Here is a 115,343-nt window from a genome sequence, read left to right as displayed (position 1 = left end):
GATAAAGCTTATAAATCATTCTACGTACCATTAATGAAGTTTTTAATCTCGGCTAATAAAGATAGCATGATTTACTATTGGTATATAGCATCATGGTATGCAGCTCCTGGAAAATTTAAGAAGTCTAGTGATTTGTTAAGTGACCTATTAAGAAGTAACTTAGAAGTTTTGCCTCCAAAAGTAGTAACGCTAGTTTCAGAATACAGTACGTCCACCTCCGGTGCACAAATGTTCTTTGGGGACGATGGGTATAGAGAAAACTACCGTCATAATTTAATTAAAGCCTCTGAATTGTTTGATACGATTGTTAGACAATCTTTACAAGAAGCCAGCTTAATATCAAAAGAATTAGGGTACCCAGACATAGCAAAACCCATCTTGGAGTCTTTCGATAATATCGAGAAAACGAATTTAAATTTTCCCAGATACTTACCAGAAATATACCAAAAATCGGGCCCCAGACAATTTGTAGGAGAAGAACCTCCGTACTATTAAAAAGCATATTTGATTCACCTCATATCATTAAATTATAAGATAATGCCCCTATTTTTTTATATGTAATAGGGGCATTAATTTACCAAAAAGAGACAAGCTTATTCGCTCGTCTCCGTAAACCATCCAGCCATTTTATCTCTAGCTGCTTGTGTGATCTCTGATCTCGTCATGTTGTCTAAATCCCCATCCACCACACTGACACGAGCGCTCAAGTAGTCTTGATTATTTTCTCCCCTACCTGAAAACTGCACATCAATAGATGTTGTTACTCCGCTGTCAATTTTATATTGGATTCCTGTTAATTCGATATTCATTACACATTCTCCTCTTCTTTTTTGTTGGTAAATACCTCTTCTAACGCATCCATTAGCGTGTCGAATCCCATTTCGTTTATTTCTTTATCTTTCGCAATAGAGAACTTGTCTTCATCTAATGCTTCGTACAAAGCTTTCAGCTTAGTGTCGAATGTAACGATGTCGATTTTAACTTCTTCATCGAGCAATTCTTGGATTGCATTTAACCCTTCTTGCTTGGTTTTTCCCTCAAGAGGAATTAAATCCCCTTCTTTGTCTTTCTCTAGTTCTCCATCTTCATCTACTTTGAAGAAGGCTTTTATAATCTCTTTTCTGTCTTCTTGATACTCTTTCTCCAGTTCGACAAGTTTTTTCTGCAACTTCCCTTTGCCACGCATCCCCTTCCCTTCTGCTACTTTGATAGAGTCCAATACTTTAAATACTGGTACGACTTGTTTGTTTTCTAATACGAGTGTTTTCATCTATGCTGCTCCTTTGAGTTGGGTTAGTTCTTCTTTTTGCGCTTTTACTTTTTTCTAATTCTGCGATTCTTCGATGGTTTATAATTTTCTATTTTAAATCGCCTTCTTAAGTAAGATCAGATACTTTAAGAGTCCACAAAGTGCCTTCATGTCGGTATCTAAAGTACAGTTCGCCATCATCATCTGTATATATAGCAACGCCTTGATCAAGACCATTAGGACTGTAAAGTTGAAGAGATTCAGCTTCAATAGTTTTATTTACACTTAGATATTCAGCCACAACTTCGGGATGACCATTAACATTAGTTAATGTTAAACCCTCGATTATGGTATCACTATCTTTAAACCCTAATACTATATTTTTATCACTTGTTACAGACATAAATATATTGGAGGGTATGATCGCCTCTTCTCCTACTGCCTCTAATTCCCTCCATGTAATACTTCCTATAACTGTTTGATCAGCTCCAGATAAAAATCTCATACCCTCCTCATCAAACGCATAGTTGACATCAGGTTCTTCTACTGTCTTGATATAATAATTTTCTCCATCGTCTGTAGCTAGTATTTCTCTTGACATATAATGACCTCCATAATCAATAGGTAACAATTAGTTTACATTGTATTGCTTTTTTTAATGTTTTGTTATTTCGAATGTCTCTATGATAAGAATATCCTATCAATCCGACTCTGCCATTAGTTTTATCTATTTTATCTACAAAGCATACTACTCTTAGCATCGCTAAATTAAAGTAAGCATAATCATTAGTAACACCATATGTGTCGGCAACTATAGCGTGAGCTTTAAAATCCTTACCTTTGTAGATAGAAGGTAAAGTAACCCACTTAACACCGTTAGAATGATTTAATCCAGTAACGGTTATAACATCAAATAAATAGTTGGTTTTATAGTTTGATCCGCCTTCGCTGTGATACAAACCATTAGCAGACATTATCGTTTTAGACCCATCTGAGTGTGAATATTCTAGTTTATTCCCATCTACATATAAGTTGCTGTTTATAGCATTCCAAGCAGTCGTAACGAAGTTCGTTTTGTTCCCGACTAACCGATCAACATCCAGATTAAGAATTTTAGCACTCGTAACGGCAGCATCTGCAATCTGCAAAGTATCAATCGTTCCGTTTTTGATCACTGCACCGTCCATAAAGGCAGTACCGGTAATATAGGTTGAGTTTGCACTAATATAGAGCTTCTCATTCTCAATCAATGTTCTTCCTGCTTCTTGATTGATACGAGCGACGACTTCGCCTTCCAGGACGGTTTGAGCAAGGATTGAGTCTCTAGTTACTTGCAGTTGACTGTATGTTGCTGTATCTTCGGGTGCTATAGAGAACTCTTTATTGTGTTTCCCTTTAGCTACTTTGATGTTTTTTACAAAAAAGTTTGCCCATTGCAGTCTGTAAAAATCTATAAAATGAAATACATCTTTACTGTAATTCGTTACCTCAACCGATACAGATACTCTTTTGTAACTGTTAGAATTATTAGTAACAATTTTGGTTCCGACTGAATCACATATGTCAACGTACATTGAGACTTCTACCGCTTGGTCACCTCTTATATCAAAAGAAACCGTCCACCAACCATTTTCAGTTATAACTCTATTCAACCTAACTTTTCCAACACCGCTTGAATTACCAGTCGCGATGAAGCCGTATGGTGTGTTTTCATTTCTTGGTTCAAAATAGGATAAATTACCCAAATTTTCAAAATTATGTGTTCTTGTGAAATAATTTCGGTCACCAATCTCAAGATTCTCAAAGTCACCAGATAGTACTCTAAACCCTTCTGAAATTGTAGACACTTGCGTTTCCAATCCTGTTTCTGGATCACTGACAGTATCTTGAATCCCTTTAACGGTTGTTTCGGTCGTAGCTATTCGACCTTCTGCATTGGTGATTGAAGTCGTATGACCTTTTACGGTCGATTCGATAGTGGTAATGTTCCCTTCAATATCACTAATGGTTTGTGTCGTCCCATCGACAGTATTTTTAATCTCATTAACAGCTGTTACTGTCACTTTGCCATCAAGGTCAGTTTGAATGGTTGCGATGGTTTGCGTCGTCCCATTTACTGTTGATTCTATTTCATTTACCTTCGTCACACTGGCTTTACTATCAAGATCAGTTTCGACAGATGCAATTCTCTGCACTGTGCCGTCTACTGTACTTTCGATCGCATTGACTTTTGTCACAGAAGCTTTATTGACAAGGTCGGTTTCGACACTGCTGACTCTTTGTTTGAACCCATCAAAAGTTTGTGTCCACTCGGATTCCATCGTTGATACATTTCCAGTCAGTGTATCGACAGTTGTTTGATCGGCTTTGATAGATAGGGCTTCAGCGGTAGCTTTAATATCCAAAGTGTGCTTTTCAACTGTACCTTGTAAAGTGTCCACTATTGATTTCTCAGCTTTTAATCCGACAGCTTCTTTGTTCTGATATGCTAACGTAGAGACACTTTCAACAGTTCCCTCTAACTCGTTATAGATTGTTTGAGAGACTTTGCTGGATAACTCTCCATTTATTCGAGCAATCTCTACTTGCACATCTTCTGGAGCTGGTGACCAAGCAGTCACTTTCGTCCCTTGTTGAGCGGTAGGGGAATTAACAGTTGCGGCTCCAGCCCCTTTTAACCAAAAATATAGTCTAGGACCGTTTGTGTATTCAACTTCAACCTCAAATTTTTGCCATTCTACTGATAGTTGGAAATCTCTAGCACCTCTGCCGCCATGTAGTTCAACATGTAAAGTAGTGCTTCCTTCTATTGCTTTTGCAAAAAACACGACAATTATTTTAGATCCCTCTTCCAAGCTAGTCGATAACCTCGATGAGACAGACCCTGCACTACCTCCGCCTGTTCCTGACCCCACAATTCTTAATGAATTATTTCCGTTGTAAGTTTGAGAAGTATCTAATAAAGCGCTGTGGTTACCTGCGCTTTCCCAATAGTCCCTACTAAATACAAAACCGCTGTTTCTTAGTAGATTCCGTCCACTGATCTGCAAATTAGCATAAGCATATAACGCACTCTGAGCATCAGAGATTGCAGTACGAGCATCACTTAACGCAGTTGCAGCATTACTTTCAGCAATTCCTGCTATATCTATAGCAGACTGTACGTCAGTCATCGCTGCTAGTGCATTAGTCTCAGCGGTTTCAGCAAGCGTCTTGGTGTTGATGAGCGCTTCATCTAAAGTGGTAAATCCTGCGTTGTTAATGGCAGTGTTCAGTTCTTGCGCACTCTCATCCGCTGATTGTTTGACGGCTTCTAGGTCTTCTTGTTGCTGGGCTATGGCTTCGGCATTCTGATTAGCTAGACGTGGATCACTGACGACTTTCCAAATAACCCCGTTCCATACTTTAGTGATAGTATATTGTCCATCTTCCTGGAACCAGGTATCTCCAATCTTAGTAGCAATTGGTTCATCTGGACCATAGAACGTCATGTTAATTCCATTCGCGCTGACTACGGCAATGTTTCGTGCGTCTTCCGCTTCACGCTTAGCGGCTTTCGCTTCTTTACTGATTGACTTGAATCGGTCTGCCATACTAGCTCTTACATGACCAACTTCAATTTCATCATATCTTTCTAAGTTAACGTTCCAGACCGTCCTTACGACCTTAGCGATTGTATCGATACCTAGTTTATCGAAATGAATTTTCACTCGATCAAATAGATTGATTGTTTCAGCTTCTGCGTATTCCGGAAACTCCAAAGATTTAGCTAGATCAATATGAGATAGCTGAATCGATACAGACGGTACACCTACATCATTGTTTTCAATATACGTCTGAGCTAAAGCATCTAGCTCTGCAGCAGTCGGTTTCTCTTCGTCAAAGTCCAGTGTAAATTCAACCGGCAATACTTTCTCATGATGATACTTATCGACATACTCACTGTGAACCACATTTCCAGAAACGAATTCTTCTTCGCCGTCTTCTGTCCGCCAAATAGCATAAGGAAATACCGACGTAAACGTATTGAGAATACTCTCTTCTTGTTCCAGGTCAATTAGGTTCCGGCCATACGCGATCATGGCATTTGCTTGTCTACCTCTTTGTTTGAGTAGCGAAATGTGATAGTTGTCGAATAAGAACTCTCCACCCCAGGTATCTAAAATAGACCCTTCAACGCCGCTCAATGCTTGTCTGAGATTTTCAATATCTCGAATGGTAAACGTCGTGCTATTAGATGTTGTAATATCACTGGTCATCGTAAACGGCTTAAAAGTACCTAGTCCAAATGATTGAGCTTGTCTCATAGCGTTTTGTGCAGTACCAGTTAACGTGACTTTAGGCGGCATTGAAATATCCAAAGTTTGATAAGAAATGTGTTCCGCATACACAGTCACATGGTTCTTTCTCATGGATTTCTGCAGCCGCTTGATTTCAAATCGTTGTGCTTTTAATTCCGGTCCGGCATCCGCTTTGATCAAGTTGCCATTCTTCAGCTGATTAAATAGCTTTCCATCTACCGGATAATCCATTTCAAGGATAAACTCGCTGTTTCCCACCTGTGTGACTTTCGGCGGCTTAGCATCTGTTAAAACACCCAACCCTAGATTAAAGAAGTTAGTCGCATTCGCTGCATAAAGAATGGCATGACTCATGGCAACAACGCCTCCCATCTAGGAATCATCGTAATGGTTGCTGTTCCAGTCCAGCTGATCGTTGACTGACCAACTGGAATCGTTGGAAATGGATAGGTATACACTTTATCCCAATCCGGAATACGACCATTGATGTTGACCGCTACTTTAGCCAATACGTCAATAATGATTCCATTATCGACACCTTGAAGTTCAAGCTGCTGGCCACCGATTGTAATCGTCATATCTCCATTGCCAGTGACCTTCAGCAGTGGACGAGCAGGACGTGATCCAATGTTGTTAATCGTCTGGCCATTCGTGAGTGGTACTTCATTCAGCCCTTCTTTATAAAACTTGTAAGGTTTAAAACGAAATGGAATGATCGCTTTAGCATACTGCAGAATCAGTCTCTGGATGTCGTATTGCTCATAATGAATAACATTATAGACATATCCTGTGTTGTCTGAGAACGTTAATTCATGCCATCCTACGTCAGTTTTAAGCCAATTCGACACATCATCTGCGACTTGGTTTAAGTTGCGCCCAGGCTCCACATAAACAGGAATACCGCGGCTCACACCCTTGTATCGTTTGTTGTCGATTGGGACGTCACCGTCTACTCCTGGTACTTCTTCCATAGTTAAATCATATTCTGGCGCAATCAAAGAAAATTCCGGATCGATTAGCAATCCGAAATCCGTTGATTTTTTACCTTTATATTCAAAATAAGCAATTCCGATGGCTAACCGCCCCTTTCTTGTGTTTGCGTTAAGAATGCAAGATCTCGACTGATTTGTCTTACGTCAAAGTCATTGCCTTCCGGAATATTTATATTGATTTGCGGTTGCTGACGACTAACTACATTCAGCATTTGTCTTAGTAAATTTTCCAATCCACTGAAATCATTACTCAAATTAATAAATTGATTTTGATTAGTCGCTTCTCTAACTCGATTAATATTTTGGATTACAGTAGAGTCTGCTGGTATCCCCACACCGTTTGCATATTGAGGAATACCAGGGAACAGTTTCTCAGTGAGTGAAGCTCTGTATACTTTTGTTCCAATTGGTTCGTTGGGTAAGAATACGTTACGACCTTCTGGAATATAAGAAGTACCATCTGGCCTTTGAATCAATTCTCTAAACTTAGAACCTTTTTGATCATTAACCAACATTGCCCCACCAGGATGGAAGTTAGTACCCATAGCTCTAGTTGCATAAGCTCCTATTCCTGTAGGTGCTGATCCAACAGTTTCATAACGAGTTGTGAATGTTTTGGTTCCTGAGCTAATTCTACTCCAAGCATCTCTAGCACGATCAAGCGCATTTTTAGTGCTATCAGCGTTTGTGGATATCGGTAAGTTCTTTGATCCAGGATTGAAAGCTTTATAGTCTTTTAGAAGACTTTGTGCTTTCTGTGTTGGAATTACCGCGCTATAATTATTTACTTTCAATTTCTTTTCAAACTCAGGTAGATTTTTCCATGCATTATATTCTTCTTCTGATTTTAATATCTTAGAAATTAGATCGATATTATTTCCAAGTATATCCTTCTCTTTAGTAGGTAAGTTTAACCAACGCATATATTCAGTCTCTGAATTTAAAACTGTAGATAATAAATCTGTATTATCTCCAAGAAACTTTTTGTCATTTTCTGGTAATCCCATCCAACGATTGTAGTACTCTTCTGATTCAAGGATAGCAGCCATTAAATCAGCATTCTCTCCAAGTATCAATTTGTTTTCATCTGGTAATTCCTTGAAACGATTGTAAGCTTCATCAGATTCGAACAACTTGGTCATTAAATCATAGTTATTAGCCAGAATTTCTTTTACTTCTGGATTCAAATTCTGCCACATTGACATCTTTTCTTCGGATTCCATTATAGATACCATAAAACCATAATTATCAGCATCTACTTGCTTGATTTCAGTATCGTACTCATCCCATAAACCAAGATAAGCAAGTGTTTCGGTCATCTTTTCCGGAGTATTTGAATACATCAAAGCAGTTTTTTCTTCTAGCTCAAGATTGTTCCACTCTCCACTATTGTCTAGAGAACGAATGATTGTCTCTGAGAACTCATCGTTGATAACGATTTGCTTCTCTTCCCATGACATACCGTCCCACCAGCCATTTTGAATAGCAGCTTCACCTATGATCTGTTTAGCATTAGAACTTATGTTAGCATCTTTCAACTGAAATCTAAGGTTATTCCATGTAGCAGTATCTTCTGCAGCTTCATTCACTAATTTTGGTAAGTCAGTTTCAAAATCACCTTGTTTAGCTTCAAAGACTAAGTCATTCCATACATCAGCTCCACGATTACCTTCATTGGCCATCCAGGATACACTTTCACCAGCTTCTAAAGCTGATTCTCTAAGAGCATTAGACATCCTTTTTCCGTTATCAATAATGTCTTGGTTAGCTTCTGCCATTTGTGATCCGGTTGCGTTCATCTCATTAGCCAGTTGGCCATTACCAAAACTAATTTCTTCAGCAATTTCTGGATATTTTTCAGCTATCAAAGCAAGTTGTGCATCCAAGGCATTAGTTGTTTCTTCGTTTATAGCAGCGAAATCTTCTCTTATACTTTCAGCAAGTTCACTATCTGGATCAAGTTCCATAGCTTCAATATACTCTTCAGCTTTTTCTTTCATTTCTCCAGTGTGTAATACCATTTGCTGTCTTTGCTCAGCTAAATTCTGCGCCCACACTGTAGCTTGCTCCTTAGAGGCAGAATCTATATTACCAGTCAAGGCTTCTAAAATTTTCTTTTGTTCCGCTTCTGAATTTGCTAGCGTTCCAACGTATTCTTTAGCAATTTCATTTGATAAATCAGCAAGAATCTTAGCTGTTTCAGCGCTCATATCAACAGCACTATTTTTTTCTTTTTCTCTTATTTCACTAGCTCTTTCTACGTAACTATTTACATTTTCTAAAGAATCTTGAAGACCTTGTTGTTCTTCGGTAAGCATTTCTTTAGTTGATTCACTCAGTACATCAGAATATTTTTCTAGGACTTCTCCAAATTTCTCAATTCGACCGTTTAGTTCTTCCTCAACAACGGTTCCTAGTTTCTCAAAACTAGCCATCATATCATCAGAATCAGTTTCTACTCCCAATTTCATAGCATTATATTTACTACCGATTTCAGATGTGGCAACATCCATATCGTTTAATGCTTCATCCGCAGTTTCACTTACATCTGATCCCCAACGTCTAGTTCTTTCAGCAGAGTTATAGGCTTCTTCTCCCCAAAGCTTCCACGCTCCATAACCAATGGCTAAAGCACCACCGACTCCAACTATTCCTAGAATGGCTGGTCCTAATGGTCCTAAAGTAGCAGCCATCGCGCCTAATCCAGTTGGTCCGGCTGCTGTTCCAGCGGCTGTCCCGAACGTAGTAACTGTTCCAGCACCACTGGACAATGTTTTCATGTAATCTCCAGCAGTAATATTTCCTGAAGTAAATAGGTCCTTAACTTCTTCAAGTGCTTTTTTCTTGGCCATAGAAGCAGATAAATCAACAAACGATTTTCCAACTCCACCAACACTACTTGATAATTTTCCTGTTATAGAAAGTAGTGGACCAGCAGCGGCTGCAGTACCAAGTAATCCAATGATGAATCGTTGCTTGTCTGGATCTGCTTCACTAAATGCTTCTGCCAAGTCTCCTAACATTTCAACTAATGGTTTTGAAGCTTCCAAGCCATCACGTAATGCATCGACGAATGGTCCACCTAAATCAATAGCGGCATCCACTGCTTCATTTTTAAGCATTTTAAGTTTAGACTCAGTAGTTTCGTATCGTTTACCCGCTTCTTCTGTTAAAGCAGTATTTTCTTCGAATGCTTCACTAGATAGGTCAACTGATTCAGCAAATAGTTCACTTGCATTTCCTGCTCGTAAAAGTGAGTCTCTCAATCTAACTTCTGAAATTCCCATTTCATCTAGCAATTCAATAGCAGTTGTTCCTTTATCTTCTGCAGTACCTAATCCCTCGATAAAAGCACCTAAAGCGCCAACCGCATCATCTTGGAATGCTTTAACAAATTGATCTCCTGTCATCCCTGCAATTGCTGAGAATCCTTCAAGATCTTTACCAGCACCAATGATGTCATTCAATTCGCTCTTAGTCATATTTAAGGACTCAGCTACATCAGTAAATGCCATGCTATCATTTGAAGCCATTAATTCTAATTCACGTCTTGTAAGTCCTGTCGCTTCTTCTAGATCACGTACTGCTTCTAAGCCTGTTTCTGTAGCAACAGCCATATTTACCATTACTTTTGATATAGCAGAACCACCCATCTCAGCTTCTATACCAACTGATGATAGTGCAGCGGATAATCCTAGAATATCTGCTTGTGATAATCCGATCTGTGATCCAGCTCCAGCTAAACGTAGAGCCATTTCACTGATTTCTGCCTCAGTCGTTGCAAAGTTATTTCCTAAAGCAACAATGGAAGATCCAGCGTTGTCGAACTCTGACTGACTCATTTTGGTTATATTAGCAAACCTTGCTAATTGAGTCGCGGCAGTTTCAGCAGATAAGTTTGTAGATTCCCCTAAATCAATCATGGTCTTAGTAAATGCTACAACATTCTCTGATTGAATACCTAATTGTCCGGCCGCTTCTGCAACTGCTGCTATTTCACCATGGCTTGATGGTAATTCTTTTGCTAGGTTTCGTAGTCCTTCCTCTAAATCTTTGTATGAATAGACAACCTTACCAGTGGAATCTACTACTTCATCATTCGTTTTAAGTACACCAGCGAAAGAAGATTCCCACGTCACTGCTGCTGTAGTAACTGCTGCTGCTACTCCCGCAACCGGAATCGTGACACCTTTGGTAAGGCCTTTACCCATTGATTGCATTTTGTCGCCTGCAGTCACAAGTTTTTCACTAGCATTACTTATAGCTCCTGTTGCTCCAGTGGTTTTTACTTCCATTTCTGCTAGTTTTCCAACTGTCGTACCTAACTGAGCTTCATATCCAGCTAATTTCGCTTGAGCATCGTTATATTTTTGAGCAGCCTTAGCTGTTTTAGAGGTAGCATTTCCTTGTGCATCTAAAGTATTGTCATAAGCTTTTTTCAGGTATCCTAGCTCATTTTTTTGAGCTGTTACGACCTTTGTTAATGCTTGATTTTTGAAACTCAATGCATCTAGTTTATTACCACCTGATTCAACAATCTTAAAGCCTGCAGCCATTTCTCGTGTAGCCGTTTTAGTAGCTCGTGTAGCTCCTGTCAAAGTGCTTGAAAAAGCAGTAGTATCTAATCCTAAAGTGATTACCATTTGACCAAGAGGTTTTCCGTTTTGAACCAACTATTTTCCTCCTTTCCTTAAAAGTCCATTTCATTAAACCAATCTTCCATAGAAATAACCTTGCGAGACTGATTTGTCTGACCTTGCTGACTTCCTTCTGATTCACCAGTCGATAGCATGATTTCGTCAAGATATAAGACATCTGTCTCTAAAATGGTATTTATGTTCCAACCTGGATAGTGCTTAATGATTTGTTTCATAAAATCAATAAAAGAGGCGTAAAGATCTCTCCCTTTTACTGTTCCTTTTTTTCTTCACCATCATTACTCAGGTCTTCTTTTTTCATACCTAAAACACGAAATTTAATAATATCCATGAGTACATCACTGTTTTCTACTTCTAAACCATCTAGAATCAAATCTTTAGTTACTTTCTCATCTTCGAAAAGACTAGCAACAAAGCCTGCCCTGTATTCTGTTAATTCTTCTGAAGTAGCCCCATCCGGTTCGCCATTATTGTCTACTCGATCGACTAACTCCGCTTCTTCTCGGATATATTGCAACCGTTTCTTAAACGGAACAAACTCCTGAGTAAAAGTTTTAAATTGACCATTAGGCATTCTTAACTGTAATTTGATAGCTGACATGTATTGATTCCTCCATTATTTAAAATAAAAAGGTTAGCCCGTTTGGACTAACCTTAAATTATTATGTTGTTGATGTTTCTCCAGTTCCTGTCTCTGTACCTGTTTCAGCCTGCGCTCCGAATAATTCAACTTTTAAAGCTTCGAATTCTGCATCACCTTTAGCGAACCCAACTGTTTCACTTTTGCCATCAATCAATTTAGCAGATGGAGCGAAAGAGTATTGGTCAGCTTCTAACGCTGTTGGACTTCCTTCTTTAGTTGTAGAACCAACTGTTCCTCGACCGAATTTACCAGCATATAAACCAGTACCCATTTTAGCTCCACGTAAATCTTGAGATTCAAACAATACCGCACAGAATGGTGGACGAGTAGCTTCACCAGCATGGTGAACTCCATTTTCACTCTTTTGTCTACCTAATACTTGATGTTCTAATTCATATGGTAAATCTAGGGCACTGAATGTTGCAGCAACGTCTCCTACACCTTCATTGAAAATGTGGTAAGGAATATCTGATCCATAAGTTTTGATTGCTTCAGGAGAGATATTTGTAATCTCGAATGAGCTAGTTGCCCCTTCGTTTGCTACACCTTCGATTACATGTAATCCATCAGCTACTGGATTATAATCCTCATCTAAAAATTGAATATACGCTCTTCTAAATCCTACATGTGACATAATTTATTTCCTCCTAGTTGTTGTGTACTGTCTTGTCAGTACTTGAATTTTCTCGTTTTCTGAATGTGGTCGATCTTCCCCATAGACCTGAAAGAAGTCTGCTGTTTCCAATCCACGATCTAATCGATCGGTTATATCTTCGATATCTGTCTTATTTAAATCAATAAAAGCCATCACTTGTATGCGATAGCTTCGTGTATGATATTTATTTGATCCATGAGAACCATTAGTATCTCCAACACTCTCAATTTTGAAGTATGGCACTTCTTCTAAACTTTTGTATCTATCTGGAACTATATATCCAAAGAAAGGTGAATCAACCAATTCAGGGAATATTTTTGGTAGTATTTCTACCGCAACTTCTGCGACTGGCGTCATAACCCTAACCCTCTTTTCAATTCAGACATATATTCTTGCATGACTGCTTCTGCTTCGGTTTCTACAGTTTTCTCAATGAAATGTTGACCGACTTGGTGTTCAGAACCCATATTAACTACGTGAGCTCGGAAATAAGCACCTTTACCGTAACCTACATCAACTTCCCCATTCTCTTGAACTGCTCCAACTGAAACCGTCTCTTGTAATAAGGTTCTTCCCGTAGAATCATCAACCGGTGTATTGGCTTCAAGTCGTTCTCCTAGTTTAAAACCAGCAGACTTCCCTGCTTTACGCCGGATACGTCCGTCTACATCGGCGATTGTCTGAGATACAGTTCTTTCTAAATCACCTAAATCTACATTAACTACCATTAACTCACCGCCTTTAATATCAAAAGCATAAAGTCTTCATTTTCAACATCAGGGTTGATTTCCATAATGTTATATTCCACACCTTTAATTTCAGCAATCCAATCAGGTTGAATCTCTTCTCTTTGTTTTTGACGGATTACAATATTTACTGTGTTTTTATAGGCAGCATCTTCGCCCTTTACTTCAGATAGAAATTTCTGCTTATAAGCAAACCATGGATTTAAAACAGGCTTATACTTTGGTATTTTAGTTCCGTTAGGGCCTGTTTCGTAGCCGTCACGTTTCTTGAATACTATTCTTCTATTCAGTTTGCCTGTCCTACTAAGCGCCATCAGAAACACCTTCTTCAAAAACTTTGTATTCTGCTTTTAATAAAAGCAACAGACTGGTATACCCTAAGTCGTATTCTCTTAATGTTCCGTTAACATTTCCAGATTCAATAGTAGCAGAGCGTGTTTTATAGAAGTGGTCAGCCAACATGATAGCAGCAGTATTTAAAAGATCATTAATTTCATCATTTTGAGTATAAAAAGAGGGCTTATCTCTTCCGATAGCCCCTTTCATACTAGCTACTGCCGTGTTGAATGCTCGTTTTACATCTACATCGTCGTCGTCAGTATCAATTTTCATACTAATCTTAATTTCTTCTAAATCATCATTCACATTTAACATCTAACTCAACACCTCTATTCTGCAGCTGTAACAGTTACTAAGCATTCTGCAGTAAAGGACCCATCTTCAGTAGTTACAGTAATCGTAACTTCTCCAGCTGCAATACCTGTTACTTTTCCTAACTTAGGTGTTACAGTAGCGATTGAATCATCACTTGATGTGTAGTTGATATTTTTATTTGTAGCATCTTCTGGAGCTACTGTTGCGGACAACGTTTCGCTAGCCCCTACAACCAAAGTCGTTTCCGTTTTGTTTAATGTTACCCCGGTAACGTCAATTGGAGCAGGGGTTACACTTTTTTTGCTAAACGGAATGCAGAAGCTAATTTAATTTTGTGATCCATCCATGCAGTTACAACGAATGAATGCATACCAGTTTTAACATTCTTGTCTTGTTCATATAAAGCATTAATATCGTAGTTATAGTGAGAGTATGAAAAATCTCCTACTACTGGAACAGTAGCTTTATCAATGAAAACAGTTGGATATCCTAACACTTCTTCTGGTTTTTTGCCAAATAATGATTCAGCACCATTAGCTAACTCTTTGATCATTGCGTAGTAATCAGCTTTACGCATAACGATAGTAGCATTTTCAGCATATGAATCTTCTAAATCAGCAGCAGCATTAAGAAGTGACTCAAACATTGTAGCACCTGTTACCTCTTTAATATTAACCTCAGTAGTATCATAAAAACTCATGTGCTCTTCACCGACTTTAGGTGTAGTAGCGAACGCAACTTTCTTCTCTTTAAAAGCTACACCACCTTGCAAGTTAGCTTCTACAGTAGATACCAAGTCTGTATTTGTTCCATTAACCACTGTTTCTGATAAATCAGTAAATACTTTGAATTTATGACGTCCAAAAGTAACTACGCTACCCGTAGCTTTTAGTTCTTTTGCAGTTGCACCATCTTCAATAAAGTCATCATCATCAAGTGTGAAAGTAACTTTAGGAAGTTCTAAGTTAGGAATAGTTGTCATTGCAGACAATCCTCTAAGTGGATTCTTCTGAGCAGGCTCAGCAATTACATTAGTTCCAGTATTTTTAGGAATAAAGTTATTCCCACCCGTAGCAGAATTATCTAACAAAGCTTGGAAGACATTTCCATCATAAGTGCTTTGCAACAAATCAGAAGCATCTTTGTTTACTGCATCTTTTTTCATTGTTGCTCTAATTAATTCGGCTTTTGCATCGATTACTTTTTGTTTAGGATCCTCAGCATGTGAAAATTGTCCTTTAGATCACTAGTGTTGCATAAAACTTAGAATAAATGATTTTTATACATTGTTACTTTAATCACAAGTAGTTTTCATTAAAATTTCCAAAAAAGTCAATTGCTGGCGCAAGGGATGACTTTTTCCAGAAATTTTTAGGGTTATTCAGTTGTCGCTTAGTCTATTTGCACTTTCTTTCACTTAACCAGGTGCGAACGATGCTTTGAAACACTCAAACGGTTCATACTGTAACGCTCTGATTTGTCTCAAAATTGTGAAGAGGCTTGATTTCAACCTTAATTCAAGTTTCATCAGTAACGTCAATAAGTAGACTATCATCGCAAGAATCACCTGATTCTCTACACCTTGTTCAGACTGTGAATAGTACGTTTTAATGGTCAAATGTTGTTTGATATGCTTGAAAAACAACTCGATCTGCCATCTTGATTGATACATTTTTCCGATGTCCTCTGCTGAAAGATCCATTCGGTTCGTCAGGATACGCAGATTCGATCGATGCTTACGTTCAATCGTTATTAAACGAAACAACCCCGTCAGGTAGGTCGATTTGCCCAGCTGAACCAATTGGTCACTGATAATCCCTGATTCATGAGACACTTCCAAGTGCGCTTGAACATGAACGGCTGTATTCTTTTTAATGCGGGAGACGAAAAAGTAGCCCTCCCAGTTCATTTGATCAAACTGAGTGAAATCCAGATACCCGCGATCAAAAACATAGGTCGCCCGTTTCTCATTAATAAAGACGTTCAAGTGATCATGGTCGTGTTCAGAGGCATTGGACAGTTCGAATTGTTCAGGGTGCACCCATCCTTCTTTCATATGACAGACTTTTAAGTGCAGTTTGATTCCCGACTTAGTCGGGCGAAACGTGCCCCAGGGATACCGCGTTTTATTCAGTGAAAAAGTGGACGAATCAATTAAGAACACTCTTTCTTTTGATTGCACCGCTGTTTTTTCATGAACCAGTGAAAGTAATTGCGTGAAAATATCCATCAATACGGAGGGTTCCATCTTTCGCAGGGCACGTGACAATTGAGAATAGCTAATAGACTCAATACCCATCACTTTTTTTAATTTTGGGTTGACCAACTGTTGATCCAAATGCCGTAGGCTATCGGTTTCATCATTAATCGCATAGAGAAAGAGTTTCAGTACTTTCTTAAACGTTAACTTTTTTGAATAGCGATTAAACTGACCGATAACCTGTCGAGACGTTTCACTTAATTTTTCTAAAGAAATGTACGAAAACCATTTATTTATGGTCATTTTTGTTTTATACTTATCCATGCTATAAGTCCTTTGTTTTGGTCTTGGATAAGTCATCCAACCCCATTATAAAGGACTTTTTTATGTGTTGAAACAGTTAAATTATTTAATGCAACACTAGTGCCTTTAGATAAATTCTCTTTTTGCTCATTTTCCATTTGTTGAAGTTGGCCGTTTAAAATATCAAAACGTTGTTGAAGATTTGTTTTAGATTTTTCTAAATCTGATAATTGTTCTGCAGTTGTAGCAGGTTCAGTTGCTTTTTGCACAATTTCGTTGTTAGTTTTTTGAATCTGTTGCCCAATAGTTGATAAGTCTTGTTTTAATTCGAAAATTGTTTTCATACTTTATATTCCTCCCAGAATAGCGCCAATTAAGGCATTGTTTTGTTGTGCTTCTTTTAAAAGCCTTTCTCTTATTTCTTTGTCTGCTGTACTCGACTGATTTACAGTCATAAGTCTTTCAGGAACACTTTGATAATGTTGAAATAAATCTTCATTAATCGCAGCAACCATCTGATTTGATACAATGACAGAATCACAAAGGCCTATTTCAAATGCTTCTTGAGCAGACATCCATGTTTCTTCATCCATGATTTGCTTGATTTTTTCTTCGGTAAGTTGATCTCCTGCTTTTGATAAGTAGGTAATCACTGAAGACTCAGCAATTTTGTCTAAGTCATCCGCTGTCTTTCGTAGCTCATTTGCATTACCGAATATACCTAGCATAGGATTATGAATCATCAACATACTATTCTCTGGCATAATGACTTCATCACAACTGGCTACAATTACACTAGCAATTGAAGCAGCCAATGCATCAACATAAGCTGTGACATGTGCTTTATGATGTTTCAACATATTTCCAATAGCAATCCCTTCAAATACAGAACCACCTGGAGAATTAATATGCAGGTTAATTGAGTCTACATCACCTAAAGCTTTTAAATCCTTCTGAAAACTAGAAGCAGTCGTATCTTCATCGTCCCATTTAAAACTTACTATTGGACCATAAATAAAGATTTCTGCTACTCCCGCCACTGATGACTGTTTGACTTCCCAAAACTTTTTCACTCTCTCACCTCTTTTCAAGGTATAAAAATAGCCGTTACTCATTGAGTAGCGACTTGATTATTTTGTATAACAGCCAACAATTCTTATTGCATCGTTATGGACCATACGTAAATTTGTTTTATAAGTTTTAGTATAGTAATCTCTTTTTGCTCTTACATTCGAAGGTGGATTATAGATTTCTTCCGGCGCTTCTAGTCCTGGCAATTTAATCAATACAACTATGCCTCGTTTGTTTGCTAATGCAATATCACATGTGGCTTTTAACTCATCCATTGTCTTAATATTTTCAAACACTCTCTCACCACCTCTCAAAACATAAAAATAATAAATCATATTTCATCTTTTGAATCTGGTTTACCACCTGATTTTCTTAAAATTGGATCCATTTCCAAAGGATACATATCTCCTGAGATCCATAATTCATCAGCTTGGTTACCACGTGGAGGCAGCTCTTCTAATCTTCTAACTTCATCTCGCGACATCCAACCATCACGAAGCGCACCATGATAAAACTGTTGCCGGGATGTAGAATCTCCACGTAATAAAGCATTCAAGTTAAACTTAAAGTAAAAACCCTGAACTCTTTCTTTTGAAGTCAATAATTTCTTATTAAACTCTCTCTCGTATTGTTTTACAATTGGAGCTAAAGTCATATTTACGAATAGCTGCATTAGTTGCTCATTTGAAGAGAAGCTTTCACTGCCTTTGTTAAGAAAAACTCCTGGAACATTATATACATTAGCTATTCTGTCTCTCGTTACGCTTTCAGCTATCTGCATATCTCCGGCAACAAATTTACGGTCCATTTTGTCAATTTCTACTCCTGGTTCTTGAAATAGCACTCCACCGTTTTCTTCATAGAATCTTCTGAAGTCTTCAACAACAGCATCTCTTTTTTTCTCATCAATGTTTGACTGGTATGTCAAAATAAATGAGTCTCTTAGTGACATCATTTCTTTTAAAGAAAACTCTCGGACAGCCTTATCAAAATCGTTAGATCCTTTTAAAACTGCAATTGGGCTTATCCCTTTCCAATTTCCACTACCAGTAATGTGTCGAACATGAATTATATCTGAATTATGAAAGAAAAAATTCTTTCCTCCGTTTCTAACTTGATACCAAAGCTCACCAGAATTCCCTTCTATAACAGGCTCTACATTAATTGGAACTAAAGGTACTAATTTTTCAAAAGCGCCTCTTACATCACGAAAAATTAAAGCGTAGCCATTCCCGTTTGTATTCCTCGAAACTTCCATTACATTTAGTATTGAGTCCAAGGTTTGATTGGAATTTGGGTAATAAATTAAGCGATCCATTTGTTCATCAAACTGCTGGTCATACTTTTTATATTTCTTAAAAGGCAGACTAGATAATGTATTGGAGAGCCGCGATACTATAGAGAAGATGTTTTCATTAGTTTCTAAAGTTCCGTTTTCAAATCCAAAGAACGTTTTTCCTAACCAAGAAGAAAAGCGATTATCATTAGTACCACCTTCTAAAACTGCCTGTTTAACAAATTTAGGAGTAATCCTATTTACAGCTCGTTGAAATATATTCAATCTCACACCTCCTTTCATCGTTTCAGCATATTTCTAACAGAAATAAATCCTATATCTCCATTTCCTTGTGGAGTTACAAGTAAATCTAAAACTTTAACGTGACTATTCAAAGCTGCAGCAAATCCATCTATTTTCCTGTTTTTATTTTGTTTAGTAGGTAAGTAGTTAGAATTTCTATCCTTAACCAACTTCACATTCGATAAATACCAATTAAAGAGCTTAGAATTGTTATGAATAATCTTTCCATCCAATAACATTTCTTTAAAGTTCTGCATTGGACCACCTAACGTAACAAACCCTTGTCTAGTCTCTTCAGTTGAGAATCCATAGTTGATTAATTCTTTATTTAACCTAAGCGCTTTGGCTTTATCATAGTTAATTTGAATAATATCATACAGCTTAGATTTCTCAACAAACCACTCAAAGACATATTCATAATTGACGTAATCTCCTGGAATGATTGTTAAATCTCCATTCTTTTCCCAAGCTTTAATTCTTTCTTTATTCTGATCTCTGTCATATCTTGCTTGAGGAATCCAAGTATGCTGCATAATAAAAACCTCGCCATCATCTAAAGGAAATTCTAGTACTGCAGCTGTAAAGTCTTCCGTTTCCGAAAGGTCAAAGCCGCCTACACATTGTTTCCCTTTTAATGTTTCGAGGTCGATTTGTTTATTATTCTTTTTGATCGTTGGCATATCTACAAAAGATAACTCATCAATATCAGAGAATAAATTGAATTGTTTTGTAATCCAATCGGCAAACTCTTTAGGATCTTTTTTGTCTTTGATATAGTCATCAACTAGACCAACAAAATTCATTAAGCAGATATTCGGATTAGCTTTAATCCAATTAGTAGGATCATCAGCTTCTTCAGGACTGTCTAACTTAGAAATATAATAGAATGTTCTTTCATCAATATCATCTTCCAAATGTTCTAAACAATCTAAAGCTTGTTCATAATAAGAAGTAAGCGGACCTTCTAGAACATAACCTGCAGTCGTGATATAAACGATTAGAGGCTGCTTACGAGTACCTCTAGACTTTTTGATAACATTGATTAGCTTGTAATTCGTAAACTCATGTATCTCGTCAAAGATACCAAAGTGGGTATTTAAACCATCCAATTTGCGACTATCTGAAGCACGTGGCTCCATTTTAGAAAAGGTAGGTTCATAATTAATTGAAGATCTCTTAGGCTTTCCAAACTTCTTATTAAGTGCTGGTGACTGTTTAACCATCTCCGAGGCTTTATCAAACAAAAGACCTGCTTGATCTCTAGCGTTGGCTAGTACATATACATTGGCACCAAGCTCACCATCATAGCCTACCATGTAAGTAGATAAGCCAGATATTAATGATGTCTTACCATTTTTACGACCAACAAAAACTAAAGCTTCACGAAATCTACGTTCTCCAGTATCTTTATGCACCCATCCGAACATTGAACCGATAACAAAATGCTGCCATGGTTGAAGAACAAAGTTTTCAAAATCTCCTTCTGTTGGCTTACACTTCTTTTCAATATAGCGAATTGGTCTGTGTGCTTTTTCTTCATCAAAAACCCAAGGAAATTCTTCTGTACCTTGTCTTTTAAGATCTCGCATGTGCCTTTTAGCAGCTTGAATGTTTTCTTTACTTGCTGGAATACTCTTATCTATAAGCCGTTCAGCATACCAAGTCGTAAGTAATTCTGGATAAGGTTTTAAAAGATAAGCACCCCATGAAGCTTGTTCCTCTCGGTACTCGTTCCAAAAAGCTACACGTTCAGTGTAGTTCATTTTTAAAATATTCTTAGAAGTCATCGTCATCATCTTCGTCTTCAGCCATTTTAATAGCTAATTTAGCTCTTGCTGAAGGAGATAAGCCCAAATCACTTCCGTAAGCTCTAATGTTCTTAGAACATGTATCCATTTGTTTAGAGAGAGGATTTCCATACATTTCAGGAGACAGTTCTATAGGCTCTCCAGTTATTTCGTAGTTTTCTTTTTGTTGTTTATATTCTTTCTTGTGTTCTGACTGCATTTTTTTATATTGCTTGGTTAGCAAAACATACTGAGAATACCAGCTACAATATAGAGCCATTGAATGTATATCTGGATTGCTGATCAATTCAACTGTCAGCAGTTCTTCCTGAATAAATGCAAAAGTCTTTTTCCCTAAAGCATCAAGCCATGATGGAGGTTTGATTTTATCCGTGGCCATCTTCATTTTTTCTTCGGCCTTGGCTCGTTTCTTTAATTCATCAGTATTCTTTTTGTTTGGGTTGCCATGAAGCAATTGTAAGCTTGCACTTTTAGCTGGTTGTGGCATCTTATCACCTTCTTTCTAAAATAAGTATTTGAAATCGTTATCACTAAGATTATAATAATAGCATCAGCACTCACTATGCTGAAATATATATTGGAGGTGTTTAAATGAGCCAATTGTACAAACCTGGAGAAGATAACAAACCTGCAGGTAAATACACAGAAGTTGGTCCTCGTGGCGGACAAGTATCTGGTGGACATAACGCAACGATTGACAAAGGCGACAGACTACCACCAACTTCTCAAAAGGGAAATAAATGGACTAAGAAATAATTCCAGACTAGGCTAATCGATGAAAATTGGTTAGCCTTTTCCCTTTTAAAAAAACTGAAAAGCGGTGTTTTTACAAAGGAAAGACTGCACCGTTCTCCACAAACACTTATACACCAACGTTTGTTTAGGGGGGCTATCTCTCATTGTTAGCATAGAATTTTACGACTGCCGTCTTGGGTTTTGCCTTCTTTTTACCACCACTTCGTTCCGGATGGTCCTTGTTATGGCATGTAGAACAAACTAACTCAAGGTTATCTTTATCCCAGAACAAAGATAAATCATCTCTTGCCTCTACTTTATGATGGACGATGTTACCTTTAGTGATAACCTTTCTTCTCTTGCACTCTTGGCATAGTCCGAAGTCTCTAGCCTTGATGACTGGTCTAAGCTTCTTCCACCGTTGAGTCTTGTAAAGCTTATCTATCTCATCACGTTGTCTTGGTCCATGCATCATCTGCTTACCAATACTCTCTGATGTCATAACGACATAAATGATTGACCTGGCTCCAATAACATTTCTCACATACCAAGTCACCATCCGTTAAGAGTTCAACACGCACTCGACCACACCTTTCACACGGATCACTTGTATATCCAATCGAATCAGGTATGCTTGATTCATCTGTAAACTCTCGAAAGTTAACTAATGTATTAACTTCCTCTTGTGAATGTTTATCGTTTGCTAAGTTGTCTATCTGTGTATTGTTGTTTATGATGCGGTAACTACATCCACGCCACTCAAAATTGTTCTCGCCTCGTCGCTTGGCTTTCTCTACTTGAAGCATCAGCTTACTGTACTCATAGGATTCAATACGCTTATTGATACGCTTAAGTATCCCAAACATTTACTCATCCTCCTTAATTTTATGTAAGAAAAAAGACCCCGTTAGGAGTCTCTATACTTATTTTCAATTAATAATTTATTTGAATAGTGAACTCTATTATTATGATCTTTAATATAAACTCTTATCTTTTTATCGATGTTTTCTTTTTTTAAGAACACATTTAATCCTATCTTGATAATATTTCTATCAGAGAATTCGATAGGAAAACCCATATCATAATAGGTTTCTTTATCATCCAATAAATTCAAGGTATTGTCTATCTCAAACCTATATCTTTTTAATCTATATCTGTAACCTATTTCAGTAATTTGAAAAGAGCTATAAGGATTTTTAGCTAATGTTAGAGTGTAGCTTTTTTGAAAATGCAAATCTAACCCTACTCTAACTTCAATTTTATCTTTATCTTTAATAAATGCTAAGTAAAGAGATAATATAACAGCAATAGTAGTTGATACAGATCCTAACATCTCCCAAAAATTACCGAGGTCAACATTTACATTCACAATTCTCTCCCTTTCTTTTCATAAAGATTTCTTTTTACTATACCAAAAACCCACCCGCGTTAACAGGTGGGAAACAGTATATCCTGAAAGTCTCAACTCGTTTCCGCAAGTAAGACTAGCAAGTAAAAAGCAGCTTAATAAAAGGAGATGTCGCATTTGCTTATGTGTTGTGGTTAATTACCACATTACCATAATAAAATTTATTAGCTGGGAAAACTACCGATTTTTTTCCCAATTTTAAATGTACCCAATCTTTTTAGCAAAACACTCCAATACCTTATATCTAATACGATACATAGTGGACCTCGATTGTTTCTTATCTTCATCTAGCGCTTGACCCAATGTCTCCCAATCCATATAGCTATTCTTTCCCCAATACTTCTCTTTGATGATTTCTTGGACATCACCAGATTGTTCATTGATCGTTTCCTCAATAGCTTTCTTCCATGTATCTCTTTGAATGATGAACGGATCACTCATCTCTCTAATGACCTGGTTCTCTACTTGGCTACTTACTCTATTAGATCGACCACCGCCAACATTGGTATCATGTTCTCTAATCTTCAGTTCTTCTTTACGAATAGCAATTTCCCTACTAAACTGATGATATCTTTGAAACTTATCTTCTAGATACTTAAGATCGATACTGTTTAATGCAAATATATCTCTCAAACACATTCCACTCCTTGCTGGCTCCATTGATCAATCACTTCATCCACTAACTCTACAACAATATCAGTTTCGTTCACTTTAAATGGCACACTCTCTTCAACAAATGGTACATCAGTAAAGTCATATCCGGTATGAACAACCATCTTGATTTCCTTGTTTTTATCTTTTACCTTATTCAAGCGATCAATTATTTCTTGAACTGTCATGCATCCACCTCCTCTAAAAACAATGTTGCTGGTTCAATATCCAACATGTAACAGACTCCAGCTAATGTTTTTGGACTAAAGTGTCCTTCATTCTCTAGCTTTTGAATTGTTACAGAAGATATGCCAGTTGTATCAGCTAATCTATATATACTAAGTCCTGCTTTTTTTCTCTTCTGTTTAAAGTTTCGGGCGACTGTTTGTTTCATTTTGTTTTCTACTTTATTTAAACTATTCATTCTTCTACCTCGATTCCGATTATTTCGGCTTCTGCTTTGTCATAACTATTACCATGCAATATATGAATCATAGGTAACCCGTTATCATCTTTAAATTTCCTTATCAAGCTGCCCTCATGCAATTTCTTTGCTGATTCTAAAACAATAGATAAAGCTTTGATATCTTTTGTTATACGATCTAAATTCTCATTGAAGTCTTCTTCAGTTGCATACCAAGCCCAAGGATCGCTTATCATTTCTTCACGTTGTTCTTCTAAAAATTCTAGTTCTTTTTGTTTTATCTCCATCGCTTCTTGTGCGTTCATGCATCCACCTCTTCATATTGTTTAGCTGCATTCTCTGCAAACCTCACTTGCTGATATATATATGGATCATCTGATTTATGTCCATCTCCTGAAAGCCAATCTGATATGCGCTTATCGATGTCCCAAGCAACATCATTAGGCATCTTGTCCAACGCTGCTTGGATTCGCTCTTCATAAGTCATTGTTCAACCTCTTTCATCCATTCCAGGAACTTCAACAATCCACCCTCGACAGTAATCTTATATATCTCTAAATCCTTTTGGTTTACCGACTTCTTACCGCTCGTCTCTTTTAATTTGTTCCAAGCGTAATACGGTACACAATAAAAGTTCTTCATACTGAAACTAATGACGACTCCAGCCCATGCATCCAATTCATCATGTAGTGCTAAGTCTATCTCTTGCTGCTTATTAATCCGGTCGAATGGTAGACTTGTTCCTGTTGTGTGCTTAGCTTCAAATACAATCGATCTGCCGTCTTTCAATGTACCTGAGAAGTCTGGTTGAGCTTTCTTCTCGTAATGTGCTCTAAAGTGTCCTTTGTTCATATCCAGTACAGCAATGACCTTCATTGGTTCAGGCGTTTTCTGGATATAAGCAATACTTGTTCTTTTATAGTAATCACAGCTTCTAACGATTAGATTCTCAAACTGATCTCCACTCCGTTTTGCTTTAAGTCCTCTGACTCTATTTCTTTTCTGCATCCAATGCTCCTTCCTCAAACCAAAACTTGACTTCTTTTCCAGTCTCTTTAATCAATCCATATCTTTTAGCATGCCTGTAGACTGTTATGTCTCTATTTAGACGTTTCACAAAATTAGATATAAGCCATCTAAAGGTTTCTATATCCATATTTGACTTTATGATATTGCAACTTGCACAAGCTGGCACTAGATTGTCTGGGTTATCATTTTCTGGAAGAGTCATTTTCCCATCTATGCGGTCAACTGGAAGAAAGTGATCAGCATGCCATCCTCTTTCTGAGAGTTCTTCGCCACAGTACCAACAATGTCCATTTGATTTATCCCAAATCGCCTTTCGTTTTAGATTCATTCTCTTACTCCTTCTGACTAATATACTTTTTTCAGCAGCAACTTATTTTGTAAGTAAATCTGATGACTGATTGGATCTTTTACCTTTGCCCAATCTTCTTTAATCCATTCAAGCACTTTAACGATTCTGTTATTGGTTCGGTCAACCATGAAGATGTATCTACCCATTGGATGAAACTTCCTCTACTGGATGCACTCTTACGTTAACTAATCGGAAAAATAGCTTTCCGGCATCAAACGATTCTAAAGAAGAATAAAATCTCCTGAATAATTCATAACTCTGTATTTTAAGTAAATCTCTTAAAAAAATCATTCTCGCTTTATTTATTTTGATAACTTTTGCCCAAAACAATCTTTTTAAAGACTCTTTTCATTTTTGTAAGTGCCCAAAAATTACTTTTGTATAATTTTGGGCACACTTATCCCTTGGAACTTTTCTCTTAAAAAAATAGTATCCGCTTAGTTTATACCCATGAATGGGACCGCCTCAGGCGGTCGAAGACAGCATAGAATTCTTTATGATAAACGTGATAACTAGACAGTTTAAGATAGACTTGCCTACCTGTTTGGACAAGTTTCCCGGCTACTTTAAGTAATTTCAGTCGTATGGATTGAACAGTCAGACCTTTATCTCGTTCATCAAACCCAATCGTCTTTAAAAAGTTGATGAGGTTATAAGCGAGTAAACTCATTAACATCCTTACATGATTTTCTAAGAAGCGTGGACTATCGGTTTTATCAAAATAAAATCCTGCTTTCGCTTCTTTGATAAAGTTTTCCATCGTTCCACGTTTGGCATAAAGAGAGAATATGACTTCAGGGGATACATTTTTTGATAGGTTTGTCACAATAAATGTATGCTGAAAAAGGAGTTCTCCTCCTTCTCGAACAGAACGAATGCAGAGACGACGAGGTTTTGACCATGACTTAGCTTGATAAGGTACTGAAAAGTACTGCACTTCTCTCTCTTCCCATTTCTGATTTTCACCATATAGAACTGATTTTTCAGCTAGTTGACTCACTTTTTTATTGTTCTTTAAACGAATAACATAGTGGCTATTGTTGGCTTCACAAGCTTCATACACCTCTGGTGTTGCAAATCCACTATCTCCACGAACGAGTATGTCGGTATTCGGTAAGGAGTGATTATAATGCTGCAGTAAAGGTTCTATGAAAGCTTTTACACCTTTAGATGTGTATTGATTTCCTGAACGTAGTTCAGCTTTTAAGAAATCTCCAGTCAGTCCATCAAAGGCAACTAGAGGATGATATCCATAAGTTTGATAGTGGGCATTATAATCGGTTTGTTCTTGATTTCCAAAGGTATCTGAGTGTGTTGAATCAATATCAATGATCAACTCGGTATCATTACGAATCAGACGCGCTTTATCAATTAATGATTGATTTAATGACTGTAACTGATCTAAGTTCTCTTCTGAAAAACGGTCTAGAAATCGCGAAAGCGACGATTGCGAGGCTAACTGATTTCTACCTAGAATAACTTGAAATACTGGATCATGTCTTAATATATTAGCCGAAGAGTCTGTCGAATAACCAGCCGTTAGCTGCATAATAAGCTGCTCAAAAATTGCTAGATTATCATGTATGAAGTAAGCACGATTTTCTTTTAAGTGAAGTAGTCGTTTAGCTAAATCAGAGAAACCAAAGGTATTCATTAGTTCTTTAACTAAGACCAAACCGGAATCACTAGATAAGCGTCCACCTGTATGCGAAATGGTAATGTTAGAATTGAATTTAATCTGTTTTTTGTGTAAGCTAGTCATTAGAAGAACTCCTTTTCTTATGGTTGGTTTCGACACCTTTACCATATCAGAATGGAGTTCTTTTTTCATCACTTAACAGGTGAAACAATAAAAGTATCATAGTGCCTGCCATTAGGCAGTGTTTCCACGATTCAAGCAAAAGTATGAATTATCTAGGAATCTATTTATTTTTAAAATCTCTCGAATAATCTCCCTATCAGATTTACCTTTACAAACTTCAAGCAACAAGCCTTGTTCAATCGTTACACTGTGTCCTTTGACTCTATACCGATTCTTTTTTCTTCTTGGCATTATTCCACCTCTTCTTCCTGGGTAAAAGTAATCATATGGATTTTAGATCTTAGCAGTCCCTCCAAAATCCATTGTCCTTCTTCGACGATCAATCCATTTCTTTTAATAGATTCCGCGACACCGAATTGCTGTAATTCGTTTATAGTGATTGGATAAGGTATCTTCAATTCCATCTCACGAGCCATTCTGAAAACTTTTTCTGCCTGTACACGATTATGAACTAAAATATAGAGATGGCGTTTCGCCGCTTCTTTGATTGCTGCAGTTGTTTTCCCTGAACGTCTACCGCCTTTGAATATAATTGTCATTAGCCTTCTCCTTTTTCTGATCAACCGGCATGTCTTTAATTAAATTGTCTGCTCCATTGTTATGCCGGCGAATTGCTTCTTCGACTATAGTTTCCAAGTAATTGATCTTCCCTTTTCCATTTTCGTGATAATCATAAACGCCTATTAAATCGAGATTATCTTTACCTATATGTCTTAATAAAATTTCGTCTGGCTTTACTGCCGCTTCTTTTCCGTTAGCGGCTGTTACTATACAGTTTTTACGATGACCGTTAACCACGTAAATCTTCATGTATTCTCTACTCATGCGTCTTCTCCTCTCAATAGATCCAATTGTTCATTTTTTGAAGCTACAATACGTTCGAGTTCTTTTCTTTCAGCTTTAAAAATACTTTCTGTTTTCTGGAATTCAGTACCGTAATCATAATCTAGACGATCCAGCAATCTAGAAACTAAGTTAACTGGGTACGTACCGTCTTCCATGTGCATCATACGATTATGCTCTCTGAAAAAGACTTCCTGCAACTCGTTTCTAAAAATTTGAAGGTTATATCCCTTTTTTAACTGTTCCATCAATTGTTTACCTTCCCCAACTGATACCTCTGTTTCAAATTCAGTATGATCATATGACTTCACTTTGATTTGCATTTTAGGTTCACTCATTCGCCTGCTCCTCCTATCCATTCCATAACTTTTTCAGTTGGTGTCGGTTTAGGAACTTCTGGATAAGCTGCACGCTTCACTTTTATTTGTTTAATGGTTTCTTCAGACATAAATGGACTGAACTGTTCTAACTTGTCATTAAGTAAATAAAGTGCTTTAACTTTAGTATCAGCCTGCCAAAATTCTAATGGATGAATATTTAAGATTCTGATTACTGTTCCTGTTTTTATATCAGAGACGACTAGTTGTACACCCCATTTATCTTTAGGCTTAATATATAAGCTCACTGGGAATTTATTTACTTTTGCTATAAACCCTGTTACTTCTGCAGTTCCTCCTTTAGTAATGATCGTGATTAATTGCTCTTGCTGATTAATAGTTACTGTCATAATTAATTCTCTCCACCTCTCTATACTCAATTCCTTTTCCGTTATAATGTGCTTTGCCAATAGCTGTTCCATCAAACTTAATAGCATTCTTCTTAGCTTCTTCTTTAGTGTTATAGTCATGTACAAAGCAGACACCATTGAAGATTCTCCATTTACCGGCTGCATCCAATTCACGTTGTCTTTCTGTTGCTTCTGTTGGTCCAATAATTGTCACTGTCATTCGGACACCTCGCTTCTAATTCCATATCGTTCTTTCATATTTTTGATATCTTCTTTTACCTCATTCAAAAGTCTAGTTTCTTGAGCAATATCTTTTTCGGTTGCTCCCTCGCGTTGAATATAATGTTCTAAGGCATGTTTGATGATATGCTGACGTTTATATTCTTTCATTCCATATCCTCCTAAAATTCAATATGATTACGCTTGTCCCGAGTGTTAGTATTGTTGTTATTTCGCTACTTATTAAAATCTGTTTCAAAAGTCCATTCTTTTATCTGTTATATTCGAGAATTCGATCCTAAATCCGTTAGAATGTTTGAACATTCTCGACTGATTTCGATCTTCGTAAGACTCTATTATTTGTGGTTCATCAAAATTAGTAGTGACTATTAAAGGCTTGTCTTCTCTGGCTTCCATAATTAAAGTCAGTGTGTCGATGTTCCAGCTGCTTGGTTCTTTCGGATTTCTTAAGCTCCCTAATTCCACACCCAAATCATCTACAACCAACAGATCACAATTCATCATTTCAGTTTCAATTTCACTTACTCGTAGCTTTTTATCTTTTTCACTGAAAGATGTCTGTTTAAATTTAAGGAAGGCACTATAATGGATGAATAAGACTTTGATTTCTTCCGGACTCATTTCAATCACACTTCGAGCTGTGGCCATAGCAATATGTGTTTTCCCACGTCCAGGTTTGCCGCTAAGGATCATATGAGGTGTTTTCTTCTCCAGAATTGCACCTATATATTTTTTAGCTATATCCTTTGCTTTTTTTGCTTGTTCTTCAGTCGTGATGAAATTCTTTAGACCAGCTTGTTTTATCGTCTTATTTTTCAAGATGCTGTAATCATTAAAGTACGCCCATGACATAGCTTTGATAGCATTTTTAGACCAGGTATTTTCTAAATCCTTCTTTTCTTCTTCTAGCTCTTGTTTAGCGCAACTTGGACAGATCACTTTACCGATTTGCTTTAGTTTGATAAGGCCACCACCACAAGATGTACAGCTTTCTTCAATCTGCTCATCTTTAATCATTTCTTTAATACGTTGATCTAGTGATAAACCGTTGAAATCATCTTTATCTTTAAACCTTAACTGCTTGAGATCTTTTTCATACCAGCTCAATGTTTATCACTCCCATTTTCTTGTTTTAACTCCTGGAGCCTTTTGTTTCGGTTTGTTTAGATATCCTTCAAACTTGGTGCCGAATAGTGTCTCAGGTCTTAAAAACTTGTTCCAATATTTATCTTTTTGCCATTCCGACACTTGATTATCAACAACAGTTTTGAAGTCCTCTAAGCTAAAGCCTTCTTTCCATCTTGCTTTAATTAGGTTTCTTGTTTTAGGTGTTGTATCTTTGTAGTTTCGATTAGCCTTTTCGTTAAGATATGTGATAATCTCCTGATAGGGAATGGATGCATCGTTTGGCTTGCCAGACATAATATCTTTTGTATTGTCAGTATTTGGTATATTTAAGTCTTTAGTACTATCAGTATTTAGTAGTGGCTGATTTTCGGTCGACCGTTTATCCGTCGTCGGTTCTTCCGTGGACCGTTTATCCGTCGACCGAAAATCGGTCCACGGTTCATCATGTAAAACCCAGTCTACATTCTGAAATTTACCGTCCGATGATCGCTCCTGTTGCTTGATTAAATACCCATTTCCTTCTAATTCTCTCAGCCCTGAACGTACACTTGCTTTACCATCAATAGAATGTTTAACTAATTCTGTCTCGTAGAACACCCAGTCGTCTGGTAGTGATAACATATAAGCTAGTAAACCTTTTGCTTTAAGAGACAGACTCGAATCTCTTAGCCCTACATTGCTGATAATCGTAAAATTAGTCTTTCTTTTTGCTCTTCTAATTGCCATATGTTACATCTCCTTAAAACGGTTTGACGAATATCATGTATTCGTCAACTTCTGATAATCCTTCTTTGACCAGTCTGCTTATAAATCCATGATTTCTGTTTAAAAATCTGCTTGCTTCTGCTTTGCTGTAAAAGTACTTTGTTTCGTGAGTATTAATGTTTAATAAAACTATAGGATCTGGAGATTTATTTAATCCTTTTTTAAATGCGTGAATTAGATTTTCTTTGTGATTGCACCATTCAAGATTTTCAACATAATTATTTGAAGGATTACCATCTATATGATTTATGTTATTTTTACCGTTAACTTCCGTGATAAAAGTTAGAGCAACTAGCCGATGAACTAAAAAGTCTTTGCGTGTTTTATTTTTCCAAAGAGTTACTCTTTTATATCCATTTTTATCTGTTTTTAATCGAAGTATTCTCTGTTTCCACTTTCTCTCGCCTCTTAATACTGAGCTTGTCGTTTTATCTTTAGAACTTCTTACTTTCCCTTTATTACTAACTTCATATATACCCTCATATCCTAGAATCGGTTTCCATTTTTCCATTTGTACACTCCTAGCGCTTAGATGATTTTTGTGCTATAGTCTATTTACATTATTTCTTTTGAGTCTGACGTTGCTGCGTTAGACTTTTTTTATTTGTCTTTTTCTGATTGAAACATTAAATGAAATACTGGAATTACCAAGAAGCATATTTCTCCTCCCCAAGTTGGTTTGTAGCCAAAGAGAATACGTCTATGATTTGCTATATCATGAGATGCAATAATTAAAATTAATGTGATCAGCAAAGTTAATAGAAACCATATATTACTTTCTGCCCACTTTTCTATCTTCTTCATCAACTCTCAATCCTTTCTCTTTTATATGAAGTGAAATGGCAAACAAGACTATTGATCCAAGCATTAAAATTTTATCTATCATCTCTATCAATTTCATCCACTCCCTATTTGTTAGTTTCTTCTATCAATGTTTTCAAATCATAGTCAGGTTTCCAATTAATTGAATAATCCATCGCTTCATCAAAATCCTTAGCTGGTATTTCTGCGATTACTGGAACCATAAACTTATTTTTATAATCTCTATGAAACTGACTGAATACTTTCCCACTTACTTTTTTGTTTTTATAAGCTTTGCTATTATCGCCACCCATTAAACTAATTAGATTTTTACACTTCGCTCTATATAAACTGCGTTCCTGGACAGAATTGACTCGCATAGTATCTTCTAATGCAGAAATACGATCATTGTGTTTATTCACTCTGTCATTGAGCAACTCCAAGATAATATCGCCTTGCTGTTGATCAATTTCTCTATCAATACTTCGGCCAACGATTTCATTACTCATGAATAATCTCCCCTTCTATAATGTTTGCTTGATTCAATGTCTTATTCATATCAGTGGTCCATTTTTCAACTCTTCTGACTAGCTTAGTCACTTCTTCATTTACTCGGTCACTGTCTTTCAAAAGAACCAAGTCATCTACATAGACAAGACCAGCTATATGGTCCAGTAACTCATTCCCTTTCTTAACTGATTCAGCTACATTAGAATAAGCTGCAATCTTTTGTTGCTCCTTATTCATCTTCCCTTGCATTCTTTCAATAGCAGCTTTCAATTCGTTGTATTCCTTTGAGTCTTTTTCTACTGCTTCACGACTCTGTAGCAATTCGTTATATTGCTTCTCAATAAACTCTTTCCTGCTCTTATGTGCATCCAATTCCTCACGAACTTTTCTGAGCGCTCCACTTAATTGCTCATTGTCTGATTTGAGGCCTTCGTAGTCATGTGGCTTAATTTCTTTGATCACTTCTTTCACTTCAGGCGGCTGTTTCTTTAAGCGATGTATACTCTCATCTTTTTCTTTTAACTCTTGTCTCAGCTTCCTTAATTCCCTTACAGTAGGTGAATCTCCATCTGCTGCTTTTTGTATTTGTTTTTGCTTCTCTTCTTCTGGAAGAGTAGTGATGAGGTATAAAGCTGTATTGCTCAAATTGGGAACCGTTGCACTATTTGAAAATTCATTAGCAATCTTCATAGATCTTTTTGCAAATGTGTATTCAATACCAAGCGATTCAATCCAAGCCATAAATTCTCCATGAACTAAATCATTTTGTTTAACAAAATTCAGTCTCCTGCCAATTTCCCATATAGATTGACCAGCAATCTGTTTGTAGCTGTTTATTTCTGCAGTAATTTGATTTAAATCTTTTGTTAATTCATATTCTGTCATTTATAAACTCCTTTCTTTTGGTATACTCCTATTAGGAAGGAGGTGATAGTTATGGGTTTAAGTCAAATGCCGCCCAACGGCACGTCTAAGAAAAACTGGAAAGATCTTGATCAAGTATTGCTTGCAAACTTCAAAGCTAAGACATTTAAAGAGAATAGATCTGCTACTATAAATGCAGATGAATTTGAAATGTCTATTGATGAGATAGTAAAAGAAGCAGAGTCAAATGGATACAAAGTTCAAGTCTTGCCAAACAATATGATTCGTTTTACTGATTAATTTTTAACGTTAGGTTAGAAACCTTATCTTCGATTTCTAAAAGCTTTGTTTCTAATCTATCTGCTTTATTTTTCGCCTTTACTGCTACCCCAATAGCAGTAAGGGCGATTGCTGTGAATATAACTTTTTTCATATTATCCACCTCCTTCTATATGATTGACTCAAGATTCTCTTCTAACCACTTAGCCATTTGCATTGCTCCGAATCTCCATGGAGTACCCTTACCTTCTGGGTATTTAACAAAGCCCCCTCTTTTAACGTCCAATTCTTCCCTATATGGATATAGGATTTTCTCTTTTAAAGTCTGAGGACTTTTACCGGTTCTTTCGGATAAGTCTTTCATCTCCCAGTAACGACCTAACAAACTTTCCTCAAAAGATTTGTCCAGTATTTCTTGCTTGATCAAAACGTAACCTTCTGGAATTGAAATGCGAGCTTCTAATACTTGTAACATGATTTTATACCTCCTGTTTAATCGATTCGGGTTTAACCCGAGTGGTGTCTAAAAAAATATCTCCAATATCTACTTGTAAAGCATGAGCTAGTCGTTCAATAGTTGAATATTTAGCATTTTTTATTCTACCTGGTTTAGACTCGTATTCACCTATAGTATTTTCGGTAACCCCTACCTTCTTGGCTAATTCAGCTTGAGTCATGCCTCTTAAACCGCGTAGCTGCTTTATTGTATATTTTTCTTCTAGAACCATTTGATCACCTCTTTTTCTTTAACTTGTACTCAGTATACATTCGGGTATTACCCGAGTCGAGAGTTTTATTTGGGTTTAACCCAATTTTATTTTGGTTTTAGATTGTTTTATTTGGGTTATTCCTGTATATTAGATGTAGAAACTATTTTAAGAGGTGCCAAGATGACTGAAGAATATTTTTTTGCAAGTAATTTAAAATACCTTAGAAATAAATTTAATTTAGAACAACAAGAGTTAGCTGAGGAATTAGGAAAAAAGAGTGGATCAACAGTAAGCGATTGGGAAAGAGGGAAATTTGTACCTAGAATTGGAACTTTAAATCAACTAGCTGAACGCTTTAATATCTCCGTAAACGATTTAATGAGAACGGATTTAACAGTACATACTCCTATTGCCCCTAATATGATTGAAGTGAAAGAAATGGTTAAAATCCCTGTATTAGGAACTATTGCTTGCGGTGAACCGATTGATGCTATAGAGAATGTATCTGAATATCGTTCTTTGCTTAGAGAATCAATGCCTTCTGGAGAATTATTCTATTTAGAAGCTCAAGGTGATAGCATGGAGCCGAAAATTGCAAATGGATCTTATGTTTTATGTAGAAAACAAGAAGATGTAGAAACTGGGGAAATCGCTGCTGTACTTGTAAATGGAGATCAGGAGACTACTTTGAAAAAAGTAATCAAACAAGGCGAAACTATTTTATTAGTCGCACTAAACGAAAGCTACTCGCCTTATATAATCACACAAGATAACCCTGCACGTATTGTTGGTAAAGCTCTTAGAGTTGAAACCGAACTATAAAAAAAGACGAAATCTGCCACTAACAGATTTCGCCGGAACTTACTACCAATATTATATTATCATAATGGAGGAATAGTATGAAGAGTAAATTAGCTTTACTTAGTTTGTATAGTTTAGTGCTAATGGCTTGTGGAGATGACGCTACTGATGTAGATAATACAGAAAAAACAGAAATTCAAGAAGTAACTCAAGAAACTGAACAAGAAAATATCACTTTTACTTCTGGCGTATCAGGAGAAACAATTCCTGGAAATGAGCAAAATTATGTAGATATTACAGGTACTGCAGAGGGGTTTGAAAGTGTTTATGTTATTTACGATGGAGCTGTGATAGATGAACTGTCTGTAGACGCTGATGGAAATTGGGAATATTATTCTAACGGCGGCGATAGAAGTGCTCAGTTAGACTTCACTACTGATGATTCGATATCTTTTGGTGATACTAATATTAATGTCAATGACCTAAACTATGTCTATACTATGTTTTATGAACCTAATCCAGATGCGAATATAGAAGAAGTTGAAGACGATAGTCAAACTTCGACTGATAGCACAAGTGGCAGTTCATCAGAATTAGGTCAAAGAAGTAATCCAGTTCCTTATGAAGAAATACTGTACATGCATGGAACTTTTACAGATTATGATGCAAATTATGCTGAATTCGAAGCTGATTTGGAAATGAATATTGTTGATACTATCCGCGGTGAAGAAGCTTGGAATATAATTATTAACGAGAATCAGTTTAATGATCCTGCTCCAGAAGGTAAAGAATATATTATTAACAGAGTTAAACTAAAACTTTTGAATGCGACATCAGAAGATCTCAAAACTAGTTTCATGAGTAATGAATTTGATTATATATCAGAATCAGGTGCTTCATATTCATCAGTTTCTGTGGTGCTTCCAGACGAATTAGATGTTGAGCTGTATAATAATGGAGAAGCTGAAGGTAATATAGTCGGCCTAGTAGACGTCGGAGATAAACCTTTAGTGAGATTTAATCAAATGTTTTTCTTAAAATCCGAATAATAAATAAAATCACACCTCCCCCACTCGCCAAAGTAGAATGATGGGGTACATAAAGTTAAATAGAAAGTTGGATTATATGTTTTCAGATAAGAACATAGATAAACTAATCAAATCTTTAAAACAACCAACAAAATTATTTATTCTCAATGACATTAGTCAAGAAGTTTCTAGCTTAATCGGATCAGTTGACGTAGACGAAAGAGTAATCGGGATAGCTGATGATATTGAGTATAAATTAGTAATTATCAGAGGACCTAGAGATATTAATCGGTATAGCATCCACTTACGCTTTAAAGAAAATAATATCCATTTAATTAGAGTAGACATCGGTGGCGGTCATAGATATCCAGACGGCACTAGGTTAAACGAGCCTCATGTTCATTTTATTTCAGACCCTTTTAATCAAACAAATAAGGAAGTCGTTACTTTGAAAGAAGCTAATTTTCCTAATGTAGATACAATACTGGACGCGTTCGAAGCTTTTATTTGTTATACTAACATCAAGGAAAAGACGAAATGAGGTGTAAGATATGCTAGCAACAGATTTAAAGAAAGAATATGTAAAGTGGATTTCCCATAACATGGAATATGAAACCATAGAAAACGGTATTGTAAGAATAGATACTCCTTTTTTAGATAATGTCTCTGACGAAATTATATTATATGCCGAAAAAGTTGCCGGGAACAAGAACTTAATAAGAATTACAGATGACGGATGGACAGTTAGGAACCTAAGCAATTACGGTTTTACGATTGATAAGCGTTCGAAAAAAAGAGAAAAAATGCTTATTCAAATCGCTTCAGATTTTGCAGTAGACTATAATACTTTAACTAAAGAGATATATATTGATGTTTCTTTTGATAAATTCCCTATTGCAAAACATCGTCTTCTTCAAGCTATACTAAGGACGAACGATCTATTGTTTATGAGAAATGACACCAACCCATCTACTTTTAGAGAAGATATTGAAGAAAAGCTGAATAAATACGAAATTTTTCATGGTAGAGGTACACCTATAGAGGGAAAAAGAGGTTTTACAATAAAGTTCGACTTTAGTATCCCTTCTTTAAACGGTAAGAAAGAAAAGTATATTCAAGCTATATCTGCTCCGAATAATTTAGATTACACTAAAATAATTGCCGCAAACATCACATTATTAAATTACGATACTAAAGCAGAATTTTATGCTATTTACGACGATTTATCTAATGATATTGCTCGAAAATCTGATATAAATGCCGTTTACGAAGAATTGAATGTTCCAGTTACTACTTTGCTATTTTCAGAGATCGATAAAAATATTGATTTATTAAAGAATAATAAATAAAAAACACACCTCCCCCACTCGCCAAAGTAGAAAGGTGTGTTCCATAAAAAGCATACACGCAAAAACTCAGCAAAATTGCTGCGCTATTTAGTGTACCTATAAATATATATTAGCATAATAAAGGAGCGTTTTACATGGCTAGTTTTAAGAAATTAAAAAGTGGATGGCAATATCGAGTAGCCTATAAAGAGAATGGTGAGTATAAGAAAAAGAGTGCGAACGGCTTTTCTACGAAAAAGGAAGCACAATTAGCCGCTTTGAAAGTAGAAAACCTACTTCATCAGGGCAAAAAGATAAATGACAATTCAGAGTTTATTGAATATTTTGAAAACTGGTATCACCTTTTCAAAAAAGACAAGCATAGTAAAAAGAATAATAAAGATATTCAGCTCTCCATAAATACTGCAAAGAAGTTTTTCAAGCATACAAAAATGAAAGATATCGATCGAAATATGTATCAAGCATTTATTAATTGGTATGGAAATGGACGAGCTACTGCTTCAGTCAGAAAGGTTCACATTTATACTAAAGCGTGTTTATTGGATGCATTAGAGGAAGGTGTCATTCATAAGGATCCTACAAGAAAAATCTCTCCTAAAGGAACTGCTGCTGGACGTAAAGAGGAAACGAAGTTCATTAATCAGGATGAAGTTATCAAGTTAATAAAAGAAGTTAAAAATGGTATCAATCCTAAATGGCAGTCACGTTACTTGATTTTGGTGGGACTTGCAACCGGTTTGAGATTTTCTGAAGTGTTAGGTTTATCTTGGAAAGACATTAACTTTAAAGACAAAACATTACGAGTGACTAAAACCTTTGACTACTCAGAAACAAAACAACTACAAGATACAAAGACCCCTTCTTCTAAGAGAGTTATCTCTATAGATGATGATACTTTGAATCTGCTTAAAGAATACAAACTAGCCACTCAGATTAATGGTAGTAAATATGTGTTTTTGGATAAGCACATGAATCACGTAACGAATAATGCGGTGAACAAATCACTTAAAAGAGCTTGTAAACGTTCTGGAATTAATGAAATCACTTTTCATTCACTAAGGCATACCCACTGTTCTCTATTAATTTATAGAAAAGTAAATATTAAATATATATCTAAACGTCTTGGCCATTCTTCAATAATGATCACTTATCAGACTTATGGACACATCCTTGATGAGATGGATCAACGAGAATCGACAGAAGTAGACTCAATGATGAACGAGCTTTATAATGCACAATCAGTGCACAATTAATGCACAAACATTGAATATTCTCTAATATTCTCTTGCTTTCTTACTATACAAAAAAAGCTCATAAACGTTAACATATCAACGTTTACAAGACTTTTTTATCTCTCTCAAACTTTTCTATTTTATACCCCAAAAGGAGAATGAGGGATTCGAACCCTCGATACGGTTTAACCCGTATACACGCTTTCCAAGCGTGCTCCTTAAGCCACTCGGACAATTCTCCAAAACAAAACTCCGCAAGCAGGGCTCGAACCTGCGACAACGCGATTAACAGTCGCGCGCTCTACCAACTGAGCTATTGCGGAATTATGATATTAACAACTTCATTAGTATATCTTCAAAAACTTAAAAAGTCAATATTTTTTACATTAATTGATTATCAATGCCTTGATACATAAGAATATTCATTACAGAACCAGAAAAGTCCTGACGAATGAATACTAAGTATTCATTCGTCAAGACTAGTTTTAAAATTTATTTTGTCACAAATACAAAAGCGCTGTAAGGTAATAATTCCAGCTGATGATGATTTATTTGTGGTTCATGAGTTGATAAAATATTGTTTTTGATTGTATAGTCTTCTGGAATATCCACAATCTCTACTTCATCTGAAAAATTACAGCAAACTATCCCTTTTGCATCTTCATATGTTCTTTCATACATATAAACTGTCTCTTTAGTATCTATCAGCTGCCACTGGCCTTTCATAAATAAATCAGTTTTTTTCACTTCAATTAATTGTTTGTAATAATTAAGTATACTATCTTGATAATTCACTTGATCTTTAACATTATAGTGACTTTCTCTCTTAAATATCGTCCATGGTGCTGCATTTTTTGTAAAACCGACTCTATCACTATCGTCCCACTGCATAATGCCTCTCCCTGCATCTCGAGTAGTCAAATTTAAGTTCATCATAATTTTATCATGTGACCATCCAAGTTTATCTGCAGCATTATAAAAACGCATAGCACTATTATCTGAAATGTTTGTTGGATCTTTGAACCAAGAATTATTCATTCCGATCTCTTCACCATAATAAATAATTGGAGTCCCTTTTTGGAGATATAATAAAGTAGCCATCATCTTCGCGGTTTGTGAACGATATTTCTCCGTATCACCATATTTTTGCGGTGCCCTAGGCCTATCATGATTATTCCAGAATAGCACAGGACCACCTTTTGCAGATGATTTATCTTGGAATTGTTTTTGAACTTTTTTGAATTGAGTTAAATCAAGTGAAACATGTTGGTTATCAAAAGGTAATTTATCGGTTTTATACTCATCTTTATCTGTAAAATGTTGTAACGATATAACTTTGTCAAGTATCTGCTCATCTGTATAGTAAGCAGTTTTTTCAGCATCAGCACTCGTTGCTTCCCCTATGAGATAAATGTTTTTCTTAATCTTATTTATGTTACTATTCAATTCTGAAGGGTAACCTCTCAAATCTTTACCATACTCAATAACATTTTGAGCTGTTTCACTTTCAGACTGATCAGGAAAGTGTTTATCTACATCAAGATAAATAAAAGCATCCAATCGAAAACCATCTATTCCTTTTTCTATCCAATAATTAATAATATTTGCCATTTCCTTACGGAGTGGTTCGTGGCTCCAGTTCACTTCAGGCATTTCTTTTTTAAAGATGTGCATAAAATACTGGTCACCATTTAATTCTTTAGACCATGCTGGACCACCAAACGCAGCTGTCCAGTTATTGGGATAAATCCCTCCTTCAAGAGAATCTTGCCAAATATAATAATTACGATAGGGATTATCTCTACCTTTTAGAGCTTCTCTGAACCATTTGTGATTCATGGAAGTATGATTAAGAGGTAAATCGTAAATAAGTTTGAAATCACGCTTCTTTGCTTCCTTTACAAATTCATCAAAATCTTCTTCAAAGCCAAATAACGGATCAACTGTATTATAATCAGTAACATCATATCCATTATCTATTTGATTTGAAGAAATAAATGGATTTAACCATAAGGTATTTACACCAAGATTTTTAACATAATCTAATTTCTGGATAATACCTTTCAGATCACCTATTCCATCATTATTTGAATCTTTAAAACTTCGAGGGTAAATTTGATAAATAATTGCCTCTTCCCACCATTTAGAATTCTGCATAATAAATCTCACTTTCAAACTAAGATATTTATAGTATAGCAAGCGGGAAACTCATTCACTAATCATTTGCTTACTTTTAATAACTTAATTAACAGGTACTAAAAACGTAAGAAAAGCTGGAAGAATCTTGATATCAAAAGGAAAGCATGGGCCTTTTTCTCCATCTAATGCAACGTTTAGATTATGATCACTCTTAAAACTTCCTTCTTTGAAGGGGATGACAAACCCTTTATTATTCTCATCAGACAACGTTTCATTATCATTCAGTAATGATGTCATAACAGAAATCTTTTCTCCTAAAGTCGATTCTTTTAATCCAAATAAATATAAATAACCATCATCATAAGCTGCTACATTAAAAAAAATAGGAATCCCAGCTACAGAGTTGGATAGTCCAATTACCAATAGAGTTAAATCAAATTTCATTTTTTTACCATCTAAACTCATATCAATAGAATAAATTTCTTCCTCTCTTAAAGATTTAAATCCTTCTATAAAGTAAGCGAGTGGCCCTAATTTTTCTTTTTGATCTTTTGAAACTTCCCAGACAGTTTCTGGAATCGATCCGGCAGAAATTGAACTTAGAAAAAGTCTGTCATTTATCATTCCAACATCAGTGATTTGCTCTTTACAGTTTACAAGGTCTTCTACTGCTTGATCGATATTAGTTGATATTCCTAGTCCTCTGGCGATATTATTGATTGTACCTGTTGGAATAATTCCTATTTTTGGTCTGTACTTTTCATCTTTTAACGATTCTCCAGACTTAGAAACGGTCCCATCTCCACCTAAGAGAATCAAGGTATCATATTTTTCTTTACACGCTTCTTTTACATACTTTTCAATATCTTCTTCGCATTCTGTAATTCTGACATCGGCTTGCCTTTGATTATCTTCGAATAAGTACTTAGCTCTCATTGCGTACTCTTCGGCTTGTTTTTTTCCAGATGACGGATTTGCAATGATCATTATATCTTTCATTATGATTAACCTCTTTTCAAAAATTACATGCTATCAGTATACTATACTTATAAGTTACCACATAAATAAAAGACTATATGAATTATATCCATATAGTCTTAAAGCTTACTATTTTTTTGACAATCCGGACACAAACCGTAAATCTCTAAACGATGAGAAGTTACCTCAAAACCTGTGAGATTACTAGCTACAACTTCTACATCATCCAAACCAGGGTAATAAATATCTTCGATCTTCCCACATTCTGTACAAATTGCATGATAGTGTTCAGTTGAAGAAAAATCAAACCTACTTGAAGAGTCTCCATATTTCATTTCTTTAACTAGCCCCAACTCAATAAACAATCTTAAATTATTATAAACAGTAGCTACACTCATGCTGGGAAATCTACTTTCTAATGCTTGATAAACATCATCTGCAGTTGGATGAGTATCTTTATCAATTAGATATTCCAATATAGCATGTCTTTGAGGTGTAATACGGACATTATTATATTTTAAACGTTCAATAGACTGATCTACCAAATAACTCATGCTTATCAATCCCTTTTTGATCGAATGAATTTCTTCAATTAAAGTATTTTTCAATTATTATGATACCTTCTTATCTAGTTCATTGCAAGAAAATGAAAAAATATTGAAATAACCTTTGAGATATTGTGTTAATTGCTATACTATTATATCATTCATCTATTTACAATATTATTTATTCTATCGAAGGCAGTGAAATTAATTATGAAAATTGGCGCAAGAACATTCAAATCGGGATTATCTATTTTTTTAGCTTTAAGTATTCCAGCATTTTTTAATATGCCCGATGGACTTCCATTAGCAGGTATTTCGGCAGTAGCTTCCTTGCAACCATCAGTAAAGAAATCCTTTCAGACTTTAAAGGATAGAGTTATGGCAAATACAATCGGTGGTATTGTTGCAGTAATCACCGTACTTCTTTTTGGAAATTCTTATTTTATGATCAGTATTGCTTCTGCTGTATTAATTGCTATTTTACATCAATTCAAACTAAATAATGTGATTGTCTTATCTACTATTACTTTGATCGTTATTATGATGTCAACAGACTATCCAATTGTCATCAACGCCTCCCTTAGAGTTCTAGCAACCATATTCGGTGTAGTTTCTTCCTTTGTTATCAATGGAATCTTACTTCCACCAAAATATGATGAAAAACTTTTCCATCTGAATAATCAAGTAACTGACGACTTGACTCGCTTTATAAGAGCAAGTTTAAGAAAGAACATTCAGTATCCCATGATGCGTAAAGATTTAGCAAATCTTGAAAAAAGTATCGCTAAAATGAAGGTTTATCTTGGTCATTTAATCGACGGAGATTTAAGGAAATTTTTCAGATCTTCCGAATATTCATACGCAAGACTGATCGTTGTATACAGACAATTTATTCATACAACTGAAACGGCTTATAATCTTGTCGAAACTCTGCATCAGGCCGAGAATGTGTATAATCATTTCCCGCAAGAACTCAGGCATCTTCTGATAGAACGTCTAGAAACATTAATGTCAGCACATGAACAAATTATATTAAAGTGGAATGGCCGAGTCTTACCCGAAGAAGTCAACTTTATTACTCATAAATCAAGTCTAAGAAAATCATTCATGGATTCCTTTTTTAATGAAGCTAACTTAGAATCTTATCTACAGAATGAGTATGGTCAAAGTAATGCAGTGATTCATATAATGTCTTCTGTTCTTGATTATGAAGAAAGTTTACAGCATTTAAATAGATTAGTGAGCAGTTTCAAAAAAAATCATAACGAAAAAAGCTCTGAAATAAAAGAATTACATTAGCTTAAAATTCATACAAAAAAGTGGAAGGAATATAGGATTCCTTCCACTTTTTTTATTCTTCTAATTTAGTCGTTACTCCTCTTTCAATTGCTTGCTGTAAAACATTTAAACCTTCTTCATTTAAATCAAATTCGTCTTCTGTATATAATGCTGTTAATTCATATCCTTCTTCTTCTGCAATCGTGATAAATTGCTCATGTATTGCTATTACTTGGATACCTAATTCACTAGCTACTTCTTCCATTTCGTTCATGTAATCTCTATAATCCAATGATCTTGAGTTCAAATTATTGATTTCAGAAATTTCTGGTTCTGGTTCAACTAAAATAATTTCTGAATCAGGAAGGTCATCAGTTAATGTAGTTAATATATTTGATAAATAATCATTTGTTTCTGAAAGTCCAATATCTCTAGCTTTATCTGCTAGTGCCGGCATACGAAAGAGTATAATGTCTGGTTTGACAGCCAGTACATTAGACGTGGTTTGTTCAATATAGAGTTCATATGTGTCATATTCAGGATATGTAATGTTTTCAACTGTTAATTCGCCTGTATTTTCATTAATATAATTATTCAATGCCGCATACCAGTCTGAGGATGAATCCGCATCTCCATAATAAGTCAATACTGCGGGTTTATGTACCAATGTCTGGTAATCAATTCTTTCAATTGCTGAAAGTGATTCAATCTGCTCTTCATATATTTCTAATTGTTCTTCTGATGATAATGTATCTGTATCAGATGATACGTTTTTGTCTGCAATAACTTTTTGAGATGCTAAGTCTCCTCTGCTGTTTCCATTCTGACTCTCTCTTAGCATTTTTTCTTCTTGATCGGAAGCGTACCCTCTTCCAAAAACAATGACGAGTAAAGACATAGTCATTAAAACGATTGTAATAAAAATATTTTTTTCACATGTTAACATCCTTTCAAACAGATTCTAAAAAAATCATATCACAGCTGGGTATATTTTAATAGTAAAAAAAGCAGTAAAAGATTCTATACAAAGACTTTTACTGCTTTTACATTCTACTTCATCACAACTATTATTTTTTTCCAGTAAGTTGTTTGTATCGATCATACCACATATCAACATATCCCTCTGAAAAAGGACCTTTTTCTTCTCGGATCCAATCTACTAATATTTTAATATGTTCTTTCAGGATAAGATCTACTTCCTCTGGATAATCCCATTTTTTACCATGCTCTTCATATTCATCGACATCTAGAAGTCTTTTTTCTCCATCAGGAAAAACTTTGACATCCAGATCATAATCAATATACTTTGCACCTTCTTCATCAATCAAAAATGGTGAAGCCATATTACAATAATACGAAGTTCCTTTTTGACGAATCATGGTCACGATATTAAACCAGTAGTGTTTATGAAAATAAACTAGTGCCGGTTCTCTTGTTCTCCATCTTCTACCATCAGATTCAATGACTAGAGTATGATCGTTACAACCAATCAGTGAATGATCAGTAGTTTTTAAGACCATCGTATCTCGCCAAGTTCGATGCAAACTTCCATCATGCTTATAGCTTTTAATTGTGATGAAATCTCCTTCTTTTGGAAACTGCATCTACTGTACCAACTTTCTTAAAATAAGTGAGTTGAAATAATAAATCATCTCACTTTTCATTCATCTCATCATGTATTATATCATAATACCGATATTATCCGTAGGAAAATGTTAGTTCCCTTTTTGTTCAAGAATAATGAATGATTGTAAAATTGGTTAAATCATCAGTAAAACAGTTGCTAGATTTTAGAGTAAAGTGATTTCCTGACTAGATTTCCAGATTTTTTGTTGTAGTACCGGAAAAACGTACTCATCAAATTTAGTTTCATTCACCCATTCGCAGTTAGACGGAATGGCTTCAATTGAATTTCTGGCGTTTGCTCTATAAGCATAAATATTCCAGTGTAAATGAGTAAATACATGAGAAATCCTTCCGCTGGACTGTTTGTCTAAATTAATATTTAAACCATACTTCTGTTTCACATATTTGATAAGTAAATCTTGTTTTACATCATTCAGCTCGTAAAGATCAGAATCTTCGAATGATTTCCATCCAGAATCTTGACTGCTCACTTGTTCTTCAATTAAAGGAAAAGTCCACATATTAGCTAATAGCCTATCTTCATGCCGCTTTTCAAGTAAATATTCACCTTTGTCATTTTGAATGAGTATAGCAAAATAATTAACGATTTTTTTCTTTTTCTTTTTGCTTTTTATCGGATAATTTAAATAAGTCTCATTTATATAGGAAGCGTTGAATTCTTTCACTGGACTTATAGAAGGATCATAATTTTTCGGTGTACAAATCGTGGCACCCAAATCCATTAGTGCCTGATTGAAATCTCCAGGACGATTTTGATCAATGATATGATACATGACAGCTTCAAAAACTTTTCTACTGGCAGGTTTTGCAATATCGACATCTATTTCAAACAAACGGCTTAAAACCCGCATTAAATTTCCATCCACTGCTGGCTCGGCCTGTTGGAAAGCTATACTAGATACCGCCCCTGCAGTATAAGGACCAATACCTTTTAACTTCTTGATCTCTTCGTAACTATTCGGAAATATTCCATTGTAATGAGTAACAACTTGAATAGCTGCTTCTTTCATATTTCTCACTCTGGAGTAATAACCAAGCCCTTCCCAAACTTTGAGTAAAATGTCATCATCTGCTTCAGCTAAATGATTTATATCGGGAAAAGTCTCTAAAAAATTTATATAATAAGCAATGACGGTATCTACTCTCGTCTGTTGCAGCATAATTTCCGATATCCAAATTTTATATGGATCTGATGTTCTCCGCCATGGTAAATCTCTTTTTTCCTGATCATACCATTTTAGTAAAGTAGTTTGAAATAAAGCAATTTTATCCTCTGACCACATATCTATATCGTATTTATCTTTCAGTTCTTTTCTTGATAGCTTTTTATTCATCAGTCTCTTCTTCCTTCATTTCTATAAATCTTTTAATCAACTCTGAAGGATATCCTTTTTGATACAAACTTGATTTTGTTTTTTGAACCAAGTTATATCCACTAAATTTAGAAGAATATCTTCTCCAGGCTTGTTCACCTTGCTTAACTAGTGCTTCATATTCCTCATCTTCTGATTTTTCTGTATCCAATTCATTTATAACATCTTGAATAATATCCATACTGTAGCCTTTTTGCATAAGAAACTGTTTTGTTTTCTGGACAGCTTCACGTTGTGATTTAAGTCTAGATTTTTTCCAAGACTTCTCTGCCAATGACATTGCATTTGCAAATTGATCATCAAAAGAATACTCATACATGGCTACTTCTATCTGGTCCTTATTAATGCCGCGTTTGCCGAGTTCATTTTTAATATTCGATGGTCCTTTACTATTAAAATTAGCAGAGGTTCTTACATAACTTTTTGCATATTCCAAATCATCTATTAACTTTTGACCTATTAAGCGCTCCACTACTTCGTCAGCTTGTTCTTCAAATTCTTTATCTTTAAGGTCATCTCGCACTTCTTTTTCGGATCTCAAACCGTAGCTCAGATAATTAAGAGCTCTCTGATAAGCTTTTCTGTAGACATCTTCTACTTGAAGCTGTTCTTGGAATTCAGGAGACAATACTTTCCCTTTATGCAGCATATGGGTAATAATCAATTCTTCATCTACTGGAAAGGCATATTTGTCATTAATAAAAATATTATAACGACCTTTTCTTTTCTGAGCTTGAATACTTGTTATTGTATTTTGTTTATCTACTTCAGTATCATTTTCCCCAGTGTCAATCTTAGCAACTCTCTTTAACTGCTCATTTAAGTTCTCTTTAGTTAAATTTGCTGGTTGATTAGGTTCTAATCGAATCAACTGCTCATCTTGTTCTTTATTTTTATTCGAATCTTTCATGAACTTCACCTTCCAAGTTTTGACTAAACTTATTATAACATAAGGGAATATACTTTCGCATAAACAATATTATATCCTAATTTTTAATTAAGGAATAACAAAAAGAGTTTACCCAAAATGGGTAAACTCCTCTGTAAATCACATTACTAAAACGATTTACAAATCCTTTTCTACTTCGTTACCTACTGAATCACCTTTAGCTTTTTCATAAACTTTTCTATCGTCTTTATCCAGTCCATCTTTAGCTGGTCGATTTTTAATATACCCCAGGGGCGCTGAGGTATCTGGACTTGTCACTTCATCTCTAGCCGGATCACGTCTATCAGGGCTTACATCTGGTTGACCAGTACGTTTCAAATCATTATTTGAAGTTTTATCTTGCTTGCTCATTAAATTCCCTCCTATACAAATTCCCTAGCATTACATTGTCATAGGTTTAGCTATTAACGATAACCCCGCCATTGACATGAATAGTTTGTCCAGTTACATAACTGGCATCATCACTTGCAAGAAATACGTAAGCAGGCGCTAGTTCATAAGCTTCACCTGGTCTTCCTAATGCTCCATCCTTACCCCATGTAGCAAGCTCATTTTTTGGAAAGGTAGCTGGTATCATAGGTGTCCAGATTGGTCCAGGAGCTACTGTATTAGCTCTGATCTTTTTGTTGACAAATTCAGTATTCTGGGATAATGAGCGGGTAAATGAAACAATAGCGCCATTTGTACCAGAATAATCCATAAGATTCGGGTTCCCTTTATATGCGGTAACTGAGGAAGTATTAATTATACTTCCGTTTTCATTCATATGAGGATATGCAGCTTTCACAAAATAAAACATACTAAATATATTTGTACGGTATGTTCTGTCGATTTGTTCTGCACTGATTTTAGTAATAGATTCCTGGAAATGCTGTTCACCAGCATGATTAACCAGAACATCTATGCTGCCCCATTTAGAGACAACCTCTTCAATAACCTTTTTGGAAAAATCTTCATCCCCGACGTCACCCTTGAAAACCAGTACATCAGCACTTAATTCTTGCAAGCGATTTTCAGTACGCTCAGCATCATCATCTGAAGAGTAGTATGTGAATGCTACTTTGGCACCTTCTTTAGCAAATAATATTGCTGTTGCTGCACCAATACCAGAATCACCACCAGTAATAATTGCTGTCTTACCAACTAACTTTCCTGCTGGTTTATAATCTTTATTTTCAATGATCGGTTCTCGTTTCAAGTTTTTTGAATCATCGTTTAGCAAGTAATCTTTTTTGGGTTGTTGAGTTTTGATTTTTTCTTGTTCAGTCATACTGTTCCCCTTTCAATACTCATTACATAGTAATTTTTACTGTTTTTTATCAATTTCTTCAGTAGGTACTTCTTTCATGCCTGCTTCGTTAGTACCTTGAGTATACTTAGCATCGCTTTTGGGAGTAGTACTTTTTTGTGAAGGTTCTTTTTCGCTTTTCGGTTCAGTGTTCAAAGGATTCTTTGTCTCTGGTTCCACTACCCCTTTGGCAATATTATCAGGGTATTCATGGTTAGCTTCTTCTGCTTGAACTGTTGCTTCTTCACCAGTCAAATCTGGTGTTTTCTCTAATGACTGCCCACTGTCTTCCGTAGTATCATCTTCATCCAATTTATTTTCAGAATGAGTAGTATCCACTTGATCTTCTTCTCTGGTGTGTTGAGCTTGTGAAGGATCAATAGAATCAGTCATATTTTTATCATCTGTTTCTGAAGTTTCTACATCAGAAGGTTTAGCCTCATTATTATTTTTAATTGCTGATACTTCTTCTGAATTTAATTCATCGATTGGGTTTTCATTTTTATCTACCATATCATTATCAGTCTCCTTATTATTAGTTACATTTTTATTTAATTTTGATAGTTTTGAATGTTTAGGGGCATCTGTATCAGCTAATAATACAATTTCTCCTTCTGTGAGTGCTTTTAAATGATGTTCAGCTATATCATGGGGCACTCCATGGGCTTCCAAAGTATTTTGAGCTTCTTTGGAATCATAAGTACCAAAAGACAATGTATCTTTTATTCTTTCCCAAAATGACCCATTTTCCTCTGAATCAACGATATCAACTTCAACTGATTCTAAATTATTTTTCTTAAATAAATCACTGTTCTTTTCATCAGTTATAACCAGCAATTCCTCAGCTGAATATCCTTCTTCGTTGATTAAACGCTTGATTTCATCTCTAACTTCATTGGCTGTCTGAAATGTTCCTTCAAATCTTCTTTCCATAAACTCCATCATCTCCTTGTCTACTGCTTTTAAATATTTAGATCTTAATGTTCATTTGATTATATTCGAATGTTACCATCCTATTAATAGGAAGTAAAAAGATAAGCCTCAATGCTAAGAAGTGATTTATATTCACTATTAATTTTGCTAATAGTGTTTTATAAAAAATGGCAAATATATGACAAAATATACGTTTTATAAATTTATATTTTTTATGATAATAATTAAGAAATATACAATCATAGACATTAATTTTTTAAAAAAACGATTATTATTATTACATTTTTACTATATTAACATTTTAAATATTAATATTATCCTAATCAAAGCATAAATTTTACATCCCACTTTATAATAAAAAGTTTTTATTTTTTTATTAAATTTGTACCTTTATTTAAAAAAATCCCTTTATTTATTACGAATTTGTGGTATATTAAAAAAAGATAGATAGGAGTAAAAAATTAGCTTTTCTAATAATGAAGGGTCGTGTAGCATGAAACAGGTAGAAGTTAAAGAACAATACAAACGCGAACGCGTTGAGAAATTAAAAAAGTTAAACAGCGATGCATTTAGTTATCGTTACTTGATTGAGGACCAAGTAACAGATGCGATAACTGAAGGAAATCGTTCAATGCTCGAAGATACCCTAAAAATCATCAATTTAGATGAAATGCTGGAGTATCTTGGTGAAGAAGGAAAAGAATTCCAGCTTAGAAATTTCAAAAACCAACTCATTATCGTCAATACGTATTGCAGAATAGCTGCTAAAAATGGTGGAGTTTTACCTTTATATCTTCACCTCATTTCAGAACGTTTCTCAATATTGATTGAAGATGCTGAAACTATTCAGTATTTGAGAGAAAATGTTTATTACGAAATCTATAGAGAATATTGCCAAGCGGTCATTGATTTTTCAACACTAACTTATTCTAGTGCTATGACTGAAGTTGTAAGCTATATTACTGAAAACTTGACTAGTGAACTAACATTGACAAACATCGCATCAATTTTTGGTATGCATCCAGTCCATTTAGCGCGTAAATTCAAACAGGAAACAGGTACTACATTTATTGGTTATGTAAATCAGCAAAGAATTTATTTGGCTAAATACTATTTCCATCTTGGAAATTATCAATTAAGTGAAGTAGCAAATCTTTCAGGTTTTAACAGTCACTCTTATTTCACTAAAGTATTTAAAAAAATTACTGGACAAACACCTACTAAGTATATCAAACAGTTACCAATTAACGAAAAAGCATAATAGTAATTGTTGCGAATAAACCAACATTGTCTATTTAGACCGATCTTTACAATAGATCGGTCTTTTTTTATATGTAAAAAAGTTTAGATTGGAAACTATAATCTTCTTTTACCTTTCTAAAATAAAATAGTTAAACAAAAAAACACAATCACCAATAAATATCTATTTTATAAGATATTAATTAATTGGATTGTGTTTTTTAGCTAGTCTATTTCTTTCTTAATTGTTTTTTTTTTAACTATTTCCAGTCTTTACCATTTAAAATTTCTTCCAGCAGATTAGGATTAAATGTTTTTTGTTTTAACATGCTGATCTCATGCCCATAAGGAGCCTTTTTGTTTTTCTTATCTTCCCCCACGTACGGTGTTTCCAGTATTTTAGGTAGAGATTCTAACTTAGGATGATGAACGATATCCCTCAATGCCTCAAATCCTATTTCGCCAAATCCAATATTTGCATGTCGATCTTTACCTGCTCCGATGATATTTTTAGAATCATTGACATGGACAACTTTTAGTCGCTCCAATCCAATAATCTTATCAAATTCATCTAATACACCATCAAAATCATCCTTAATGTTATATCCCGCATCATGCGTATGACAAGTATCAAGCGTTACTGATAATTTATCATCTAAATCAACCCGTTCAATAATCTGGGCAATTTCTTCAAAACTACGTCCAATCTCTGTGCCTTTACCAGCCATTGTTTCAAGTGCTATTTGAATTTTCTGGTCTTTATGAAGGATCTCATTAAGTCCTTTAGCAATCTGTTCAATAGCAGCTTCTGTTCCAGCTCCAACATGAGCACCTGGATGCATAGTCATTTGCGTAGCACCGATTGCTTCTGCTCTTCTAATTTCTTCTTTCATAAATTCTACTGCAAAAGCAAAATTTTCCGTCTTGATTGTATTTCCTAAATTAATAATATATGGAGCATGGACAACTATACTATCTGATTTTATATTATTTTCTCCCATAAACTTCTGTCCAGCTTCAATGTTCATTTCCGAAACTTCTTTACGACGAGTGTTTTGAGGTGCTCCAGTATAAATCATAAAAGTTGTTGCATCATAGCTTTTGGCCTCTTCTGCAGCGCCAAGCAGCATTTTTTTACCTTTCATTCCTACGTGTGAACCTATCAATACCATTTTTTACTCCTTATCTGTTTTAGCAGTGGTCTTCAGGGCTAACTCTTTTAACTGGTTATCAGAAACTACTGACGGAGCATTCGTCAAAGGATCAATTGATTTACCATTTTTTGGAAACGCAATTACTTCACGAATATTTTTCTCATTTGCAAGGATCATGACTAATCGGTCAAGTCCAAAAGCAATACCACCATGTGGAGGGAATCCATATTCAAGTGCATCTAATAAGAATCCAAATTGATTTACTGCTTCTTCTTTAGAAAAACCTAATGCTTTTAACATTTTTTCTTGTAATTCTCTCTGATGTATACGAATAGATCCTCCACCTATTTCGTAACCATTCAATACAATATCATAGGCATTTGCATAAACATTTTCAGGATCTGATTCTAGCTTACCAAGATCTTTTTCAAGTGGCATGGTAAAAGGATGGTGAGCCGCACTATAACGTTCAGCTTCCTCATCATATTCCAATAACGGCCATTCATCGACCCACAAGAATGCTAGTTTTGATTCATCAATCAGATTCAGTTTTTTACCCAAATGGATTCTCAATGCTCCTAATGCATCAAATACTACTTTAGGCTTATCAGCAACAAATAAAAGCAAGTCCCCTGCTTCTGTACTCATTCTGCTCATAAGTTCTTGAGCAATCGGTTTATCATTAAAGAATTTAGCAATTGGACCACTAAATCCTTCTTGCGTTACTTTCATCCAGGCTAATCCTTTAGCCCCATATATAGAAGCGACCTCTCCGAGAGCATCAATATTCTTGCGGGAGAATTTTTCAGCCACTCCTTTTACATTCAAGCCTTTGACTACTCCGCCGTTTTCAATAGTACTTGTAAATACTTTAAAATCTGAGTTTGTCACAATATCTCCCAATTCAATAAGTTCAAGTTCAAATCGTGTATCAGGTTTATCACTACCATAACGATTCATAGCCTCATCATACGAAATTCTAGGGAAAGGACGAGAAATTTCCATACCTTTAGTTTCCTTAACGACTTCAACTAATAGCTTTTCCATTAAATCTTGTATTTCTTTCTCGTCAATAAAACTCGTTTCAATATCGACTTGGGTGAATTCCGGTTGACGGTCTCCTCTAAGATCTTCGTCCCTAAAACAACGAACGATTTGATAATAACGATCAATACCTGCACCCATCAAGAGTTGTTTAAACAATTGTGGTGACTGTGGTAAAGCAAAAAATTTCCCTTCATGTACTCGTGACGGTACTAAGTAGTCTCTAGCACCTTCAGGAGTGGACTTTGTTAAATAAGGCGTTTCAATATCTAAAAATCCATTACTATCTAAAAAATCACTAAAAACTTTTTTCACCTTATGACGCATTATCATATTTTCTTTCATCTTGTTACGTCTTAAATCCAGATATCTGTATTTTAATCTAATATCATCTGATACTTCTACAGTATCTTGAATATCAAAGGGAGGAGTTTTAGATTTATTTAGAATTGAAATAGTTATTGCTTCAATCTCTATTTCACCAGTTGGCAAGTCGTTATTTACTGTACCATCTTGTCTTTTTACAACTTTTCCAGTTATTTCAACCACAAATTCAGACCGTAATGTTTCAGCGATTACAAATGCTTCTTTAGATTTTTCAGCATTGAATACTACTTGAATAATTCCTTCACGGTCTCTTAGATCCACAAAAATCATACCACCTAGATCTCTTCTTTTCTGAACCCATCCCGATAGGGTCACTTGTTTTCCGACCTGTTCACTTGTTACTTCTCCGCAATACATAGTTCTCTCCATACTTTTCACCTATCCTAATCCTTTAAGCTATTTTCAATTTCTTCTAAATATTCAACAATATTACCTTTAGATACTTTATCTAAAGATAAAACCGTTTCTTTTCCAGTCTCTAATAACTTAACATTTATTGTACCCTTATTTAACTCGTTTTCGCCTAAAGTAAATACATATTTGGCATTTAACTTATCTGCTGTCTTAAATTGTTTTGTCGGTTTTCTATTTAAGAATTCTCTTTCTACGTTAAGCCCCGCTGCTCTTAAAACAGAAGCAAGTTTTATGGCTTCTTTGTTTGTTTCTTTTCCAATAGTTACAATAAATATATCTAAAGCAGCTACTTCCGGAAAATCATATTCCATATTTTCAAGTAACATTACCAGTCTTTCAAATCCAATACCAAAACCAAATCCAGGAGTTGAAGGTCCTCCAATTTCTTCTACCAAACCATCATATCTTCCACCAGCACAAACAGTGGTATTTGAACCAAAATCAGGATCTTCAGTCATGATCTCAAATATCGTATCATTATAGTAATCTAGACCCCTTACCATGTTATTATCAATCTCATAATTAATGTCTAAAGCTTCAAGGTATTCATTTACAGTCTCAAAATTATTTTTAGAATTCTCATCTAAATAATCTAATATAGAAGGTGCTTCAGCTACAATTTCTTTATCTTTTTTATTTTTACTATCTAGAACACGGAGAGGATTTTTATATAAACGTTCCTTCGAATCTTTACTTAAATCATCAAAATGTGGTTCTAAATAGTTAATCAGAGCTTGACGATAGATTTTACGGGTTTCAATATTTCCTAAAGAATTAATGACAAGTTTAAGATTTTTTATATTAAATGACTTAAATATATCCATTGCCAAGGCCATTGTTTCAACATCGGTTGCTGGATTACTGCTACCAAAGACTTCTACACCTAATTGATGAAATTGTCGCATACGACCTTTTTGAGGGCGTTCATATCGGAACATGGGTGCAATATAATAATATTTTAACGGCTTGTGATGTTCAGGTCCATATAATTTGTTTTCCACATATGAGCGAACTACCCCAGCAGTTCCTTCTGGACGTAGAGCAATATGACGGTTCCCTTTATCATAAAAATCATACATTTCTTTTGAAACAATATCACTTGTTTCTCCAACACCACGGGAAAACAATTCAAATTGTTCAAATATCGGAGTACGTACTTCTTTAAACTGATAGCGAGCTAGTATTTCTTTCGCATGATTTTCAATATATTGCCACTTATTAGTATCTTCTGGTAAAAAATCGGGTGTTCCTTTAATTTTTTGATAACTCATATTTTTCCTCCTGTTTCATATGTCATCTTTAATTATAAAAAAAGTCCTTCTTCTATACTAATTGTATAAAAGAAGGACGTGTATAATAATTAAGTCACGTGGTACCACCTAGATTTAGAAAGCAAACTACTTTCACTCTAAAGTTAACGCCTTCTACGTGATAGCTTTTCACTATCAAACCTCCAGAGTGTCTTTCAAATAATTGTCAGGGGGTCTCTTTCAGCCAAGGAGAACCTTTCTAAAACATTAACAACTATCTTACTTTCTCTTTCATCGGTAATTTATTTAACTGATCAATATCTGAATACTTTATTGATTACAAGCTTACAAGAAAGATATTATAAAGTCAATATACGTTTTTATTTTTTCTAGGTTATCTTACATATTGCAATAACAAAGATTTAACTGATATAATAGTAAAAACTGAGAATTATTATCCTGTACTATTCGAGAGGATGACTAGAATGGATCAAAATGACCCATACATACATAATTTATTTCCTAAAAAAAATATTTTCATAGCCATTATTCTATTACTTTTGAGTATAACTATTGCTTCTTCGATTGTTTTAGCCAACGAGAATAGCGTAACGGTAAAAGCCAGTGTGCTAAATGTTCGTATCGGACCTGGATTGACTTACGATGTTATGACCCAAGTTAATGAAGATCAAAAATTAAATGTCTTAGCTGAAGACAATGAATGGTACAAAGTGAGATTATCAAATGATCAGATTGGTTGGGTAGCTAGCTGGTTGGTAGAAAATGAAGAAATTTCTTCAGAAAACCAGCGTTATGGTAGAGTTACAGGTACCGAGGTCAATATAAGACAATACGCTACTACTGATTCCAAGAAACTAGGTACAGTATATGAAAATACTGAACTTTCAGTCCTTTATGAAGAAAATGACTGGTACCAGGTTCTTTATTTAGGCAAAGTTGCCTGGATTCATAAAGACTATTTAGAACTTATTGATACACCTAATACACAATCATCAGAAAATTCCGTTTCTACTCAAGAAGTTACTATTGGAGATCTGGAAACGAATGTCAGAAATGCTCCAAGTACTGATGCTGAGATTTTATCTGTTGCAGCACCAGACAGTAAGCTTATTTATTTAGGTACTGAAGAAGACTGGTACAAAGTTCAGCTGAATGATGGCAGTACAGGGTATGTTGCAAACTGGGTTTCCACCCTTTCAGATGTCCAAACAGTTAATATAGAAGAACAAGCAGATCAAATAGATAGAATTGCTACAAATCTATCTGAAGCTACCATCATGATCGATGCAGGACATGGTGGAAAAGATCCGGGCGCTCTATCAGAAACTGGATTTCTTGAGAAAGATGTTGCTTTGAGCACAGCTAAAACTTTACAGAAACGTCTTCAAGATGCTGGTGCCAACGCGATTATGACTAGAACAGATGACACCTTCATTTCCTTAAATGACCGAGTATATCTGTCTCACAAAGCTAACGCTGATGCTTTCATCAGTATTCATTACGATACAATAGAAGTCGCTAATTCTATGAGTGGCACAACAACTTATTATTATTCAAATAGTGAATTAGAACTAGCTAATACTGTCAATCAGTATCTGGAATCAAATGGCACTCTCCCTAATAATGGTGTCAGATCTGCCGAATACTATGTATTAAAGAATAATGCTCAACCTTCAATCCTATTAGAGTTAGGCTATTTAAATAACGATTTAGATGTTTCTGTAGTAGACACCCAAGCTTATCAATCTACTGTGGTAGAAGCAATCTATCAAGGTTTGAGAGACTATTTTTCACAAAAATAAAATTAAAACCTACTACACTTTTGAAGAGGCTACTTTCTTCAAAAGTGTTTTTTATATTAGTTCAAAAAATATATTATCTATGTTTAATCTAATGATTAATAGTAATTCTATTTTATACAGGATGAAGTTTTCCTTCTATTCATCTTATTGATTTATTAATGTAAGTGAAATCATTTAATCATTCTTTCATTTATTCATTTTTTTATTGAAAATAAATTGATTTTCATTTTCAAATGATCGATAAAGTGGTAATATAAATTTATTGTGTAAAAACTAACAAGAAGGATGGAATTTTAATGGATGCAAATTATCAAGGCCTCTTTTATTCTATTGAAAAAAGTATAGAAAAAAAGAAGCAGCTTTTTGAAGTAAGTGCGATTCGCTATTTTATCAGAGCCATGTTGGCTACTTTATTTTTAACTTTAGGAACTGCTATTGCAGTGATTACTGCTCAAGCAGCTGAGAAAGCTATACCTGGTTCTGGCAAATTTTCATATTCGTTTATGTTTAGCTGGTCCCTTGTTATGATTATCTATATGAATGCTGAATTAGGAACGTCTAACATGATGTATGCAACAGTTGGGGTCCATCGTAAATTATTATCTGGGAAAAAAGCACTTATTATATTATTTGCTTGTTTATTATTCAATTTAATCGGTGGTGTGCTAGCAAGCTATCTAGTCTCTTTATCTTCAGTATTCCAAGACTTGCCAAATGATCATTTCTTATTTCATGCCATTGAAGGAAAATTAGCAAAATCACCTCTTCAAATATTTACAGAAGGAATATTCGCTAATATCATCGTAAATGTTGCTGTATTCTGTACTATTAGAATGAAAGATGACGCCGGTAAAGTGATTTCTATGATATTCATCATTTTCATTTTTGCTTTCTTAGGATTTGAACACGTTATCGCTAACTTTGCATCTTTCCCCCTTGCATTTTTTGCATATGGTGGTGCTGTACCGGGAATGACTTTTGCATCAGTAGGAATTAACTGGCTCTTCACTGCTCTTGGCAATTTTGTTGGTGGCGGTTTGATTATAGGGCTAACCTATTCTTGGTTAAATAAAGGAAACCATATCTACTTGGATTAAACTAAAAAATTATTTATATTAGTTAATCTAAGTCAGTATTCACTATACATTACAACGACTTATTCAGTTTAGATTATTATTCTAATTGGATGAGTCGTTTTTAATAAATTATACAAATAAAACTTTTAAATCTTTTATCAATACCGTAGTACAAAATCGAGAATTTATTACAGCAAACGATTTGCTTTAATTTTTTCTTCAAATTTGTTAAATTTAATTAGATTAGATACTTATATAACATTATATTTAGAAAGCAGGTTTTTCTATGCATTTATATCTTCGACTTATCGTTCTTTTACTAGTAAGTATTATTGTATATACCATTGATGTTAAGAAAAAATATTTTCCAGTTCCTGTTATTCTAGTCGTAATTGGGATAGGGCTCTCGTTTCTATCTTTGTTTTCTGGGTTATCCATATCAAAAAATATTTTATATTATATTTTTATACCAGGTCTTTTATTTGTCTCTGCTTATCAATTTTCTGCTAAGGCTTTTAAAAAGAACGCTTCACTAATGATTACGTTAAGCACAGTCGGTATGGTCGGAACCGTGTTGCTGTTAGGAGCAGGAATCTTTTGGATAACTTCTTTTTTCCATCCACTTCCCTGGAGTTTATCTTTTCTATTAGCTTCCATTCTTGTACCAACTGATCCTGTTTCTGTAGTATCCATTTTAAAAAACAGTACTAAACCTGATGAAGTTGCTGATATCGTAGAAGGCGAATCGATGTTAAATGATGGAACAAGTATCGTCATGTTTACTATTTTTCTTTCAATGGTAGAAACAGGTAATGCTTTTTCTGTATTAAATTTTCTTGAGAGCTTTATTTTTGTCTCATTAGGCGGTGTCATTGTAGGACTAATATTCGGATGGATTCTAAGCCATGCTATTCATATCACTTCACATCATGAATATCAAATCATGCTCAGCATATTTATAGCTTATGGGAGTTTTATGCTAGCTGAAGAGCTCGGATTTTCCGGAGTTTTAGCTACTGTCGTTTCTGGAATCATGCTTTCATTTGGCTTTTCTAAAAAAAATGTAAAAGGAGAAGAATTCAGAGTAGCTCTAGGTGGCTTCTGGAATGTTGTCAATCCGATATTAATGTCCATATTATTTCTTCTCATAGGTATACAATCAGCGCCTTATCTCTACTTTAATTATTGGTATTTGGCTTTTATGATTTTTATTCTTTCAATATTAGCTCGTTTTATAGTGTTAGGATGTACACTATACTTAATACCTAAATGGAAAAAAAGATTTAAAAATTTATCTTCTGCGCTTTTAGTCCTTTCTTGGGCTGGAATCAAGGGTTCTATGTCAGTTGTTTTACTTTTGTGGACAATAGACAGTGCATTAGTAGAAGATCCTATACTGATTTCAATTACTTTTGCCTCTATTTTAATATCTTTTATCTTACAGAGTTTAGGTATTTATCCATTAACAAAAATACTAAAACGTAAATAAATTCAAGAGAATACGTATTTCATCTATAACGAATAAAAGCTCCTGACTTTTGCCAGGAGCTTTTATTCATTATTTGTTTTTTGAATCCATTACAATTGTTACTGGACCATCATTTAGTAAAGAAACCTTCATGTCCTCTCCAAATCTCCCAGTCTGTACATTAATTCCTTCAGAACTTAATGCATAATTAAATTTTTCATACAGCGGAATTGCTTGATCTGGTCGAGCAGCATCAACAAAGCTCGGCCTATTCCCTTTTTTAGTGTCTGCATATAAAGTAAACTGAGAAATAGAAAGTATAGATCCGCCTACCTGTGCTAATGAAAGATTCATCTTTCCTTCATTATCTTCAAAGATACGCATGTTTTTAACTTTCCTTACGAGATAATTAATATCTTCTTCTGTATCACTATGGCAAATTCCTACCAAAACAACCATACCGGTTTCAATAGAACCTTTGATCTCGCCATTAACTTTTACTTGGGCTTCTGTAACTCTTTGAATAACTAATCGCAATTCGAAACCTCCTGCTACCTTTCAACTTATTACTTAAAGCTGTTTTTATGAAGTAATTCTTTTAACAGAATAAACATCAGGTATTGATTTAACTTTATCCACAATTCGTTCTAGTTCACTAAGATTCTGGATACCGATCGTAACTTTGATTATAGCCATTTTATTGTTATCTATTTTACCATTTACATTACTTAATTGATTCGTTTGGGAATTGATGACTTGCAATATTTCATTTAATAGACCTGAACGATCATAACCTTGTACTTGTAGTTCAGCATTATAGGATTTGTCATTACCGCTCGATTCCCATTCAACTTCAATCAATCTGTTCTCTGCATCCTCTGATGCATGAACATTTGGACAATCCATTCGGTGGATAGATACACCTCGTCCTCGAGTAATATAGCCAACAATATCATCTCCAGGAACCGGATTACAGCACTTGCTTAATCTTACTAGCAAGTTATCAGCGCCTTGTATAACTACTCCGCCTTCATGCTTGATTTTCATTTTTTCAGGTTCTTTTTTTTGTTTCATTTCAATCGGATGATTCTGATCTAATTGCGATTCTTTTTCTTCTTTTAATTTACGTTCTTTTTCAGTAAGCTTATTTGCGACTGTAACTACTTTAACTTCTCCATAACCTATTGAAGCATAAAGATCTTCAGTATTTTGATAATTGAAGCGATCTGTCACTTTACTGATATTTTCTTTTTTCAAGATTTGTTTTGGACTAAAACCCATTTCTGTAATTTGCTTTTCAAGTATTTCTTTACCGCGCTCTACATTTTGTTCTTTTTCCTGAGTTTTAAAGAATCGTTTGATTTTATTTTTAGCTTTTGAAGTATTTACATAGTTAAGCCAGTCTCTACTTGGTCCAAATGAATTAGAAGATGTCAGCATTTCAACAATATCTCCATTTTTCAATTTGTAATTAAGAGGAACAATCTTGCCATTGACTTTTGCTCCCATTGATTTATTACCGACTTCTGTATGAACATGAAAAGCAAAGTCTAAAGTACTTGATCCGGAAGGAAGCTCCATTACATCTCCTTTAGGGCTGAATACATAAACTTTATCTTTAAAAATATCTTGTTTGATTGAATCCATAAAATCACTGGCATCACTAGATTCATTTTGGAGTTCTAAAATGTCTCTAAACCATGAAATATGTCCTGATAAATCATCTTTGTCAATTTTTTCTGTAATACCTTCTTTATAAGCCCAATGTGCAGCTACCCCATATTCTGCTATTTCATGCATCTGGTAAGTCCTGATTTGTACTTCCAGTGGTGTAGCGTTTGGCCCTAAAACTGTTGTATGCAGAGACTGGTACATATTGGCTTTAGGCATAGCTATATAGTCTTTGAATCTACCAGGCATTGGTTTCCATCTGGTATGGATAGCTCCAAGCACACCATAACAATCTTTAATTGAATCAACGATTATTCTAATAGCTAATAGATCATAGATTTCATTAAATTGTTTTTTCTGCTGTTTCATTTTTTTGTAAATAGAATATATATGTTTTGGACGTCCTGTAATATTTGCTTTAATATCCAATTCGTCTACCGACTCAACAATTGCTTTTTTAGCATCATCAATATAACGTTCACGGTCTTCTCGTCTAGAGTTCATTAAGTGGACAATACGATAATATTGTTGAGGATTCATATATCTCAAGGAAATATCTTCAAGTTCCCATTTGATTCGACTAATTCCTAATCTGTCTGCTAAAGGAGCATAAATTTCTAAAGTCTCTTTTGCAATGTCCCTTTGCTTCTCTGGACGATGATGTTTTAGTGTACGCATATTATGAACACGATCTGCTAATTTAACCAGTATAACTCGTACATCCTGAGCCATTGCCAATAACATTTTACGATGATTTTCAGCTTGATGTTCTTGTTTTGATTTAAATTTGATTTTCCCTAGTTTTGTAACACCATCTACAAGATCTGCTACTTCAGGTGTAAATATTTCAGCGATATCTGTATAAGTGTAATCAGTGTCTTCAATTACGTCATGGAGAAAACCAGTAGCAACGGTAACAGGATCCATTTTTAGATCTGCTAAGATTCCTGCTACCTGAACAGGGTGCATAATATATGCTTCTCCTGATTTGCGTATTTGTCCTCTATGCGCTTCTTCTGCTAAATCATAGGCCTGTTTAACGAAGGCTACATGTTCACTATTCATATATGTCAAACATAGTGCTATGACTTCTTGAGGAGTATAGTCTTTTTTCTGTGACATAGATCCTACCTTCTTTTCTCATGATCTCATTTTAATTCTGTCTTTAGTTTGTAATATGCTTAGTTATAATAGTTAATTATTTTATTCTAATTGATAATAAAACCAGCACTTTTCAGTGCTGGTTCTCTTTTATATTATATCGTTTTTGTATAGCAGTTTCAACTCATGGTTTTTTTGGAACTGCCATGGTTTCTTTAGTATGCATTACTTCCTTCTACACCCTCTAGAAGTGCTACACCATTAGAAGTCCCTATACGAGTAGCACCGGCTTCGATCATCCTTTTGGCATCCTCATAAGTTCTAACGCCTCCAGAAGCTTTAACACCCATCTCTGGTCCTACAGCAGTGCGCATCAGTTTGATATCTTCTACTGTAGCTCCACCAGTTGAGAATCCAGTAGATGTTTTGACGAAATCTGCTCCCGCTCTCTTAGCTATCTCGCAAGCTCGTATTTTTTCATTGTGAGACAGTAAAGAGGTTTCGATAATTACCTTCACTATTGCTTTTTTATCAGCAGCTGTAACAACGGCTCTTATATCATCGTGTACAAGAGAAAAATCTTCGCTCTTCATAGCTCCAATATTGATAACCATATCAACTTCATCTGCTCCATCTTTAATTGCTTGCTTAGTTTCGTTGACTTTAGTAGCTGTAGTATTTGCTCCTAAAGGAAATCCAATAACAGTACAAGTATTGACCGCGGTTCCTTTTAGTAGATCAGAAACATAAGATACCCAAGTTGGATTAATACACACTGCTTTAAAATTATATTTTTTAGCATCCAAACATGCTTGTTGGATATCTAAATCAGTTGACTCCGGTTTTAGTACAGTATGGTCGATATAACTTTTTAAATTTTCTATCATAATGATCCTTCTTTCTTAATATCTATTTTTTATTATTTTTAATCTTCTTCTGGTTTAATAGCTAATATAGCGATCCAGTCGCCCATTTGATTGATCTGCTGAATTTCAAATCCGGTGTTTTTCAAACTAGCAAGTACTTCTTCTTTCTTTTCTATGATAATACCTGAAGACAGGAACTTACCGCCCGGTTTTAAATTTTTAAATGCATCAGGTATAAGAAGCAATATAATTTCCGCTAGAATATTTGCGACTATCATATCCACTTTTACATCGATATCTTTAAGCAAATCATTGGGTTTAACAGATATTTCTGTTTTTAGATTATTCAATTTTATATTGTCATATGCTGATTTGACAGCTACATCATCTAGATCAAATGCTTGAATTTTAGAAGCACCTAACAAGGCACTAGCAATAGTCAAAACACCTGATCCAGTTCCAACGTCTAAAACTGTTTCTCCGCCTCTTAAATTATTTTCAAGGGCTTGTAAACAAAGTTTAGTAGTTGGATGGGTGCCGGTACCAAAAGCCAGTCCCGGATCTAAATAAATAATCTTCTCTGCATCATGTCTTTTTATATAATCTTCCCATTGGGGAACAATTGTCATATATCTAGTAATCGGAACAGGATGGTAATATTTTTTCCAAGCATTAGCCCATTCTTCTTCTACTACATCTTCAGTTGTAACTTCATACTTTTCAATATCCAAATCAAAAGACTTAAGCATTTCAATTTTTTCAATTAAAGCCATTTTCGTTGCTTTTGAAGCAGCATCCCCATAAAAATATCCCTTAATAACAACTCCGTCAGCTGGAAAAGATTTTTCATCTAATGCCCATAATGTATCAAATCCGTACTCTGGAAGTGATAAAAAGTCTTTTCTGTCAGCCACGGAGACACCAGCTGAACCTAATTCGATTAATATGTTTGATACTGCTTCTGTAGCTTCTCCATTAATATGAACTTTAAATTCTTTCCACTCCGTCATTTGATTCATCCTTTTTAATTTGTTCGATAAATGATTCTTCTTCGTCAAGCATCATTTTAACTTTTTCTTCATCATATCGATTTATTGATTTCAAAGTTTGGATAGTTCCTTCAAGATTATGTTCATTCCATCTTAAACTGAATTCTCCAGTAACATTATCATCAGAAAATTTCTTCAACTCAACTATGCCTTCCTCAGCTATGATATTCAGCTGCTTTAAGCATGCATACACATGTCCTTTTTCTATACCAGTATGACTGTTTATTGGAATGGAAGCTAAATAATTCTGAGGTTTGACGTGAGCATACGCTGGATCATAGAAGCAAATAACGTCTTCAAATTGAATACTTCCAGGCTGATTAGTCTGTCCAATTACATCTTGTACTTGAAGTGAATCATCTACTTTAGTGTTAAAAGTTATAAATAATTCTATTACCTGAATAATTCATAACTCTGTATTTTAAGTAAATCTCTTAAAAAAATCATTCTCGCTTTATTTATTTTGATAACTTTTGCCCAAAACAATCTTTTTAAAGATTCTTTTCATTTTTGTAAGTGCCCAAAAATTACTTTTGTATAATTTTGGGCACACTTATCCCTTGGAACTTTTCTCTTAAAAAAATAGTATCCGCTTAGTTTATACCCATGAATGGGACCGCCTCAGGCGGTCGAAGACAGCATAGAATTCTTTATGATAAACGTGATAACTAGACAGTTTAAGATAGACTTGCCTACCTGTTTGGACAAGTTTCCCGGCTACTTTAAGTAATTTCAGTCGTATGGATTGAACAGTCAGACCTTTATCTCGTTCATCAAACCCAATCGTCTTTAAAAAGTTGATGAGGTTATAAGCGAGTAAACTCATTAACATCCTTACATGATTTTCTAAGAAGCGTGGACTATCGGTTTTATCAAAATAAAATCCTGCTTTCGCTTCTTTGATAAAGTTTTCCATCGTTCCACGTTTGGCATAAAGAGAGAATATGACTTCAGGGGATACATTTTTTGATAGGTTTGTCACAATAAATGTATGCTGAAAAAGGAGTTCTCCTCCTTCTCGAACAGAACGAATGCAGAGACGACGAGGTTTTGACCATGACTTAGCTTGATAAGGTACTGAAAAGTACTGCACTTCTCTCTCTTCCCATTTCTGATTTTCACCATATAGAACTGATTTTTCAGCTAGTTGACTCACTTTTTTATTGTTCTTTAAACGAATAACATAGTGGCTATTGTTGGCTTCACAAGCTTCATACACCTCTGGTGTTGCAAATCCACTATCTCCACGAACGAGTATGTCGGTATTCGGTAAGGAGTGATTATAATGCTGCAGTAAAGGTTCTATGAAAGCTTTTACACCTTTAGATGTGTATTGATTTCCTGAACGTAGTTCAGCTTTTAAGAAATCTCCAGTCAGTCCATCAAAGGCAACTAGAGGATGATATCCATAAGTTTGATAGTGGGCATTATAATCGGTTTGTTCTTGATTTCCAAAGGTATCTGAGTGTGTTGAATCAATATCAATGATCAACTCGGTATCATTACGAATCAGACGCGCTTTATCAATTAATGATTGATTTAATGACTGTAACTGATCTAAGTTCTCTTCTGAAAAACGGTCTAGAAATCGCGAAAGCGACGATTGCGAGGCTAACTGATTTCTACCTAGAATAACTTGAAATACTGGATCATGTCTTAATATATTAGCCGAAGAGTCTGTCGAATAACCAGCCGTTAGCTGCATAATAAGCTGCTCAAAAATTGCTAGATTATCATGTATGAAGTAAGCACGATTTTCTTTTAAGTGAAGTAGTCGTTTAGCTAAATCAGAGAAACCAAAGGTATTCATTAGTTCTTTAACTAAGACCAAACCGGAATCACTAGATAAGCGTCCACCTGTATGCGAAATGGTAATGTTAGAATTGAATTTAATCTGTTTTTTGTGTAAGCTAGTCATTAGAAGAACTCCTTTTCTTATGGTTGGTTTCGACACCTTTACCATATCAGAATGGAGTTCTTTTTTCATCACTTAACAGGTGAAACAATAAAAGTATCATAGTGCCTGCCATTAGGCAGTGTTTCCACGATTCAAGCAAAAGTATGAATTATCTAGGCTATTATTCTATTATTGGTATTTTTAATTACTCTCCACTGGAAAACTGGAAAAAGTTTTTTCAATTCAGTATCTATATATGTTGCGAGATCTTGTTTCAAAACTTAACCTCCTACTCTATTTATACCCTATTCTAACATAGTTTTCCATCCATTATCCATGGAAACCTTTCCTCGCTTTTTAGATAGATATGGATTTCCAGATACCGTATAACGTAAGTTTGCTTCTGTCCATTCACCTTTATTTGGTATACCGATTCTTGGAGAAGCCTCAATATGAATCGGTTCTAGTTTCTTACTCAAATCTAAGTATAGAGGTTTTTCGAATATACTGAGTCCATTATCTTCCATTGAAATATTTAAAGCTTTCGTCAATTTACCTGGACCATTTGTCAAATCAACTCCATTTTTTTTACGATTCAATTGCATTAATTTTTCCCCTTCGTTTGGCTCAACTGCTCTAATCAGTACAGCATGAGCTACTCCTTCAGGTTGAGTAACTATATTTAACATCTTATGAGTATGCATCTGATAGATATAAACTGTTCCAGCTTTCTGATACATGGAGTGTAACCTAGGAGTCCTTTTGCCTAAATAACTATGTGCTGCCGCATCTTCATAACCTAAGTACGCTTCTGTTTCAACAATCCAACCAGACATTACTCCTGAATCTGTCTCTTTAACCAATAAATGACCTAATAATTGTTGAGCGATCTCTTCTGTTGACTTACTAGCATCTGTGATATCAAACATTTTTCTGTACTCATCCTTTATCATTCACTTTCTTTTACAAGCTCTATTAATGTATAAAAAAAGCATGCTGAATATCAACATGCTTAAATTTTAACCTTCTGCTTCATAGCTTGTTTCTATATAATCAATGCGTATTTCCAGAACTCTTCTATTTTTGACCTCTGTAACTGACACATCCATATTTTTATATATAAACTGATCACCCTCAAAAGGCACTCTATTTAATTCTTCTATAACAAATCCACTGACAGTATTAGAGATGAAATCGTCTGAGCTATCCAGATGAAATAAATCAAAAAGTTTTTCTAATTTTACGGTTCCTTTAACGATATAACTTAATCCATCATTCAATTCAATGATTTCTTCTTCGATTACATCAGATTCATCCCAGATTTCTCCAACCAGCTCTTCTAAGACGTCTTCCATTGTAGCGATTCCAACGGTTCCACCATGTTCATCCGTTACAATTGCCATATGAGTTTTTTTAAGCTGCATTGTTCGAAGCAGCTTAGATAAATTCATTACCGGTGGAACATAAATAACTTCTTTAACAATCGTTAATATTGAGGTATCTTTGCCTGTACGTACTTTAGCTTTCAGATAGCGATTAAAGTCTTTTTCGTGTAAAATTCCTACCACATGATCAATTGTATCATCATAAATGATTAGTCTGGAAAAGTTATGTCTATTAAATAATTCTTCTATCTTCGAATCCTCTTCATTTACATCGCAACCAATAACGTCTACTCGAGGCATCAGTATAGAGGAAACTTCTAAATCATCAAATTCTATAGCTGATCTGACAAGTTGATGTTCATGGTCTTCAATACTTCCACCTATTTCTGCCTGATCGACCATAGAAAGTAATTCATCTTCACTGATTGTTTCCAGATTTTCAAAATTGAACACTCTATCGAGTAAAAGTCTCCATTTTTCAAAAAACCAGATAGCTGGTCTAAATAAATTCATCAAAACCTGAATAATTGGTGAAGAAAATTTAGCGATTGTTTCAGATTTCTCTTTAGCAATCGTTTTTGGTGTAATCTCACCGAATATTAGCACAATAATGGTAATCACAATAGTAGCAATTGTTGCGCCGTATGTTGGAAACCATTTAACAAATAATAAAGTAGCAATTGCAGACGTCGCAATATTCACAATATTGTTACCGATTAAAATCGTAGACAATACGGAATCAAAGTTCTCTGCTAAGTGTAAGGTTCTTTTTGCTTTCTTGTCACCATTTTCTGCTTCATTTTTCAATCTAATTCGGTTCGCCGATGTAAAAGCTGTTTCCGAAGAAGAAAAATAAGCTGATAAAAAAATCAACACAATTAATAATAATATGCTCGATAAATCTCCACTGTCCATTAAGATGGACTTCCCCCTTTATAATCTTTTTATATATTGTATCATAACAATATTTGATTTTTATTAAATTTATTATACTTTTTTAAATTTCAAAGATGGGAAGTCGCCTGACTCCCCATCTCTACTACATTATTTTAAAATAGATTTATAAAAAACTTCATACTTAAATTAATGATGGTTTACTATTCATTACTCATCATCAAGGTTTAATACTGCCATGAACGCTTCTTGAGGAATTTCTACATTACCGACATTCTTCATACGTTTTTTACCGGCTTTTTGTTTCTTCAAAAGTTTCTGACGACGAGTCACGTCCCCACCATATAGTTTAGCTGTAACATCTTTACGGTAAGCTTTAACTGTTGAGCGGGCAACAATATTCTGTCCAATTGCCGCTTGGATAGGGATCTCAAATTGTTGCCGTGGGATTGTCTGTTTCAGCTGTTCTACAACTGATTTTCCTCGACCATAAGAAAAGTCTTTATGCACAATAAAACTCAATGCGTCGACTGTTTCTCCATGAATAAGAATATCCATTTTAACCAGTTCACTTACACGGTATCCTGCTTCAGCATAATCCAACGAAGCGTATCCTTTTGTACTGGATTTCAAACGATCAAAGAAGTCATATACAATTTCTGATAGAGGAATGAAGTAAGCAACATTCACCCGAATATCATCTAGATATTCCATTGTAATGAATTCTCCCCGTTTACGTTGTGCAATTTCCATCACTGCTCCAACATAATCATTTGGAACGGTGATAGTAGCTTTTACATATGGCTCTTCTACTGATTCGATTTCTTGTGGTGTTGGCATATCAGCAGGATTTGAAACTTCAATTTTTTCACCATCTGTTTTGTTGATGTGATAGATAACCGATGGAGCGGTAGTAATCAGATCTAAATTGAATTCACGTTCTAAACGTTCCTGTATGACATCCATATGCAACATACCTAAGAAACCACAACGGAACCCAAATCCTAAAGCTTGAGATGTTTCAGCTTCATACTGAAGGGCAGCATCGTTCAATTGCAGTCTTTCCAGCGCTTCTCTAAGATCCTCATATTTAGCTGAATCTGTCGGATACATTCCACAGAAAACCATTGGGTTCATCTGACGATATCCTGGTAGAGCCTTAGTAGTTGGATTATTTGCAAGGGTAATCGTATCTCCGACTCGAGTATCTTTAACTGTTTTTATATTTGCTGTTACAAATCCAACATCTCCAACCATCAAATAATCTCTGGAAAGAGGTTTCGGAGAGAAAATCCCTAAATCAGTAACTTCAAATTTCTTACCGTTACTTAGTATTTGGATTGTATCTCCTTTACTTAAGACACCATCCATTACTCTAATATTCAAAACAACTCCTCGATAAGGATCATAGGCAGAGTCAAATATCAGAGCTTGAAGCGGATTATCAATATCCCCTTCTGGTGCTGGGACTTTTTGTACAATTTGTTCCAAGATATCTTCAATACCGATACCAGACTTAGCACTAGATAAAACAGCCTCGCTAGCATCTAATCCAATAATATCTTCGATTTCTTTGCGAACTCTTTCAGGATCAGCGGCTGGCAGATCAATCTTATTGATTACTGGCAAGATTTCCAGTTCATTATCTAAAGCAAGATAAACATTGGCTAATGTTTGAGCTTCTACACCTTGTGCTGCATCAACTACCAAAATAGCCCCTTCACATGCAGCTAAACTTCTTGATACTTCATATGTGAAATCCACATGACCGGGTGTATCGATGAGATGAAGAATATACGTTTCTCCATTTTTAGCAGTATACTGTAATTCAACTGTATTCAGCTTAATGGTAATACCACGTTCTCGTTCTAGATCCATTGAATCCAATAACTGATCTTGCATTTCTCTATCCGCAACTGTATGTGTCAATTGTAGTATGCGATCTGCTAGAGTAGATTTACCGTGATCGACATGTGCAATGATTGAAAAATTTCTTATTTGTTTTTGTCTCTTTCGAGCTTCATTTTTATCCATTATATTAAATCCTCATTCCTTCGTCTTCACAGGCGTTCTTACCTATTATACCAACGATTAGAACAGAGTACAATCAAATTAGCAGACATATAATAAGGAGATGGCCGACAGCCATCTCCTTATTTGTTACTTATGCTTATCTTTGAAGGCATCCTTTACCTTTGAAAAAAACGAACCTTCATCTTGTTCAATAATCTCATCATACTCACTAACTTTAGCAAATTTTCTTAGCTGTTCAGCTTGTTCTTGATTTATTTTTTTAGGAATCTCAACATTTACTGTGATATGCTGATCTCCGTTACCTGTTCCACGTAAGCGTGGTGCTCCTTTTCCTTTTAAGCGGAAAGTAGTACCTGGCTGAGTACCTGAAGGTATCTTAAATTTAACTTTACCATGGACAGTGGGAACTTCAAGTTCATCTCCTAATGTTGCTTGAACCATATTGATTGGTAATTCGTAATAGATCTCCGTACCTCTTCTTTTGAATTGATCAGATGATGCTACTCTAAAGACTACATAAAGGTCCCCGTAAGGTCCACCGTTTTTCCCAGCATCTCCCTGATTTTGAAGACGCATTTGGTTTCCATCTTCAACACCAGCTGGTACTGTAACTTTTACAGAATGCTGTTCTTTAGTATGTCCAGTTCCATGACAAACTTCACATTTTTCTTTGATTTCCTGACCAGTTCCATGACAAGTTGGACAAGTCTGTTGCGTCATCACACGACCAAATGGAGTATTTCTTTCTACGTTGATAGCTCCTGCACCACCACATTGAGAACATGTTTGAGGACTAGTACCAGGTTTTGCGCCACTACCGCCACAGTTGTTACATTCTTCTTCTCTTCTATAACGAATCGTAGTTTCTTTCCCAAAAATAGCTTCTTCAAATTTAAGATCTAAAACATATTGAAGATCTTCTCCTTGCATGGGAGCATTAGGATTTCTGGATCTTCTTCCGCCACCACCAAAGAATTGTTCAAATATATCTTCAAATCCACCGCCGCCGAAGCCGCCAGCTCCACCAAATCCGCCACCAGCTCCAAAATTTGGATCAGTAGAAGCATGTCCGTATTGATCATAAGCAGCTCGTTTTTGTTCATCACTTAATACTTCATAAGCTTCAGTGATTTTTTTGAACATTTCATCAGCATTTGATTCTTCACTAATATCTGGATGATACTTTTTTGATAATTTTCTATATGCTTTTTTTATTTCATCTTTTGAGGCATCTTTTGATACCCCTAAAAGATCATAATAATCTTCTTTTGCCGGCATTTTATTCCTCCATACTCTAAAGAGTTGCTAGATGTATTCTATATATGACTATACTATACTTAGAATAAAAAGCCAAAAGCACTAAGCTTTGGCTTTTTATTTGAACTATTCGTCTGCTTAGTCAACTTACTACTACCTCTATTTTAGGTAGTAAGTTATTTCCCTTTAAAGAAATTTATTTATCTTCATCGTCAACTTCTTCAAATTCAGCATCTACAACTCCATCGTCTGAAGTTCCTTCACTACCAGCTTCTCCACCTTGTGCTTCAGCTTGCTCAGCTGCTGCTTGTTCGTAAAGTTTAACTGACATTTCTTGAACGATTTCGTTCAATGCATCTCTTTTAGATTTAATTGCTTCGAAATCATCATTCTCTAAAGCAGTTTTTAATTCATCACGAGCTTCTTCAGCTTTTTTAACATCAGCTTCATCGACTTTGCCATCTAAATCTTTCAATGTTTTATCAATTTGGAAAACTAACTGATCTGCTTCATTACGGATTTCAACTTCTTCTTTGCGTTTTTTGTCTGCTTCAGCATTTTCTTCAGCTTCTTTGACCATGCGTTCAATTTCTTCATCAGAAAGACCTGAAGAAGATTTGATTGTAATATTTTGTTCTTTACCAGTACCTAAATCTTTAGCAGATACATTCACGATACCATTTTTATCAATATCAAATTTAACTTCGATTTGAGGTACACCACGAGGTGCAGCTGGTATATCAGTTAATTGGAAACGTCCTAAAGTTTTATTATCTTTAGCCATTGGACGCTCACCTTGAAGTACATGTACATCTACAGCTGGTTGATTGTCAGCAGCAGTTGAGAAAGTTTGAGATTTACTTGTTGGAATCGTAGTGTTACGATCGATCAATTTTGTAAACACGCCACCCATTGTTTCAATACCTAGTGATAAAGGCGTTACATCTAATAACACGATATCCTTAACATCACCAGAAATCACTCCACCTTGGATAGCAGCTCCCATAGCTACAACTTCATCAGGGTTTACAGAACGGTTAGGTTCTTTACCTGTTTCTTTTTTCACTGCATCAACAACAGCAGGAATACGAGTAGATCCACCAACAAGAATAACTTGGTCAATATCTGATTGAGAAAGACCCGCATCTTTAAGTGCTTGACGAACAGGTTGTTTTGTTCTTTCAACTAAATCATCAGTAATTTCATCAAACTTAGCACGTGTTAATGTTACTTCTAAATGAAGTGGTCCTGCTTCTCCCGCACTAATGAATGGTAAACTAATTTGAGTTGAAGATACACCTGATAAATCTTTTTTAGCTTTTTCAGCAGCATCTTTCAGACGTTGTAACGCCATTTTATCTTTTGAAAGGTCTACCCCATTCTCTTTTTTGAATTCAGCAACAAGGTAATCAATGATTTTTTCATCGAAGTCATCTCCACCTAATCGGTTATCACCAGCAGTAGACATTACTTCGAATACTCCATCTCCTAATTCAAGAATAGAAACATCGAAAGTTCCTCCACCTAAGTCAAAAACCAGAATTTTTTCATCTGTATCAACCTTGTCTAACCCATAAGCTAGAGATGCAGCAGTTGGTTCATTAACGATACGATCTACTTCTAATCCCGCAATTTTACCAGCATCTTTTGTAGCTTGACGTTGAGAATCGTTGAAGTAAGCAGGTACAGTGATAACTGCATTTGTTACTTCTTCACCAAGATAGTCTTCCGCATAAGCTTTTAGATGTTGAAGAATGAAAGCTGACACTTGTTGAGGCGAATATTCTTTTCCTTCAGCTTCAACTTTATAATCTTCACCCATGTGGCGTTTAATTGAAATGACTGTATTTGGGTTAGTGATAGCTTGTCTTTTAGCTACTTCTCCAACTTGAATTTCTCCATCTTTGAATGAAACAACAGAAGGTGTTGTTCGGTTCCCTTCTTTGTTCGGAATAATTTTAGATTCTCCACCTTCAAGAACCGCTACTGCAGAGTTTGTTGTTCCTAAATCAATACCAATAATTTTTCCCATGATATACTCACCTTTACTTCATAAATTTTTTGTTTTAATTTTTGAATCTGATTTTAGAATTTACTGATAGACAGCGACTTTTGCTGCACGTAATACACGATCATGCAGTTTATAACCTTTTTCGAAAACCTGTGCGACTGTTCCACTGTCCTCTTCACTATCCGCCGGCACTTGTGTATATGCTTCATGATAATTTGGATCAAAAGGTTTGCCCTCAGCATCAATAACTTCAATTCCTTCTGACTTAAGAGCTTGGTCAATACTTTCAATTACCATTTCAACACCCTTTTTAAGGTTTTTACCAGCTTCATCTTCTACTTGAATTGTAAGTGCTCGTTCCATATTATCAAGAGCGGGTAATAAGTTTTTAGCAAGATCTTGAGAACGATATCTAGTTGCCAGTTCTCTGTCTCGCTGATTCCTTTTTTGAATATTTGCCAGTTCAGCTTGTAATCTTAAATAACGATCTTCTGTTTCGCTTAACTGCTGTTTAGTCTGTTCAAGTTCTGCTTGAATCGGATCTTCTTCATTAACCTCAGCTTGTTCTGCTGTTTCTTCTTCAAGGATTTGATCTTCCAGTTCTTCATTAGAACGACTATTCATTTCTTCATTCTTTTCCTTCATTATTGTCCCTCACTTTTAAATCTCTATTCTAAATAAAACTTGAGTAAAGTATCTGCTAGTTGCTTCCTGAAAACTTCCAATACTCCAAATGTCTGAGCATATGGCATACTTGTTGGTCCTAATACCGCTATGATTCCATCACCATGACCATCTACTTTATAGGTAGCTGTGACTAAACTGAAATCATCAAATAACTCATGATTCAATTCTGTTCCGATCTTCACTTCAAAATCTTGTGTTGCTTTACTTAATATTCTATTCAAATCTAACTCATTATCTAATAATTCATATAATGACTTCAATTTCTTCCTATCCATATGATCAGTGAAATCAAGCAAGTTTGTCTTACCAGATATATGCAATCGATCTTCTTTAGGCTGTCCAAAGACTTCTTCGATTGTTATTAACATATCTTTTGCTGATGAAGCATACTTTTCTACTAATAACGGTATATCGTTTTGAAGCTTAAAGTAGACTTCATACAAAGAATATCCAACTAAATGTTGATTGAATATATTTGTTACTTTTTCAATATCTGATTCATTCACTTGCTTTGAAATGCGAAAAACAGTATTTTCTATCGCACCAGTATCAGTTTGAATGATAGCCATAACTTGATGATTATTCAGTAAAACTAACCTAAAGCCGGTTAACTTACTTGTTTTTCCTTGAGGCCCTAAGACAAAAGCAGTATAACTTGTCAATTGTGACAATAACTGAGCAGACTGATGAAATAAGTCATCCATCTGACGAACATGATTACCGAATGCTTTGTTGATCATAACAATCTGATCCTTTTCAACTTGTTTAGGTTGAATAAGATGATCTATATAAAAACGATACCCTTTTAAGGATGGAATTCTTCCTGAAGAAGAATGTGTTTTTTCTATAAATCCCATTTTTTCAAGAGAACTCATTTCGTTTCTGATTGTTGCAGAGCTAGCTTCGATATTTGTTTCGTCTACTAACTTTTTGGATCCTACTGGCAGACTCGTTGAAGTGAAAAGCCTAATGATAGTCTCCAGAATGATCAATTGTCTCTCTGTCAACATGTGCATCATCTCCCTAAGCACGGTTAGAGACATCTTAATTTTTTAGTTGTTCGAGAATCATATAACAATATACTATTCTCATTAAATTAGCACTCGACTTATCCGAGTGCTAACACATTTATAATTTAACAAAAGAGCATCAACTTGTCAACTATAAAATTTGATTTGTTTTGACCTTTGCCAAAACTTCTCTAGAATCTATTTCATCTTGTTGTAATTGCTTGATTAGAGACTCTATAGAGTCGTATCTAATTTCATCTCTAAGATATTTAACCCATTTTATTCGTACATTTTCCCCATAAATTTCATTTTTAAAATCAAACAAATGAACTTCAACAGAAAGATTTTTTCTATATCCGAATGTGGGATTATATCCAATGGAAGCCATCCCGTCATACCAGACATTATTTACGAACAACTTGACTGCATATACTCCGATTTTAGGCATAAACACATCTGGATCTGACAATATATTGGCGGTCGGATAGCCTAGTGTTCTTCCTCTTGCATCACCATGTATGACAAATCCGCTCGTTTCATATAAATATCCAAGTAGCTCATTTGCTTTCGTTAACTTTCCGTCAAGGATAGCTTGTCTAATTCGTGAAGAGCTGATTTTCTGGTTCGAATCATCTTGTTTTTCTATTTTGAAAATATCAAATCTATTTTTAGCATACTGGTCAAGGTTGTCCATATTAGCGATATCCGCTTTACCATAAGTATAATCAAATCCAGCAACGACTGCTTTGGCATGCCAACCTACGATATACTGATCTACAAATTCTTGAGGTGGTAATGAACCGAAACTAGATGTAAAATCTACTTCATACAAAATATCTACTCCCAGTTCTGCAATCAGTTTCTCTTTTCTTTCCATTGTTGTCAGATAAGAATGATATTCAGGATCAAATTTCTTATATACAAAAGCGGGGTGTCTATTGAAAGTCATCAATGCTGCTTTTATACCTCTTTCGTTTGCAATTTCCACTCCTGTTTCAATAACTTTCTGATGTCCTTTATGAATGCCATCAAAAAATCCGAGAATCAAGACAATATCTTCCTGGATAATTTCTGATGGATCATATGGATGATGAATTTTAATAATGTCCACGTTGTCACCTACAATTCTGTTCTTAATACTTTAACTGGTTTTAATAAGTCTAATTTATTTGGATGATCCGAATAAATCGCAACAGCTTTTTGTTTTAGATAAAATACTACCGGCATTTTGATATTTTCTGGAACTTGATTTTTAGGAATCAAAGATCCATTTTTTACTCTAGACCACTCTTCTTCATTCAGATGATACGCTGAAAAAGAAGTTAAAGCAGATTCTAAAGGATTAATTATTTTTTCTAGTTCCGAATTGTCCATAGCTTGCTTAACTTGCGCTAAAGTGAAAGAATCAGATGAGTGATATCCGCCACTTTCTGTTCTCGTCAATTTAGACATATGTGATGGATACCCTAAATATTCTCCCGTATCAACTGCCAATGTCCTTACGTATGTCCCTTTACTGCAACTTACTTTGAATGCAAAAGAAGCAGTACTTTCTTCACTATTGTAGGAAATATTAGATATTCGCTCGTAGTTATAGATGTTGACTGACCTTGATGGTCTATCAACTGTTTCTCCAGCTCTTGCATATTCATATAACCTTCTACCATTTACTTTTACAGCAGAATACATTGGAGGGGTTTGAATAATTTCACCAATGAAAGAATCCATCGCTTTATCAATATCCTCTAATTTCAATTGGTCGTCAACTGTTTTACTTAGAACGGTTTCTCCTGAACCGTCCTCAGTTGTTGTGGAATACCCAAGGGTAATTTCACCCTCGTATGTCTTCTTAGAGTTCACCATATATTCCAAAACTTTTGTTGCTTTTCCTATCGCAATTGGTAATACACCTTCTACGTCAGGATCTAACGTTCCTGAATGTCCAATCTTTTTAGTTTTTAAAATTTTCCTCATTTTAAAAACACAATCATGACTAGTCATCCCTTTTTCTTTCCACAAAGGTATGATTCCTTCCAAACGAACCCCTCCACTACTTGTTAATTACGTATACCTTATTCAGATATGTAAATTGACCATACATGGAAAAAGAGAACCCATGTCAATAAAGACAACTGATTCTCTTTCCATTTAGATCAATTAATAATAAAAATGAATATCACTTATTTAATCATTATTTTTTAACTGATTCAATAATTCATCAATGTGATTTCCATATGCTACAGATTCGTCTCTAGCGAAAAATAATTCAGGCGTTTTATGAATAGATAAACGACTTCCCAATTCTTTTCTGATCAATCCTTTAGCTTTAACCAAGCCTTCTTGAGTTTCAGAAACAGTTTTTTCATCTTCACTTAGAGTACTGTAATATACTGTAGCTTGCTGTAGATCTCCAGTAACTTCCACATCAGTAATTGTAATCCCTTGAACTCTTGGATCTCTTACTCTTTTTTGCAAGATATCATTAACTTCTCTTTGGATTTCCTGGGAGACTCGACCAACTCTATAATTTGGCATATTTGCTCACCTGTCCTTTGATCTGTTTTAAACAATGTATTTCATAAATAATATACGAATACATTTAATAATATAGGATTATCTTTCGATTTCAACCATTTCAAATGCTTCGATAACATCATCAACTTTGATATCGTTATAACCTTCTATTGTTATTCCACATTCAAAACCAGTTCTTACTTCTTTTGCATCATCTTTAAATCGTTTTAAGCTAGATAATTCGCCTTCATATTGAACAATTCCATTACGAACTAAACGAATTGAGCTGTTACGTTTGATTACACCATCGCTTACGAAACAACCAGCAATCGTTCCTACCTTAGAAACACTATAGGTTTCTCTAACAGTTGCTTGTCCAGTAACTTGTTCTTCAAATTCCGGATCCAGCATACCTGTCATAGCTGATTCGATTTCATCAATCGCATTGTAGATTACTCGATGAGTTCTAATATCTACTTCTTCACGGTTAGCACTTTCGCTTGCCTGAACTGTTGGGCGAACGTTAAAGCCAATGATAATCGCAGAACTTGCAGAAGCAAGGGTAACATCACTTTCATTAATTGCTCCAACTCCAGTATGAATAATATTGACTTTCACACCTTCAACTTCAATTTTCTGAAGACTTGAAGCTAACGCTTCAACGGATCCTTGCACATCTGCTTTAATGATAACATTTACTGCTTTGATCTCGCCTTCTTCAAGACTTTCAAACAGATTCTCAAGAGTTACTTTATTTGTTGTAGAACGTTTTGCTTCGTTAGCCGCAGTAGCTCTTGACTCTCCAACTTGTCTAGCTGTTTTCTCATCTTCAAAGACCACAAAACGATCACCAGCTTGTGGAGCAATATTTAACCCTGTAATTTCAACCGGTGTAGATGGTGAAGCATGTTTCACTCTACGTCCTTTATCATTTGTCATTGTGCGGACACGCCCAAAAGCGTTTCCTACAACAATCGGATCACCTTGAGATAGTGTTCCCTCTTGGACTAGTAGAGTCGCAATAGGGCCTTTAGCTTTATCTAATCTTGCTTCAATGACAGAACCAAGTGCCGGGCGCTTAGGATCAGCTTTGAGTTCTTCGATTTCTGCTACTAATAAAACCATATCTAATAGTTCTTCTAGGTTTTTATTGAATAAGGCAGAAATCTGTACGAATATAGTATCTCCACCCCAATCTTCAGGAATCAATTCATATTCTGTCAATTCTTGCATTACTCGGTCAGGATTAGCACCTGGCTTATCTATTTTATTAACTGCTACAATAATTGGAACTTCAGCAGCTTTTGCGTGGTTTATTGCTTCAACTGTTTGCGGCATAACGCCATCATCTGCTGCTACAACAATTATAGCAATATCTGTAATGTCAGCTCCACGAGCACGCATTGTGGTAAATGCAGCATGTCCAGGTGTATCCAAGAAAGTTATCAATTTACCTTTTTCTTCAACTTGATAAGCTCCAATATGCTGGGTAATTCCTCCAGCTTCACCTTCCGTTACGTTAGTATGACGTAACGTATCCAATAAAGTTGTTTTACCGTGGTCAACATGTCCCATAATTGTAACTGTGGCAGGTCGAGTTACTAAATTTTCTTCAACAACTTCCTGATTGAAAAAGGTATCAAAATCAGTTAAGTCTACTTGTACTTTTTCTTCTGTTTCAATTCCATAGTCAGCCGCAAGTAACTCAATCGTATCTTTATCTAATGACTGATTCTGAGTAGCAACGACACCCATCAAGAAAAGTTTTTTAACGATTTCAGCAGGTTCGCGATGAATTTTCTTAGCGATCTCAGCTACTGTATTACCATCAGTATACTCTAATACTTTTGGCAATTCTCTTACTTTACGTGGAGTTGGAGTAGCTTGAGACTGCTGCTGATTCTTTTTGCCTTTGCGCTTTCTACCAGCTGGTCCACCATTTATTCCACGATGTTGACGAGAACTTCTTCTTTTTTTAGATTGTTGAAATTGCTGTTTTTGTTGTTCATCTGTTGTTCTTTTTTGAACAGTTGGTTCTTGAGTTGTTTTTTGAGTGTTTTTGCTTTGAGTATTATTCGGTTTTTTTGTTGCTCGATTTTGTGTTTGTATGTTATTTTGTCCTTTACTATTTTGAGATTTATCAGCACCAGCACGATTTTCTTTTTGAGTATTCGACTGGTTTCTGACAGAGTTATTCGATTTTTTTGAATTATTGTTCGTTTGAGTATTTTTATTTGGTGCTTTAGTTTTATTTCCAGCTGGTTGACTAGTTGTAGCAGAAGCGGGTTTAACAGCTAAAGCTTTATTCAGTTTTTCAACATCACTGTCATTCATCGTAGACATATGACTCTTATAATCGATACCTATTTCTTTAGCCTTTTCGATTATTTTCTTACTTTCGACATTTTTTTCTTTTGCAAATTCATAGACGCGTTTTTTGCCCATGCAATCACCTTCCTATTCCTATTATTGCAATTTTTGAAGGGACTGTGCAAATCCTCCGTCTGTAATTGCAACCACTGTTCGTATTTTCCCGATAGCTTTCGATAAATCTCCACGACTAAAGTCAGTCAGCACTGGGATACGATAGTGTTCACATTTATTCAAAAATTGCTTTACTGTATTTTCACTTGCATCAGAAGCTAGTACAACAACTTTAGCTTCATGACTTCTGACAGCATTGAGTACTAATGCTTCTCCTGAAATTAAATTACCTGAACGTTGAGCAAGACCAAGTAAATTTAAACTTTTTTGCTTATTATCCATTTTTCAATTCCGATCTTGCTTTTTGATACTCTACATAAGAGAGTAATTCTTCATAAAAAGCTGCATCTATTTTCGTGTTCAGCGCTTGATCAAGAGAGTTTTTATTTTGAGCTTGCTTTACTAGGATTGGATCAAGAGAAATATAAGCCCCTCGTCCATTTTTTTTCCCAGTGGGATCAATTGAAACATTTCCTTCTTTATCTCTGACCAATCGTACCATCTCTTTTTTTGGCTTCATTTCGTTAGAAGCCACACATTTTCTCATTGGAACTTTACGTTGCCGCATACTCATCCCACCTTTAACAAAACTTAACAAACTACTTTAGACTACATCTGTCAGACAGTTTGAATTAAGAGTTCTCTTCATCAGTTTCTTCGCTGATTTCTTCAATTTCATCTATATCAATCTCAGCATCGATTTCTTCATCCATACCATCTCTTTTTTCTGCGGATTGAATCATATCTTCCATGTCTTCTGGATTTAATTCACCTTTTTCAAAGTCACCATCATTTAATGGGTCTAATGGTTGTTGGTCCATCCCAGTTGCCACTTCTTCAGCATATATATCTGAATTATTATTTGCTGCATCTGAAACTTGTATTTCGTCTATATCTTCAACGTCTACACCGGCCGCAGCATCAAAGAAAGATTGATCTGGATTTTCCAAAGAATCTACCTCTTGCTCTGCTACTTCTTCTCCATCATTCAACGCTTCAAAAAATGAGTCATTTGTTAGATCTTCAGCTTCTTCTTCCAAGTTACTCATATCGCTTTCTGATTTGATATCAATCTTAAAACCTGTTAATTTAGCAGCCAGACGAACATTTTGTCCTCTTTTACCAATTGCTAAAGAAAGCTGATAGTCTGGAACTACGATTACACAACTTTTATTTTCTTTATCAAACATTACTTCAAGCACTTGAGCAGGATTCAATGCATTTTTGATAAATATTGCTGGATCTTCATCCCATTCTACAATATCCATATTCTCACCATTCAACTCATTAACGATTGCTTGTACTCGAGTTCCTTTTGGTCCAACACAAGTTCCAACTGGGTCTACATTTTCGTCTCGAGACATAACAGCAATTTTAGAGCGATCTCCTGCTTCGCGAGCTATTGATACAACTTCCACTGTACCATCGAAAATTTCGGGTACTTCTTGTTCGAAAAGACGTTTAATCAAATTTGGATGGGTTCTACTGACAAATACTTGTGGTCCCTTAGTAGAGTTTTCAACATTACTTACATATACCTTGATGCGGTCATGTGTATGGTAACGTTCATTTTCTATCTGATCACGTTTTGATAAAACAGCTTCAACCTTACCTAAATTGATATATATAAAACGATTATCTTGTCTTTCAACCGTTCCAGTCATCAAATCATCAGCATACTCAATATACTCATTATATACTATTGAGCGTTCAGCTTCGCGCATTCTTTGCATAATCACTTGTTTAGCTGTTTGGGCAGCAATTCTACCAAAGTTTTTTGGTGTGACTTCGAATCTTATCTTATCACCGACTTCATAAGCTTTGTTGATTTCAAGCGCATCAGTCAAACTAATTTCTAATTGTGAATCATATACTTCTTCCGAAACTTCTCTGACTTGATATACTTTGATTTCTCCGTTGTCATCATCAAATTCAACTTCGACATTCTGAGCTGTTCCATAATTACGTTTATATGCAGAAACTAATGCAGCTTCTAATGCCTCAATAACGACCTCTTTGGAAATACCTTTTTCTTTTTCAAGTGTTTCAAGGGCTGCTACTAACTCTTTACTCATCATTTTACTCCCTTTATTAATTTTTTTCATCTAAGAACAAACAAAATCAGAATTTAATAGCTAATCTTGCTTTAGCAATATTGGATCTGTCAATTACTAACTCTTTCTCTCTAGTCTTGATTCTGATAACTAATGTGAGTGAGTCTTCGTTCAATTCTTTCAAAGTGCCTTCAAATGTATTTTCACTTTCAATCTGCTGGTACAAAGAAACATGTATATATTGACCTAGTGCTTCTTCAAAATCTTTTTCTTTTTTTAAAGGTCTTTCTGCACCAGGTGAGGATACTTCCAGATAATAAGGATGGGGAATTGGATCAACTTTCTGTGAATCCAATGTTTCTCCTATTTTCTCGCTGAAACGAGTACAATCGTCCAGATCAATGCCACCGTCTTTATCTATATATAAACGTAAGAACCAATTTTTACCTTCTTTAACATATTCAACATCAACCAGCTCATATCCTATTTGTTGTGCAATCGGATCCGCAATGGCTGTTACTTTATCTACTGTACTCAAAAAGCATCTCCTCTCAATCATTTTTATGGCTAATTTTCATTTTTTCATTAAAAAGAGTGAGCGGAATGCGCTCACTCTAAAAGAATATTACTTTACTCATAGACTATTTTACCATATATCCCCTATATACGCAACTTGCATGCTATTTCACAGTCTTTAGAAAAATCAAAATATATATTAAATATCAAATAAAGATAATTGGTTTTCGTCTGGGAGATGTTCTAATACACCATTTAAATCCATATACTCAATTACTGTTTTAGATACTTTTCCTCTTTTTGAAAGATCTTCCTTAGAAAGAAATGGACTTTCTTCTCTCGCTTCAACAATTGCATTTGCTACGCTTCCACCTAATGAAGGTACACATCGAAAAGGAGCTAGTAAAGAATCCCCTTCAATAATAAAATCTGAAGCATGTGATTTTTCAATATCTACCATTTTGAAGTTAAATCCTCTTTCAACCATTTCGTTCGCTAATTCAAGCACAGTTAGTAGATTTTTTTCTTTTGTCGAAGCATCTAACCCTTTATCTGTTATTTCTTTCATTTTTGCCTTTATTGAAGCTTTTCCTTGACTCATCGCTTGAAGATCAAAATCACTTGCACGAATAGAAAAGTAAGCAGCGTAATAATATAAAGGATGATGTACTTTAAAATAAGCTACTCGTAATGCCATTAAAACATATGCTGTAGCATGAGCCTTAGGAAACATATATTTAATTTTAAGGCATGAATCAATATACCATTTCGGTACATTATTCTCACGCATGATCTGCTGCCATTCTTCAGGTATTCCTTTCCCTTTACGAACATGTTCCATAATCTGAAAAGCAATACTATCATCGATTCCTTTGTGCTGCAGATAAACCATGATATCATCTCGACAGCCAATAACTTCTGATAGTGGTATATTCTGTTGGCGAATCAACTCTTCAGCATTTCCAAGCCATACATCTGTCCCATGAGATAAACCAGAGATCTGTAGTAACTCTGCAAAAGTTGTTGGATTCGTTTGCTCCAGCATTTGGCGAACAAATCGCGTTCCGAATTCAGGAACGCCAAGTGTGCCTGTTTTCGAATATATCTGACTTTCATCTACCCCTAATACTTCTGTACCGCTGAAAAGCTGCATTACACCCGGATCGTTAACTGGTATTGTTTTAGGGTCTATACCTGACAGATCCTGGAGCATTCGAATCATCGTAGGATCATCGTGTCCTAATATATCTAATTTTAAAACGTTATCATGGATTGAATGAAAGTCAAAGTGAGTTGTCTTCCAATCTGAATTCTGATCATCTGCTGGATATTGAATTGGTGTAAAGTCATATACATCCATATATTCAGGAATTACGATAATTCCTCCTGGATGTTGGCCTGTAGTTCTCTTGACTCCAGTTAATCCTTTAGCTAGTCTATCAATCTCAGCCGAACGAATTGTCATTTGATTATCTCTCTCATATCCTTTAACAAATCCAAAAGCCGTTCGATCTGCTATAGTGCCAATTGTTCCAGCCCGGTAGACATATTCTTCTCCAAATAACTCTTTTGTATAATGATGGGCTTTAGCTTGATATTCTCCTGAAAAATTCAAATCAATATCAGGAACTTTGTCTCCATTAAAGCCTAAGAAAGTTTCAAAAGGAATATCATGTCCGTCAGTTACCATCTGCTGATCACAATTTGGACAGGTCTTCGGTGGTAAGTCAAATCCTGATCCTACTTCGCCCTCAGTGAAGAATTCAGAAAATTTACACCCAGGACAGCGATAATGAGGTGGCATAGGATTTACTTCAGTTATTCCCGTCATAGTTGCTACAAAACTTGATCCAACTGACCCACGTGATCCAACAAGATATCCATCATTTACGCTTTTATGAACTAACTTTTGAGATATCAAGTAAATTACAGAAAATCCATTACCTATAATACTGTCCAGTTCTTTCTCTAATCGTTTTTCAATAATCTCAGGTAGTGGATCTCCGTATAACCGGTGTGCTTCGTTATAACTCATTTCACGGATTTCTTGCTCTGATCCTTCCATTTTGGGAGTAAACAGGTCGTGTTTAACCGGTGAAATGTTTTCATCAACACTAGCAGCAATATTTTGAGAATTCGTAACTACAACTTCTTTAGCTTTTAATTTACCTAAGAAAGATAGGTCTTCTAGCATTTCATCAGTCGTTCTAAAATGAACTTCAGGATTTTTAGACTTATTAAAGCCGCCTTTGTTTAAAGTTTCAAGTAGTATATCACGGTAAATTGCATCTTCAGGGTTTGCGTAATGTACATTACCAGTAGCAACTACAGGTATAGATAATTCTTCCCCAATTTTCACAATGTTTGATATGATATCTTCTAAATCTTTTTCAGAATTTATCATTTCACGATCTAATAGATGTTTGTAAGCACCTTTAGGCATAATTTCAAGATAATCATAATGTCTAGCTAATTTTTTTGTTTCATCAAATCCTTTTTGCATCATCGCTTCAAACACTTCACCTTGAGCACATCCAGAACCTACAATCAGACCTTCTCTATATTTCTCAAGTAGAGATCTTGGTACTCGAGGAACTCTATAGAAATATTCAGTTAAAGAAGTTGAAATTAATTTAAATAGATTTTTCAATCCAATTTGTGATTGTGCAAGTATTGTAATATGACTAGGTCGTGTTCTTTTGTAAGCATCACCTTGGCCCATGTAATCGTTTAGTTGACGATGGATTTCAATTGAGTACTCTTCCGAAGCTTCTTTAAGAAACGCCCAAAGTAAATGTGCGGTCGTTTCAGAATCGAAAATAGCCCTATGATGCTGTTCTAAAGCCACACCATAACGCTTCGCCAATGTATTCAGGCGGTGTGTTTTAAATGTCGGATGTAAAAATCTAGAAAGTTCTAGCGTGTCAATTACCGGAAGCTTGGAAACAGGCATTTCATTTTTCTGATAACCTGTATTCAAAAATCCTATATCAAAGCTGGCGTTATGAGCGACTAATATCGAACCCTCACTAAAAGCCTTGAACTCTTCTAGTACTTGTTTTTCCGTTTTAGAACCTTTAACCATATCATCTGTTATTCCAGTAAGATTGATTGTGGTATCAGATAAAGGATGACCTGGGTCAATAAACTCCTGAAATTCTTCTATAATATTGCCTTTATGCATTTTAACAGCTGCCAACTCTATTATATTATCATAGATAGCAGATAATCCTGTCGTTTCCACATCAAATACTACATATGTAGCTTCCGGAAGGTTATCATCTGAAACGTTATAAGCAATTGGAACTCCATCATCAACAAGGTTTGCTTCTAGCCCATAAATGATTTTAACATTGTGCTTCTTGCCTGTGGTATGAGCATCTGGATAAGATTGTGCGACACCGTGGTCGGTAATTGCAATAGCTTTATGTCCCCATTTAGCAGCTTGTTCAACTAAATCAGCTGCAGTGATCGTTGCATCCATTTGACTCATTGTTGTATGCGCATGTAATTCAACCCTTTTTTCATCAGCTGGTTGTGTATCTTCTCTTTCTACATGGCTGGTTTCCTGAACATCTTGAGCATTAACAACTAAATCTCTCATAAATGTATCTTCTTGAACGCTGCCTCGAACTTTCAACCACATACCTTTTTTGATGTTCTCAAATATTTCTTCATCTGAAGCATTATTGGAAAATTTCTTACAGGTAAAGGAAGAGGTATAGTCGGTAATTTTGAATATCAGTAATTTTCGTTTAGAACGCAATTCTCTTACCTCGACATCAAAAACATAACCTTCAAGAGTAACGCTTCTTTCTTCTTCAACTATCGTACTCATTTGTCGAACCGGATCATTTTCTTGAATGTTTCTGCCTAGTTTAACTGGTCCTGATGGAGCTGCTTCTTTTCTTTTTTCTTTATTGATATTAGCTTGCTCAATATTTTTAGTTAATCGTTCAGCTAATAATAAATCTTCTTCTTCTTTTTGCTGTTTGAAAGCAGTTAACTTCTCATCACTAATTTTTTCATCAATTATTGCATCAATTTTGAATTGCTTCGGAAATCCCATTTTAATATATTGTTCTGCTATTTTCGGGAAAAAATCTTCTTGAAACTTGTTTTTTGTCAACTCATGTTCGATATAAAATAACACTTTCTGTCCCTTTAATTCAGGATAGCTATTTTCAAATATATCATTACATAATGGGGAATCAACTTGGCTTTTCTTACAGGCTATTCTCCAATAGTTGATTAATTTTTCGTTAGTCACAATCGGCTCACTCGTTAAAATAATTAATTCGATTTGAGCAATTTCTTTAAAGCCTCTTTGAAGTTGATCATGTAACAAAATATATGTCTCAAATGGTAAAATATCAGCAAATTTCAAAGTGATTTGCCAAGTTTTAGAGTGCTTGTGGACTATCACTGATTCCACTGAGCCGCCTTCTAATCCAATCCTCTGATCTGGGGTTGGATTTAAATTGATTTGCTGAAGAAGTGTTTGAAATAATTCTTGCTGATTTAGACTCAAAATAAGTGCCCTCTTTCTCGATCTTTGCTTACAAATAAAAGGAGAATCCATCAATAAGCCAGGCATAATAAATAGTCTATTCTATAGAAGAGAATCGTTTCTTCAAGGTTATGAATGTGACGATTCTTCTCTTCAAAATAGAAAACGATTATGAATTGCTTCGGTTTCTCCTCAACTACAATTATTCACTATGATTTAAAATGCTTAATGTATCAATCAAATCATCTTTTTTAATTTCAACCATTTCGCCGCTTTTTCTAAACGTCACTTCTACAATACCTTCTGAAGCTTTTTTACCAACGGTTATACGCACTGGAATACCGATGAGTTCAGCGTCCTTAAATTTTACCCCTGCACGTTCTTGTCTGTCATCAATCAATACAGAGAGTTCTTTAGCTTCAAGCACTTCATACAATTCATGTGCTAATTCTCTTTGTGCATCGTCTTTCACCTGAATCGGTATGATATGCACATCAAATGGTGCAATTGAATTTGGCCATATCAAACCTTTTTCGTCAGCGTTTTGTTCGGCTACCGCTGATAGCAAACGACTCACACCTATACCATAACTGCCCATGATTACTGGAGTTTGTCTTCCATTATTATCTAGAACAGTTGCATTCATTGACTCTGAGTATCTTGTACCAAGTTTAAATATGTGTCCAATTTCGATTCCTCTTGCAAATTTAAGTTTACCCCTGCCATCAGGAGACGGTTCATTTTCATTTACGACTCTCACATCTGCATATTGATTAGGTATGAAATCTTTGCCTGGGTTTACATTTATATAATGTTTGCCTTCCTGATTCGCTCCTGATACTGCATTTACTATATCTTGAACATATAAATCAGCTATAACAGTAACTGCTTCATTTAAATTAACGGGGCCAACATAACCTGCTACTGTTTGGAACAGTTCTTTTACTTGGTCATCTGTAGCTGGCTCAATATCTTGAGCACCTACGATAGTCCGTAATTTTACCTCATTCACTTCGTGATCCCCACGAACAATTGCGAGTACTGGTTTTTGCTCATCAGTAACATACAAAACAGATTTCAATACTTGATCAAGTTTTACATTTAAATAATCTGCCACTTCTTTAACAGTTTTAGTATCTGGTGTGTCTTTTAGTTCGATATCATTTTGAACTTTTATTTTTGGTTGAGACTTGTAAAGACTCGTCGCCATTTCTAAATTAGCAGCATATTCGCTTGAATCAGAGTAGACGACTACATCTTCTCCAGCTTCTGCCAATGCCATAAATTCAATGGAGTCTTTTCCACCCATTGCACCGGCATCTCCGATAATTGATCGGAAATTCAACCCAACACGGCTAAATGCATTGGTATACGCTTCAGCAATTTGATTGTACGATTCATCTAGACTCTCGTAACTGTCATGGAACGTATAAGCATCTTTCATAATAAATTCTCGACCACGCATTAAACCAAATCTAGGTCTTTTTTCGTCTCTAAATTTTGTCTGAAACTGATAAAGCATTAATGGTAATTTTTTGTATGATTTCACTTCATCTTTAATTAAACTTGTAAATGTTTCTTCATGTGTTGGACCCAAGATAAAATCACGTTCATGTCGATCTTGTAATTTAATCAAATCTTCGCCATAAGTTTCATATCTACCGGATTCTTTCCATAAATCAGCAGGCAATAAAGTTGGCAGAAGCATTTCTGAACCATCAATCTTATCCATTTCTTCTCTAATAATTGCTTTAATCTTTTCAAGTACTCTATGAGCTAATGGAAGATACGTATAAATTCCTGAGGATAATTGTCTTATATATCCTGCCCTTAGTAAGAGCTGATGGCTAATTACATCAGCATCATTTGGCGTGTCCCTTAAAGTTGGAACAAATAGTCTTGATTGTTTCATGAATTAAATCTCCTTTAAAATTACTAATTTAAGAAAAATGTTTGAATATCATTCCATGTTACAGCTAGCATTAAAACGAGTAGAAATCCCACCCCTATCAGTGTAATGATACCCTCTTTTTCTTCACTGATTGGTTTCCTGCGAATGCCTTCAACGATGTTTAAAAGTAATTTACCTCCATCAAGCGCTGGGATAGGTAATAAATTCATAATCCCAAGGTTAACACTTAAGTAACCGATGAAGCTAATAATACCAAACAATCCAGCCTGAGCTACATTCTGACTTGTCGCAAATATTGCCACTGGACCACCCAGTTTATCAATGCTGAATCCACCTGTTAGAAATGATCCTAATATAACAACAATTTGTGAAATGATTTGCCATGATTGTGTAAAGCCATAGGTTATTTTACTACTTAAAGACCGATCGAGATAAGTTTGAACTCCGATTCTACCAATTTGATTCCCTTGACCATCGTCTACAGATTCTGGAGTAATATTTTTTTCAACAATCATTCCATTCTGCTTCTCAATTGTGAAAAGCATCTCTGTTTCAGGAGATTGTCCTACGACAGTAACCATTTGATTAAAAGAATCAATTTCAGTATTATCAATTGAAAGAATACGATCCCCATTTTCAACATTTGCCTCAGCTGCAGGCGTATCTTCTTGAACCTCTCCAATTAATGCTTCACTTGATGGTACATACCCTTGGATAAAAGCCAATAGACTAAAAGCTATAATCGCCAATATAAAATTGTTCAAGGGTCCTGCAAAATTCGTGAGCATTCGATTGATTAAAGATGCTGATTGAAATTGTCTGTCTTTCGGTGCGATCTGTAAAATCGTTCCATCTTTTTCAACGAGCAATGCGGTTCGAGTAACAGAATAACTGTGCACCTCGTCAGCTTGTCCTTCAATTCTGCCTTCTATAAATAATTTTTCTTCGAGATCGAAGTTTGTTACTTCTATGGGAATACTGTTTACATTCTGCAACTTATTTTGAAGATCAATTTTTTCAACTTTATTTTCTTCATTAAAAAAAAGTGAGACCGGCATTCCCGCTCTAAGATCAGCTTCTTCATAGCCTGCCATTCTTACATATCCACCAACTGGAAGTAATCGAACAGTATAAGTTGTTTCGCCTTTTCTATGATAAAAAAGCTTTGGTCCAAATCCGATTGAAAATTCTCTTACTAGTATACCCGCTCTTTTAGCAAAATAAAAGTGACCAAATTCATGCACAATAACGATAATACCGAAAACGAGTAAAAAGACTAATATAGTTTTAACCATTTATGCTCTCCTTTAATACCTTGTAATTATACTAATCCCATAATAAACATTACTGATAAAACGAACAGTAAACTATCAAAACGATCTAAAATACCCCCATGTCCAGGTAGTATATTACCTGAATCTTTAGTTCCAAAATGTCGCTTAATCGCAGATTCAATTAAGTCCCCAATTTGTCCGGCAATTGAAAGTACTACTACTAATGGCAGCATTAAAAGGATCGGCCAACTGGTAGGGAATAATAAAAGATAAATAACTGATACGATCATTGCAATAACAATACCCCCGATAGAACCTTCAATTGTTTTGTTTGGAGAAATAAGAGGTGCAAGTTTTGTTTTCCCGAATTTCCTACCAACTAGATACGCTCCTGTATCTGTTGACCAAATGATCAGTAAGGACAATATCAATAAGTGAATATTTGTTTCTCTAATCAATATAAAAGAATGAAATCCTGTGCCAATATATAAAATACCCACAAATGATATACCAACATCTTCGATTGTATAATTTTTAACAACTAAGGTCAGTGATATCAGCATTAGTATCAGTAATGCAAATAAAGAACCATTTTCTGGTAAAACTGGAAAAACTTCTAATATTCTATTATATAAAATCACAAATATAAGAGCTATTGAAGAAACTAAGGTAGGGATGGAAATAGGGTTTATCCCCTTCATTTGATGAATTTCCATTAATGCAGTGATAGCTAATAAAACTATAAATCCTTCCAGTACCCATGAACCAATATAAATAATCGGTACAAAAAATAAAAGAGCAATAATTGCTGTCATAGAACGCTGTTTCATCCGTCTCCTCCTGAATCTATTTTAATCAAATCGCCCCATAGCGACGGCTTCTGTATTGATAATCCAGTAGAGCTTTATCTAAAACCTCACCTGTAAATTCAGGCCAGAACAATTTCGAAAAATAAAATTCACTATATGCATTTTGCCATAGTAAAAAGTTGCTTAGTCTTTGTTCACCACTGCTTCTTATTAGTAAATCTACGTCATCGTATGGAGTAATAGAATTTGTAAGTAATTCTGCCTGAAGTACCTCTTCTGATATATCTTTTTTATTTATCTGTCCACTTAAAACTTTATCGAAAAGTGATTTTGTTGCTTCTACTATTTCGGCTCTTCCACCATAATTAAAAGCAAAATTCAAAATCATACCAGTATTATTTTTTGTTTCATCAATAGCTTTTTCGATGGCTTTCTTTGTAGAACCAGGTACTTTATCTTTAAATCCAATCATGTTTACTTTAATATTATTTTCTTGTAATTCTGGAACAAATCGATCAAAAAATTTAACAGGCAATTGCATAAGAAACTTCACTTCTTGGGGAGGTCTTTTCCAATTCTCTGTTGAAAAAGCGTATAAAGTTAACACCTTTATGCCTCTTTCGCTTGCTCGAATTGTAACGCGTCTTATTGCTTCCATACCTTCTTGATGACCTTCCTTGCGCTCTTTACCTGTCTGCTGAGCCCAACGGCCGTTGCCATCCATAATAATTGCCACGTGGTCAGGAATCTGTTCAATTACTGTATCTACCTGTGGATAATCCCCCACATCAAAACCTCCAAGTATTTATTCTACATCTACTCTATTGTAGTAAATAATATTTGAAATTACCATATCAAAATATATAAAATTTTTATAAGGATTTGTTGCTATTAATAAAATGCAATATCCATAGTTTAGTCTAATTCTGAACCATAATCAAAAAATTATTCAAAATAAGGTAATTTTGATATAATAATACTATAAATTGCACTATTATATTTGAGGAGGAAGTTAATTTGAAAACAAAGTTAAAAAATTATATTATTGGTTTAATAATAACTACCGTAGTTACAAAATTAGTAAACAAATTTATTATTGAAAAACTACAAAGCTAAAACTTCATAATCTTCAGTTAATTAAATAGTTAATTTTTGTCCGCACATATGTATTTAAAACAAAGAATGCAAGGAGATAATCAAAATCTCCTTGCATTTTTTAATTATACATCTAAAATTTCTTTTTCTTTTTCAGCTGATAGTTTGTCAATTGCAGCTACACTGTTATCTGTCAGTTTTTGTACTTTTTCCTCAAAATCTCTAAGATCATCTTTTGTTAAATCACCGTTTTTTTCTGCTTTTTTTAGTGAATCAATCGAATCACGTCTAATGTTTCTAATAGAAATCTTAGCATTTTCAGCCTCTTTTCCTACTTGCTTAGCAATTTCTTTTCTACGTTCTTCTGTTAGAGCAGGTACAACTAATCGAATGACAGTGCCGTCATTTGAAGGTGGAATACCAATATCTGACTGGTTAAGAGCTTTTTCAATATCCCCTACTGAATTTTGGTCGTACGGTGTAATTAATAATACTCTTGCCTCAGGTACTGAGATTTGAGCTAATTGATTCAAAGGCGTTTCGGCTCCATAATACTCTACATTCACACGATTCAATAAACTTGGATTTGCTCGCCCCGCTCTGATTGAACCTAGTTCTCTAACATATGCTTGTTCTGCTTTCTTCATTCTTGCTTCTGTGTCTTTTAATATACTATCACTCATTATGAGTCCTCCTGACGGTTGTGCCAATTGTTTCTCCTAAAGCTACACGTTTTATATTTCCTGTTCGATTCAAATTGAATACGACTAATGGGATGTCATTATCCATACTCAATGAAGAAGCTGTTGTGTCCATAACTTGAAGTGACTGATTGATAATTTCAAGGTATGTAAGCTTTTCATATTTCACTGCAGTTTTATCAACATTAGGATCAGCAGAATAGATACCATCTACGTTGTTTTTTGCCATCATAATTACATCAGCATTAATTTCTGCCGCGCGTAACGCAGCTGTAGTATCCGTTGAAAAATAAGGACTTCCAATTCCACCGGCAAAAATTACGACTCGACCTTTTTCCAAATGTCTAATCGCTTTTCTACGAATATATGGTTCAGCTACTTGTCTCATTTCTATTGATGTTTGAACACGTGTAGGAACACCAGTATTTTCCAGACAATCTTGTAAGGCTAGTGCATTCATAACGGTTGCGATCATACCCATATAATCTGCTTGCGATCTTTCCATTCCCATTTCAGAACCTACGTGACCTCTCCAAATGTTTCCGCCACCAACAACAATAGCGATTTCGATACCAAGGTCATGAACATCTTTGATTTCTCGACAAATCTCATCAATAGTTGGAGGCTGAATACCAAACCCACTATCCCCGGCTAAGGCTTCTCCACTTAATTTCAGTATTATTCTCTTATATTTCGGCTCTGCCATTTTGATTTCCCTCCATCAGTCATACAAATTTATTTTACCATATTCCTTCTTATAGTTCATTATAAAAAAGCGGTTTAGTATGTATTAGACTGTAAAAAAGGCAGGAACGTTAAAGATCACGTCCCCACCCAATTTAAAGACTAACTTTACTTCTTGCCTAATTGACTTTGTACTTCAGCCGCAAAATCTTCAGAACGTTTTTCGATTCCTTCTCCAACTTCATAGCGGATAAATGACTTGACTGCTGCACCATTTTCTTTTAGGTATTGACCAACAGTTTTATCTGAATCTTTAACATACGGTTGATCTACAAGACTAATTTCAGCTAACCATTTATTCAAGCGGCCCTGAACCATTTTTTCAATAATATTAGCTGGTTTACCTTCATTTTTAGCTTGTTCAGATAATACACTTAATTCGTGATCACGTGTTTCTTGAGGAACTTCATCACGAGTAATGTATTTAGGATTGATTGCAGCAATATGCATAGCAACATTACGTGCAACTTCTTCGTTATCTGTTCCTTCAATTAATGCTAGTACAGTAATACGGCCACCCATATGTTCATAGTCGCCAAATACTTCACCATCATTTTTTTCTAAAACTGCAAAACGACGCAAAGTAATTTTTTCTCCGATAGTTTGAGTAGCTTCAGTAATGACTGAACCAATCGTACCGTCTTCCATTTTCACTTCAAGTGCTTCTTCAACTGAGGCAGGTTTATTTTCAACAATTGTTTTAGAAATGTTTTTAACTAAGTTTTGGAATTTTTCATTTTTAGAAACAAAATCTGTTTCAGAGTTGATTTCTGCAATTGCTGCAGAATTTCCTTTAGAATAAACGTTAGCTAAACCTTCAGCCGCAATACGGTCTGCTTTTTTAGCTGCTTTAGACACGCCTTTTTCGCGCAGGTAATCAACTGCTGCATCTAAATCTCCATCTGTTTCTACTAGTGCTTTCTTAGCGTCCATCATTCCAACGCCTGTTTTATCGCGCAACTCTTTTACTTGTGCTGCTTTAATGTTTGCCAATGTAATTCCTCCTAATCGAAATGTAAAGAACTTTAAATATAGTTCTTAAAATTATTCGTTGTCGCCTTCTACAACTTCAACAATTTTATCAAGTGAATCAGATTTAGCTTCTTCTTCAAAGCCTTCTTCACCTTGATTTCCTTCAATAACAGCATCTGCAATAGTTTTAGTTAATAATTTAACTGCACGAATTGCATCATCATTTGAAGGGATGATTACATCGATTTCATCTGGATCACAGTTTGTATCCACCATAGCTACAATAGGGATATTCAATTTTTGAGCTTCTTTAACTGCAATATGCTCTTTACGAGGGTCGACGACGAACAATACATCTGGACGTTTAGGCATATCTTTGATTCCGCCTAAGAATTTTTCTAAGCGGTCACGTTCTTTAATTAAGATTCCTACTTCTTTTTTAGGAAGAACTTCAAAAGTTCCATCTTCTTCCATTTTTTCAAGTTCTTTTAATCGAGTAATACGTTTTTGAATTGTATCCCAGTTAGTAAGTGTTCCACCTAACCAACGGTGATTGATGAAGTAAGCGCCCGCTCTGATTGCTTCTTCTTTAATAGCATCTTGAGCTTGTTTTTTAGTTCCTACAAAAAGAACTGTTCCACCATCTTCAGCGATTTCACGAACGTAATTGTAAGCTTGATCGATCATACGAACTGTTTTTTGCAAGTCGATGATATAAATTCCGTTTCTTTCTGTAAAGATATAACGCTTCATTTTTGGATTCCAGCGACGTGTCTGATGTCCAAAATGAACTCCTGATTCTAATAGTTGTTTCATTGATACTACTGCCATTTGTACATTCCTCCATTATGGTTTTTTTCCGCCCTTACTTTCACTTGTATGAAGACTCCATGGCTACAGAGCACCTTTCACTACATCCAGTAAAGTGTGAAATTAGTGTATTTTTACACCGCCTTTAATTATACATAATCAAGTCCTAAATAGCAAATTTTTTAAAAAAACTTGCTTCTTTCTTTTGATTATCGCATAATTATAAAGATTGAAAATTTAATTAAGGAAGTGTCAATACGTGTTTTTTTCTTTTGTTAGAGGATTCATTCGAATTCTTATCTATATTTTTAATGGAAAACCAAAATATATTAATCAAGAAAAATTACCCAAAGATGAGACTTATGTCCTAATTGCACCACACAGATCATTGATTGATCCAGTTTTTATCGTTTTAGCTGCTAGTCCTCGACAGTTTTGTTTTATGGCTAAAAAGGAACTATTCAACAATAAAATATTCGGATGGTTCATTACTAAAATGAATGCATTTCCAGTAGATCGTGATAATCCAAAACCTAGCGCCATAAAAAAACCAATCAAAATCTTAAAAGAAAATAAACTTAGTTTAATAATTTTCCCTTCCGGTACAAGACATTCCCAAGAATTAAAGGGCGGAGCGGTTACAATCGCTAGAGTAAGCAATCGTCAGATTGTTCCTGTTGTTTATGAGGGACCTTATACGATCAAGGATATTTTCAAACGTAAAAAGGCAACTGTAAAAATTGGAGATCCTTTTTACGTTGAAAGAAAAATCGAGGGTGTTGAAGACGTGAATCAGTACTACTCAGATAAAATCCAAACTGCTTTTGAAGAGCTGGATGAATTGAAGTAACTCAATACTATTTTATAAATAGAAAAGTGGACGGTCTATTATGACCGCCCACTTTTTTTATTTGGTCTGTAATCCTATATTCTGCAATTCATACATATCTTTGTATTTACCACCATTAGAAATCAATTCATCATGTGTTCCACGCTCGATGATTCTTCCATTATCTAATACTAGTATTTGGTCAGCATCGCGAATCGTTGAAAGTCTATGAGCAATCGCTACTGTAGTGCGGCCTTTTCTCATTCTATTCAAACCCTCTTGGATAAGCGTTTCTGTTTCAGTATCAATATTGGCAGTTGCTTCGTCCAGAATCAGTATCTTAGGATCTCTAACTATTGTACTTGCAAAGGAAATGAGCTGTTTTTGCCCGCTAGAGAAACTTGCTCCTCGTTCAACTACTCTTGCATCATATTCCCCTGGCAATTCTTCGATAAACTGATCCGCTTGAACAAATTTTGCAGCTTGAATAATCTCACGATCGTTTATTTCATCATTTTTAATTCTAATGTTATCTTTTATAGTACCATAGAATAAGAAAGAATCCTGTAAAACTAGTCCTGTTTTTCTCCTTAACTCTCTCATAGGATAATCTTTTATCGATCTACCGTCGATTAGAACTTCACCTTTTTGAAAATCGTAGAATCGCATAAGAACGTTTATTATTGAAGATTTCCCACTACCTGTATGACCTACTAGCGCCACAGTTTCTCCAGGATTTACTGTAAAATTAATATTCTTCAACACCTCAGATTTTCCGTCATAAGAAAAAGTTACATTTTTAAATTCAATTTTCCCATTTTCAATTTCTGCCCCCGGTATATCATTTTGTTCAGGAGCATACTCTTCATTATCCATTACTTTTAGAATACGACTGCTTGAAACTATACCATCTTGAAACAAGCTCAAGCTATCCATCAATCTTGTCAAAGGCCTGAAAAAATCATTTACATAAGAAGTAAAAGCATAGATAATTCCTACTTCAACCGGACTACTTAAAGCATTTACTCCAAAAATTGCCAATATCAGAACAACTGCAACTGTATATAAGAAGTTAATGATTGGGCTTAATAAAATCGCATTGATTCTCACCATTGAATATCTTGAATCAAAATATGAACGATTTGTTTCTTCAAATTCTTTCTGTAAGCGTCTTTCTTGTCTAAACTGTTGAATAATAGCCATCCCGTTAATTGTTTCAGCCAGCTTTGTATTGAGCGAACTCAACTTTGACTTCATATCAACGTATGTCTTAGAACTATATACTTGGTAAAACCTTATTACTATCAGCAAAATTGGCGCAAAGAGTAGAATCCATACTGCAACAGTAGCATCCAGATAAAACATGGCACTTAAGGAAATAACTACACCAAATACTCCTTGCATAATCGTTAGAAAAACATTCCAGAAATCTTTCATAGCTTCTGTATCATTTGTTGCTCTAGTAATAATCCACCCTGTTGAAGTCTGATCAAAAAATCTCATGCCTAAACTGTGAAGTTTTGTATAGAGATTCTCACGAATATTTTTAACTGTTTTCTCCGATGCCATATTAAAGATATACAGTTCACAGTACCAGACAATCATTCGAATCAATGTTACTCCAAAATGAAGTGATGCAAAAAATAGAATAGTTCTAAAAGTAGCACCTCCAGTAGTTAAATGATCATCAATAAATATCTGAATAATCCTTGGCAAGATTGCATTTATGATTGCAAGTAATATACTGAAAATAATAGCTGCAGTAAACTCCTTCCTATAAGGATGAGCAAATTTCAAAATTCTTTTCAGTATATGCATCTGCTGTTTGAAAGGAATGGATCGATCTTTTACGATTTCAGGTTGTTCCATTATTCATCCTCTCCTTCCAGTTTCTGCTCTAATTGTTGCTGACGATACATATCTTTATACCATCCACCAAGATTTAATAATTGTTTATGCGTTCCACGTTCTACAATCGTACCACCTTCAACAACAATAATTTCTTCTGCATGCATTACAGAACTAATTCGGTGAGCAGCAATAATTGTTGTCTGCTTTTGTCTTTTTTCTTTCAATCCAGATAGAATACTTTCTTCCGTTTTAGCATCTACTGCTGATAATGAGTCATCCAGTATCATTAACTCGGGATTAGTAATGATTGATCTGGCAATTGAGATTCTTTGTTTCTGTCCTCCAGATAAAGATACGCCTCGTTCACCAACTTGTGTATCGTAACCATTTGGCAGATTCAAAATATCGTCATGAATATCAGCTAAGCGAGCTGCTGCTTCTACTTCTTCTTGTGGTAAACTCGGATCGGCAAAACGAATATTATCTCTAATTGTTGTTGAGAATAAGTAGTTGTCCTGAGGAACATATCCAATATGTTTTAGCAGTGCATCTAACGTATAGTCTCTTATATCATGACCTCCATATTGAACATCTCCTTTATAATGATCATATTCTCTAAGCAGCAACTTAAGAATGGTCGTTTTTCCAGCACCAGTCTTACCAACGATTCCCAGAGTGTGTCCTGCTTTCAGGCTGAAACGAACATCATGTAAAGTCGTAACTTCATCCTCTGGATAAGAGAATTTTTTGATAAAAAACTCTAGATCGCCATTTACAGGAGTCTCAATTGAACCTTTTCTTTCAACAATTGAAGATTCTTCTCGTAATAGATTTTCGATTCTATCATAACTAGCCGAACCTCTTTCAATAATATTGAAGAGTCGTCCAATCGCAAACATTGGCCATACCAGCATACCGATATAGTTAATAAAAGTAACAAAGTCTCCTATACTAATCTCGTTTTCTGTTATCAATAACCCACCAACAAGAATGGTCAAAAAGTACGATACCCCCATAATTAAAGTAATAGCAGGATCAAATAATGAATCTATTTTATATACTAGTCTATTTTTTGCCACCACATTTGCTGTCTGTTCTTTAAATTCTTCAACATCTTCTTTCTCTTGTCCAAACGTTTTTAAAACTTTAATTCCTTGAATACTTTCTTGAACTTTATCATTCAATTGAGAAAATGATGCTTGAGCATCTCTAAATCTCATATGAAGTTTTCGACCTAATACTCTAGATGTAATAGCTAAGAGTGGTAAAGGAAAAACTGCAATTAAAGTCAGTCTCCAGTCAACAACAAACATCATCGCCAAGAGTGTAGTCAATCCTACACTAATAGCATCAGCCATTGTAAGAATGCCGCCTCCAGCAACCATTCTCAATCCTCTTAAGTCATTTGTAGCATGAGCCATTAAATCTCCGGCACGATATTTTTGAAAAAACTGATTATCCATATTTGTAAAATGATTATATAATTGCTTTCTTACTGTTTGTTCTAATTTCGCAGCATTTCCCCAGATTCTCATTCGCCATATATATCTAAAGATATATTGAAGCAAAGCTGATACGAGTAAAATACTTAGCCAGAAAGTCAAAGACTTAGAAGTGATACTATCTGTTTCGATTTCATCTACTACTATTCCGATTATTCTAGGGGGAATAAGTTGAAGAAGTGCAACAACTACCAACGAGAATATTCCTAACATATATGACTTTTTTTCTTTGAGGAAAAACCAACTCAACCGTTTAAATATGTCCATGTATTTTTCTCCTATTTTTATTTTTTATAACTTTATTAAAAATATAACTGATTATGACACAGTGTCATAATGTTGTAAAAGAAAACGGGCAAAAATTTGCCCGTTTTTTTGTTAATTATTAAATTATCAACTACATATACTTGCTAGTCAACTGATACCTACTACTTCTTCGCATTATTTTTTTTCTTTTGCTGAGATTTCATCTGACTCATCATTTGATTAATTTTTCTTTCAGATGGTTTTTGTCCCATTTGCAGCATCATCATACGAAGCATATTCTCATCGATCGGTGGATTTTTCTCGAAATAATCCATCATGTATTTTCTCGAAATGAAGAATCCTCCAACTAATCCTCCGATAAGTGCTACAATAACTAAAATAATCCAGCCCCATGTTGGCATATTTTCACTCCTCTCCAATTTTCTAGTTAATATAGAATCAATATATATAAACATCGTTTTTAATTGAAACGAAAGCACATATCCCCAATTCTAATTACTCACTCGATTATTTTACACAACTTTTATATAAAAATAAACCTAAAGTGTGGTTTTTGCTTATTTTATTTAAAACAATAGAGAAAAGCAGTGAATTTTACAGTTATTAAAGTGAATGAGGGCAAATAACCCACGAGTGCTCCATTCAGAATAATAGACTATAATATTCACTGCTAGAATCCTCAGTTATTCTGCGACCTTAATTTAAAGATAAATAAGTTTTTACTACATTATCTGTTGTAAAACCATATTCTTCTACTACAGATGATCCATTTCCACTTGCTCCAAACTTATCGATAGACAAGCTTGCACCTTTAATACCAGTGTAACGGTCCCATCCGAAGGATGATCCCATTTCGATTGATACACGTTTCGTAACGCTTGATGGTAAAACAGTTTCTTTATATTCAGCTGATTGCAAGTCAAATAGATCTTGGCTTGGCATAGATACTACTGAAACATCTTTTCCTTGAGCCTTCAGTTCTTTTTGAGCTGAAATAGCAAGAGAAACTTCTGAACCAGTAGCAATCAAAATACCTTCTGGCGTTTTCCCTTCAGATGGTGAAATTACATAAGCACCATTCTTCACGTTATCTCTAGCCAAAGTAGCTGAGTTGCTCAATACTGGTAAGTTCTGACGAGTCAATACTAACATTGTTGGTTTATCCGTTGATTTAAGAGCGATTTCCCATGCTGCAGCAACTTCATTTCCATCGGCAGGTCTAATTAAAGAAAGGTTATGCATGCCTCTGAAACTTGAGATTTGCTCTACAGGTTCGTGAGTTGGTCCATCTTCTCCAACTGCAATTGAATCATGAGTCAGTACATAAATAGCTGGAATTTTAGATAAAGCAGCTAAACGAACAGCTGGACGCAGATAATCACTAAATACAAAGAACGTTCCTACATAAGATTTCGTTCCACCATGCAACAAGATGCCGTTAAGAGCAGCAGCCATAGCAAATTCGCGAACCCCATACCAGATATTTCTTCCTTCATAATGACCTGGCTGGAAATCAGACTGGTCTTTCATCATTGTATTATTAGACCCTGAAAGATCTGCTGAACCACCCCACAGATTAGGAATCGATTGTGATAAAGCATTTAATACTTCTCCACTTGTTGCACGAGTAGCAGCGCCTTTATCTTCTTCTGAATAAACAGGTAAATGTTCATCCCAATTTTCAGGAAGTTCTCCACTTAAAGCTAAACTGAACTTTTCTGCCAATTCGGAGTGTGATTCTTTATATTCCACAAGCAGTTTATTCCATTCTTCTTCAGCCTTTATTCCTTTATCAACAATCTGTTCTTTAAATCTTGCAGCAACTTCTTCAGGAACGAAGAAATCTTCGCCTTCCCATCCATATGCTTTTTTAGCAGCAGTAACACCCTCAGGTCCCAAAGGAGCTCCGTGAACTGTATGAGTTCCTGCATTAGGAGCTCCAAAACCGATAACTGTCTTAACTTCAATTAATGTTGGTTTATCTTTCGTTTCTTTAGCAGCGGTAATTGCTTTATCTATTGCATCGAGATCATTTCCGTCTTCTACTAGAATGTGTTCCCATCCGTATGCTTCAAAACGTTTTCCTACATCTTCAGTAAATGCTTTAGAGGTCGGACCATCTAGTGATATATCGTTAGAATCATACAGCATAATCATTTTACCCAATTTCAAATGACCCGCTAGAGAAGCTGCTTCTTGTGATACCCCTTCCATCAAATCACCATCACCGCACAAAGCGTAAGTATAATGATCGACAACATTAAAGTTTTCTTTATTATAAGTTGCTGCAAGATGTGCTTCAGCCATTGCCATTCCTACAGCATTTGCAACACCTTGTCCCAGAGGGCCAGTAGTAGCTTCTACACCATCAGTTACATGAACTTCAGGGTGTCCTGGTGTGCGACTTTCTAATTGACGGAAATTTTTCAGATCCTCAATACTTACATCATAACCTGATAAGTGCAAGAGGCTGTACAGTAACATAGACCCATGTCCTGCTGACAAAATAAAACGGTCGCGGTCAAACCATTTTGTATTTTTAGGATTAACGTTTAAATGACGAGTCCAGAGGGTATAGGCCATTGGTGCAGCCCCCATCGGTAATCCTGGATGACCTGAGTTTGCCTTTTGAACTCCATCAATACTTAGAGTTCGAATTGTATCTACTGCCATTTGATCAGTTTTATCAAACAAGTATATTCATTCCTTCCTATTGCTAAAATGTTAACGCTCTTAGTCATTGTACTATCTAAATCAGTTTTTTTCAACGCTTTCATAAGCTGTGACTCACTTAAATCATATAAAATCAGTACTTTTTTATGATCTATTGTGAATACCTTTTTCACGCTGGATTTTTTTTAATTTATGTGGTGTAACATCTTTTCCTTCTGGGTCTACTACTTTCATTCCTTCAATATGGTTTTTCATACCAGATCGAAACGCTTTGATATACTTTTCTCTAAGCTCTTTTTGTTCGGTTTTTTCTTCATGAGTCAATCCTTCGACACGATCTTTGCGTACTAATTCGTTTATACGATCTAATTGTTTTTTAGGTAACATGTTTATCCTCCTTTAGAATTTCAAAAAGACTGATGTATATAGTCTTTACAAACAAAGTATAACATTGTTTTAAAATGAATCATAACTTTTTGCAAACATAAAGTATATTATAAATACTCTATGTTCTCAATTCATAATTTTAAAAGGGGCTATTTCGAACATTCGTTTGATTCAATGTTCGGTTTATGATATAATTTTTTTATAGTTTATATCCTTATAAGCTGAGAAATAATCTTGATATATATATTACTTATACATGGCTCTATCTATATAAACTTTGAAAGGACGAGGTGTCACTTTATGACAACTAGAGGCCGTAAAGGTGAAAAGCAAATTGAAATATTGCGTTATATACACGAACAAGTAAATAAACGAGGATATCCACCTACCGTTCGTGAGATTGGTTCGGCTACTGACTTATCTTCCACTTCGACAGTTCATGGTCACTTAGCGAGACTGGAAAAAAATGGCTTTATTTTAAGAGATCCTTCTAAACCAAGAGCAATTGAATTTACAAAAGAAGGGCTGATTAAAATTGGAATCGATGAATTTGAAAATCACATTCCCCTTCTAGGCGTTGTTACAGCTGGAGAACCGATTCTTGCAGTTGAAGAAGCAATTGACTATTTTCCTATTCCAAATGATCTTGAAATTGAAAAAGGAAATTTATTCATGCTGACTATTCGTGGAAATAGTATGATCAACGCAGGTATATTAGATGGAGACCAGGTCATTGTCAAAAAACAAGAAACTGCTCAAAATGGAGATGTAGTAATTGCTATGACAGACGAGGACGAAGCTACCTGTAAAAGATTTTACAAAGAAAATGGGCATATTCGTTTACAACCAGAAAATGATACAATGAATCCAATCATTTTACCTAATGTTTCTATTTTAGGGAAAGTTATTTCTTTATATAGAAGTCACATATATTAAAAATAAAGCCATGTAGTACGTAGATGGTTTCAGATCATCGGGATCCGAACATCTATTGTACTGCATGGTTTTTTAATTTTAAAATCCGTAAGAATCTTCTTGCTGTGACCAGATATCTTTATACGCCTTAGCTAAAATAATCGTATCCTCAACTAGTTTATCTATCCGAAAATGGATATCATCATTTATTATAGTCCCTTTGTCATAATCAGTATCTAATATATAAACATAATTAGGTACGATATTAGCTTTCATGTATCCCAGTATCGGTTTTAATTGCTGTTCTGGAATTAGATAATGTTTATTTGATCCGGCTGTTGTGATAATACTGCAAGTTTTATATTCAAATGCATTTTGAGGTAAAAGATCAAAAAGGTTTTTAAGGGACGCTGGAATTGAAGCCTGGAAAATTGGTGTACCAAAAAAAATAACATCCGCATTCATTAAGGACTGAGTAACATATTTTGTATCTGCAGTATAATCCAGATAATTTCTTCCATCACTGAATTCCAAGGAAAGTTTTTTTAAATCGAGAATGCTGATAGTATTCTCTTCTGAATATTTTTCTTTTAATACATTCATCACCTTATTAGCGGCAATACTCGTTTTTTCTCCAACATTTGATCCTGATACTACGACTATATTCACTAAGATACTCTCCTTTATTTTTTAGTATATTTTTTTATAGCGGGAAGAATTTTTTCTCCGATAATATCTATATTTCTCTTGATGCTCTCCATCGGAACCCCACCAAAGTCTAATTGAGCAATATAGCGCTGATTTCCAAATAATTCATGCTGATATAATATTTTTTCAATAATTGACTCAGGATCTCCGACATTGATAACACTTCTATAGTCTTGACCATGGGCAAAAGCTTGCTTAGGAAACCCTTGACCATTTGTAATCTTCATTCCTTCATTTACATGAGGATAATATTCCTTAAAAGCGTCCATTTTATTATTACTTACATAAAAGAAACCAGCTGTCGCTACTGGCAAAGTATTTATATTAAATCCTGATTCTGCTGCTGTTTCTCTATATAAATCAATTGGCTTTTTAAATTCTGATGCTGGTCCTCCAAGGTGTGCTTGATACATTGGAACTCCAATGCGGCCAGCTTTTTGTGCAGATGTGTAAGATCCGCCAACTGCCCGCCAGATTGGCAAACCTTTTTCTTTATTGTCTGGTCTAGGGATAACTTGAGCATTCTTTAACGGAGAACGAAATTCTCCGTTCCAATTAAGAGTTTCGTTTTCATTAATTCTCAGAAACAAGTCAAATTTTTCTTCAAATAATGCTTCATAGCCTTGTAGATCATAACCTAACAAATCAAAGAGCCCCACTCTTGAAGCTCTACCAGCTACAACTTCCATTCTGCCATCAGATAATAGATCAATCGTAGCAGCATCTTCAAATACTCTTACTGGATCTGAAGTACTGATGATTGTTGCTCCTGAAGATAATTTAATTTTGTTTGTAGCTTGCGCAATTGCTGATAGAAGGATCATATGTGCTTGTGAAATAAAGGAATCTTGATGTGATTCTCCTATTTGAAAGACATCTAACCCTGCATCTTCAGCTAAAATAGCTGTCTCTATAATTTCATTAATTCTTTGTTTAGGTGATATTCTTTTCCCCGTATGCGGATTCGGTAAATGATCTCCAAGTGTATATAATCCAAACTCCAATCCTTTTGACTGATCGATTTTTGGTAAGATTCTAGGATTGTTCATGTTAGCACTCTCCTTATTTTATGTAAGTGTAGTATACTAAAACTATTACTTGATTTGAAGTAGGTACTTTTTAGTGCTATAGTATATTAAATATACTATAGGATGTATAAATACATGACTAACTTAAATCCGGAGTTTTGCGAAGTAAATGAATCTCTTGAAATTTTAGTAGGAAAATGGAAACCTATCATTCTTTTAAATCTTTTAGCAGAGAGTCCCATGCGATTCAGTGAACTAAAAAGAGCTATACCTAAAATTACTCAAAAAATGTTGACTAAACAATTACGAGAATTAGAATCTCAAGAAATCATTATGCGGAAAGTATATGCCCAAGTTCCTCCGCGTGTAGAATATTCGATAACTGAATACGGACAAACTCTTCGGCCAATCTTAAACGCCATGCATCAATGGGGACTAAAACATAAAGAACGGAGTATAACGAAGCTACCTGTTTAATTGGTTAAATTTTCTTTTAAAAAAGTGTTGAATCAACTTTTCTAAACGTTTTTAAACGATTTAGGTTGATTCAACACTTTTTATTCTACGACGCTTAATATTCCATTAAAGTAAAAATATCATAACCTTTAATTTTATCTCTACCATGCAGGTCTTTTAACTCTATAAAGAATGCTGTTCCAACTACTTCTCCACCTAACTTTTCAACCAGCTCGATAGTAGCTGCGATTGTACCTCCAGTAGCAAGCAGGTCATCACAAACTAGAACCTTTTGTCCCGGTTTGATAGAATCTTTGTGAAGCTGCAAGGCATCATTGCCATATTCAAGTCCATAACTTACTTCAATCGTTTCTCTAGGTAATTTCCCTTTTTTTCGACAAGGCGCAAATCCAATACCTAATTCAAAAGCTACTGGGCATCCAACAATAAACCCTCTTGCTTCAGGTCCAACAATCATGTCGACTTCTTTGTCTTTTGCATAGTTAACAATTTGTTGAGTTGCTTCTCCATATGCTTTACCATCTGCCATTAATGGTGAAATATCTCGGAAAATAATACCGGGTTGTGGAAAATCAGGCACATCAGCAACAAAATCTTTTAAATTCATGTTTACTCTCCTTTATTGTTCAACCTTAATTTGATTTAAACTTTTAAGCAGTTTAGTCAATTCATTGAATGAACTGTAGACCAACATCTCTTCAACTTCAATTTTTTCTTTTCTCTGTTTATAGACTTGAGTTTCAGCTACATCCATTTTTTTGACTTCTACATTTATATTAAGCAGTCCACCTTCTATTGTAACAAATCCTGCCTCTAAAAACACCCTGATTATGAATTTCAAAATAGATTTATCGAAATTCAAATATTTTGCCAGTAAGGAGCCTTTTTCCTTTAGATCAATATTTTTGTGCTTAGCAAGAAATTTATATAATTTGGTAAAATGTTCTCTTGAAGGCATTCCTAATAAATAGTTATTCTCATCAGCATAGAATATGCAATAAAGCTCATATTCTTCATTACCTTGCAGAGTATTTTTTAAAAGATCAAACGAATCTGGACAATCTACAAGTACAGAAGGGGTATTAACTTTAAAATTTTCTGCATCTTTTATATTATCTATCAATGTTGCTTGTGATTCTTTCGTTACATACTTACTATACTTACTATAATTCTTTTGATTAAAGAAAATATAAGTTGCATGCTTGATTGAAAAATCAGATTTTTTTAATTCTGATGTTCTTTTGTCAATAATAACAGCATCTTGAAATTGTAAATCCATTAATTGTAATTGAGGCTTTTTATTTCCATTCCATTCATTAATTTCTAATGTTCCAACAACAGATATACTTGAATCTGATTTTAAAGCTTCTGCTTTCCCTCCATAATTAAATGCAATAATATCAAGTTGTGCATTCGGTTGACTCACTTTCAACTTCAAGTGCGCATGATCTACTCCTATTGCACGTGACTCAACAGGGTGAACATTTTCGAATAAAAATGCAGGCCTTGGATTATCTGTACCGAAAGGCTTCAAAAAATCTATTTCTTTGATAGCTTCCAAACTAATATCTGCTATCTCACACTCTTCTTCAATTTCAATTTCTTCAAAAAAGTCTGTGGTTTCTTGAATGGTTTTTGCTGCTTCATTCAGTGCTTCATGTAAGACACTGATATTTTCAACTGGCAAGGTCATCCCTGCTGCCATATGGTGTCCTCCAAAATGTTTGAACAAACCTCTTACATCGTTACAGTGTTCAAATAAATTGAAAGCCTTTATACTTCTGCCAGAACCTTTAGCTTCACCAGTTTCGGAATCTATATTCAAAATTATGGTAGGCTTTCCTGTCTCATTAATGATTTTGCTTGCTACTATACCAAGAACACCAGGATGCCAATTTTCTTTAGATAAAATATTAACATATGCATTCTCTTGTTCGGCTAACTGCGCCATAGCCTCAGTAAAAATATCAGAAACAAGTATTTTGCGTTCTTTGTTTTTACTTTCGAGTAAAACTGCAATTTCTGAAGCTCTTTCTTCATCAAATGTTGTAAGCAGTTCAACTACAGGACTTGCATTTTCAATACGTCCTATTGCATTGATGGGTGGCGCAATTTTAAATCCGATTGTCGTTTCATCAATTTCCTTTAACGATACGGATAATGCATCAAATAAGCTCAGAATACCTATTCTTTGTGTTTGTCTGATCACCTTAAGTCCAAAGTTGACAATTGCTCGATTCTCATCCTTTAACGATACAAGATCAGCAATCGTTCCAATTGCTGCTAAGTCTAGAAGTTCTGCCGGAAAGGCTCCTAATAAAGCAGTCGCTACTTTTAATGCAACACCGGCACCCGATAAATCTTTAAAAGGATAATTCCCATTCGGATGATTTGGATGGATAATAGCATAAGCGTCTGGTAATGTTCCAGGAAGCTCATGATGATCTGTAACAATAACATCTACACCTTTATCTTGTATGTAATGAATAGCATCATGTCCAGCTACCCCGTTATCAACAGTAATAATCAAACTTGTATCATTAGTAAGAAATTTATCAAACGCTTCTATATTAGGACCGTATCCTTCAACAAAACGATTAGGAATAAAATATTCTACATTACCACCCATTGCTTCAATTGTTTCATATAAAATCGCAGTACTTGTGACTCCATCTGCGTCATAATCTCCATAGATCGTGATTTTTTCCCCTGTTTCAATCGCACTAGTTATTCTCTCGATTGCTTTTTCCATATCATAAAATAGAAAAGGATCGTGAAACCATGATTCGTCTGGATTTATAAAATGTTCGATCGCTTCCTTGGTATCCAATCCTCTATTCAAGCAGAGTTTAACAAACAAAGGAGAAACATTTAGTTCTTTAGATAACAAATCGATTTTATCTTGATCAAATTCTGAAGTAATGATCCACTTTTTCTTTTGCTTGAAACTCAATGACTTCACTCCTTGAACATAATTTACTTACAATAAAAAAAGCACGAGCTATGGTTAATACAAATCCATTGCTCTTGCTTTTAACTTTTACTAGTCGTCTAAAAGTTGAACGCCTATCCCAATTAGTCCCGGACCTGTATGGACACCCAGCGCAGGACTCAATTGATCAAAAAAGAAATGTTCAAATTTCGGTAATTTCTTTTTCAACACTTCTCGAACAGATTTTGCTTCTTCTATAGCTTTTTCTCCGCCATAAGCGATCGCTAAATTATATTTATTAGATTTAGCAGCATATTTTTCAACTAGTTCAATCGTCTTATTAACAGATTTTGCTTTGCCCCGAACTTTTGCAACAGTATGATAGATTCCTTCATCATTACAAGTAATGATTGGTTTAAGATTCATAACGCTACCTAATACAGATTGAACTAACCCAATTCTACCACCTTTTTGAAGGTATTCCAACGTAGGAACATGAAAATAAACTTTTGCTTTTTCTATTCCTCTTTGTAAGTTAGCTTTGATTTCATTAAATGGAATTCCTCGATCTACTTGATAAGCAGCTTCAACAGCAGATAATCCAGCACCAATACCAATATTTTTAGTATCAAGCACGAAAACTTCTAGATCTTTATAATCCTCTGCCACGATTCGAACCATATTATTAGTTCCACTTAATCCGCTTGAAATAGTCACTGCAATAACTTTCTCATATCCTTCAGATTTGATTTCATCAAAAATACTTTTAATCATTTCACCATCTGGCAAAGAAGTTTTTGGAATCTCTTTATCCATGCGTTTATAGACTTCTTCTGCGGTAATATTCAATTTATCAATATATTCTCCATCTTTAAAAATAATCTTCAATGGAATCACTTTTATATTGAATTGTTCTTTTATAGTTTCAGGAACATCTGCACCAGAATCTGTTAGTATAGCAACCTTCTCTTTATTCATAGGTCCTCCCATCCTTCTTTACTAGTATTTTACTCTTCTCTTGTACAGAATTTATTGTATTATTGTTCGCACTAGTACTTTCTTTTATTTCAGCATCTTTTGACCGTATTTCTTCTTTTAACTGACTTATTTGAGTTTCATATTTTGCTTCTAATTCTTTCGCTCTTTCGTTCTCATTTTCTTTAGCTTGATTAGCAGATTTTTCTAAATCTTTACGCATTTTAGTTTCTTGATAGATTTTTACTGTTGATAAAAGCGAAGCTATCAAAGCTCCTAACAATATGGATCCTAAAATAACGATGATTAATGGCCATTCATATGTGGCAAAATAAAAGTTGACCGGAACTGGATCTACATTTAATACAGATAATACGGCTCCAATAAACAATAATATAAATGCCCCTACAAAACTCCACTGTTTTTTCATGAAATTATATCCCCTTTTATACACTTATTATTAGAAGAATAACATTTAAATTAAAATATTTCTCTGATTGTGTTTTATTTCTTATCAAATTGGTTAAGAATCAAATAATCTCCTAAAGCCGGAAATAATGAATACAATTTAGCAGCTACGCTTAAACTAAATGGCAGATTGACTTCTCTTTTATTTGTACCAATAATTTTAATCGTCTTTTCAGCAACTTCATCACTTGTTAAAACAAATCTACCAATTCTTTCCAGATAACTGCCAGAAGGATCGAATTCATCAAAGAAAGCTGTATCAACTGGACCTGGGTTAATAGTTGTCACTTTGATATTAAGAGGTTTTAATTCTAATCTTAAAGCATTACTGAAACCGATAACAGCAAACTTCGAAGCTGAATATACTGCTGATTTAGGAGTAGCAATCTTACCGGCAATAGATCCAACATTGATAATATGTCCACTCCTACTATCAGCCATTTGAATTGCAGCTAACTGAGATAAGTACATAACTCCTAAAACATTCACTCTAAACATATTTTCTGCTTTATTTAAATCATATGTCATGAATTCTTCAGTACGTCCAAAACCCGCATTATTAATTAGCACATCGATCTTACCAATACTGTTTTCAATTTTCACCATTGTTTCTTCGATTGCATCAGGATCAGACATATCTAAAGGATAAACATAGACTTCTGATGCACTTATTTTATTACATTGTTCCTTAACCTCTTTGAGCTTATTTTCTCTTCTAGCAGATAAAATAAGGGTTGCACCGTTTTTTGCAGCTTCGTAGGCTAACGATTCTCCAATCCCTGACGAAGCTCCAGTTATCATTATAACTTTCCCTTTTAAATCATTCATTTAATTTTCAACTCCTTTTCTCTCAAGCGGAATATTAACCTCTTTTAAATCATGCATCACACATGTATTCTTAAAAACCTCACGAGCTTCATTTTGCAGTGCTTGTACATCTTTAGCTAAATACCTAGCACTAATATGAGTTAATAATAACATTCTCACTTTTGCTTCTTTAGCTACCTCAGCAGCCTGTACATTTGTGGAATGATTATAACTTGTGGCAAGCTTGACATCATTATGATTAAATGTACTTTCATGTACTAATACATCTGCATCCTTGGCCAATTCAACGCTATTTACCGTTTTAAGTGTATCGCCCAAAATTGTTACTATTCTACCCTTTTGGGTTGGTCCAATAAAATCTTTGCCATTAATCACTGTCCCGTCTTCAAGGGTTATCGTTCCACCCTGCTTCAACTTTCCAAAAAGAGGACCAAAAGGAACACCTAGTGCTCTTAAATCTTCAGCCAAAAGAGTTCCTTCGTGATTAGATTCTTCAATTCTAAAACCATAAGAAGGGATACCGTGCTTTAATTTTTTTACTGAAACTTTAAACTGATCATCTTCAAATATTACTCCATCTTCATTAAATTCAATAAAATGAATAGGATATTTAATGTGTGATGCCGAAAATCGTAAACTAGATAATACATATTGTTTGATTCCTTTAGGACCATAAATCGTTAAAGGTGTCTCTCCACCTTGGAAAGCTCTACTGCTTAATAAACCAGGTAGTCCGAAGATATGGTCTCCATGCATATGTGTTATAAATATTTTTTCGATTTTACGAGGTTTCAATGTCGTGTTCAGTATCTGATGCTGTGTAGCTTCTCCGCAATCAAACATCCAGATACTGTTGCGTTCTTCCAATAATTTTAAAGCAATGCTTGATACATTTCTATGTTTAGCAGGAACACCCGATCCGGTTCCTAAAAATAATAAATCCATAACTATCCTCGAATTCTAATTGTGTCTCATTATTTTTTATATAATCAATCTCAATTTATTATTCTACAAATTCAAATTCAAATGAATCGATTCGTACAATATCTCCGTTTTTAGCACCTTTATTTCTTAACGCTTCATCGATACCCATACCTCGAATCTGACGAGCAAAACGCATTACCGATTCATCGTGTGCAAAATTTGTCATTTTGTATAATTTCTCTAATTTTTGTCCAGTTAGTACCCAAGTACCGTCTGGCTCTCTAAGAATATTAAAATGATCTGTTGAAGGAGTATGTTTATACAGTACTCTTTCTTCCTCATGTGTTTCTTCATCGTATAACGGAAATTCTGGTGTAGATTCAAGTAAATCTGCTGTTCTTGTTAGTACAGCTGTTAAACCTTTTTGAGAAATAGCAGAAACTTCAAATATCTCAATTTTTTCACCAGATTCTTCAATTTTTTTCTTGAATTCTATTAAATTCTTTTGAGAATCAGGCATATCCATTTTATTTGCTATAACAAGTTGAGGTCTTTCTCTTAATTTTAAATCGTATTCCTTTAATTCATTATTAATCGTATAGTAATCATCTATTGGAACACGACCTTCTATTCCACTCATATCTATAACATGCAGTAATACTCTTGTACGTTCTATGTGGCGTAGAAATTCAATCCCTAATCCTACTCCTTGTGAAGCCCCTTCGATTAATCCAGGCATATCCGCCAATACAAAACTTCTTCCATCTTCCGTTTCAACCATTCCTAAATTTGGCACAATTGTCGTAAAATGATAGGCTCCAATTTTAGGTCGAGCAGCAGAAACAACTGATAATAAGGTCGATTTCCCTACTGATGGAAATCCTATCAACCCGACATCAGCTAAGACTTTTAGTTCTAATTCAATTTCTTTTTCTTCTCCCGGTTCGCCATTCTCAGCAATTTCTGGTGCAGGGTTGCGAGGAGTTGCAAAGCGTATATTTCCTCTTCCGCCTCTTCCCCCCTTAGCGATTACTGCTTCTTGACCATGATTAATTAAATCAGCATATAGTTGACCGGTTTCTGCATTTTTAACTATCGTGCCTGGAGGAACTTTGACAAACAAATCTTTTGCTCCTCGCCCATGCATTCCTTTAGACATACCATTCTCACCATTTTTAGCTTTGAAATGTCTGTTATATCTAAAATCCATTAGGGTTCTTAGTCCTTCATCAACAATAAAAATGATATTTCCACCAGTTCCACCATCTCCACCGGCTGGTCCACCATCAGGTACATATTTTTCCCGCCTGAAAGCAACCATACCATCTCCACCGTTGCCTGCCTTGACATTGACAGTAACTTGATCTAAAAACATCGACATCTGTTAACCCTTCTCTCCTGTACATTTCTCTTAATTTTATTTTACACTATTGCGCATTGTTTTACTAATGTTCTTAAAAGACTGCATAATAAAAGCGGGTCATGCCCGCATTTTGAATCTGTTATTTTTAAAATATAAAAAATATAATCTGAAAAAGCTCGAAAAATCCGAGCTTTTTCATGCTACCAAAATCACGTCATGGACTTATGAATCGAATCAGAGCCGACCGCTTTGTGCAAAGAAGACCATTCTTTTACATTTTCTTGTGCATATTTCTCATTAAGCAGCTGATAATTCCCCATAAATTTTTCTGTTTCGTGGATCAGGTTTTCATCAAAATAAATGTCAGCTTGATTCAGTTCATTCTCAGTGAAATCTTTCATGCTTCGATCATCAAAAGACATATAATTAACTAAATGACCAAGTGCGTAAAAAACTTCTCGATTGCTCTGATTGAAGTCAACAATCATTTGCTTTTTCTTCGTCTGTCTAATTGTTTCGACCTTTTCAATCAATTCTCGACTCAAGCATTCACTATTAAAAGACTGAGAAAGAATAATCCCATCGGCATTCGAAAATCTATAACCTACTGATAACAGATCTGCTGCGTGTAACCTTGTTAAAATCGGGCCGTCCACTGTTAATTCAATCCATTCCTTCAATGAGTTAATCATTTTTGTACTGAAAAAAATATCTTCATTTGCAATTGTTAACGACTGTACATTAAGAGATAATAATAATTTCGCTATATGAAGCACATCATAACCATTACCAAATAAAACACATTTTTTATCTTCTAATTTCCCTAAAGAATCTTGAAGCATTTCGATTGCTCTAGATGGTTGAGCACAATAAAGAGGTCTCATTACTTCAGACAATCTCATTTTTCTAGAAAACTTGATTGCACTTTTAAAGAGATCCTTTATCATAATCCCTATTGTTTCCTCTTTAGTTCCAAAATTCAAGGCATTCTCTACTGGTCTGAGTGTAGTATGTGATCCTTTTGGCTTTGTTTCCATTCCACTAACAATAGTAAATAGGTGATTTACAACATCTTTATTAAATTTACTATATGTTTCTAAAATGGTTTCTTTTAGCGGCTTACCAGTGAAATTAGATAAATACCGTAAAAGATCTCCATGTTTGAAGACCGTTTCATCAACATTCAAATAGTATTCACTACGAACTTCAGAGGATAATATACAGACTTCTTTTACACCATCAAAGTTTTTAATGTCATGTAAATGTCTGATTTTCTGTCTTTCGTTCAATGTATATTTATCAATGTCTTCAATTGAAACAGTATCTTTATTTACTCCATACATTAAGATTTTCAAATAGAATCATTCCTTGTGCTCGCAAGTATTTCATTCCAGACTTCGTCTCTTCCTTCTCTAGTTTC

The 115,343-nt window shown here is 35.0% G+C and carries 125 protein-coding genes, 2 tRNA genes and 1 other annotated feature (2 of these 128 running past the window's edge); of the genes, 16 read left to right on the top strand and 111 right to left on the bottom strand.

Annotation, left to right across the window (positions count from 1 at the left end; genetic code table 11):
- On the top strand, positions 1-495 hold the 3' portion of the coding sequence (locus tag BKP56_RS09410) for a hypothetical protein (RefSeq protein WP_072694834.1). The gene continues 111 nt to the left of window position 1, outside the view; 495 of the gene's 606 nt are visible here — the last part of the coding sequence; the start codon falls outside the window, past its left edge; the stop codon is at positions 493-495.
- Positions 496-593: 98 nt separating this feature from the next.
- On the opposite strand, the gene BKP56_RS09405 is transcribed toward BKP56_RS09410, so the two are convergent.
- The 22 genes from BKP56_RS09405 to BKP56_RS09300 form a co-directional block, all read right to left on the bottom strand.
- Positions 594-809: a hypothetical protein gene (locus BKP56_RS09405; RefSeq protein ID WP_072694833.1), complete on the bottom strand. Its 216-nt coding sequence runs from the start codon at positions 807-809 to the stop codon at positions 594-596.
- Positions 809-1,270 carry a DUF1617 family protein gene (locus BKP56_RS09400; RefSeq protein ID WP_072694832.1) on the bottom strand — a complete coding sequence of 154 codons (462 nt, stop codon included), beginning with the start codon at positions 1,268-1,270 and terminating at the stop codon, positions 809-811. The genes BKP56_RS09405 and BKP56_RS09400 overlap by 1 nt, the downstream gene beginning before the upstream one ends.
- 106 nt (positions 1,271-1,376) lie before the next feature.
- The gene (locus BKP56_RS09395) at positions 1,377-1,850 is read right to left on the bottom strand and encodes a hypothetical protein (protein ID WP_072694831.1); all 474 of its coding nucleotides are present in this window, start codon (positions 1,848-1,850) and stop codon (positions 1,377-1,379) included.
- Positions 1,851-1,866: 16 nt separating this feature from the next.
- Entirely contained in the window at positions 1,867-5,904 is a 4,038-nt protein-coding gene (locus tag BKP56_RS09390) for a phage tail spike protein (RefSeq protein ID WP_072694830.1), read from the bottom strand.
- Positions 5,901-6,572, bottom strand: a complete 672-nt coding sequence (locus tag BKP56_RS09385) for a hypothetical protein (RefSeq protein WP_072694829.1) — start codon at positions 6,570-6,572, stop codon at positions 5,901-5,903. The genes BKP56_RS09390 and BKP56_RS09385 overlap by 4 nt, the downstream gene beginning before the upstream one ends.
- Before the next feature lie 53 nt (positions 6,573-6,625).
- On the bottom strand, positions 6,626-11,215 hold the full coding sequence (locus BKP56_RS09380; RefSeq protein ID WP_072694828.1) for a phage tail tape measure protein: 4,590 nt from the start codon (positions 11,213-11,215) through the stop codon (positions 6,626-6,628).
- A gap of 17 nt (positions 11,216-11,232) precedes the next feature.
- Complete coding sequence (locus BKP56_RS09375; protein WP_072694827.1) at positions 11,233-11,415, bottom strand: hypothetical protein; 183 nt, start codon at positions 11,413-11,415, stop codon at positions 11,233-11,235.
- Between the two features lie 35 nt (positions 11,416-11,450).
- Complete coding sequence (gene gpG / locus BKP56_RS09370; protein ID WP_072694826.1) at positions 11,451-11,801, bottom strand: phage tail assembly chaperone G; 351 nt, start codon at positions 11,799-11,801, stop codon at positions 11,451-11,453.
- Positions 11,802-11,862: 61 nt separating this feature from the next.
- Positions 11,863-12,477, bottom strand: a complete 615-nt coding sequence (locus tag BKP56_RS09365; RefSeq protein WP_072694825.1) for a major tail protein — start codon at positions 12,475-12,477, stop codon at positions 11,863-11,865.
- A 3-nt stretch (positions 12,478-12,480) separates the two neighbouring features.
- Complete coding sequence (locus BKP56_RS09360) at positions 12,481-12,855, bottom strand: hypothetical protein (protein ID WP_072694824.1); 375 nt, start codon at positions 12,853-12,855, stop codon at positions 12,481-12,483.
- Complete coding sequence (locus BKP56_RS09355; protein ID WP_072694823.1) at positions 12,852-13,226, bottom strand: HK97-gp10 family putative phage morphogenesis protein; 375 nt, start codon at positions 13,224-13,226, stop codon at positions 12,852-12,854. The genes BKP56_RS09360 and BKP56_RS09355 overlap by 4 nt, the downstream gene beginning before the upstream one ends.
- A complete protein-coding gene (locus BKP56_RS09350) occupies positions 13,226-13,558 on the bottom strand; it encodes a phage head closure protein (RefSeq protein ID WP_072694822.1) in 333 nt (110 codons plus the stop codon). Before BKP56_RS09350 ends, BKP56_RS09355 begins: the two co-directional genes overlap by 1 nt.
- A complete protein-coding gene (locus BKP56_RS09345; protein ID WP_072694821.1) occupies positions 13,548-13,898 on the bottom strand; it encodes a head-tail connector protein in 351 nt (116 codons plus the stop codon). Before BKP56_RS09345 ends, BKP56_RS09350 begins: the two co-directional genes overlap by 11 nt.
- Before the next feature lie 14 nt (positions 13,899-13,912).
- Positions 13,913-14,134, bottom strand: coding sequence for an Ig-like domain-containing protein (locus tag BKP56_RS09340; protein ID WP_232226872.1), 222 nt, complete (start codon positions 14,132-14,134; stop codon positions 13,913-13,915).
- Positions 14,135-14,187: 53 nt separating this feature from the next.
- Positions 14,188-15,063, bottom strand: a complete 876-nt coding sequence (locus tag BKP56_RS09335; RefSeq protein WP_083540531.1) for a phage major capsid protein — start codon at positions 15,061-15,063, stop codon at positions 14,188-14,190.
- A gap of 252 nt (positions 15,064-15,315) precedes the next feature.
- On the bottom strand, positions 15,316-16,422 hold the full coding sequence (locus BKP56_RS09330; RefSeq protein ID WP_072693882.1) for an IS4 family transposase: 1,107 nt from the start codon (positions 16,420-16,422) through the stop codon (positions 15,316-15,318).
- A gap of 32 nt (positions 16,423-16,454) precedes the next feature.
- On the bottom strand, positions 16,455-16,745 hold the full coding sequence (locus tag BKP56_RS09325) for a hypothetical protein (RefSeq protein ID WP_072694819.1): 291 nt from the start codon (positions 16,743-16,745) through the stop codon (positions 16,455-16,457).
- Positions 16,746-16,748: 3 nt separating this feature from the next.
- Complete coding sequence (locus BKP56_RS09320) at positions 16,749-17,474, bottom strand: head maturation protease, ClpP-related (RefSeq protein WP_072694818.1); 726 nt, start codon at positions 17,472-17,474, stop codon at positions 16,749-16,751.
- A 57-nt stretch (positions 17,475-17,531) separates the two neighbouring features.
- Positions 17,532-17,768: a hypothetical protein gene (locus tag BKP56_RS09315; protein ID WP_156849242.1), complete on the bottom strand. Its 237-nt coding sequence runs from the start codon at positions 17,766-17,768 to the stop codon at positions 17,532-17,534.
- A 35-nt stretch (positions 17,769-17,803) separates the two neighbouring features.
- Entirely contained in the window at positions 17,804-19,033 is a 1,230-nt protein-coding gene (locus tag BKP56_RS09310) for a phage portal protein (RefSeq protein WP_072694817.1), read from the bottom strand.
- Positions 19,034-19,047: 14 nt separating this feature from the next.
- The gene (locus tag BKP56_RS09305) at positions 19,048-20,838 is read right to left on the bottom strand and encodes a terminase large subunit (RefSeq protein WP_072694816.1); all 1,791 of its coding nucleotides are present in this window, start codon (positions 20,836-20,838) and stop codon (positions 19,048-19,050) included.
- Entirely contained in the window at positions 20,828-21,346 is a 519-nt protein-coding gene (locus BKP56_RS09300; RefSeq protein WP_072694815.1) for a phage terminase small subunit P27 family, read from the bottom strand. The genes BKP56_RS09305 and BKP56_RS09300 overlap by 11 nt, the downstream gene beginning before the upstream one ends.
- A 104-nt stretch (positions 21,347-21,450) precedes the next feature.
- Here BKP56_RS09300 and BKP56_RS09295 point away from each other — a divergent pair, with 104 nt between their 5' ends.
- Positions 21,451-21,615, top strand: a complete 165-nt coding sequence (locus BKP56_RS09295) for a YjzC family protein (RefSeq protein WP_072694814.1) — start codon at positions 21,451-21,453, stop codon at positions 21,613-21,615.
- A 133-nt stretch (positions 21,616-21,748) separates the two neighbouring features.
- Here BKP56_RS09295 and BKP56_RS09290 read toward each other — a convergent pair whose 3' ends face one another.
- The 25 genes from BKP56_RS09290 to BKP56_RS09175 form a co-directional block, all read right to left on the bottom strand.
- A complete protein-coding gene (locus BKP56_RS09290) occupies positions 21,749-22,066 on the bottom strand; it encodes an HNH endonuclease signature motif containing protein (RefSeq protein ID WP_072696103.1) in 318 nt (105 codons plus the stop codon).
- A gap of 7 nt (positions 22,067-22,073) precedes the next feature.
- Complete coding sequence (locus BKP56_RS09285) at positions 22,074-22,400, bottom strand: hypothetical protein (protein WP_156849241.1); 327 nt, start codon at positions 22,398-22,400, stop codon at positions 22,074-22,076.
- Positions 22,401-22,501: 101 nt separating this feature from the next.
- Positions 22,502-22,963: a hypothetical protein gene (locus BKP56_RS09280; protein ID WP_072694812.1), complete on the bottom strand. Its 462-nt coding sequence runs from the start codon at positions 22,961-22,963 to the stop codon at positions 22,502-22,504.
- A 237-nt stretch (positions 22,964-23,200) separates the two neighbouring features.
- On the bottom strand, positions 23,201-23,635 hold the full coding sequence (locus BKP56_RS09275) for a hypothetical protein (RefSeq protein ID WP_072694811.1): 435 nt from the start codon (positions 23,633-23,635) through the stop codon (positions 23,201-23,203).
- Complete coding sequence (locus BKP56_RS09270; protein ID WP_072694810.1) at positions 23,632-23,841, bottom strand: hypothetical protein; 210 nt, start codon at positions 23,839-23,841, stop codon at positions 23,632-23,634. Before BKP56_RS09270 ends, BKP56_RS09275 begins: the two co-directional genes overlap by 4 nt.
- Complete coding sequence (locus BKP56_RS09265) at positions 23,838-24,077, bottom strand: helix-turn-helix domain-containing protein (RefSeq protein WP_072694809.1); 240 nt, start codon at positions 24,075-24,077, stop codon at positions 23,838-23,840. The genes BKP56_RS09270 and BKP56_RS09265 overlap by 4 nt, the downstream gene beginning before the upstream one ends.
- A complete protein-coding gene (locus BKP56_RS09260) occupies positions 24,074-24,382 on the bottom strand; it encodes a hypothetical protein (RefSeq protein ID WP_072694808.1) in 309 nt (102 codons plus the stop codon). Before BKP56_RS09260 ends, BKP56_RS09265 begins: the two co-directional genes overlap by 4 nt.
- Positions 24,379-24,564, bottom strand: a complete 186-nt coding sequence (locus BKP56_RS09255) for a DUF6877 family protein (RefSeq protein WP_072694807.1) — start codon at positions 24,562-24,564, stop codon at positions 24,379-24,381. Before BKP56_RS09255 ends, BKP56_RS09260 begins: the two co-directional genes overlap by 4 nt.
- Positions 24,561-25,085, bottom strand: a complete 525-nt coding sequence (locus BKP56_RS09250; protein WP_072694806.1) for a Holliday junction resolvase RecU — start codon at positions 25,083-25,085, stop codon at positions 24,561-24,563. The genes BKP56_RS09255 and BKP56_RS09250 overlap by 4 nt, the downstream gene beginning before the upstream one ends.
- Positions 25,069-25,434 (bottom strand): HNH endonuclease, encoded by a 366-nt coding sequence (locus BKP56_RS09245; RefSeq protein WP_072694805.1) that lies wholly within the window; start codon positions 25,432-25,434, stop codon positions 25,069-25,071. The genes BKP56_RS09250 and BKP56_RS09245 overlap by 17 nt, the downstream gene beginning before the upstream one ends.
- A gap of 17 nt (positions 25,435-25,451) precedes the next feature.
- Positions 25,452-25,601 carry a hypothetical protein gene (locus BKP56_RS13805; RefSeq protein WP_156849240.1) on the bottom strand — a complete coding sequence of 50 codons (150 nt, stop codon included), beginning with the start codon at positions 25,599-25,601 and terminating at the stop codon, positions 25,452-25,454.
- Positions 25,602-25,897: 296 nt separating this feature from the next.
- Entirely contained in the window at positions 25,898-27,217 is a 1,320-nt protein-coding gene (locus BKP56_RS09235; protein WP_072693356.1) for an IS1380 family transposase, read from the bottom strand.
- 111 nt (positions 27,218-27,328) lie between these two features.
- Positions 27,329-27,508 carry a hypothetical protein gene (locus tag BKP56_RS09230; RefSeq protein WP_072694803.1) on the bottom strand — a complete coding sequence of 60 codons (180 nt, stop codon included), beginning with the start codon at positions 27,506-27,508 and terminating at the stop codon, positions 27,329-27,331.
- Entirely contained in the window at positions 27,508-27,816 is a 309-nt protein-coding gene (locus BKP56_RS09225; RefSeq protein ID WP_072694802.1) for a hypothetical protein, read from the bottom strand. The genes BKP56_RS09230 and BKP56_RS09225 overlap by 1 nt, the downstream gene beginning before the upstream one ends.
- Positions 27,791-28,102 carry a hypothetical protein gene (locus BKP56_RS09220; protein WP_072694801.1) on the bottom strand — a complete coding sequence of 104 codons (312 nt, stop codon included), beginning with the start codon at positions 28,100-28,102 and terminating at the stop codon, positions 27,791-27,793. Before BKP56_RS09220 ends, BKP56_RS09225 begins: the two co-directional genes overlap by 26 nt.
- Positions 28,099-28,458, bottom strand: coding sequence for a hypothetical protein (locus BKP56_RS09215; RefSeq protein WP_072694800.1), 360 nt, complete (start codon positions 28,456-28,458; stop codon positions 28,099-28,101). Before BKP56_RS09215 ends, BKP56_RS09220 begins: the two co-directional genes overlap by 4 nt.
- On the bottom strand, positions 28,455-28,847 hold the full coding sequence (locus BKP56_RS09210) for a hypothetical protein (protein ID WP_072694799.1): 393 nt from the start codon (positions 28,845-28,847) through the stop codon (positions 28,455-28,457). Before BKP56_RS09210 ends, BKP56_RS09215 begins: the two co-directional genes overlap by 4 nt.
- Positions 28,831-29,067 (bottom strand): hypothetical protein, encoded by a 237-nt coding sequence (locus tag BKP56_RS09205; RefSeq protein ID WP_072694798.1) that lies wholly within the window; start codon positions 29,065-29,067, stop codon positions 28,831-28,833. The genes BKP56_RS09210 and BKP56_RS09205 overlap by 17 nt, the downstream gene beginning before the upstream one ends.
- Positions 29,064-29,237: a hypothetical protein gene (locus BKP56_RS13910; RefSeq protein WP_198033937.1), complete on the bottom strand. Its 174-nt coding sequence runs from the start codon at positions 29,235-29,237 to the stop codon at positions 29,064-29,066. The genes BKP56_RS09205 and BKP56_RS13910 overlap by 4 nt, the downstream gene beginning before the upstream one ends.
- An 84-nt stretch (positions 29,238-29,321) precedes the next feature.
- Complete coding sequence (locus BKP56_RS09200; RefSeq protein ID WP_072694797.1) at positions 29,322-30,194, bottom strand: DnaA ATPase domain-containing protein; 873 nt, start codon at positions 30,192-30,194, stop codon at positions 29,322-29,324.
- Between the two features lie 6 nt (positions 30,195-30,200).
- Positions 30,201-30,941 (bottom strand): conserved phage C-terminal domain-containing protein, encoded by a 741-nt coding sequence (locus BKP56_RS09195; protein ID WP_072694796.1) that lies wholly within the window; start codon positions 30,939-30,941, stop codon positions 30,201-30,203.
- 13 nt (positions 30,942-30,954) lie between these two features.
- Positions 30,955-31,491 (bottom strand): NUMOD4 domain-containing protein, encoded by a 537-nt coding sequence (locus BKP56_RS09190; RefSeq protein WP_072694795.1) that lies wholly within the window; start codon positions 31,489-31,491, stop codon positions 30,955-30,957.
- Between the two features lie 261 nt (positions 31,492-31,752).
- The gene (locus BKP56_RS14135) at positions 31,753-31,875 is read right to left on the bottom strand and encodes a hypothetical protein (protein WP_257786576.1); all 123 of its coding nucleotides are present in this window, start codon (positions 31,873-31,875) and stop codon (positions 31,753-31,755) included.
- Positions 31,876-31,888: 13 nt separating this feature from the next.
- Positions 31,889-32,290: an ORF6C domain-containing protein gene (locus BKP56_RS09180; protein WP_072694793.1), complete on the bottom strand. Its 402-nt coding sequence runs from the start codon at positions 32,288-32,290 to the stop codon at positions 31,889-31,891.
- Positions 32,283-33,176 carry a DUF3102 domain-containing protein gene (locus tag BKP56_RS09175; RefSeq protein ID WP_072694792.1) on the bottom strand — a complete coding sequence of 298 codons (894 nt, stop codon included), beginning with the start codon at positions 33,174-33,176 and terminating at the stop codon, positions 32,283-32,285. The genes BKP56_RS09180 and BKP56_RS09175 overlap by 8 nt, the downstream gene beginning before the upstream one ends.
- 51 nt (positions 33,177-33,227) lie before the next feature.
- Here BKP56_RS09175 and BKP56_RS09170 point away from each other — a divergent pair, with 51 nt between their 5' ends.
- Entirely contained in the window at positions 33,228-33,455 is a 228-nt protein-coding gene (locus BKP56_RS09170) for a hypothetical protein (RefSeq protein WP_072694791.1), read from the top strand.
- Here the strand turns inward: BKP56_RS09170 and BKP56_RS13800 are convergent.
- The 3 genes from BKP56_RS13800 to BKP56_RS09160 are packed head-to-tail and all read right to left on the bottom strand — an operon-like array spanning position 33,445 to position 34,162.
- Positions 33,445-33,588, bottom strand: coding sequence for a hypothetical protein (locus BKP56_RS13800; protein WP_156849239.1), 144 nt, complete (start codon positions 33,586-33,588; stop codon positions 33,445-33,447). The two genes, BKP56_RS09170 and BKP56_RS13800, sit on opposite strands and share 11 nt — an antisense overlap.
- Positions 33,589-33,603: 15 nt before the next feature.
- Complete coding sequence (locus tag BKP56_RS09165; RefSeq protein WP_072694790.1) at positions 33,604-33,909, bottom strand: DUF771 domain-containing protein; 306 nt, start codon at positions 33,907-33,909, stop codon at positions 33,604-33,606.
- A 4-nt stretch (positions 33,910-33,913) separates the two neighbouring features.
- Entirely contained in the window at positions 33,914-34,162 is a 249-nt protein-coding gene (locus tag BKP56_RS09160) for a helix-turn-helix transcriptional regulator (protein ID WP_072694789.1), read from the bottom strand.
- A gap of 162 nt (positions 34,163-34,324) precedes the next feature.
- Here BKP56_RS09160 and BKP56_RS09155 point away from each other — a divergent pair, with 162 nt between their 5' ends.
- The 5 genes from BKP56_RS09155 to BKP56_RS09135 all read left to right on the top strand — a co-directional run bounded on the left by BKP56_RS09155 (position 34,325) and on the right by BKP56_RS09135 (position 38,575).
- A complete protein-coding gene (locus BKP56_RS09155) occupies positions 34,325-34,966 on the top strand; it encodes a LexA family protein (RefSeq protein WP_072694788.1) in 642 nt (213 codons plus the stop codon).
- A gap of 77 nt (positions 34,967-35,043) precedes the next feature.
- Complete coding sequence (locus BKP56_RS09150) at positions 35,044-35,994, top strand: hypothetical protein (protein WP_072694787.1); 951 nt, start codon at positions 35,044-35,046, stop codon at positions 35,992-35,994.
- A gap of 37 nt (positions 35,995-36,031) precedes the next feature.
- Positions 36,032-36,514, top strand: coding sequence for a DUF6978 family protein (locus BKP56_RS09145; protein ID WP_156849238.1), 483 nt, complete (start codon positions 36,032-36,034; stop codon positions 36,512-36,514).
- A gap of 10 nt (positions 36,515-36,524) precedes the next feature.
- Positions 36,525-37,322 (top strand): DUF1828 domain-containing protein, encoded by a 798-nt coding sequence (locus tag BKP56_RS09140; protein ID WP_072694785.1) that lies wholly within the window; start codon positions 36,525-36,527, stop codon positions 37,320-37,322.
- 134 nt (positions 37,323-37,456) lie between these two features.
- A complete protein-coding gene (locus tag BKP56_RS09135; protein ID WP_072694784.1) occupies positions 37,457-38,575 on the top strand; it encodes a site-specific integrase in 1,119 nt (372 codons plus the stop codon).
- A 131-nt stretch (positions 38,576-38,706) separates the two neighbouring features.
- Here BKP56_RS09135 and BKP56_RS09130 read toward each other — a convergent pair.
- The 5 genes from BKP56_RS09130 to perR all read right to left on the bottom strand — a co-directional run bounded on the left by BKP56_RS09130 (position 38,707) and on the right by perR (position 42,225).
- Positions 38,707-38,795, bottom strand: a tRNA-Ser gene (locus BKP56_RS09130).
- Between the two features lie 9 nt (positions 38,796-38,804).
- A tRNA-Asn gene (locus BKP56_RS09125) sits at positions 38,805-38,877 on the bottom strand.
- A gap of 169 nt (positions 38,878-39,046) precedes the next feature.
- Positions 39,047-40,711 carry an alpha-amylase family glycosyl hydrolase gene (locus tag BKP56_RS09120; protein WP_072694783.1) on the bottom strand — a complete coding sequence of 555 codons (1,665 nt, stop codon included), beginning with the start codon at positions 40,709-40,711 and terminating at the stop codon, positions 39,047-39,049.
- 84 nt (positions 40,712-40,795) lie between these two features.
- Positions 40,796-41,692: a diacylglycerol/lipid kinase family protein gene (locus BKP56_RS09115; RefSeq protein WP_072694782.1), complete on the bottom strand. Its 897-nt coding sequence runs from the start codon at positions 41,690-41,692 to the stop codon at positions 40,796-40,798.
- Positions 41,693-41,790: 98 nt separating this feature from the next.
- The gene (gene perR, locus BKP56_RS09110; RefSeq protein WP_072696101.1) at positions 41,791-42,225 is read right to left on the bottom strand and encodes a peroxide-responsive transcriptional repressor PerR; all 435 of its coding nucleotides are present in this window, start codon (positions 42,223-42,225) and stop codon (positions 41,791-41,793) included.
- Positions 42,226-42,414: 189 nt separating this feature from the next.
- On the opposite strand from perR, the gene BKP56_RS09105 reads away from it, so the two are divergent.
- Entirely contained in the window at positions 42,415-43,515 is a 1,101-nt protein-coding gene (locus BKP56_RS09105; RefSeq protein WP_232226871.1) for an FUSC family protein, read from the top strand.
- A 52-nt stretch (positions 43,516-43,567) separates the two neighbouring features.
- Here BKP56_RS09105 and BKP56_RS09100 read toward each other — a convergent pair whose 3' ends face one another.
- The 7 genes from BKP56_RS09100 to BKP56_RS09070 all read right to left on the bottom strand — a co-directional run bounded on the left by BKP56_RS09100 (position 43,568) and on the right by BKP56_RS09070 (position 49,684).
- Entirely contained in the window at positions 43,568-44,440 is an 873-nt protein-coding gene (locus tag BKP56_RS09100; protein WP_072694780.1) for an SGNH/GDSL hydrolase family protein, read from the bottom strand.
- 121 nt (positions 44,441-44,561) lie between these two features.
- Positions 44,562-45,098, bottom strand: coding sequence for a nucleoside tri-diphosphate phosphatase (gene ntdP, locus BKP56_RS09095; RefSeq protein WP_072694779.1), 537 nt, complete (start codon positions 45,096-45,098; stop codon positions 44,562-44,564).
- A gap of 186 nt (positions 45,099-45,284) precedes the next feature.
- Entirely contained in the window at positions 45,285-46,475 is a 1,191-nt protein-coding gene (mutY, locus tag BKP56_RS09090) for an A/G-specific adenine glycosylase (RefSeq protein WP_072694778.1), read from the bottom strand.
- Positions 46,468-47,424, bottom strand: a complete 957-nt coding sequence (recX, locus tag BKP56_RS09085; RefSeq protein WP_083540528.1) for a recombination regulator RecX — start codon at positions 47,422-47,424, stop codon at positions 46,468-46,470. The genes mutY and recX overlap by 8 nt, the downstream gene beginning before the upstream one ends.
- A gap of 156 nt (positions 47,425-47,580) precedes the next feature.
- Positions 47,581-47,814 (bottom strand): hypothetical protein, encoded by a 234-nt coding sequence (locus tag BKP56_RS09080; protein ID WP_072694777.1) that lies wholly within the window; start codon positions 47,812-47,814, stop codon positions 47,581-47,583.
- Between the two features lie 46 nt (positions 47,815-47,860).
- Positions 47,861-48,733, bottom strand: a complete 873-nt coding sequence (locus BKP56_RS09075; protein WP_072694776.1) for an SDR family oxidoreductase — start codon at positions 48,731-48,733, stop codon at positions 47,861-47,863.
- Positions 48,734-48,769: 36 nt separating this feature from the next.
- Positions 48,770-49,684, bottom strand: coding sequence for a general stress protein (locus tag BKP56_RS09070; RefSeq protein ID WP_072694775.1), 915 nt, complete (start codon positions 49,682-49,684; stop codon positions 48,770-48,772).
- A 493-nt stretch (positions 49,685-50,177) separates the two neighbouring features.
- Between BKP56_RS09070 and BKP56_RS09065 the strand changes: the two genes are divergently transcribed.
- Positions 50,178-50,945 carry a helix-turn-helix domain-containing protein gene (locus BKP56_RS09065; RefSeq protein WP_072694774.1) on the top strand — a complete coding sequence of 256 codons (768 nt, stop codon included), beginning with the start codon at positions 50,178-50,180 and terminating at the stop codon, positions 50,943-50,945.
- A 238-nt stretch (positions 50,946-51,183) separates the two neighbouring features.
- Here the strand turns inward: BKP56_RS09065 and BKP56_RS09060 are convergent, their stop codons facing one another.
- The 3 genes from BKP56_RS09060 to hisS are packed head-to-tail and all read right to left on the bottom strand — an operon-like array spanning position 51,184 to position 55,193.
- Complete coding sequence (locus BKP56_RS09060; protein ID WP_232226964.1) at positions 51,184-52,068, bottom strand: deoxyribonuclease IV; 885 nt, start codon at positions 52,066-52,068, stop codon at positions 51,184-51,186.
- A 30-nt stretch (positions 52,069-52,098) separates the two neighbouring features.
- Complete coding sequence (gene aspS, locus BKP56_RS09055; RefSeq protein WP_072694772.1) at positions 52,099-53,877, bottom strand: aspartate--tRNA ligase; 1,779 nt, start codon at positions 53,875-53,877, stop codon at positions 52,099-52,101.
- A gap of 14 nt (positions 53,878-53,891) precedes the next feature.
- On the bottom strand, positions 53,892-55,193 hold the full coding sequence (gene hisS / locus BKP56_RS09050; RefSeq protein ID WP_072694771.1) for a histidine--tRNA ligase: 1,302 nt from the start codon (positions 55,191-55,193) through the stop codon (positions 53,892-53,894).
- Between the two features lie 69 nt (positions 55,194-55,262).
- Positions 55,263-55,476: a binding site (T-box leader), on the bottom strand.
- 181 nt (positions 55,477-55,657) lie between these two features.
- On the opposite strand from hisS, the gene BKP56_RS09045 reads away from it, so the two are divergent.
- The 3 genes from BKP56_RS09045 (at position 55,658) to BKP56_RS09035 (ending at position 59,560) form a co-directional block, all read left to right on the top strand.
- A complete protein-coding gene (locus tag BKP56_RS09045; RefSeq protein WP_072694770.1) occupies positions 55,658-56,995 on the top strand; it encodes an N-acetylmuramoyl-L-alanine amidase in 1,338 nt (445 codons plus the stop codon).
- A 296-nt stretch (positions 56,996-57,291) separates the two neighbouring features.
- Positions 57,292-58,092 carry a formate/nitrite transporter family protein gene (locus tag BKP56_RS09040; RefSeq protein WP_072694769.1) on the top strand — a complete coding sequence of 267 codons (801 nt, stop codon included), beginning with the start codon at positions 57,292-57,294 and terminating at the stop codon, positions 58,090-58,092.
- Positions 58,093-58,357: 265 nt separating this feature from the next.
- The gene (locus BKP56_RS09035) at positions 58,358-59,560 is read left to right on the top strand and encodes a cation:proton antiporter (RefSeq protein ID WP_072694768.1); all 1,203 of its coding nucleotides are present in this window, start codon (positions 58,358-58,360) and stop codon (positions 59,558-59,560) included.
- 69 nt (positions 59,561-59,629) lie between these two features.
- On the opposite strand, the gene dtd is transcribed toward BKP56_RS09035, so the two are convergent.
- The 30 genes from dtd to rpsB all read right to left on the bottom strand — a co-directional run bounded on the left by dtd (position 59,630) and on the right by rpsB (position 95,817).
- The gene (gene dtd / locus BKP56_RS09030) at positions 59,630-60,076 is read right to left on the bottom strand and encodes a D-aminoacyl-tRNA deacylase (protein ID WP_072694767.1); all 447 of its coding nucleotides are present in this window, start codon (positions 60,074-60,076) and stop codon (positions 59,630-59,632) included.
- A gap of 45 nt (positions 60,077-60,121) precedes the next feature.
- The gene (locus BKP56_RS09025) at positions 60,122-62,332 is read right to left on the bottom strand and encodes a RelA/SpoT family protein (protein ID WP_072694766.1); all 2,211 of its coding nucleotides are present in this window, start codon (positions 62,330-62,332) and stop codon (positions 60,122-60,124) included.
- A 194-nt stretch (positions 62,333-62,526) separates the two neighbouring features.
- Positions 62,527-63,198, bottom strand: a complete 672-nt coding sequence (deoC, locus tag BKP56_RS09020; RefSeq protein WP_072694765.1) for a deoxyribose-phosphate aldolase — start codon at positions 63,196-63,198, stop codon at positions 62,527-62,529.
- Positions 63,199-63,236: 38 nt separating this feature from the next.
- Entirely contained in the window at positions 63,237-64,187 is a 951-nt protein-coding gene (gene prmA, locus BKP56_RS09015; RefSeq protein ID WP_072694764.1) for a 50S ribosomal protein L11 methyltransferase, read from the bottom strand.
- Positions 64,165-64,608, bottom strand: a complete 444-nt coding sequence (locus BKP56_RS13645; protein ID WP_232226963.1) for a DUF3013 family protein — start codon at positions 64,606-64,608, stop codon at positions 64,165-64,167. The genes prmA and BKP56_RS13645 overlap by 23 nt, the downstream gene beginning before the upstream one ends.
- 216 nt (positions 64,609-64,824) lie before the next feature.
- Complete coding sequence (locus BKP56_RS09005) at positions 64,825-66,144, bottom strand: IS1380 family transposase (protein WP_072693356.1); 1,320 nt, start codon at positions 66,142-66,144, stop codon at positions 64,825-64,827.
- A gap of 284 nt (positions 66,145-66,428) precedes the next feature.
- Positions 66,429-67,052: a DNA-3-methyladenine glycosylase gene (locus BKP56_RS09000; protein ID WP_072694762.1), complete on the bottom strand. Its 624-nt coding sequence runs from the start codon at positions 67,050-67,052 to the stop codon at positions 66,429-66,431.
- Between the two features lie 90 nt (positions 67,053-67,142).
- A complete protein-coding gene (locus BKP56_RS08995; RefSeq protein WP_072694761.1) occupies positions 67,143-68,423 on the bottom strand; it encodes an HlyC/CorC family transporter in 1,281 nt (426 codons plus the stop codon).
- A 189-nt stretch (positions 68,424-68,612) separates the two neighbouring features.
- A complete protein-coding gene (lepA, locus tag BKP56_RS08990; RefSeq protein ID WP_072694760.1) occupies positions 68,613-70,436 on the bottom strand; it encodes a translation elongation factor 4 in 1,824 nt (607 codons plus the stop codon).
- 126 nt (positions 70,437-70,562) lie between these two features.
- On the bottom strand, positions 70,563-71,714 hold the full coding sequence (dnaJ, locus tag BKP56_RS08985) for a molecular chaperone DnaJ (protein ID WP_072694759.1): 1,152 nt from the start codon (positions 71,712-71,714) through the stop codon (positions 70,563-70,565).
- A 175-nt stretch (positions 71,715-71,889) separates the two neighbouring features.
- A complete protein-coding gene (dnaK, locus tag BKP56_RS08980) occupies positions 71,890-73,725 on the bottom strand; it encodes a molecular chaperone DnaK (RefSeq protein WP_072694758.1) in 1,836 nt (611 codons plus the stop codon).
- A gap of 60 nt (positions 73,726-73,785) precedes the next feature.
- Positions 73,786-74,349: a nucleotide exchange factor GrpE gene (grpE, locus tag BKP56_RS08975; protein ID WP_072694757.1), complete on the bottom strand. Its 564-nt coding sequence runs from the start codon at positions 74,347-74,349 to the stop codon at positions 73,786-73,788.
- Positions 74,350-74,372: 23 nt separating this feature from the next.
- Positions 74,373-75,401, bottom strand: a complete 1,029-nt coding sequence (gene hrcA, locus BKP56_RS08970) for a heat-inducible transcriptional repressor HrcA (RefSeq protein ID WP_072694756.1) — start codon at positions 75,399-75,401, stop codon at positions 74,373-74,375.
- Between the two features lie 151 nt (positions 75,402-75,552).
- Positions 75,553-76,512, bottom strand: coding sequence for a riboflavin biosynthesis protein RibF (ribF, locus tag BKP56_RS08965; protein WP_072694755.1), 960 nt, complete (start codon positions 76,510-76,512; stop codon positions 75,553-75,555).
- A gap of 8 nt (positions 76,513-76,520) precedes the next feature.
- Entirely contained in the window at positions 76,521-77,438 is a 918-nt protein-coding gene (truB, locus tag BKP56_RS08960) for a tRNA pseudouridine(55) synthase TruB (RefSeq protein ID WP_072694754.1), read from the bottom strand.
- A 147-nt stretch (positions 77,439-77,585) separates the two neighbouring features.
- Positions 77,586-77,936 (bottom strand): 30S ribosome-binding factor RbfA, encoded by a 351-nt coding sequence (rbfA, locus tag BKP56_RS08955; protein WP_072694753.1) that lies wholly within the window; start codon positions 77,934-77,936, stop codon positions 77,586-77,588.
- Positions 77,937-78,014: 78 nt separating this feature from the next.
- Complete coding sequence (gene infB / locus BKP56_RS08950; RefSeq protein WP_072694752.1) at positions 78,015-80,360, bottom strand: translation initiation factor IF-2; 2,346 nt, start codon at positions 80,358-80,360, stop codon at positions 78,015-78,017.
- A gap of 21 nt (positions 80,361-80,381) precedes the next feature.
- Complete coding sequence (locus BKP56_RS08945; RefSeq protein WP_072694751.1) at positions 80,382-80,681, bottom strand: L7Ae/L30e/S12e/Gadd45 family ribosomal protein; 300 nt, start codon at positions 80,679-80,681, stop codon at positions 80,382-80,384.
- Positions 80,674-80,967, bottom strand: coding sequence for an RNase P modulator RnpM (rnpM, locus tag BKP56_RS08940; RefSeq protein ID WP_072694750.1), 294 nt, complete (start codon positions 80,965-80,967; stop codon positions 80,674-80,676). Before rnpM ends, BKP56_RS08945 begins: the two co-directional genes overlap by 8 nt.
- Positions 80,968-81,031: 64 nt before the next feature.
- Positions 81,032-82,474 carry a transcription termination factor NusA gene (gene nusA, locus BKP56_RS08935; protein WP_083540525.1) on the bottom strand — a complete coding sequence of 481 codons (1,443 nt, stop codon included), beginning with the start codon at positions 82,472-82,474 and terminating at the stop codon, positions 81,032-81,034.
- Between the two features lie 46 nt (positions 82,475-82,520).
- Positions 82,521-83,012: a ribosome maturation factor RimP gene (gene rimP / locus BKP56_RS08930; protein ID WP_072694749.1), complete on the bottom strand. Its 492-nt coding sequence runs from the start codon at positions 83,010-83,012 to the stop codon at positions 82,521-82,523.
- Between the two features lie 156 nt (positions 83,013-83,168).
- Positions 83,169-87,500 carry a PolC-type DNA polymerase III gene (locus BKP56_RS08925; protein WP_072694748.1) on the bottom strand — a complete coding sequence of 1,444 codons (4,332 nt, stop codon included), beginning with the start codon at positions 87,498-87,500 and terminating at the stop codon, positions 83,169-83,171.
- 181 nt (positions 87,501-87,681) lie between these two features.
- Positions 87,682-89,391 carry a proline--tRNA ligase gene (locus BKP56_RS08920; RefSeq protein WP_072694747.1) on the bottom strand — a complete coding sequence of 570 codons (1,710 nt, stop codon included), beginning with the start codon at positions 89,389-89,391 and terminating at the stop codon, positions 87,682-87,684.
- A 23-nt stretch (positions 89,392-89,414) separates the two neighbouring features.
- Positions 89,415-90,686, bottom strand: a complete 1,272-nt coding sequence (gene rseP, locus BKP56_RS08915; RefSeq protein WP_072694746.1) for an RIP metalloprotease RseP — start codon at positions 90,684-90,686, stop codon at positions 89,415-89,417.
- Between the two features lie 26 nt (positions 90,687-90,712).
- Positions 90,713-91,495 carry a phosphatidate cytidylyltransferase gene (locus BKP56_RS08910; RefSeq protein WP_072694745.1) on the bottom strand — a complete coding sequence of 261 codons (783 nt, stop codon included), beginning with the start codon at positions 91,493-91,495 and terminating at the stop codon, positions 90,713-90,715.
- A 25-nt stretch (positions 91,496-91,520) separates the two neighbouring features.
- A complete protein-coding gene (locus BKP56_RS08905; RefSeq protein ID WP_072694744.1) occupies positions 91,521-92,261 on the bottom strand; it encodes an isoprenyl transferase in 741 nt (246 codons plus the stop codon).
- Positions 92,262-92,694: 433 nt separating this feature from the next.
- A complete protein-coding gene (frr, locus tag BKP56_RS08900) occupies positions 92,695-93,252 on the bottom strand; it encodes a ribosome recycling factor (RefSeq protein ID WP_072694743.1) in 558 nt (185 codons plus the stop codon).
- The gene (pyrH, locus tag BKP56_RS08895) at positions 93,245-93,976 is read right to left on the bottom strand and encodes a UMP kinase (RefSeq protein WP_072694742.1); all 732 of its coding nucleotides are present in this window, start codon (positions 93,974-93,976) and stop codon (positions 93,245-93,247) included. Before pyrH ends, frr begins: the two co-directional genes overlap by 8 nt.
- Positions 93,977-94,122: 146 nt before the next feature.
- Positions 94,123-95,007 (bottom strand): translation elongation factor Ts, encoded by an 885-nt coding sequence (gene tsf / locus BKP56_RS08890; protein ID WP_072694741.1) that lies wholly within the window; start codon positions 95,005-95,007, stop codon positions 94,123-94,125.
- A 51-nt stretch (positions 95,008-95,058) separates the two neighbouring features.
- Positions 95,059-95,817 (bottom strand): 30S ribosomal protein S2, encoded by a 759-nt coding sequence (rpsB, locus tag BKP56_RS08885; RefSeq protein ID WP_072694740.1) that lies wholly within the window; start codon positions 95,815-95,817, stop codon positions 95,059-95,061.
- Positions 95,818-96,055: 238 nt separating this feature from the next.
- Between rpsB and BKP56_RS08880 the strand changes: the two genes are divergently transcribed.
- Positions 96,056-96,646, top strand: a complete 591-nt coding sequence (locus tag BKP56_RS08880) for a lysophospholipid acyltransferase family protein (protein WP_072694739.1) — start codon at positions 96,056-96,058, stop codon at positions 96,644-96,646.
- A 57-nt stretch (positions 96,647-96,703) separates the two neighbouring features.
- Here the strand turns inward: BKP56_RS08880 and BKP56_RS08875 are convergent, their stop codons facing one another.
- The 5 genes from BKP56_RS08875 to BKP56_RS08855 all read right to left on the bottom strand — a co-directional run bounded on the left by BKP56_RS08875 (position 96,704) and on the right by BKP56_RS08855 (position 103,305).
- Positions 96,704-98,494: an ABC transporter ATP-binding protein gene (locus tag BKP56_RS08875; protein WP_072694738.1), complete on the bottom strand. Its 1,791-nt coding sequence runs from the start codon at positions 98,492-98,494 to the stop codon at positions 96,704-96,706.
- Entirely contained in the window at positions 98,494-100,245 is a 1,752-nt protein-coding gene (locus BKP56_RS08870; protein WP_072694737.1) for an ABC transporter ATP-binding protein, read from the bottom strand. Before BKP56_RS08870 ends, BKP56_RS08875 begins: the two co-directional genes overlap by 1 nt.
- A gap of 161 nt (positions 100,246-100,406) precedes the next feature.
- Entirely contained in the window at positions 100,407-100,646 is a 240-nt protein-coding gene (locus BKP56_RS08865; RefSeq protein WP_072694736.1) for a YneF family protein, read from the bottom strand.
- Between the two features lie 295 nt (positions 100,647-100,941).
- Positions 100,942-102,939: a transketolase gene (gene tkt, locus BKP56_RS08860; RefSeq protein WP_072694735.1), complete on the bottom strand. Its 1,998-nt coding sequence runs from the start codon at positions 102,937-102,939 to the stop codon at positions 100,942-100,944.
- A gap of 123 nt (positions 102,940-103,062) precedes the next feature.
- The gene (locus BKP56_RS08855) at positions 103,063-103,305 is read right to left on the bottom strand and encodes a DUF896 family protein (RefSeq protein ID WP_072694734.1); all 243 of its coding nucleotides are present in this window, start codon (positions 103,303-103,305) and stop codon (positions 103,063-103,065) included.
- A gap of 300 nt (positions 103,306-103,605) precedes the next feature.
- Here BKP56_RS08855 and lexA point away from each other — a divergent pair, with 300 nt between their 5' ends.
- Positions 103,606-104,241: a transcriptional repressor LexA gene (lexA, locus tag BKP56_RS08850; RefSeq protein WP_072694733.1), complete on the top strand. Its 636-nt coding sequence runs from the start codon at positions 103,606-103,608 to the stop codon at positions 104,239-104,241.
- A 78-nt stretch (positions 104,242-104,319) separates the two neighbouring features.
- Here the strand turns inward: lexA and BKP56_RS08845 are convergent, their stop codons facing one another.
- Positions 104,320-104,889, bottom strand: a complete 570-nt coding sequence (locus BKP56_RS08845; protein WP_072694732.1) for an NADPH-dependent FMN reductase — start codon at positions 104,887-104,889, stop codon at positions 104,320-104,322.
- A gap of 14 nt (positions 104,890-104,903) precedes the next feature.
- Positions 104,904-105,977 (bottom strand): LLM class flavin-dependent oxidoreductase, encoded by a 1,074-nt coding sequence (locus BKP56_RS08840; protein WP_072694731.1) that lies wholly within the window; start codon positions 105,975-105,977, stop codon positions 104,904-104,906.
- A 114-nt stretch (positions 105,978-106,091) separates the two neighbouring features.
- Between BKP56_RS08840 and BKP56_RS08835 the strand changes: the two genes are divergently transcribed.
- Positions 106,092-106,433, top strand: coding sequence for a winged helix-turn-helix transcriptional regulator (locus BKP56_RS08835; RefSeq protein WP_072694730.1), 342 nt, complete (start codon positions 106,092-106,094; stop codon positions 106,431-106,433).
- 94 nt (positions 106,434-106,527) lie between these two features.
- Here the strand turns inward: BKP56_RS08835 and BKP56_RS08830 are convergent, their stop codons facing one another.
- The 9 genes from BKP56_RS08830 to yihA form a co-directional block, all read right to left on the bottom strand.
- The gene (locus BKP56_RS08830; protein WP_072694729.1) at positions 106,528-107,040 is read right to left on the bottom strand and encodes an adenine phosphoribosyltransferase; all 513 of its coding nucleotides are present in this window, start codon (positions 107,038-107,040) and stop codon (positions 106,528-106,530) included.
- Between the two features lie 12 nt (positions 107,041-107,052).
- Positions 107,053-109,386, bottom strand: a complete 2,334-nt coding sequence (recJ, locus tag BKP56_RS08825) for a single-stranded-DNA-specific exonuclease RecJ (protein ID WP_072694728.1) — start codon at positions 109,384-109,386, stop codon at positions 107,053-107,055.
- Between the two features lie 90 nt (positions 109,387-109,476).
- Positions 109,477-110,343 (bottom strand): DegV family protein, encoded by an 867-nt coding sequence (locus BKP56_RS08820; RefSeq protein ID WP_072694727.1) that lies wholly within the window; start codon positions 110,341-110,343, stop codon positions 109,477-109,479.
- The gene (locus tag BKP56_RS08815; RefSeq protein WP_072694726.1) at positions 110,336-110,770 is read right to left on the bottom strand and encodes a LapA family protein; all 435 of its coding nucleotides are present in this window, start codon (positions 110,768-110,770) and stop codon (positions 110,336-110,338) included. The genes BKP56_RS08820 and BKP56_RS08815 overlap by 8 nt, the downstream gene beginning before the upstream one ends.
- Positions 110,771-110,844: 74 nt before the next feature.
- On the bottom strand, positions 110,845-111,636 hold the full coding sequence (locus BKP56_RS08810) for an SDR family NAD(P)-dependent oxidoreductase (RefSeq protein WP_072694725.1): 792 nt from the start codon (positions 111,634-111,636) through the stop codon (positions 110,845-110,847).
- Entirely contained in the window at positions 111,637-112,581 is a 945-nt protein-coding gene (rnz, locus tag BKP56_RS08805; RefSeq protein WP_072694724.1) for a ribonuclease Z, read from the bottom strand.
- Between the two features lie 58 nt (positions 112,582-112,639).
- Positions 112,640-113,941: a GTPase ObgE gene (gene obgE / locus BKP56_RS08800; protein ID WP_072694723.1), complete on the bottom strand. Its 1,302-nt coding sequence runs from the start codon at positions 113,939-113,941 to the stop codon at positions 112,640-112,642.
- A gap of 191 nt (positions 113,942-114,132) precedes the next feature.
- Complete coding sequence (locus BKP56_RS08795) at positions 114,133-115,278, bottom strand: hypothetical protein (protein WP_072694722.1); 1,146 nt, start codon at positions 115,276-115,278, stop codon at positions 114,133-114,135.
- Positions 115,275-115,343: the 3' portion of a ribosome biogenesis GTP-binding protein YihA/YsxC gene (yihA, locus tag BKP56_RS08790; RefSeq protein WP_072694721.1), read on the bottom strand. The gene runs 537 nt beyond the window's last position; 69 of the gene's 606 nt are visible here — the last part of the coding sequence; its start codon lies off the right edge, out of view; it ends in the stop codon at positions 115,275-115,277. The genes BKP56_RS08795 and yihA overlap by 4 nt, the downstream gene beginning before the upstream one ends.

The sequence above is a fragment of the Marinilactibacillus sp. 15R genome, from assembly GCF_001895285.1.
GTDB lineage: Bacteria > Bacillota > Bacilli > Lactobacillales > Carnobacteriaceae_A > Marinilactibacillus > Marinilactibacillus piezotolerans.
This window is presented reverse-complemented; position numbering and strand designations above follow the sequence as displayed.

Excerpts from the sequence above, each read along its gene's own strand:
- BKP56_RS09405 (WP_072694833.1), bottom strand. The coding sequence starts at position 809 with ATGAATATCGAATTAACAGGAATCCAATATAAAATTGACAGCGGAGTA.
- BKP56_RS09400 (WP_072694832.1), bottom strand. The coding sequence starts at position 1,270 with ATGAAAACACTCGTATTAGAAAACAAACAAGTCGTACCAGTATTTAAA.
- BKP56_RS09395 (WP_072694831.1), bottom strand. The coding sequence starts at position 1,850 with ATGTCAAGAGAAATACTAGCTACAGACGATGGAGAAAATTATTATATC.
- BKP56_RS09390 (WP_072694830.1), bottom strand. The coding sequence starts at position 5,904 with ATGAGTCATGCCATTCTTTATGCAGCGAATGCGACTAACTTCTTTAAT.
- BKP56_RS09375 (WP_072694827.1), bottom strand. The coding sequence starts at position 11,415 with ATGAAACAAATCATTAAGCACTATCCAGGTTGGAACATAAATACCATT.
- gpG (WP_072694826.1), bottom strand. The coding sequence starts at position 11,801 with ATGTCAGCTATCAAATTACAGTTAAGAATGCCTAATGGTCAATTTAAA.
- BKP56_RS09365 (WP_072694825.1), bottom strand. The coding sequence starts at position 12,477 with ATGTCACATGTAGGATTTAGAAGAGCGTATATTCAATTTTTAGATGAG.
- BKP56_RS09360 (WP_072694824.1), bottom strand. The coding sequence starts at position 12,855 with ATGACGCCAGTCGCAGAAGTTGCGGTAGAAATACTACCAAAAATATTC.
- BKP56_RS09355 (WP_072694823.1), bottom strand. The coding sequence starts at position 13,226 with ATGGTAGTTAATGTAGATTTAGGTGATTTAGAAAGAACTGTATCTCAG.
- BKP56_RS09350 (WP_072694822.1), bottom strand. The coding sequence starts at position 13,558 with ATGGCGCTTAGTAGGACAGGCAAACTGAATAGAAGAATAGTATTCAAG.
- BKP56_RS09345 (WP_072694821.1), bottom strand. The coding sequence starts at position 13,898 with ATGTTAAATGTGAATGATGATTTAGAAGAAATTAAGATTAGTATGAAA.
- BKP56_RS09335 (WP_083540531.1), bottom strand. The coding sequence starts at position 15,063 with ATGAAAAAAGATGCAGTAAACAAAGATGCTTCTGATTTGTTGCAAAGC.
- BKP56_RS09330 (WP_072693882.1), bottom strand. The coding sequence starts at position 16,422 with ATGGATAAGTATAAAACAAAAATGACCATAAATAAATGGTTTTCGTAC.
- BKP56_RS09325 (WP_072694819.1), bottom strand. The coding sequence starts at position 16,745 with ATGAAAACAATTTTCGAATTAAAACAAGACTTATCAACTATTGGGCAA.
- BKP56_RS09305 (WP_072694816.1), bottom strand. The coding sequence starts at position 20,838 with ATGACTTCTAAGAATATTTTAAAAATGAACTACACTGAACGTGTAGCT.
- BKP56_RS09300 (WP_072694815.1), bottom strand. The coding sequence starts at position 21,346 with ATGCCACAACCAGCTAAAAGTGCAAGCTTACAATTGCTTCATGGCAAC.
- BKP56_RS09295 (WP_072694814.1), top strand. The coding sequence starts at position 21,451 with ATGAGCCAATTGTACAAACCTGGAGAAGATAACAAACCTGCAGGTAAA.
- BKP56_RS09290 (WP_072696103.1), bottom strand. The coding sequence starts at position 22,066 with ATGCATGGACCAAGACAACGTGATGAGATAGATAAGCTTTACAAGACT.
- BKP56_RS09285 (WP_156849241.1), bottom strand. The coding sequence starts at position 22,400 with ATGCTTCAAGTAGAGAAAGCCAAGCGACGAGGCGAGAACAATTTTGAG.
- BKP56_RS09270 (WP_072694810.1), bottom strand. The coding sequence starts at position 23,841 with ATGACAGTTCAAGAAATAATTGATCGCTTGAATAAGGTAAAAGATAAA.
- BKP56_RS09265 (WP_072694809.1), bottom strand. The coding sequence starts at position 24,077 with ATGAATAGTTTAAATAAAGTAGAAAACAAAATGAAACAAACAGTCGCC.
- BKP56_RS09260 (WP_072694808.1), bottom strand. The coding sequence starts at position 24,382 with ATGAACGCACAAGAAGCGATGGAGATAAAACAAAAAGAACTAGAATTT.
- BKP56_RS09255 (WP_072694807.1), bottom strand. The coding sequence starts at position 24,564 with ATGACTTATGAAGAGCGAATCCAAGCAGCGTTGGACAAGATGCCTAAT.
- BKP56_RS09250 (WP_072694806.1), bottom strand. The coding sequence starts at position 25,085 with ATGCAGAAAAGAAATAGAGTCAGAGGACTTAAAGCAAAACGGAGTGGA.
- BKP56_RS09245 (WP_072694805.1), bottom strand. The coding sequence starts at position 25,434 with ATGAATCTAAAACGAAAGGCGATTTGGGATAAATCAAATGGACATTGT.
- BKP56_RS13805 (WP_156849240.1), bottom strand. The coding sequence starts at position 25,601 with ATGGGTAGATACATCTTCATGGTTGACCGAACCAATAACAGAATCGTT.
- BKP56_RS09235 (WP_072693356.1), bottom strand. The coding sequence starts at position 27,217 with ATGACTAGCTTACACAAAAAACAGATTAAATTCAATTCTAACATTACC.
- BKP56_RS09230 (WP_072694803.1), bottom strand. The coding sequence starts at position 27,508 with ATGCCAAGAAGAAAAAAGAATCGGTATAGAGTCAAAGGACACAGTGTA.
- BKP56_RS09225 (WP_072694802.1), bottom strand. The coding sequence starts at position 27,816 with ATGACAATTATATTCAAAGGCGGTAGACGTTCAGGGAAAACAACTGCA.
- BKP56_RS09220 (WP_072694801.1), bottom strand. The coding sequence starts at position 28,102 with ATGAGTAGAGAATACATGAAGATTTACGTGGTTAACGGTCATCGTAAA.
- BKP56_RS09215 (WP_072694800.1), bottom strand. The coding sequence starts at position 28,458 with ATGAGTGAACCTAAAATGCAAATCAAAGTGAAGTCATATGATCATACT.
- BKP56_RS09210 (WP_072694799.1), bottom strand. The coding sequence starts at position 28,847 with ATGACAGTAACTATTAATCAGCAAGAGCAATTAATCACGATCATTACT.
- BKP56_RS09205 (WP_072694798.1), bottom strand. The coding sequence starts at position 29,067 with ATGACAGTGACAATTATTGGACCAACAGAAGCAACAGAAAGACAACGT.
- BKP56_RS13910 (WP_198033937.1), bottom strand. The coding sequence starts at position 29,237 with ATGAAAGAATATAAACGTCAGCATATCATCAAACATGCCTTAGAACAT.
- BKP56_RS09195 (WP_072694796.1), bottom strand. The coding sequence starts at position 30,941 with ATGGCAATTAGAAGAGCAAAAAGAAAGACTAATTTTACGATTATCAGC.
- BKP56_RS09190 (WP_072694795.1), bottom strand. The coding sequence starts at position 31,491 with ATGGAAAAATGGAAACCGATTCTAGGATATGAGGGTATATATGAAGTT.
- BKP56_RS09180 (WP_072694793.1), bottom strand. The coding sequence starts at position 32,290 with ATGAGTAATGAAATCGTTGGCCGAAGTATTGATAGAGAAATTGATCAA.
- BKP56_RS09175 (WP_072694792.1), bottom strand. The coding sequence starts at position 33,176 with ATGACAGAATATGAATTAACAAAAGATTTAAATCAAATTACTGCAGAA.
- BKP56_RS09170 (WP_072694791.1), top strand. The coding sequence starts at position 33,228 with ATGGGTTTAAGTCAAATGCCGCCCAACGGCACGTCTAAGAAAAACTGG.
- BKP56_RS13800 (WP_156849239.1), bottom strand. The coding sequence starts at position 33,588 with ATGAAAAAAGTTATATTCACAGCAATCGCCCTTACTGCTATTGGGGTA.
- BKP56_RS09165 (WP_072694790.1), bottom strand. The coding sequence starts at position 33,909 with ATGTTACAAGTATTAGAAGCTCGCATTTCAATTCCAGAAGGTTACGTT.
- BKP56_RS09160 (WP_072694789.1), bottom strand. The coding sequence starts at position 34,162 with ATGGTTCTAGAAGAAAAATATACAATAAAGCAGCTACGCGGTTTAAGA.
- BKP56_RS09155 (WP_072694788.1), top strand. The coding sequence starts at position 34,325 with ATGACTGAAGAATATTTTTTTGCAAGTAATTTAAAATACCTTAGAAAT.
- BKP56_RS09150 (WP_072694787.1), top strand. The coding sequence starts at position 35,044 with ATGAAGAGTAAATTAGCTTTACTTAGTTTGTATAGTTTAGTGCTAATG.
- BKP56_RS09145 (WP_156849238.1), top strand. The coding sequence starts at position 36,032 with ATGATGGGGTACATAAAGTTAAATAGAAAGTTGGATTATATGTTTTCA.
- BKP56_RS09140 (WP_072694785.1), top strand. The coding sequence starts at position 36,525 with ATGCTAGCAACAGATTTAAAGAAAGAATATGTAAAGTGGATTTCCCAT.
- BKP56_RS09135 (WP_072694784.1), top strand. The coding sequence starts at position 37,457 with ATGGCTAGTTTTAAGAAATTAAAAAGTGGATGGCAATATCGAGTAGCC.
- BKP56_RS09120 (WP_072694783.1), bottom strand. The coding sequence starts at position 40,711 with ATGCAGAATTCTAAATGGTGGGAAGAGGCAATTATTTATCAAATTTAC.
- BKP56_RS09115 (WP_072694782.1), bottom strand. The coding sequence starts at position 41,692 with ATGAAAGATATAATGATCATTGCAAATCCGTCATCTGGAAAAAAACAA.
- perR (WP_072696101.1), bottom strand. The coding sequence starts at position 42,225 with ATGAGTTATTTGGTAGATCAGTCTATTGAACGTTTAAAATATAATAAT.
- BKP56_RS09100 (WP_072694780.1), bottom strand. The coding sequence starts at position 44,440 with ATGTTAACATGTGAAAAAAATATTTTTATTACAATCGTTTTAATGACT.
- ntdP (WP_072694779.1), bottom strand. The coding sequence starts at position 45,098 with ATGCAGTTTCCAAAAGAAGGAGATTTCATCACAATTAAAAGCTATAAG.
- mutY (WP_072694778.1), bottom strand. The coding sequence starts at position 46,475 with ATGAATAAAAAGCTATCAAGAAAAGAACTGAAAGATAAATACGATATA.
- recX (WP_083540528.1), bottom strand. The coding sequence starts at position 47,424 with ATGAAAGATTCGAATAAAAATAAAGAACAAGATGAGCAGTTGATTCGA.
- BKP56_RS09080 (WP_072694777.1), bottom strand. The coding sequence starts at position 47,814 with ATGAGCAAGCAAGATAAAACTTCAAATAATGATTTGAAACGTACTGGT.
- BKP56_RS09075 (WP_072694776.1), bottom strand. The coding sequence starts at position 48,733 with ATGACTGAACAAGAAAAAATCAAAACTCAACAACCCAAAAAAGATTAC.
- BKP56_RS09070 (WP_072694775.1), bottom strand. The coding sequence starts at position 49,684 with ATGGAAAGAAGATTTGAAGGAACATTTCAGACAGCCAATGAAGTTAGA.
- BKP56_RS09065 (WP_072694774.1), top strand. The coding sequence starts at position 50,178 with ATGAAACAGGTAGAAGTTAAAGAACAATACAAACGCGAACGCGTTGAG.
- BKP56_RS09060 (WP_232226964.1), bottom strand. The coding sequence starts at position 52,068 with ATGAAAGGTAAAAAAATGCTGCTTGGCGCTGCAGAAGAGGCCAAAAGC.
- aspS (WP_072694772.1), bottom strand. The coding sequence starts at position 53,877 with ATGGAGAGAACTATGTATTGCGGAGAAGTAACAAGTGAACAGGTCGGA.
- hisS (WP_072694771.1), bottom strand. The coding sequence starts at position 55,193 with ATGAGTTATCAAAAAATTAAAGGAACACCCGATTTTTTACCAGAAGAT.
- BKP56_RS09045 (WP_072694770.1), top strand. The coding sequence starts at position 55,658 with ATGGATCAAAATGACCCATACATACATAATTTATTTCCTAAAAAAAAT.
- BKP56_RS09040 (WP_072694769.1), top strand. The coding sequence starts at position 57,292 with ATGGATGCAAATTATCAAGGCCTCTTTTATTCTATTGAAAAAAGTATA.
- BKP56_RS09035 (WP_072694768.1), top strand. The coding sequence starts at position 58,358 with ATGCATTTATATCTTCGACTTATCGTTCTTTTACTAGTAAGTATTATT.
- BKP56_RS09025 (WP_072694766.1), bottom strand. The coding sequence starts at position 62,332 with ATGTCACAGAAAAAAGACTATACTCCTCAAGAAGTCATAGCACTATGT.
- deoC (WP_072694765.1), bottom strand. The coding sequence starts at position 63,198 with ATGATAGAAAATTTAAAAAGTTATATCGACCATACTGTACTAAAACCG.
- prmA (WP_072694764.1), bottom strand. The coding sequence starts at position 64,187 with ATGACGGAGTGGAAAGAATTTAAAGTTCATATTAATGGAGAAGCTACA.
- BKP56_RS09005 (WP_072693356.1), bottom strand. The coding sequence starts at position 66,144 with ATGACTAGCTTACACAAAAAACAGATTAAATTCAATTCTAACATTACC.
- BKP56_RS09000 (WP_072694762.1), bottom strand. The coding sequence starts at position 67,052 with ATGTTTGATATCACAGATGCTAGTAAGTCAACAGAAGAGATCGCTCAA.
- BKP56_RS08995 (WP_072694761.1), bottom strand. The coding sequence starts at position 68,423 with ATGGACAGTGGAGATTTATCGAGCATATTATTATTAATTGTGTTGATT.
- lepA (WP_072694760.1), bottom strand. The coding sequence starts at position 70,436 with ATGGATAAAAATGAAGCTCGAAAGAGACAAAAACAAATAAGAAATTTT.
- dnaJ (WP_072694759.1), bottom strand. The coding sequence starts at position 71,714 with ATGCCGGCAAAAGAAGATTATTATGATCTTTTAGGGGTATCAAAAGAT.
- dnaK (WP_072694758.1), bottom strand. The coding sequence starts at position 73,725 with ATGGGAAAAATTATTGGTATTGATTTAGGAACAACAAACTCTGCAGTA.
- grpE (WP_072694757.1), bottom strand. The coding sequence starts at position 74,349 with ATGAAGGAAAAGAATGAAGAAATGAATAGTCGTTCTAATGAAGAACTG.
- hrcA (WP_072694756.1), bottom strand. The coding sequence starts at position 75,401 with ATGTTGACAGAGAGACAATTGATCATTCTGGAGACTATCATTAGGCTT.
- rbfA (WP_072694753.1), bottom strand. The coding sequence starts at position 77,936 with ATGCCAAATTATAGAGTTGGTCGAGTCTCCCAGGAAATCCAAAGAGAA.
- infB (WP_072694752.1), bottom strand. The coding sequence starts at position 80,360 with ATGGGCAAAAAACGCGTCTATGAATTTGCAAAAGAAAAAAATGTCGAA.
- BKP56_RS08945 (WP_072694751.1), bottom strand. The coding sequence starts at position 80,681 with ATGGATAATAAGCAAAAAAGTTTAAATTTACTTGGTCTTGCTCAACGT.
- rnpM (WP_072694750.1), bottom strand. The coding sequence starts at position 80,967 with ATGCGGCAACGTAAAGTTCCAATGAGAAAATGTGTGGCTTCTAACGAA.
- nusA (WP_083540525.1), bottom strand. The coding sequence starts at position 82,474 with ATGAGTAAAGAGTTAGTAGCAGCCCTTGAAACACTTGAAAAAGAAAAA.
- rimP (WP_072694749.1), bottom strand. The coding sequence starts at position 83,012 with ATGATTGAGAGGAGATGCTTTTTGAGTACAGTAGATAAAGTAACAGCC.
- BKP56_RS08920 (WP_072694747.1), bottom strand. The coding sequence starts at position 89,391 with ATGAAACAATCAAGACTATTTGTTCCAACTTTAAGGGACACGCCAAAT.
- rseP (WP_072694746.1), bottom strand. The coding sequence starts at position 90,686 with ATGGTTAAAACTATATTAGTCTTTTTACTCGTTTTCGGTATTATCGTT.
- BKP56_RS08910 (WP_072694745.1), bottom strand. The coding sequence starts at position 91,495 with ATGAAACAGCGTTCTATGACAGCAATTATTGCTCTTTTATTTTTTGTA.
- frr (WP_072694743.1), bottom strand. The coding sequence starts at position 93,252 with ATGAGTGATAGTATATTAAAAGACACAGAAGCAAGAATGAAGAAAGCA.
- pyrH (WP_072694742.1), bottom strand. The coding sequence starts at position 93,976 with ATGGCAGAGCCGAAATATAAGAGAATAATACTGAAATTAAGTGGAGAA.
- rpsB (WP_072694740.1), bottom strand. The coding sequence starts at position 95,817 with ATGGCAGTAGTATCAATGAAACAACTATTAGAATCAGGAGTTCATTTT.
- BKP56_RS08875 (WP_072694738.1), bottom strand. The coding sequence starts at position 98,494 with ATGGAACAACCTGAAATCGTAAAAGATCGATCCATTCCTTTCAAACAG.
- BKP56_RS08870 (WP_072694737.1), bottom strand. The coding sequence starts at position 100,245 with ATGGACATATTTAAACGGTTGAGTTGGTTTTTCCTCAAAGAAAAAAAG.
- BKP56_RS08865 (WP_072694736.1), bottom strand. The coding sequence starts at position 100,646 with ATGCCAACATGGGGCTGGATTATTTTAGTTATTGTAGCACTTATCGGA.
- BKP56_RS08855 (WP_072694734.1), bottom strand. The coding sequence starts at position 103,305 with ATGTTACCTAAAAAACAATTAGATCGTATAAACGAATTAGTACGCAAA.
- lexA (WP_072694733.1), top strand. The coding sequence starts at position 103,606 with ATGACAACTAGAGGCCGTAAAGGTGAAAAGCAAATTGAAATATTGCGT.
- BKP56_RS08840 (WP_072694731.1), bottom strand. The coding sequence starts at position 105,977 with ATGAACAATCCTAGAATCTTACCAAAAATCGATCAGTCAAAAGGATTG.
- BKP56_RS08835 (WP_072694730.1), top strand. The coding sequence starts at position 106,092 with ATGACTAACTTAAATCCGGAGTTTTGCGAAGTAAATGAATCTCTTGAA.
- BKP56_RS08830 (WP_072694729.1), bottom strand. The coding sequence starts at position 107,040 with ATGAATTTAAAAGATTTTGTTGCTGATGTGCCTGATTTTCCACAACCC.
- BKP56_RS08820 (WP_072694727.1), bottom strand. The coding sequence starts at position 110,343 with ATGAATAAAGAGAAGGTTGCTATACTAACAGATTCTGGTGCAGATGTT.
- BKP56_RS08815 (WP_072694726.1), bottom strand. The coding sequence starts at position 110,770 with ATGAAAAAACAGTGGAGTTTTGTAGGGGCATTTATATTATTGTTTATT.
- BKP56_RS08810 (WP_072694725.1), bottom strand. The coding sequence starts at position 111,636 with ATGAATGATTTAAAAGGGAAAGTTATAATGATAACTGGAGCTTCGTCA.
- rnz (WP_072694724.1), bottom strand. The coding sequence starts at position 112,581 with ATGGATTTATTATTTTTAGGAACCGGATCGGGTGTTCCTGCTAAACAT.
- obgE (WP_072694723.1), bottom strand. The coding sequence starts at position 113,941 with ATGTCGATGTTTTTAGATCAAGTTACTGTCAATGTCAAGGCAGGCAAC.